Annotated in this window: 99 protein-coding genes (2 of these 99 running past the window's edge); 42 read left to right on the top strand and 57 right to left on the bottom strand. The window is 30.0% G+C overall.

What is annotated here, in order from left to right; genetic code table 11:
- Both ACOQN8_RS06370 and ACOQN8_RS06365 read left to right on the top strand, forming a co-directional pair.
- A protein-coding gene (locus ACOQN8_RS06370; protein WP_420552054.1) for a M13 family metallopeptidase crosses the window boundary here: on the top strand, positions 1-1,009 show its 3' portion. It extends 1,082 nt beyond the left edge of the window; the window shows 1,009 of its 2,091 coding nt (coding positions 1,083-2,091); its start codon lies beyond the left edge, outside the window; it ends in the stop codon at positions 1,007-1,009.
- A 91-nt stretch (positions 1,010-1,100) separates the two neighbouring features.
- Entirely contained in the window at positions 1,101-2,033 is a 933-nt protein-coding gene (locus tag ACOQN8_RS06365) for an ABC transporter ATP-binding protein (RefSeq protein WP_420552053.1), read from the top strand.
- Positions 2,034-2,222: 189 nt separating this feature from the next.
- Here ACOQN8_RS06365 and ACOQN8_RS06360 read toward each other — a convergent pair whose 3' ends face one another.
- Together ACOQN8_RS06360 and ACOQN8_RS06355 are read right to left on the bottom strand one after the other, a co-directional pair.
- A complete protein-coding gene (locus ACOQN8_RS06360; RefSeq protein ID WP_420552052.1) occupies positions 2,223-2,672 on the bottom strand; it encodes a 3-oxoacyl-ACP synthase in 450 nt (149 codons plus the stop codon).
- Positions 2,669-3,775, bottom strand: a complete 1,107-nt coding sequence (locus tag ACOQN8_RS06355; RefSeq protein WP_420552811.1) for an NAD(P)/FAD-dependent oxidoreductase — start codon at positions 3,773-3,775, stop codon at positions 2,669-2,671. The genes ACOQN8_RS06360 and ACOQN8_RS06355 overlap by 4 nt, the downstream gene beginning before the upstream one ends.
- Positions 3,776-3,853: 78 nt before the next feature.
- Here ACOQN8_RS06355 and ACOQN8_RS06350 point away from each other — a divergent pair, with 78 nt between their 5' ends.
- The 5 genes from ACOQN8_RS06350 (at position 3,854) to ACOQN8_RS06330 (ending at position 8,266) form a co-directional block, all read left to right on the top strand.
- A complete protein-coding gene (locus tag ACOQN8_RS06350) occupies positions 3,854-4,345 on the top strand; it encodes a hypothetical protein (RefSeq protein ID WP_420552051.1) in 492 nt (163 codons plus the stop codon).
- An 84-nt stretch (positions 4,346-4,429) separates the two neighbouring features.
- Entirely contained in the window at positions 4,430-5,353 is a 924-nt protein-coding gene (locus tag ACOQN8_RS06345; protein WP_420552050.1) for a hypothetical protein, read from the top strand.
- Between the two features lie 156 nt (positions 5,354-5,509).
- Positions 5,510-6,265, top strand: a complete 756-nt coding sequence (locus tag ACOQN8_RS06340) for an SDR family NAD(P)-dependent oxidoreductase (RefSeq protein ID WP_420552049.1) — start codon at positions 5,510-5,512, stop codon at positions 6,263-6,265.
- Positions 6,258-7,124 carry an aldo/keto reductase gene (locus ACOQN8_RS06335; RefSeq protein WP_420552048.1) on the top strand — a complete coding sequence of 289 codons (867 nt, stop codon included), beginning with the start codon at positions 6,258-6,260 and terminating at the stop codon, positions 7,122-7,124. The genes ACOQN8_RS06340 and ACOQN8_RS06335 overlap by 8 nt, the downstream gene beginning before the upstream one ends.
- A gap of 2 nt (positions 7,125-7,126) precedes the next feature.
- Positions 7,127-8,266 (top strand): ATP-binding protein, encoded by a 1,140-nt coding sequence (locus tag ACOQN8_RS06330; RefSeq protein WP_420552047.1) that lies wholly within the window; start codon positions 7,127-7,129, stop codon positions 8,264-8,266.
- Here ACOQN8_RS06330 and ACOQN8_RS06325 read toward each other — a convergent pair.
- The 3 genes from ACOQN8_RS06325 to ACOQN8_RS06315 form a co-directional block, all read right to left on the bottom strand.
- Positions 8,263-10,989 (bottom strand): CHAT domain-containing protein, encoded by a 2,727-nt coding sequence (locus tag ACOQN8_RS06325; RefSeq protein WP_420552046.1) that lies wholly within the window; start codon positions 10,987-10,989, stop codon positions 8,263-8,265. The two genes, ACOQN8_RS06330 and ACOQN8_RS06325, sit on opposite strands and share 4 nt — an antisense overlap.
- A 32-nt stretch (positions 10,990-11,021) precedes the next feature.
- Positions 11,022-12,266 carry a S8 family serine peptidase gene (locus ACOQN8_RS06320; protein ID WP_420552045.1) on the bottom strand — a complete coding sequence of 415 codons (1,245 nt, stop codon included), beginning with the start codon at positions 12,264-12,266 and terminating at the stop codon, positions 11,022-11,024.
- Between the two features lie 122 nt (positions 12,267-12,388).
- Complete coding sequence (locus tag ACOQN8_RS06315; RefSeq protein ID WP_420552044.1) at positions 12,389-13,078, bottom strand: hypothetical protein; 690 nt, start codon at positions 13,076-13,078, stop codon at positions 12,389-12,391.
- Between the two features lie 116 nt (positions 13,079-13,194).
- Here ACOQN8_RS06315 and ACOQN8_RS06310 point away from each other — a divergent pair, with 116 nt between their 5' ends.
- Both ACOQN8_RS06310 and ACOQN8_RS06305 read left to right on the top strand, forming a co-directional pair.
- Positions 13,195-13,752, top strand: a complete 558-nt coding sequence (locus ACOQN8_RS06310) for an RNA polymerase sigma factor (protein ID WP_420552043.1) — start codon at positions 13,195-13,197, stop codon at positions 13,750-13,752.
- Between the two features lie 2 nt (positions 13,753-13,754).
- Positions 13,755-14,477: a hypothetical protein gene (locus ACOQN8_RS06305; RefSeq protein WP_420552042.1), complete on the top strand. Its 723-nt coding sequence runs from the start codon at positions 13,755-13,757 to the stop codon at positions 14,475-14,477.
- Positions 14,478-14,483: 6 nt separating this feature from the next.
- Here the strand turns inward: ACOQN8_RS06305 and ACOQN8_RS06300 are convergent, their stop codons facing one another.
- Both ACOQN8_RS06300 and ACOQN8_RS06295 read right to left on the bottom strand, forming a co-directional pair.
- On the bottom strand, positions 14,484-15,677 hold the full coding sequence (locus tag ACOQN8_RS06300) for a DUF1501 domain-containing protein (protein ID WP_420552041.1): 1,194 nt from the start codon (positions 15,675-15,677) through the stop codon (positions 14,484-14,486).
- A 12-nt stretch (positions 15,678-15,689) separates the two neighbouring features.
- On the bottom strand, positions 15,690-17,063 hold the full coding sequence (locus tag ACOQN8_RS06295; protein ID WP_420552040.1) for a DUF1800 domain-containing protein: 1,374 nt from the start codon (positions 17,061-17,063) through the stop codon (positions 15,690-15,692).
- A 266-nt stretch (positions 17,064-17,329) separates the two neighbouring features.
- On the opposite strand from ACOQN8_RS06295, the gene ACOQN8_RS06290 reads away from it, so the two are divergent.
- Complete coding sequence (locus tag ACOQN8_RS06290; protein ID WP_272150977.1) at positions 17,330-17,734, top strand: ankyrin repeat domain-containing protein; 405 nt, start codon at positions 17,330-17,332, stop codon at positions 17,732-17,734.
- A gap of 83 nt (positions 17,735-17,817) precedes the next feature.
- Here ACOQN8_RS06290 and amaB read toward each other — a convergent pair whose 3' ends face one another.
- Positions 17,818-19,359, bottom strand: a complete 1,542-nt coding sequence (gene amaB, locus ACOQN8_RS06285) for an L-piperidine-6-carboxylate dehydrogenase (protein WP_420552039.1) — start codon at positions 19,357-19,359, stop codon at positions 17,818-17,820.
- 113 nt (positions 19,360-19,472) lie between these two features.
- Between amaB and ACOQN8_RS06280 the strand changes: the two genes are divergently transcribed.
- Positions 19,473-20,513 carry an isoaspartyl peptidase/L-asparaginase family protein gene (locus tag ACOQN8_RS06280; RefSeq protein WP_420552038.1) on the top strand — a complete coding sequence of 347 codons (1,041 nt, stop codon included), beginning with the start codon at positions 19,473-19,475 and terminating at the stop codon, positions 20,511-20,513.
- 24 nt (positions 20,514-20,537) lie between these two features.
- Here the strand turns inward: ACOQN8_RS06280 and ACOQN8_RS06275 are convergent, their stop codons facing one another.
- From ACOQN8_RS06275 to ACOQN8_RS06255, 5 genes are read right to left on the bottom strand one after another with little or no spacing between them, the layout of a single operon-like run.
- The gene (locus tag ACOQN8_RS06275) at positions 20,538-20,936 is read right to left on the bottom strand and encodes a hypothetical protein (protein WP_272150980.1); all 399 of its coding nucleotides are present in this window, start codon (positions 20,934-20,936) and stop codon (positions 20,538-20,540) included.
- 11 nt (positions 20,937-20,947) lie between these two features.
- The gene (locus tag ACOQN8_RS06270; RefSeq protein ID WP_420552037.1) at positions 20,948-22,273 is read right to left on the bottom strand and encodes a hypothetical protein; all 1,326 of its coding nucleotides are present in this window, start codon (positions 22,271-22,273) and stop codon (positions 20,948-20,950) included.
- Positions 22,274-22,816 (bottom strand): RNA polymerase sigma factor, encoded by a 543-nt coding sequence (locus ACOQN8_RS06265; RefSeq protein WP_420552810.1) that lies wholly within the window; start codon positions 22,814-22,816, stop codon positions 22,274-22,276.
- Positions 22,817-22,841: 25 nt separating this feature from the next.
- On the bottom strand, positions 22,842-23,537 hold the full coding sequence (locus ACOQN8_RS06260; RefSeq protein WP_420552036.1) for a hypothetical protein: 696 nt from the start codon (positions 23,535-23,537) through the stop codon (positions 22,842-22,844).
- Between the two features lie 14 nt (positions 23,538-23,551).
- Positions 23,552-23,902, bottom strand: coding sequence for a DUF4377 domain-containing protein (locus tag ACOQN8_RS06255; protein WP_420552035.1), 351 nt, complete (start codon positions 23,900-23,902; stop codon positions 23,552-23,554).
- Positions 23,903-23,976: 74 nt separating this feature from the next.
- On the opposite strand from ACOQN8_RS06255, the gene ACOQN8_RS06250 reads away from it, so the two are divergent.
- The 8 genes from ACOQN8_RS06250 (at position 23,977) to ACOQN8_RS06215 (ending at position 31,421) form a co-directional block, all read left to right on the top strand.
- On the top strand, positions 23,977-24,951 hold the full coding sequence (locus ACOQN8_RS06250) for a LuxE/PaaK family acyltransferase (protein ID WP_420552034.1): 975 nt from the start codon (positions 23,977-23,979) through the stop codon (positions 24,949-24,951).
- A gap of 61 nt (positions 24,952-25,012) precedes the next feature.
- Positions 25,013-25,624, top strand: a complete 612-nt coding sequence (locus ACOQN8_RS06245; RefSeq protein ID WP_420552033.1) for a TetR/AcrR family transcriptional regulator — start codon at positions 25,013-25,015, stop codon at positions 25,622-25,624.
- A 1-nt stretch (position 25,625) separates the two neighbouring features.
- Positions 25,626-26,912, top strand: a complete 1,287-nt coding sequence (locus tag ACOQN8_RS06240; RefSeq protein ID WP_420552032.1) for a D-arabinono-1,4-lactone oxidase — start codon at positions 25,626-25,628, stop codon at positions 26,910-26,912.
- Positions 26,913-28,109: an alanine racemase gene (locus tag ACOQN8_RS06235; RefSeq protein ID WP_420552031.1), complete on the top strand. Its 1,197-nt coding sequence runs from the start codon at positions 26,913-26,915 to the stop codon at positions 28,107-28,109. It begins immediately after the preceding gene.
- 49 nt (positions 28,110-28,158) lie between these two features.
- Positions 28,159-28,611, top strand: coding sequence for a YHS domain-containing (seleno)protein (locus ACOQN8_RS06230; RefSeq protein ID WP_420552030.1), 453 nt, complete (start codon positions 28,159-28,161; stop codon positions 28,609-28,611).
- A 6-nt stretch (positions 28,612-28,617) separates the two neighbouring features.
- Positions 28,618-29,052, top strand: coding sequence for a YHS domain-containing (seleno)protein (locus tag ACOQN8_RS06225; protein ID WP_420552029.1), 435 nt, complete (start codon positions 28,618-28,620; stop codon positions 29,050-29,052).
- A gap of 113 nt (positions 29,053-29,165) precedes the next feature.
- Positions 29,166-30,812: a glycerol-3-phosphate dehydrogenase/oxidase gene (locus ACOQN8_RS06220; RefSeq protein ID WP_420552028.1), complete on the top strand. Its 1,647-nt coding sequence runs from the start codon at positions 29,166-29,168 to the stop codon at positions 30,810-30,812.
- A 102-nt stretch (positions 30,813-30,914) separates the two neighbouring features.
- Positions 30,915-31,421 (top strand): hypothetical protein, encoded by a 507-nt coding sequence (locus ACOQN8_RS06215; protein ID WP_420552027.1) that lies wholly within the window; start codon positions 30,915-30,917, stop codon positions 31,419-31,421.
- An 81-nt stretch (positions 31,422-31,502) separates the two neighbouring features.
- Here the strand turns inward: ACOQN8_RS06215 and ACOQN8_RS06210 are convergent, their stop codons facing one another.
- From ACOQN8_RS06210 to ACOQN8_RS06200, 3 genes are all read right to left on the bottom strand, one after another.
- Positions 31,503-32,771 carry an MFS transporter gene (locus tag ACOQN8_RS06210; RefSeq protein WP_420552026.1) on the bottom strand — a complete coding sequence of 423 codons (1,269 nt, stop codon included), beginning with the start codon at positions 32,769-32,771 and terminating at the stop codon, positions 31,503-31,505.
- Positions 32,772-32,780: 9 nt separating this feature from the next.
- The gene (locus tag ACOQN8_RS06205) at positions 32,781-33,440 is read right to left on the bottom strand and encodes a hypothetical protein (protein WP_272150993.1); all 660 of its coding nucleotides are present in this window, start codon (positions 33,438-33,440) and stop codon (positions 32,781-32,783) included.
- 225 nt (positions 33,441-33,665) lie between these two features.
- Positions 33,666-34,661 (bottom strand): NAD(P)H-dependent glycerol-3-phosphate dehydrogenase, encoded by a 996-nt coding sequence (locus ACOQN8_RS06200; RefSeq protein ID WP_150898042.1) that lies wholly within the window; start codon positions 34,659-34,661, stop codon positions 33,666-33,668.
- 98 nt (positions 34,662-34,759) lie between these two features.
- Between ACOQN8_RS06200 and dut the strand changes: the two genes are divergently transcribed.
- A complete protein-coding gene (gene dut / locus ACOQN8_RS06195) occupies positions 34,760-35,191 on the top strand; it encodes a dUTP diphosphatase (RefSeq protein WP_150898045.1) in 432 nt (143 codons plus the stop codon).
- On the opposite strand, the gene ACOQN8_RS06190 is transcribed toward dut, so the two are convergent.
- From ACOQN8_RS06190 to recA, 4 genes are all read right to left on the bottom strand, one after another.
- On the bottom strand, positions 35,188-35,727 hold the full coding sequence (locus ACOQN8_RS06190) for a GNAT family N-acetyltransferase (protein ID WP_420552025.1): 540 nt from the start codon (positions 35,725-35,727) through the stop codon (positions 35,188-35,190). The two genes, dut and ACOQN8_RS06190, sit on opposite strands and share 4 nt — an antisense overlap.
- Before the next feature lie 2 nt (positions 35,728-35,729).
- Positions 35,730-37,412 (bottom strand): amidohydrolase, encoded by a 1,683-nt coding sequence (locus ACOQN8_RS06185; RefSeq protein WP_420552024.1) that lies wholly within the window; start codon positions 37,410-37,412, stop codon positions 35,730-35,732.
- A gap of 29 nt (positions 37,413-37,441) precedes the next feature.
- Positions 37,442-38,302 (bottom strand): AraC family transcriptional regulator, encoded by an 861-nt coding sequence (locus ACOQN8_RS06180; protein ID WP_420552023.1) that lies wholly within the window; start codon positions 38,300-38,302, stop codon positions 37,442-37,444.
- Between the two features lie 127 nt (positions 38,303-38,429).
- On the bottom strand, positions 38,430-39,437 hold the full coding sequence (gene recA / locus ACOQN8_RS06175; protein ID WP_150898049.1) for a recombinase RecA: 1,008 nt from the start codon (positions 39,435-39,437) through the stop codon (positions 38,430-38,432).
- 117 nt (positions 39,438-39,554) lie between these two features.
- Between recA and ACOQN8_RS06170 the strand changes: the two genes are divergently transcribed.
- Both ACOQN8_RS06170 and ACOQN8_RS06165 read left to right on the top strand, forming a co-directional pair.
- Positions 39,555-40,346 carry an aldose epimerase family protein gene (locus tag ACOQN8_RS06170; protein WP_420552022.1) on the top strand — a complete coding sequence of 264 codons (792 nt, stop codon included), beginning with the start codon at positions 39,555-39,557 and terminating at the stop codon, positions 40,344-40,346.
- 7 nt (positions 40,347-40,353) lie between these two features.
- Positions 40,354-40,929 (top strand): pseudouridine synthase, encoded by a 576-nt coding sequence (locus ACOQN8_RS06165; protein ID WP_420552021.1) that lies wholly within the window; start codon positions 40,354-40,356, stop codon positions 40,927-40,929.
- Here ACOQN8_RS06165 and ACOQN8_RS06160 read toward each other — a convergent pair.
- From ACOQN8_RS06160 to ACOQN8_RS06140, 5 genes are all read right to left on the bottom strand, one after another.
- Positions 40,926-41,426, bottom strand: coding sequence for a GNAT family N-acetyltransferase (locus tag ACOQN8_RS06160; RefSeq protein WP_420552020.1), 501 nt, complete (start codon positions 41,424-41,426; stop codon positions 40,926-40,928). The genes ACOQN8_RS06165 and ACOQN8_RS06160 overlap by 4 nt on opposite strands.
- A gap of 11 nt (positions 41,427-41,437) precedes the next feature.
- On the bottom strand, positions 41,438-41,875 hold the full coding sequence (locus ACOQN8_RS06155; protein ID WP_420552019.1) for a GNAT family N-acetyltransferase: 438 nt from the start codon (positions 41,873-41,875) through the stop codon (positions 41,438-41,440).
- Positions 41,876-41,900: 25 nt separating this feature from the next.
- Positions 41,901-42,335, bottom strand: a complete 435-nt coding sequence (gene rpiB / locus ACOQN8_RS06150) for a ribose 5-phosphate isomerase B (RefSeq protein ID WP_150898054.1) — start codon at positions 42,333-42,335, stop codon at positions 41,901-41,903.
- 661 nt (positions 42,336-42,996) lie between these two features.
- The gene (locus ACOQN8_RS06145; RefSeq protein ID WP_175578598.1) at positions 42,997-43,164 is read right to left on the bottom strand and encodes a hypothetical protein; all 168 of its coding nucleotides are present in this window, start codon (positions 43,162-43,164) and stop codon (positions 42,997-42,999) included.
- 71 nt (positions 43,165-43,235) lie between these two features.
- The gene (locus ACOQN8_RS06140; protein WP_420552018.1) at positions 43,236-44,150 is read right to left on the bottom strand and encodes a diacylglycerol/lipid kinase family protein; all 915 of its coding nucleotides are present in this window, start codon (positions 44,148-44,150) and stop codon (positions 43,236-43,238) included.
- A gap of 116 nt (positions 44,151-44,266) precedes the next feature.
- On the opposite strand from ACOQN8_RS06140, the gene rnr reads away from it, so the two are divergent.
- The 3 genes from rnr to ACOQN8_RS06125 all read left to right on the top strand — a co-directional run bounded on the left by rnr (position 44,267) and on the right by ACOQN8_RS06125 (position 47,454).
- Positions 44,267-46,462, top strand: a complete 2,196-nt coding sequence (gene rnr / locus ACOQN8_RS06135; protein WP_420552017.1) for a ribonuclease R — start codon at positions 44,267-44,269, stop codon at positions 46,460-46,462.
- A 91-nt stretch (positions 46,463-46,553) separates the two neighbouring features.
- On the top strand, positions 46,554-47,231 hold the full coding sequence (locus ACOQN8_RS06130; RefSeq protein ID WP_420552016.1) for a head GIN domain-containing protein: 678 nt from the start codon (positions 46,554-46,556) through the stop codon (positions 47,229-47,231).
- 34 nt (positions 47,232-47,265) lie between these two features.
- Positions 47,266-47,454: a Sec-independent protein translocase subunit TatA/TatB gene (locus ACOQN8_RS06125; RefSeq protein ID WP_150898058.1), complete on the top strand. Its 189-nt coding sequence runs from the start codon at positions 47,266-47,268 to the stop codon at positions 47,452-47,454.
- Between the two features lie 51 nt (positions 47,455-47,505).
- On the opposite strand, the gene ACOQN8_RS06120 is transcribed toward ACOQN8_RS06125, so the two are convergent.
- Both ACOQN8_RS06120 and ACOQN8_RS06115 read right to left on the bottom strand, forming a co-directional pair.
- Positions 47,506-47,823, bottom strand: coding sequence for a heavy metal-binding domain-containing protein (locus ACOQN8_RS06120; protein WP_420552015.1), 318 nt, complete (start codon positions 47,821-47,823; stop codon positions 47,506-47,508).
- 3 nt (positions 47,824-47,826) lie between these two features.
- Positions 47,827-48,744: an SPFH domain-containing protein gene (locus tag ACOQN8_RS06115; protein ID WP_420552014.1), complete on the bottom strand. Its 918-nt coding sequence runs from the start codon at positions 48,742-48,744 to the stop codon at positions 47,827-47,829.
- Between the two features lie 127 nt (positions 48,745-48,871).
- Here ACOQN8_RS06115 and ACOQN8_RS06110 point away from each other — a divergent pair, with 127 nt between their 5' ends.
- Positions 48,872-49,270: a DoxX family protein gene (locus ACOQN8_RS06110; protein ID WP_420552013.1), complete on the top strand. Its 399-nt coding sequence runs from the start codon at positions 48,872-48,874 to the stop codon at positions 49,268-49,270.
- A gap of 142 nt (positions 49,271-49,412) precedes the next feature.
- On the opposite strand, the gene ACOQN8_RS06105 is transcribed toward ACOQN8_RS06110, so the two are convergent.
- The 4 genes from ACOQN8_RS06105 to ACOQN8_RS06090 all read right to left on the bottom strand — a co-directional run bounded on the left by ACOQN8_RS06105 (position 49,413) and on the right by ACOQN8_RS06090 (position 56,097).
- Positions 49,413-50,270 carry a class I SAM-dependent methyltransferase gene (locus ACOQN8_RS06105; protein WP_420552012.1) on the bottom strand — a complete coding sequence of 286 codons (858 nt, stop codon included), beginning with the start codon at positions 50,268-50,270 and terminating at the stop codon, positions 49,413-49,415.
- 110 nt (positions 50,271-50,380) lie between these two features.
- Positions 50,381-52,258: a tRNA uridine-5-carboxymethylaminomethyl(34) synthesis enzyme MnmG gene (gene mnmG, locus ACOQN8_RS06100; RefSeq protein WP_420552011.1), complete on the bottom strand. Its 1,878-nt coding sequence runs from the start codon at positions 52,256-52,258 to the stop codon at positions 50,381-50,383.
- A gap of 28 nt (positions 52,259-52,286) precedes the next feature.
- Positions 52,287-52,703: an rRNA maturation RNase YbeY gene (gene ybeY, locus ACOQN8_RS06095; protein WP_235274505.1), complete on the bottom strand. Its 417-nt coding sequence runs from the start codon at positions 52,701-52,703 to the stop codon at positions 52,287-52,289.
- A gap of 91 nt (positions 52,704-52,794) precedes the next feature.
- Positions 52,795-56,097, bottom strand: a complete 3,303-nt coding sequence (locus ACOQN8_RS06090; RefSeq protein ID WP_420552010.1) for a DUF4175 family protein — start codon at positions 56,095-56,097, stop codon at positions 52,795-52,797.
- Positions 56,098-56,219: 122 nt separating this feature from the next.
- Between ACOQN8_RS06090 and ACOQN8_RS06085 the strand changes: the two genes are divergently transcribed.
- Both ACOQN8_RS06085 and gltX read left to right on the top strand, forming a co-directional pair.
- Positions 56,220-57,044, top strand: coding sequence for a hypothetical protein (locus ACOQN8_RS06085; protein WP_420552009.1), 825 nt, complete (start codon positions 56,220-56,222; stop codon positions 57,042-57,044).
- 326 nt (positions 57,045-57,370) lie between these two features.
- Positions 57,371-58,888 carry a glutamate--tRNA ligase gene (gene gltX, locus ACOQN8_RS06080; RefSeq protein WP_420552008.1) on the top strand — a complete coding sequence of 506 codons (1,518 nt, stop codon included), beginning with the start codon at positions 57,371-57,373 and terminating at the stop codon, positions 58,886-58,888.
- Between the two features lie 51 nt (positions 58,889-58,939).
- On the opposite strand, the gene ACOQN8_RS06075 is transcribed toward gltX, so the two are convergent.
- The 3 genes from ACOQN8_RS06075 to ACOQN8_RS06065 all read right to left on the bottom strand — a co-directional run bounded on the left by ACOQN8_RS06075 (position 58,940) and on the right by ACOQN8_RS06065 (position 61,175).
- Positions 58,940-59,533 (bottom strand): transporter, encoded by a 594-nt coding sequence (locus ACOQN8_RS06075; protein ID WP_420552007.1) that lies wholly within the window; start codon positions 59,531-59,533, stop codon positions 58,940-58,942.
- 55 nt (positions 59,534-59,588) lie between these two features.
- Positions 59,589-60,023 carry a TerB family tellurite resistance protein gene (locus ACOQN8_RS06070; protein WP_420552006.1) on the bottom strand — a complete coding sequence of 145 codons (435 nt, stop codon included), beginning with the start codon at positions 60,021-60,023 and terminating at the stop codon, positions 59,589-59,591.
- Between the two features lie 417 nt (positions 60,024-60,440).
- Entirely contained in the window at positions 60,441-61,175 is a 735-nt protein-coding gene (locus ACOQN8_RS06065; RefSeq protein ID WP_420552005.1) for a DNA/RNA non-specific endonuclease, read from the bottom strand.
- Between the two features lie 239 nt (positions 61,176-61,414).
- Here ACOQN8_RS06065 and ACOQN8_RS06060 point away from each other — a divergent pair, with 239 nt between their 5' ends.
- The 5 genes from ACOQN8_RS06060 to ACOQN8_RS06040 all read left to right on the top strand — a co-directional run bounded on the left by ACOQN8_RS06060 (position 61,415) and on the right by ACOQN8_RS06040 (position 68,153).
- Positions 61,415-62,116, top strand: coding sequence for a class I SAM-dependent methyltransferase (locus ACOQN8_RS06060; RefSeq protein WP_420552004.1), 702 nt, complete (start codon positions 61,415-61,417; stop codon positions 62,114-62,116).
- Positions 62,117-62,126: 10 nt separating this feature from the next.
- Positions 62,127-62,573: a hypothetical protein gene (locus tag ACOQN8_RS06055; RefSeq protein ID WP_272151022.1), complete on the top strand. Its 447-nt coding sequence runs from the start codon at positions 62,127-62,129 to the stop codon at positions 62,571-62,573.
- Positions 62,574-62,646: 73 nt separating this feature from the next.
- Positions 62,647-65,979 carry a transcription-repair coupling factor gene (mfd, locus tag ACOQN8_RS06050; protein WP_299119337.1) on the top strand — a complete coding sequence of 1,111 codons (3,333 nt, stop codon included), beginning with the start codon at positions 62,647-62,649 and terminating at the stop codon, positions 65,977-65,979.
- Positions 65,980-66,000: 21 nt separating this feature from the next.
- On the top strand, positions 66,001-67,335 hold the full coding sequence (locus ACOQN8_RS06045) for a TlpA family protein disulfide reductase (RefSeq protein ID WP_420552003.1): 1,335 nt from the start codon (positions 66,001-66,003) through the stop codon (positions 67,333-67,335).
- 86 nt (positions 67,336-67,421) lie between these two features.
- The gene (locus ACOQN8_RS06040; protein WP_420552002.1) at positions 67,422-68,153 is read left to right on the top strand and encodes a protein phosphatase 2C domain-containing protein; all 732 of its coding nucleotides are present in this window, start codon (positions 67,422-67,424) and stop codon (positions 68,151-68,153) included.
- A gap of 5 nt (positions 68,154-68,158) precedes the next feature.
- Here the strand turns inward: ACOQN8_RS06040 and ACOQN8_RS06035 are convergent, their stop codons facing one another.
- The 3 genes from ACOQN8_RS06035 to ACOQN8_RS06025 form a co-directional block, all read right to left on the bottom strand.
- A complete protein-coding gene (locus ACOQN8_RS06035) occupies positions 68,159-70,129 on the bottom strand; it encodes an AAA domain-containing protein (RefSeq protein WP_420552809.1) in 1,971 nt (656 codons plus the stop codon).
- 89 nt (positions 70,130-70,218) lie between these two features.
- A complete protein-coding gene (locus ACOQN8_RS06030) occupies positions 70,219-70,911 on the bottom strand; it encodes a hypothetical protein (protein WP_420552001.1) in 693 nt (230 codons plus the stop codon).
- Positions 70,912-71,022: 111 nt separating this feature from the next.
- Positions 71,023-71,229: a hypothetical protein gene (locus ACOQN8_RS06025; protein ID WP_420552000.1), complete on the bottom strand. Its 207-nt coding sequence runs from the start codon at positions 71,227-71,229 to the stop codon at positions 71,023-71,025.
- A 172-nt stretch (positions 71,230-71,401) separates the two neighbouring features.
- Here ACOQN8_RS06025 and ACOQN8_RS06020 point away from each other — a divergent pair, with 172 nt between their 5' ends.
- The gene (locus ACOQN8_RS06020) at positions 71,402-72,967 is read left to right on the top strand and encodes a hypothetical protein (RefSeq protein ID WP_420551999.1); all 1,566 of its coding nucleotides are present in this window, start codon (positions 71,402-71,404) and stop codon (positions 72,965-72,967) included.
- Positions 72,968-73,056: 89 nt separating this feature from the next.
- Here the strand turns inward: ACOQN8_RS06020 and ACOQN8_RS06015 are convergent, their stop codons facing one another.
- Positions 73,057-73,860 carry a response regulator transcription factor gene (locus ACOQN8_RS06015; protein WP_420551998.1) on the bottom strand — a complete coding sequence of 268 codons (804 nt, stop codon included), beginning with the start codon at positions 73,858-73,860 and terminating at the stop codon, positions 73,057-73,059.
- A 3-nt stretch (positions 73,861-73,863) separates the two neighbouring features.
- On the bottom strand, positions 73,864-75,849 hold the full coding sequence (locus tag ACOQN8_RS06010) for a tetratricopeptide repeat-containing sensor histidine kinase (protein WP_420551997.1): 1,986 nt from the start codon (positions 75,847-75,849) through the stop codon (positions 73,864-73,866).
- Positions 75,850-76,030: 181 nt separating this feature from the next.
- Here ACOQN8_RS06010 and ACOQN8_RS06005 point away from each other — a divergent pair, with 181 nt between their 5' ends.
- Positions 76,031-76,888 carry a DMT family transporter gene (locus tag ACOQN8_RS06005; protein WP_150898079.1) on the top strand — a complete coding sequence of 286 codons (858 nt, stop codon included), beginning with the start codon at positions 76,031-76,033 and terminating at the stop codon, positions 76,886-76,888.
- 4 nt (positions 76,889-76,892) lie between these two features.
- Here the strand turns inward: ACOQN8_RS06005 and ACOQN8_RS06000 are convergent, their stop codons facing one another.
- Complete coding sequence (locus ACOQN8_RS06000; RefSeq protein ID WP_235274487.1) at positions 76,893-77,951, bottom strand: hypothetical protein; 1,059 nt, start codon at positions 77,949-77,951, stop codon at positions 76,893-76,895.
- Between the two features lie 32 nt (positions 77,952-77,983).
- Positions 77,984-79,090: a DNA-processing protein DprA gene (gene dprA, locus ACOQN8_RS05995; protein ID WP_420551996.1), complete on the bottom strand. Its 1,107-nt coding sequence runs from the start codon at positions 79,088-79,090 to the stop codon at positions 77,984-77,986.
- 95 nt (positions 79,091-79,185) lie between these two features.
- Between dprA and ACOQN8_RS05990 the strand changes: the two genes are divergently transcribed.
- Together ACOQN8_RS05990 and ACOQN8_RS05985 are read left to right on the top strand one after the other, a co-directional pair.
- Complete coding sequence (locus ACOQN8_RS05990) at positions 79,186-80,085, top strand: HU domain-containing protein (RefSeq protein ID WP_150898083.1); 900 nt, start codon at positions 79,186-79,188, stop codon at positions 80,083-80,085.
- Between the two features lie 61 nt (positions 80,086-80,146).
- A complete protein-coding gene (locus ACOQN8_RS05985; protein ID WP_235274484.1) occupies positions 80,147-80,659 on the top strand; it encodes an acyl-CoA thioesterase in 513 nt (170 codons plus the stop codon).
- Positions 80,660-80,666: 7 nt separating this feature from the next.
- Here ACOQN8_RS05985 and ACOQN8_RS05980 read toward each other — a convergent pair whose 3' ends face one another.
- From ACOQN8_RS05980 to ACOQN8_RS05955, 6 genes are all read right to left on the bottom strand, one after another.
- Entirely contained in the window at positions 80,667-81,701 is a 1,035-nt protein-coding gene (locus ACOQN8_RS05980; RefSeq protein ID WP_150898085.1) for an AI-2E family transporter, read from the bottom strand.
- 6 nt (positions 81,702-81,707) lie between these two features.
- The gene (locus tag ACOQN8_RS05975; RefSeq protein ID WP_150898086.1) at positions 81,708-82,931 is read right to left on the bottom strand and encodes a murein hydrolase activator EnvC family protein; all 1,224 of its coding nucleotides are present in this window, start codon (positions 82,929-82,931) and stop codon (positions 81,708-81,710) included.
- Entirely contained in the window at positions 82,931-83,698 is a 768-nt protein-coding gene (gene lolB1, locus ACOQN8_RS05970) for a lipoprotein insertase outer membrane protein LolB1 (RefSeq protein WP_420551995.1), read from the bottom strand. The genes ACOQN8_RS05975 and lolB1 overlap by 1 nt, the downstream gene beginning before the upstream one ends.
- A 22-nt stretch (positions 83,699-83,720) precedes the next feature.
- Positions 83,721-84,632 (bottom strand): tetratricopeptide repeat protein, encoded by a 912-nt coding sequence (locus tag ACOQN8_RS05965; protein ID WP_420551994.1) that lies wholly within the window; start codon positions 84,630-84,632, stop codon positions 83,721-83,723.
- Positions 84,633-84,693: 61 nt separating this feature from the next.
- Entirely contained in the window at positions 84,694-85,710 is a 1,017-nt protein-coding gene (locus ACOQN8_RS05960) for a sugar phosphate nucleotidyltransferase (protein ID WP_420551993.1), read from the bottom strand.
- A 58-nt stretch (positions 85,711-85,768) separates the two neighbouring features.
- Positions 85,769-87,430, bottom strand: a complete 1,662-nt coding sequence (locus ACOQN8_RS05955) for an ABC transporter ATP-binding protein (protein WP_420551992.1) — start codon at positions 87,428-87,430, stop codon at positions 85,769-85,771.
- A gap of 290 nt (positions 87,431-87,720) precedes the next feature.
- Here ACOQN8_RS05955 and ACOQN8_RS05950 point away from each other — a divergent pair, with 290 nt between their 5' ends.
- The 5 genes from ACOQN8_RS05950 to ACOQN8_RS05930 all read left to right on the top strand — a co-directional run bounded on the left by ACOQN8_RS05950 (position 87,721) and on the right by ACOQN8_RS05930 (position 104,236).
- On the top strand, positions 87,721-90,066 hold the full coding sequence (locus tag ACOQN8_RS05950; protein WP_420551991.1) for a GEVED domain-containing protein: 2,346 nt from the start codon (positions 87,721-87,723) through the stop codon (positions 90,064-90,066).
- A gap of 93 nt (positions 90,067-90,159) precedes the next feature.
- On the top strand, positions 90,160-94,443 hold the full coding sequence (locus ACOQN8_RS05945; protein WP_420551990.1) for a GEVED domain-containing protein: 4,284 nt from the start codon (positions 90,160-90,162) through the stop codon (positions 94,441-94,443).
- Between the two features lie 240 nt (positions 94,444-94,683).
- Positions 94,684-98,085 carry a GEVED domain-containing protein gene (locus ACOQN8_RS05940; protein ID WP_420551989.1) on the top strand — a complete coding sequence of 1,134 codons (3,402 nt, stop codon included), beginning with the start codon at positions 94,684-94,686 and terminating at the stop codon, positions 98,083-98,085.
- Positions 98,086-98,287: 202 nt separating this feature from the next.
- On the top strand, positions 98,288-102,298 hold the full coding sequence (locus ACOQN8_RS05935; RefSeq protein ID WP_420551988.1) for a M4 family metallopeptidase: 4,011 nt from the start codon (positions 98,288-98,290) through the stop codon (positions 102,296-102,298).
- Positions 102,299-102,373: 75 nt separating this feature from the next.
- A complete protein-coding gene (locus ACOQN8_RS05930) occupies positions 102,374-104,236 on the top strand; it encodes an ABC-F family ATP-binding cassette domain-containing protein (RefSeq protein WP_235274473.1) in 1,863 nt (620 codons plus the stop codon).
- A 294-nt stretch (positions 104,237-104,530) separates the two neighbouring features.
- On the opposite strand, the gene ACOQN8_RS05925 is transcribed toward ACOQN8_RS05930, so the two are convergent.
- From ACOQN8_RS05925 to ACOQN8_RS05880, 10 genes are all read right to left on the bottom strand, one after another.
- A complete protein-coding gene (locus ACOQN8_RS05925; protein WP_420551987.1) occupies positions 104,531-105,253 on the bottom strand; it encodes a hypothetical protein in 723 nt (240 codons plus the stop codon).
- A gap of 470 nt (positions 105,254-105,723) precedes the next feature.
- Positions 105,724-107,514: a UvrD-helicase domain-containing protein gene (locus ACOQN8_RS05920; RefSeq protein ID WP_420551986.1), complete on the bottom strand. Its 1,791-nt coding sequence runs from the start codon at positions 107,512-107,514 to the stop codon at positions 105,724-105,726.
- Between the two features lie 3 nt (positions 107,515-107,517).
- Positions 107,518-109,656 (bottom strand): ATP-dependent nuclease, encoded by a 2,139-nt coding sequence (locus tag ACOQN8_RS05915; protein WP_420551985.1) that lies wholly within the window; start codon positions 109,654-109,656, stop codon positions 107,518-107,520.
- A gap of 197 nt (positions 109,657-109,853) precedes the next feature.
- The gene (locus ACOQN8_RS05910; RefSeq protein ID WP_420551984.1) at positions 109,854-110,195 is read right to left on the bottom strand and encodes a cyclic-phosphate processing receiver domain-containing protein; all 342 of its coding nucleotides are present in this window, start codon (positions 110,193-110,195) and stop codon (positions 109,854-109,856) included.
- Positions 110,196-110,353: 158 nt separating this feature from the next.
- Complete coding sequence (locus tag ACOQN8_RS05905) at positions 110,354-110,734, bottom strand: hypothetical protein (RefSeq protein ID WP_246175019.1); 381 nt, start codon at positions 110,732-110,734, stop codon at positions 110,354-110,356.
- 148 nt (positions 110,735-110,882) lie between these two features.
- Entirely contained in the window at positions 110,883-111,980 is a 1,098-nt protein-coding gene (locus ACOQN8_RS05900; RefSeq protein WP_420551983.1) for an SEL1-like repeat protein, read from the bottom strand.
- A gap of 89 nt (positions 111,981-112,069) precedes the next feature.
- Positions 112,070-113,116, bottom strand: coding sequence for a hypothetical protein (locus tag ACOQN8_RS05895; protein WP_420551982.1), 1,047 nt, complete (start codon positions 113,114-113,116; stop codon positions 112,070-112,072).
- A 176-nt stretch (positions 113,117-113,292) separates the two neighbouring features.
- Entirely contained in the window at positions 113,293-113,685 is a 393-nt protein-coding gene (locus tag ACOQN8_RS05890; RefSeq protein WP_420551981.1) for a hypothetical protein, read from the bottom strand.
- Between the two features lie 35 nt (positions 113,686-113,720).
- Positions 113,721-114,524 carry a hypothetical protein gene (locus tag ACOQN8_RS05885; RefSeq protein WP_272151055.1) on the bottom strand — a complete coding sequence of 268 codons (804 nt, stop codon included), beginning with the start codon at positions 114,522-114,524 and terminating at the stop codon, positions 113,721-113,723.
- Between the two features lie 63 nt (positions 114,525-114,587).
- Positions 114,588-115,343: the 3' portion of a hypothetical protein gene (locus tag ACOQN8_RS05880; protein ID WP_420551980.1), read on the bottom strand. 45 nt of this gene lie beyond the right edge of the window; 756 of the gene's 801 nt are visible here — the last part of the coding sequence; its start codon lies beyond the right edge, outside the window; its stop codon occupies positions 114,588-114,590.

The following is a 115,343-nucleotide window of genomic DNA, read 5'->3' as shown; positions in this document are numbered from 1 at the left end:
GCGCGCTTTAGGTAACTTAAATGGAGCTATTGGAGAAGCTTTAGGTAAATTATATGTTGATGCTAAATTCCCACCAGAAGCTAAGAAAAAAGCTAAGGAAATGATTGACAATGTAATGTTAGGTTTTGAAAAACGTATTGCTCAATTACCTTGGATGAGCGAAGAAACTAAGAAAAAAGCCTTAGAAAAATTACATAAATTAACTGTTAAGATTGCTTACCCAGATAAATGGAAAGATTATTCTGCTTTACAAGTTAAAGGTTTAAAAAACGGAGGTACTTATTTTGACAATGCTATTAATGTCTCTAAGTGGAACTTTGATAAAAACATGGCTAAATTAGGTAAAGAAGTAGATAGAACTGAATGGGGAATGTCTCCACAAACAGTAAATGCTTACTTTAACCCTGTAAATAACGAAATCGTATTCCCAGCGGCAATTTTACAACCACCTTTCTACAACTATAAAGCTGATGAAGCTGTAAACTATGGTGGAATTGGAGCTGTTATTGGTCACGAAATTTCACATAGTTTTGATGATTCTGGTGCTCGTTTTGACGGTGATGGAAACCTTAAAAATTGGTGGACTGAAGAAGATTCTAAAAAGTTTAAAGACGTTGGAAGTAAATTAGTTAAACAATACAGTGATATTATTGCTATTGATAGTATGCATTTAAATGGTGAGTATACTTTAGGTGAAAACATTGGTGATTTAGGTGGTGTTCAAGCTGCTTATGAAGGATTAAAAGTATTCTTAGAAAAGAATGGTCGTCCTGATGATATTGATGGTTTCTCTCCTGAACAACGTTTCTTCCTTTCTTGGGGTACTATTTGGAGAACTAAAATGCGTGATGAGGCTTTAAAGAATTTAATCATGACAAATACACATGCTCCAGGTCAATATAGAGCTTATATGCCTCTTAAAAACGTTGACGCTTTCTATGAAGCATTTGATGTAAAAGAAGGTGATAAAATGTATTTAAAACCTGAAGAAAGAGTTAGAATCTGGTAATAAAGATTTTTTCTTTTGATCAAATACAAAAACCGATGCAAAAGCATCGGTTTTTTTTATATAAAAAATAGAGTTCATTATTTTTGCAGCTATGCTAAAAGTTAATAACATCTCTTTTTCATATTCTGATGAAAAATCAACCTTAAAAAACATTAATTTCTCCTTAGAAAAAGGCGAACATTTATGTATTATGGGCGAAAGTGGTTGTGGAAAATCTACTTTACTAAAAGCTATCTACGGTTTATTAGATTTAAATGAAGGTACACTTTACTGGAATGATACTCAAATTTTAGGACCAGCTCATCATTTGGTACCAGGAATGGATTTTTTTAAGTACGTAGCTCAAGATTTTGATCTAATGCCTTTTATTTCTGTAAGTGAAAATATTAAAAAATTTCTTTCTCGTTTTTACCCTGAAGAAGCAGAAAAAAGAACACAAGAACTCCTTGATGTTATAGAAATGACTTCGTTTGCTAACGAAAAAGTAAAAAATTTAAGTGGAGGTCAACAACAACGAGTTGCCATAGCTAGAGCAATAGCTAAACAACCTGAATTACTTCTTTTAGATGAACCCTTTAGCCAAATAGACAACTTTAAAAAGAATTCTCTACGGAGGAAGTTATTTGCTTATTTAAAAGCAAATAATATTTCTTGTATCGTTGCAACGCATGACGGTAACGACGCTTTATCTTTTGCTGATAAAATGATTGTAATAAAAGATCATAAAGTTATCGCTAATGATACACCTGCTAGTTTATACAAAGGATTAAAACAAAAATATATTGCTTCTTTATTTGATGATGTAAATGAGTTTTTTTTGAACGAAAAACAAGTTTTATTATATCCTCATCAAATACAAGTTGTTGAATATTCTAACAATAAAGCTATTGTTAAAAAAGCATATTTTAAAGGATATTATTGGCTTATAGAAGCATTTTACAATAACCAAACAATTTTCTTCAACCATCACTCAATTATAGATACAAAAAAAACAGTTTCATTAGCGTTCAATGAAACTGTTTAAACCAATAATAACTATCTCATAATTATTACTCAACTATTTTAAATAACTTTATATCTATAGAAAAATACACTCCTACCAGTCTAAACACTAAAAAATGATAAAAGTGTACTATAAAACTTCTTTTCCTATGAAGGGTAGCAACCTTTCCTATACTAAAACCGTTTTAATTTATTTTACCCTACTTTTTATTTAAAAAATTTCCTTTATTGTTTGTTTATTACCATTAAACACAAAAGATTCTGTTGCTTTTTTCCCTAGTAATAAACGTCCTATTGGTGAAGAAACTGAAACTGAAAAATAAACTTTATCTGCTACTTTTAATTGTCCAGAACTAATACTTAAAAAATACGCGTTTTTATCCGTTATAACTACATTTCCTAAGTGAACCACATCTGTTACCCTTTCTAAATTAATTTTAGAAAGCGTTTCTTTCATTTTTTCAACTCCACTAAGTTGCTGACTTGCTTTTTCCATTTCTAACTGCAACATTGCTCTACCTGTTTCATGTTTATCTCCAGCTGAGCTTTTTGTTTCAGATTGTAATGCTTTTTTATTAGATGAAATTATTTCTTCAATTGTTTTCATCCGTTTATTTACATAAGCAACACATTGCTTAAATAATTCTTCTTTTATATTCATACCAAATCTGCTAATTCTTTTCCAACCAAGCTACCTATAGCAACTCCCATTCCTCCTAAACGAACACCACAAAAAACATTATTAGATAACTGTTTCACAATAGCCTTTTTTTGATTTCCAACTCCCATAATACCGCTCCACCTGTGATCTATTTCAAAATTATTATTGGGTAAAATTATTGTTTTTAAAATCTCTTCTAATTTATTTTGAATTAACTCTGTTTGTCCAAACTCTACCGTTTCCTCTGCTTTAAAATCTAAATTCCTTCCTCCTCCAAACAATATTCTATTATCAATATTTCTAAAATAATAATATCCTTTATCTAAATGAAAAGTTCCTTTAATGTGAAGGTTTTTAATCGGTTTCGTAATTAAAACTTGTGCTCTAGCTGGTTGTACATCTTCGTTAAGCAATTGTTTTGCAAAACCATTGGTAGCAATGAATATTTTTTTAGTTGTAAATTCTATCTGTTTTGTTTTAACAACTATACTTCCGTTAAGTTCAATATAATTTTCAACAGCTATATTATTTATAATTTTGATTCCAAACGATTGAGCTAAATTTAATAAACTAGCAGCCATTTTACCTGTATCGATCTGACCTTCAAATTCATTTACAATATAATTCCCATGAATGTTATTAAAACCAAAAATGTTTTCGTTAACATGAAAAACATCTGATTTAAATAAAGGTTTTAACAATTCATTTATTTTCTCTTTTTTACTTAAACAGTCTTCAAAAAAAGCATCATCTTGAAATAATTCATATCCTTTATTTTGTTGAAAATCGATGTTTTTGTCTCCTAAATTCTTTTTCAACAACTCTAACCCTTCCCATCTTTTCTTTACTAAATTAAAAACCTCTTCTTCAGTATGCGTATTTAAGTCATCTATTAATTCAGATAAACTTCCAAAACAAGCAAATCCAGCATTTTTAGTACTAGCCCCTTGAGGTAAAGTTCCTTTTTCTAAAATTAAAATCTTCGATTTCGGGTGTTTTTTCTTTAATTCTAACGCACAATTTAATCCGACAATTCCACTACCTACTACTGTAAAATCAACATTAGTAAACCACTCCTTAAGCTCCCAATAACTGTAATTCAACATCTTAAAAATATAAATATATTTGTACCTTGGCACACTACTTGAATGTCTAAAATTAAACAATAAAATAGTAATCCTATGAAATTATTCGGAATCTTAATATTAGCTTTTACATTTACTCAATGTGCAAGTATGAAAATGGATAGTAATCCTCCTTTTTCGGTAAAATCGGCAACATATACTCATATAACTGGTGGTTTACCAGGAAACAATACTCTTAATTTAATAATTGAATTTACTTCGGAAGATTCAGTTAATTTTGAAAAAGTTTTCTTTCAAAATAGATCTACAAAAGCTGTAATTGAAAAAAAACAAAATAAACAATACATAGCTGCTCGTTATAATACCTCATCAGATCAAGACAGAAAAGATTTAGTATTACACGCTAACCCTAAAGAAGAACATGGAAATACAGCGAATACAAAAAGTGAAAAAGATTTTCCTTTTAAATTAAAAGAAAATGAAGCTATAATTACTTATAAAATAGGTAATAAAACGCATTATTATAAGATAGAAAATATCAAAAAAGGAGAAAAAGTTTTTATGCCCTCTGTAAAACCTCAAAACTAAAATAAAAAACACCTCAATTGAGGTGTTTTTTATTTTTGGCACGTAATTTGGAAACACATAAGCATAACCATTAAATGAAAGCTTATGAAACGTATAAAATTACTATTCTTATTTATAGCAACAAGTGTTACGTTAACATCTTGTCTTGTACAAAATGAAATAATTGATGATGCTTCTTCATTAAACCAATATATTTCTAGTTACGATTTATGGTACATTGATTATCATAGAACAACTGGTACAGGAGATGTTCCTTTTCTTTCAAAAGCATTTACAGTATCGTTTTTAAATGGAACAATGTATGCTAATAACAATATTGCCGATATAGGTAAAACAGGAAATGGTTTAGGAATTATAGTTGGAAGATATGATGCTTTTGGAACAGTTTTAGAAACATATCATAATTTAGATGGTAATTATGATTTTAATGTAGTTCAATTATCAAGTAATGAGATAAGAATTGACGATTTATCACAAAACGTTAGTTATTACCTAATTGGTTACCAAAGAAATAATTTTGATTACGATAAATTATTTTATGAAAATATAGAATACTTTTTACAGGAATATACTGCTTGGGAAAGAATAGATGCAAAAGGAGGAACTCCAAATGCATTTGATGATGAGCATTTTTTACAGTTTACTCCTGAAAACAATGTAACATTTTACTCGTCTCACGATCCTTTTGGCACGAATATTGATGATATAAAATGGGACTATGTAGGGGGGTATGAAGTAGCCAATATTTCAGGACATGAGAACCTAAAATTTTTAACACTTAATTATGATGGTGGAGATACTGAAAGGTTTGAATTAAGCGTTATAAATGATGAAACGATAGAGTTGTTTCACTTAAGTTCAAAAACAACGTACACTTTTTCTGGTAAAGGATTTGTACAATATTTAAAAGGTAAAAACAAAAGTACTGCAAAGTCTACCGTAAGGAATAGTGGTAGAAAACGTACTAAAATACAACGAAAGACAGTTGATAGAAAATATTTAAAATAAAGTTTGGTTAGTTGATTTTTGGTTGGTGTAGTTACCAACTAAAAGGAACCGCCCCCACAAAGGGGCGGTTTTTATTTTTATAAACTTTTTGTTAAGTATCTTTATAAAGGTTTTATTTTTTAGTTGAATAACCTACCTTTAACCAAAACATAAATAATGAAACTTACTGCTCTTATTACTGGTGCTACATCTGGTATAGGTAAAGCAACTGCTGAGATTTTTGCTAAAAATAATATTCGATTAGTTCTTTGTGGTCGTAGAAAAAACCGACTGGATGAAATACAAAAGCAACTAAGTAACTATACTGAAGTTGCTACTTTAAATTTTGATGTTAAAGATAGAAATGAAGTACAAAAAGCAATAAATAACTTACCTCAAAACTTCCGTCAAATAGATATTTTAATTAACAATGCTGGAAATGCTCATGGGCTAAGTGCTATTCAGGATGGAAATATTGATGATTGGGATGCTATGATTGATATTAATGTAAAGGGACTACTTTACGTTACCAAAGCTATTGTACCTCAAATGGTAGAAAGAAATAGTGGTTTTATTGTTAATATTGGTTCTATTGCTGGAAAAGAAGTATATCCTAATGGAAATGTATATTGTGCTTCTAAACATGCTGTAAATGCTATTAATAAATCGATGCGTATTGATTTAAATAAGCATAACATAAGAGTTTCTGGCATTCATCCTGGAGCAGTAGAAACAGAATTTTCTGATGTACGCTTCAAGGGAGATAAAGAAAAAGCTAAAAATGTTTACAAAGGTTACAATGCTTTACAAGCTGAAGATATTGCCGATATTATTCATTTTGTAGTTACCAGACCTTATCATGTTAATATTGAAGATTTAGTAGTATATCCAACTGCACAAGCTAGTGCAACAATTTTAAATAAAAATGTCTAATTATTCAGAACTAATTGCTGGTTGTATGACTTGGGGTGTTTGGGGTAAAAATTTAAATACTCAAGAAATGAATACTTTAATTCATACGTGCCTAGAAAATAATATTACCACATTTGATCATGCTGATATTTATGGTGATTATACGACTGAAGCTGATTTTGGAAAGGCTTTTATAGAAAGTAAAGTTAACCGTAATCAAATTCAGTTAATTTCTAAATGTGGTATTCAATACGTTGGAAAAACAAGAAACAATAGGGTCAAATATTACGACTATTCAAAAGAATACATTATTTGGAGTGTAGAACAATCTCTTAAAAATTTACAAACTGAATATTTAGACTTGTTATTATTACACAGACCTAGTCCTTTAATGCAAGCTGATGAAATTTATGAAGCGATTGACCAATTAAAAAAACAAGGTAAAATTATTGACTTTGGTGTTTCTAATTTTACTCCATCACAAACTGATTTAATTAACAAGAAGAATTCTATTACAGTTAATCAAATAGAAGTATCATTGACTCAATTTTCTTCAATGTTAGATAGTAGTTTAGATCATATGCAAACACATAATATAAAACCAATGGCATGGAGTCCTTTAGGTTCTTATTTTAAAGAGCATTCAGATCAAAATGAACGAATTAAAACAGAATTAGTACATTTATGTAAAAAATATAATGCTACTGAAAGTCAATTATTATTGGCTTGGTTATATAAGCATCCTGCTAAGATTACACCTGTTATTGGAACTACTAATATTCAACGTATAAAAGAAGCTACAAAGGCACAGTTTATAAAATTAGAAACAGAAGATTGGTTTTCTTTACTTGTAGCTAGTCAAGGCCATAAAGTACCTTAAAAATGATTAATAAACGCTTACTTATTAAAAACTTATTATCTCATAACGATGAGAATAGTTTTTATGATAAAAAGCAAAAACTTTCTTTAAGTTCTAAAGAAGGAAAAGCTAAGTTTATTAAACATATCTGTGCTTTATCAAATTCTAATCCTCAAAATAACTCATACATTGTTATTGGAGTTGAAGATGAAGAAAACAAAATTGTAGGTGTTGATTTTTATGATGATAGTAAAATTCAGAATTTAGTCAATGCCTATTTAAACAATCCTCCTAAAGTTGAGTATGAAAATGTTCCGTTTCCTCGTTTACCTCGGCATAAAGTAATTGGGTTAGTAACTATTTATCCTAACGAACAGGTTACTTCTTTATCTAAAAACGCTTGGAAATATCGTAAAGGAACAGTGTTTTTTCGTAGAGGAAGTAATTCTATTCCTACAGAAAACATACTTGAGCACAAAAATGAAAATGCTCCTATTGTAGAAGCTATTGAAAAAAATGCTAGTAATAATATTCAACTTACTTTAGATGGTGTTTTTGATTTTATCAATAATCATAAACCAGAATACAATCCACAATACAAAGTTTTTAATGAACAGTTTGTTCTTTGTTGGGCAGGTAAAAAAAAGCTTATTAATAATGAAGAATTTTTAACTCGAGTAGACATCGAATTAATAAACGAACAGGTTCGTTTATTTTTTTCAGCGCTAGATGATGTACAAATAAGTTACAACGAGCAATCTTTTATTATTACCGAATATATAGTTTTAGGGATTGATAAAAGTGAAAAACGATATCCTTTAGAAAAAACCATTATTAATTTTAAAGATAATGGAAAACACGATATCGTTACCGAATTCCTATTTGAACCTCCTCAATACGATAGCATCATTATTAATCATATTTATAATAACAACAACATTATTATTAACAAAATAGAAAATAATATAGCTTTATCTGTTATAGAACATGAAGATGTTTTTAAACTTCCTACCTCCTACTTAATTTGCTATTTAAATGGTTTTTTAGATGCCCCAACTCAACTAAGAAAAGCTAAAAGTTATATTAAAAATTTAGACGATAAAACTACTTATATTAAATACAAAGAAGCTATGCGTGTTTTACGTAAAGTAAAGTATAATTAACGTTTATGTTTTAAACGTTTTTTCGAATATTTTAAAACATAAAGAATTAACAATAAAGCTACTAACACAACTACAAACATGGTATAATTCTTATTATGAGGTAAAGGACAATCATTACCTGTAATTGTAGTAACTGCCCAATAATAAGGAGAGTTTAAATTTGTGTTCTTATATTTCTTTAGATATTTCCTTTTTGCAATAGCTAAGCTTGTAGATTTTGGGTTCCCACTTTTTAAAGCTTTTAAGAAGTTTTTCAAAATTTCAGTATTATATTTCTCATTTACCTGCCATTGTGTAGACAATACACTCTTTGCTCCTGCATTTAAAAAACCTCTTGTTAAATTAAAATTTCCTTCTCCTGTTTGTAATCTACCCATTCCTGTTTCACAAGCATTTAAAACCACAAAATTTTTAGGACTATTAAGGAAAAACAATTCGTTTAAATATAATTTTTGATCGTATAAAGCAATCCAAGGAATTTGATTTTTTCCATCTGCATGACTAGAAATAAAAATTGAAGAAGCTTTTTTAAACTCTTTTATAAAATTCTCTTTTGATACTTCTTCATTAACAAACATTTTATCGTTGAAAAAAGGTTCTTTTTTTACTGTTAAAGAAGTAAAACTGTTGTTTTTAAACTTATTAACTATAAAATTGTATTGACGTTTAAAAAAAGGTGTTTGTAAAGAATTATTTAATAATGTTAACGATAATGAGTTATGGTATACTAACTCTTTTTCTTCTATCAAATACTTAAAACCACCATCTTTATTTATAAAAGGAATTAAGGCGTCGAATGAAATATTATTTAAAACACCATCAGTTACTATTGAATATTTATTATAATGCTTAAAATAAGACGCTATTTCTTTTGGAAATAGTATTTGATATAATTTATTAGATATATTCTTAAACGTGCTTAATTCTTCTTTGTATTGGATAGGTGATAAACATAATTTTTTATATCTCTTTGCTAAAGAAACTAATTCACTGTAATTTTTTAGAGGTAAAACCTTATACTTGTTTTTAGATAATACCAATATAAACCCACTATCTTTTCCTAAAATATAAGAAATAGCTAACTCATCATTTCTTAAATTCTTCTTTGCAGCTTTTATAGTAGTTATAGGAATGCTTGTTTTATACCTATAGTAGTTTATATTATTTCTTTCCAGAGTATTTAAAAAAGTAAAATACTTTTCTTTAGTTAAAAATAAACTATCCTTAAATGCGGCTTTTTGAGTGCGGTTTATTTGTTCGTTAAAATGTAATATTCGCTTTTTTAAACTGTCTTCTTTTTCAATTAAAAAATCTGAAAGATTGGCTAATTTTTTAGCAAATTGATTATTCGTATTCTCTAAAAGTAGTATTCCTTTACTTTTTTCTATATAGTAAAAAACCTCCTTCAGTTTCTTTAAACGATAACAAATTTTAACAGCATTGAGATAAAAGTCTCGTCCTTCTTCTCTCCAAAAAAGTTTAGATATTCGTTCTTTACTCGTATAATTAATCGTGTCAAATTGAGAATCTATTTTAGTTAACAATTCATAGGCTTCCTGCAAAATATGAGTATTTTGTTTTTCTTCATAAAAAGTAATTAGTGCATTCAACTTATCTAAATGATACCCCAATAGTTCTTTAAAATAAATTGTTGTAGGAAATTCATCAGAACTATTTGGAGATATTGTTTGAATAGCTTTATCATAATAATAAAAGGCTTTCTTAAATTTAGATTCTGAAAGATATACATCCCCTAAATTATTATACAAAGCACTTTTTCCTAATAGGTTTTTTGAATTTGTATACTTAAGTCCTTCATTACAGTAATATTTTGCTGAATCAGGTTTTGATTCTTTCAAAAAAGGAAGGGAAAAGTTACTATAAAAAGAGGATAAACGTGTTGAATCATCCACTTTTAATAACATTTTTTGTACTTCTTTATATGTTATAATTGATTGCTTGTAATGTTTATTACGATATAAAATACTAGCAGAGTTATAAAAAAAATCAAACGTATCTTTAAAAGTAGCATTAAAACTATCTTTTATAACTTTATTTTCTTCAGATAGTTTTTTATAAAATGAAAAAGATTTTTGGTCTTTCTTATCAATCAACAATTTCAATAAATCATTATTTACTCTGAATAATCTATCTTCTAATCCTAGTTTCTTAAATATTTTTCTTGCTCTATTCAAATAGTTACCAGCTCGCTCAAAATCACCTAAATTCGTATAAATATTTCCTTTTAATTTATAACTTTTAGCAAGCTGTTTATTAGGTTTTTCAGTATGAGAAATAACCTCATCTAAATACTTTATAGCATTTGTATAATCTTTTATTTCTTTATAAAATAAACCTAGATTAAATAGGTTTCTTTTTATTAAAGTAGTTTTTGTTGAATCTAAAGTATTTCTAATCGATTGCTCTTTTTTTAAGAAATAAATTCCTTCTTTTAATATCCATGGTGATTTTTTTCGTTCTCTCCAGAAAAAAACAACTGTTTTATAACATAACTCAGCAGCTATTTGTTGATTCTTTTCATTCTTTAATTTCTCTTTAAACACCGCTACTTTTTCAGCAGTACTAATACTTTTTAAACCTACAATACTATCAAACTCTTCTTTATTAAATTGCTGAGAATAAACCTGAAAACTAAAAGCACATACATAAATACACAAAAAACATAATTTTAATAATTGTTTATGTTTTTTGGTTGCATGCATAGGAATTGTATTTATTCATTCCTAATATACTGCTATAATTCTAAATAAGCACTGTGTTTTATCAAGTTAAGGTTTGATGAAGGAATACTATGCTGAAGTATTTCATGGTACCATTCATTTATTGACATACCTGCTTTATACAATGATGCATTAAAACCCGAAGCCTTTGCACTAGAATATGATGTTCCACTAATAAAAATAGGTCCATTATTTGAAGAGGTATAAAAAGGAATTCCTAGTCCTTTCACCCCAATATCTACTGAGTTTTCACCATAATTAGATAATGAAATACTTCCTAAAACTAAATTTGGAGGTATTGTATTATCAATTGCAGTAACTGCTAGTATATTGTTGTTTTTGTAAGAAGATGGATAATGTGGTATAGCATCATTATTTTCACCAAGGTTTCCTGCAGAAGCATTAATTAAAATATACTTTTCAATTTCATTAATATATGATTTCATTACACTTGATGGATTATTTTTCCAACCAAAACTCATATTAATTACATTAACTTTTCTTTTTATTAAATAGCTAAAACCACAGTTAATTGTAAAAAGAGAACTACTTCCATTAACATCAAAAACTTTAGCAGGAAGTATTTGAAAATTTTTAGGAGAATTGATTAATTGTTCATAAATTAAGTAGCTTACTCGAGTTCCATGACCACTATTGTCAATTGGTGAGTTATTGTTGTTAACAAAATTCCATCCAAAAATTTCGTTTCCACAGGTATCAGTCATTCCTGTACTATCGAATAAAAATGGTTTCGTAAATTTAAAATACGATGGATTAATTCCAGAATCCAATACTCCTACAACAGCATCTATTTTATCTGATGTATTTCGTTTAAAATTACCTACAGATACTTCTCGCTGCACATTCACATTAGGTTTACTTATTCCGTTTGTATCAATGGTGATCTTAAAATTAAGATCAGCTCCTTCCATATCAGTATCTGATTCCATTGACAAAACTTTTTCTTCCAAATCGGCAAAAGTTAGATTACCCGAAAAAAACCAATTTTCTAATTCCTGATCACCGCATGAACAAACTTCAAAGTTTAAAACATTATACTTTGCTCTAACAATTGATTTTTCTGTATCGCTCAATCCTTTTTTAAAACGAATTACAACTGTATTTTCTTCTTCTTGTTTATCAGCTGATCTACTTTTAGAAAGTACATTTTCATTATTAAAATTAACTTCTTCAAGTTCATTATTTTGACAACCTATTAGTATAAATATAAATAGTATGCGTTGAAAATATTTTATCATTTTCAGTTAGTATTTTTCGTGTTTGTTAGTTATTAACTCTAATTAAGCGCAGTATTAAAAATATAAAAAAATTAACTGCATGTTTTATATAAATATAAGACATACAGTTAATAAACTTAAATTTAATTATGTGCTTCTTCTGGTTTATATGCTATCCATTTTCCTGTTACTACTTTTCCTGATTCATAATTAGGATCTGGATAACATGGGTTTGAAGGAAAAACTTCAATATATCCATAATTTACACCTTTACAGCATACATACGTCCAAGTACTAAAGCTTGAACATGTTGCATTAGCTACACCTTGAAGATACTGTTTCCAATTATCAAAAGACCATTTACACCCCATCGTTGAATTGTAAAAACTATTGAAATTATCTAATTTAATTGCTGAAGCGCATGGAGAATTTCCCCCTCCATTATCTATTGGGTCTTCATCAATATCATCGTCTATAGGTGTAGGTGGATTATGTCCTCCTGGTTTATATTTTGCTGAGACAATAATTGGATTTTCTTCAGTACTACCTTTAACTTTACGAGCATTAAATAAATAATCTGGATTACTTCTCATCTCTTTATATTCTCCATAAGTTATCCATACAGTTACAGTACCTTCTCCTTCTTTATTTCCTTCCATAACTGATTTTGCATTAATGCTTTTAAAGTATCCTATTTGATCATCTCTATAATCTTCATTGGCACTCCTAGTTAAAAATTCTTCTCTAGGTTGCTCATTTACTTTAAGGGCTTCATCGTTTGAATTACAGCTAGCAAAAATTACTATAGCTATAAAAAATAAAAATTTTTTCATTGTTCGGTTAGTTTAATTATATATCTAGATTTTCTTTTTGCGTACTAGATTTAAACGCTGTTTTTTATTAAGAGTAATTTTAGCATCTTTGTTACTACTTTTTTGAAAAAAAATCTATGACAGATGAAAATCAGAATTTTATAAAGCTATTTATAGAGGGTAAACAAGAGGTTTTAGAGAAAATTTATGCCAAAAATTTTACTGGAGTAAAAAAATATATTCTGAAAAATAATGGTACAAAAGCCGATGCTTTGGATGTTTTTCAAGAAGCTTTACTGATTTTATATTCTGGACTTAAAAATGGAGATTTAAAAATTATAGCTTTTGATAGTTATTTATTTTTTACTTGTAAAAACCTATGGATTAAAAAAATAACTAAAAATAAGGTAACAGAAACCGACCTAACTACTCTTATAAGTAATGATATTGAAGACAATACGTTCGAATTAAAAGAGCGTCAATGGGAATTATTTGAAGAAAAATTTAACCTCTTAAAAGATGATTGCATTACCATATTAAAATTAATGCTACAAAAAACTCCTTACGAATCAATTTTAAAAAAACTTAATTTGCCTAACGAAAATGCTGCTAGACAAAAGGTTTTTAAGTGTAAAAAAAAGCTGTTTAAAATGATTCAAAGCGACAAAAGGTATAATGATTTGAAAGATATTTAATTATGGAGAACACTATTGAAATACAAACCGAACGTTACTTGGCCGGAGAAATGTCTTTTGAAGAAAAATTAGCTTTCGAAAAAATAATAGCTGATAATGATGACTTAAAAGAACATGTTTTCCTGAGTAAAAAATTAGTTGAAAAACATGAGTATACTAATTTTAAAAATAATTTACTCTCGGCTGAAAAGAGTTATTTACAAACTACTAGAAAAAGATACAATTACATTTATGGATCTATAGCTGCTACAATAATAGCATTGGTTGGTGTTTTCTTTTATTATCAATCTATTCCAGTCGGTTTAGATAAATTATATGCTATTCATTCTAATAAAGTAGAGATGCCTTCTTTTATCGTTCAAGGGAATAATCAACAACAAGCTCTTGAAGAAATTGAAGTTGCTTTTAAAAACGAGAACTATCAAAAAAGTTTAACCTTATGTAATCTTCAATTAAACACTTCTTTTAAGCCCAATCCTAACGTTCTAATTTATAAAGGAATTTCTTTATTAAAATTGCATAATGAAAAAGAAGCTTTAATCACTTTCAATAAATTAAAACAAAGCGATGCTATTGATGCCAGTAAAGGAAACTGGTATGAAGCCATAACCTACATGAAATTAAATAATAAACCCGCTCTAAAAAAAGCTTTAGAAACCATTATTAAAAACCCAACAAATTATAACTATAAGAAAGCTAGAAAAATTTTAAATTCTTTAGATTAATGACTCTTATACAAAACTTAATTTAGAAAATTGTGTATTTAAAATTTGTGTATCATCCACTTGCAACCATTTATCTAAAAGTGTAGCATAAATTTCTCTAAAGTCTATTTCATATTTTAAATCACCATTAGTATCTAAATTTTGTAAATCAGGCAGTCCATTATATAAGCCTTGCTTTTTTAAATGTTTTCCTATTATAAAAACATTATTAGCTGTTCCATGATCTGTTCCATTTGCTGCATTTTGTTGCACTCTCCTACCAAATTCTGAAAACGTAATTATCAACACATCGTCCAACTTATTATTTTTCTCTAAATCATTTACAAAAACCTCCATACTATTAGCATATAAATCTAATAAACGAGCTTGTCTATTTACCTGATTTGCATGTGTATCAAAACCACTTAAGGCTGCATAATATATTTGTGTTTCTAGTCCTGAATTAATAAACTCTGCAATTGTTTTTAATTGTTTTCCAAAAACATTTTTTGGATAACTTGCTTTAGATATTGTAGTCTTACTTTTTTCATGAATATATTTTACCGAAGATTTAGCATCTATCATTGTGTTATATAAATACCCCAAGTTATGCTCACTTAAATGTGTATCATTATAATTATTTAAAATTTCGGTAAAAAAAGGCTGTTTAAGCGACTGATATAAAAGTTTGGGGTTAGTTACTGCCAAACCATTTTGCAAATCTCCTTTTAGCATTAAAGAGAGACTTTCGTCTACTTCAATGGCCTTATATGGTTTTGAATTGGTTGTATCTAAAAAGCGTCCTATCCAACCACTTTGTAAATATTCATTACTATCGCTTGCTGTTTGCCAAATATCAGTAGATCTAAAGTGTGAACGGTTTGGATTTGGATATCCTACATTGTTTATAATGCTCAAATAACCTTTATCGTATAATTTTTGAAGTGGTGCTAAGCTTTTATGTAAACCAACCTCATCATTCAACCTTAATAAATTGTTTTTAGGTATGGAAATTCCGTTTCTTTTTTGATAATAAATATCATTTCTAAAAGGCACAACGGTATTTAATCCATCATTTCCTCCTTTTAATTGAACGATTACTATTTTTTTATTACTAAACAGCTGTTGTGCTTGTTGCTCAAATGCTTTTACAAACTGAGGTACAAAAAATAATCCACCACTTGCTAATGAAGTTCTTTTTATAAAATTTCTTCTATCCATCTCTTCTCTTTTTTAACATAATTGATATTCTGGTAACGACATTAACTGTACGCAAAAATCTTGCTTAGATACTAACTCACTATTTTCTAAAACTTCTAATGTTCCTTTATTTATTGGACTTATAAGAATTTGTTTAATTAATTCTTTATTTGATTGTGTTGGAAAACTATTTTCAAAAGAGGTCCAATTTGGTATTGCTTTTATAAAAGTTCTTCTTCTTAATCTTTTCTCACTAAAACTTCTCACCTCATCTTCTAAATCCCCTTTATCTGAATACGTTATTTCTGCATTATTTAACAATACGGATGGTAATCTTAATCGAGTAACTATGGTATTACTATCTATCCATGTTTTTCCTCCCTTCCACCCTGCTACATTAGGCGGTCTCAATAAAATTTGCCCTAATAACTTCTGAATTAACAAACTGTGTTTGTTTTTTTCAATAGTAAATGGAACTACTGTATGTAATCCTACTAAAAATTCAATGGGTGACTTTATCTTGGTTCCTATATTTTCTTCTTCATAAAACCATTCGGAAGTCAATACAAAAAACATTAACTCTTCAATATTATAATTTGGATAAAATACCGAAACCATTTTATTAACATGTTCAGAATTAAGATTATCATTAACAAAATAGCGATAGATTTTTTCGCAAATAAATTGCGAGCACTCCTTCTGTTTTAGAATAATATCTATGATATCGTCTCCATCAAAATTTCCTGTATGTCCTAAAAATGTTTTTTCTCCTTCATCATGTTGGCGTCTACGTATTTTAAACTCACCAAAAAAATTATGATTATAACCAGTAAATGCTCTTGCACTTTCTTGTATATCTTTTTCAGTATACTTTCCTTGTCCTAAAGTAAAAAGCTCCATCAGTTCTCTTGCAAAGTTTTCATTTGGACTTTTCCTTTTGTTCTGTTTATTGTTTAAGTATTTTAACATAGCTGGCTCTTTTGAAATTACTTTAACAAAAGTTCTAAAATTGCCTAATGCATGGGTTCGCAATGCATTGTTATATTGCTTAGCAAACAGCACGTTTTTATCTTCACATACAAAATGATTGCTCCAAAAAAGCGTCATTTTTTCTCGTAACAATTCTTTTGGATTATACAATCTATCTAACCAAGCTTTATTTAATTCGATAATCTTTTTTCTACTCATTTTCATGAGTTCCCTTCGTTTCTTTTTATTTTTAAAATCTTCTCTCGTAAGGTTAGAAATAAAAGAAGTATCTATTTCTAAAGGGCTAATTTTTTCAGACTTTTCAAATAAAGTTTTTATAATTTCTTTTTTGGATTTGTTCTTATATTCTTCTAATTCTACAGAAGTAATTCCAAAACCAATTCTATTATGTAAATGTTGTATATGCCTTGCTTCCATATTATTTTGACCTTGTTTTAAATAAAAGGTTTAAAACTTAATTTTTCAAAAATCAATTTTCATTTTATTGTGAAGAATAAATCCTCTGTTAAAACCTTAAAAACACAACTACATAATTTACAATAAGTTAAACTTTAAACGATTCTTAATTTTAAGAGCATTTTAAGAACAAGTATTAAAAATATGTTAACTATTAATTTTTACTGAAACGTTTTTTTTTTTAGGGCGTCTATTAGTCGTAATCCTAATCTAAAAAACTCAACATCATGAAAAAATTAATCTTTACTGCATTCGCTATCGTACTATCTTTTGGAACTATCACTGCTTCTGATTTACATAAACCTACAATTGAAAATTCTACTGAATTATCTATTGATAATATTGATAAACCAAAGGTTAGCACTTTTTGTAGATTAATTATGGCAGGAAACTTTGACGCCGTAAAAGCTATGATTGAAAATGGAACTAACATTAATAGAAAATCTATGGGATTAACTCCATTAATGTATGCAGCTAGATACAATAAAGTAAATATTGTAAAATTATTAATTAAAAAAGGAGCTAAACTAAAGACAAAATCTGAAAGAGGTGAATTTACTGCACTTCAATATGCTAAAATGTCTAAAGCACATGATGCTTACAAAGTAATTAAAGAAGCTATGGACAAATAGGAAAGAAAAAAATAACTATCTCAAAATAAAAAGTCACATCTTAACGATGTGACTTTTTTAATTTATCTCTAGATAAATATCTATTATAAATCGAACTTAATTCCTTGTGCTAATGGTAACTCATCAGAATAGTTAACCGTATTCGTTTGTCTTCTCATATAAACTTTCCAAGAATCAGAACCAGACTCACGTCCACCTCCAGTTTCTTTCTCTCCACCAAATGCACCGCCAATTTCAGCTCCTGAAGTACCAATATTTACATTTGCAATACCACAATCTGATCCAGCAAATGATAAGAATCTTTCAGCTTCTTTCATTTCACTTGTCATAATAGATGATGATAATCCTTGCGCTACACCATTTTGTAATTCAATCGCATTTTCTACATCTCCTGAATACTTCATTAAATATAAGATTGGAGCAAATGTTTCGTGCTGAACGATTTCAAAGTGGTTTTCTGCCTCAATAATTGCTGGCTTAACATAACATCCACTTTCGTATCCTTCTCCATCTAAAACGCCTCCTTCTACTAATACTTTTCCTCCTTCAGCTTTTGCCTTTTCAATAGCAGCTAAATAAGTATTTACAGCATCTTTATCAATTAATGGTCCAACGTGATTATTTTCATCTAATGGATTTCCAATTCTAATTTGTCCATAAGCTCCAACAATAGCATCTCTTACTTTATCATATACAGATTCGTGGATAATTAATCTACGAGTAGATGTACAACGTTGACCACAAGTACCTACTGCTCCAAACACTGCTCCTGGAACAACTACTTTTAAATCGGCAGTTGGAGTAATGATAATTGCGTTGTTTCCTCCTAATTCTAATAATGATTTACCAAAACGCTCAGCAACCTTAGCTCCAACAATACGTCCCATTCTAGTAGAACCAGTTGCAGATACTAAAGGAATACGAGTATCTTCAGTAATATATTCACCTACTTTGTAATCTCCATTAACAATACAAGAAATTCCTTCTGGTAAGTTATTATCTTTTAATACTCCAGCAATAATGTTTTGACATGCAACTGAACATAAAGGAGCTTTTTCAGAACCTTTCCATACACATACGTTACCACAAATCCACGCTAAAGCTGTATTCCATGACCAAACAGCAACTGGGAAGTTAAAAGCAGAAATAATACCAACTACTCCTAATGGGTGCCATTGCTCTCTCATTACGTGTCCTGGTCTTTCTGATGGAATTACTTGTCCATTTAATTGACGTGATAATCCTACAGCAAAATCACAGATATCAATCATTTCTTGTACTTCTCCTAAACCTTCTTGATAAGATTTACCCATCTCATAAGAAACTAATTTACCTAATGGCTCTTTTAACTCTCTTAATTTATTTCCAAATTGACGAACAATTTCTCCTCTTTGTGGAGCTGGCATTGCTCTAAAAGTTTTAAAAGCTGATGTTGCAGCATCCATTACTTTATCGTAATCTTCTCTAGTACTAGCTTTTACTTTTCCTATTAATTTTCCATCAACTGGTGAGTAACTTTCAATAATTTCTCCATTTGAGAAATTTACTGAACCTGTTGACGTTCCATCATTTATATCTTTTAAGCCTAATTGAGCTAAAGCTTCCTTGATACCAAAATCTGCCATTTTTATTGTAATTTTAGTTGTTTTAAATTTATTTGTCAAAACTACAAATAATTTTACATTTATATAAATCAAACAAAACCTTTAGTTTCTGTTTAATATTAAACAAAAAACAAATGAAAAAAACATTTTTTCTATTTACTCTTAGTATCTTAATTCTTAGTTGTAACAAGCAAAAAGAGTCTTCTAAGCCTCAAAAAACAAATGAATTTGCAATTATTATTCATGGTGGAGCTGGTACTATTTTAAAAAAGAATATGACTCCTGAAAAAGAAGCTGCCTATAAAGCTAAACTAAAGGAAGCCATTACAACGGGGCATAACATTTTGAAAAGTGGTGGAACAAGTATAGATGCTGTTGAAAAAACAATTCATATTATGGAAAACTCTCCTCTTTTTAATGCTGGTAAAGGAGCCGTTTTTACACATAATGAAACAAATGAAATGGATGCTTCCATTATGAATGGAAACAACTTAAATGCTGGTGCAGTAGCTGGTGTTAATGATGTAAAAAACCCTATTTCTGCTGCTAGAAAAGTAATGACTAATTCAAATCATGTTTTACTTTCTGGTAAAGGAGCTTCTATTTTTGCTAAAGAACAAGGGTTAGAAATTGTAGAACCTAGTTACTTTTTTACTGAAAATAGATTTAAATCTCTTCAAAAAATAAAAGAAAAAGAAAAAACAGCATTAGATCATGATACCAAATCTGCTTTTTATGATCCAGAAATTAAAGATAGTAAGTTTGGAACCGTAGGCTGTGTTGCTCTTGATAAAAATGGAAACATTACTGCTGGTACTTCAACAGGTGGGATGACTAATAAACGTTGGAATAGAATTGGTGATTCTCCAATTATAGGTTCTGGTACCTATGCTAATAACAAAACTTGTGGTGTTTCATCTACTGGTTGGGGAGAATATTTTATTAGAGCTCAAGTTGCTTACGATATTTCTGCTCAAATGGAATATCAAAATAAATCTTTAAAAGAAGCTACCAAAGATGTAATTCAAAATAAACTTACTAAACTTGGTGGAACTGGCGGTGTTGTTGCCTTAGATAAAAATGGAAATATGTCTTTTGAATTTAATACTGCAGGAATGTATAGAGCTTCAATGGATGATAAAGGTAAACTTATTATAAAAATTTATAATAATTAAAAAAGAGGTTTAAAAACCTCTTTTTTAATTTACTACTGGAACTACTTTTTCTTCAAAAATATCTTCTCCATTATTATCTTTTCCTTTCCAAAATTTAAATACATAATCTTCTTTTTGTGCTATTTGAACAGGAAATTTTAATTCTCTTTCAATTGTTGCTTGCGAACAATTACTCTGTAATGTTTCTACTGATCTAATGGCTACTATCCTTGTTGTATCTTTGTATTGATAATATAAGCTATGGAAGCTATGACATGCATTTGGTAAATCATAAACAACTTTCACTGTATCAATATCACCAAATTTAAAACTTGCTGGTACTGTAGCGTCTTTAATTGTAAGTAATTTAAATTGATAGTCTGGGTCATTTGCACTACATGATGCTATCATTATAGTTAAAATAATTAATGTTAGTTTTTTCATTGTTTCCGTTTTTAAAATTTATATGATAATCCACTGTATATTCCAATAGTATATGGTTGAAAACCATTTGCTGTATTAGAAAATGTATTCATTTGTACTTTAAACATTGGTGTAATATTAAAGTTTAATTTACTGTTTAACGAATAATTAAAATCAACACCTAAATTTCCACTAAAATTAATAGAATTTAAATTGGTTGCTCTTCCTACACTTTTGGTTGTACTGCCTGTTTCTAGTAAAATATTATTATTATTTAAAAATAATGTACTAAAACCAGATACTAGTTTAGTATTAAATTTTTGTTTTTCTATTAATGTATATTTTACTTCTATTGGTATTTCTATGTATCCGAATGTTTGTTTTAAATTAACATTTTCATCGGTTATATTTACGCCATTTAATACAGACGAATCACTTGAAGCTTCATTGTTAACTAGTATAAATGAAATCCCTGAATTATAATTTAGGTTTTTTAAATTACTTCCAGAAACATTAGATACTATAGACAGATTATTGGTTGAAAAATCTAAATTTCTCTTAAAAAAACCTGTTTGTAAAGACCATTTGCTATTTAATTTATAATTCACTCTAACTCCATAAGCAACAGAATTATCACCACTTGTATTAGAGGCAAAACTTTGATCTAAAGGAGATGTTTTAGAAAAAGAATTTGAATTAATAATTGCTACAGTTGGTATAACTGCCCATTTTTTTTCGATTTCTTTTTCTTCTTTAATACTATCTAATTTAGATACCTCTGCTAAAAAATCTTTTTTCTTTTCCTTCATAAAAACACTATCTGTTTTTGCTATTAACTCTTCATTTTCTTTTTTTGAAAAAATCTTTTTCAAAGCAATTTTTTTATCAGACAATAACCCTTTCTTACTATCCTTACTTACTTTTTCTTTAGCCAATACTATAACACTATTTTCGTTAACAGGTTTAATCTGTTTTTTGTTTCTTTTTATCTTCTTATTTTCTAAAATCTCTAGATCATTGTTTTCCTTGTACACCAACTCTGTATGAATTGTGTCTTTATCTGTTTGAGGTATATCTTTAAAATTTGTTTCTTTTTGCTCTTCTTTTTTTTCTTCTACAATAACAGGAATATCATCAAAAATTTTAATTGGCTTAGGTTTATCTTCTTTGTAGAGAAATAGCATTCCAATTATCAAAACTCCAGCAATACCACCATACCACCATAGAGGTATTACGCGTCTTTTTTTCTTCTTTTGAAGTTTTGATTCAATAGCTTCCCAAATTTCTGGACTTGGAGTAGTCTCAAAATTTTCAAGCTTTTCTTGAAACAATCGATCTATGTTTTTATAATCATCCATCTATGCTTCTTTTTGTTTTTGATAATGTTTTTCTATCTTTTGTTGTAATAATTTCCTTGCTCTAGATAAGTTTGACTTTGATGTTCCTTCTGATATTTCTAATAATTTTGCTATTTCTTTATGAGAAAAATTATCTAAAACATATAAATTAAAAACTAACCTATATCTATCAGGGAGCTGTTGAATTATACTTAATAAAAAATCAACATTTAAAGAACTTTCATCAACTATTACGCCTTCATCTGAATCTTCAATAACTTCTTCTTTAACAATACGTAATGGTCCATTTTTTCTATATTTCTGTATTGCTTCATTAATAACAATTCGTTTCATCCATCCTTCAAAAGATCCTTTATTTTTATACTTATTTATCTTTTTAAAAATAATTAAGAAACTATCCTGTAATGTATCTTCCGCATCTTCATAATTTTTAGAATATTTTAAACATACACCAAACAATTTTTTTGCAAAAAGTTGATAAACTTTTGCTTGTGCCTTTATATCATTTTGGCTACACTTTTGTATAAGTTCTTTTAGATTGATGCGTGTAATATTTTATTAAAAATAATTAATATTTGAACACAGGAGCTCCATTTACACAATCTACCTCTACTGGTACTGCAGGAAAACTACAATCTGAAATAATTCCCCATTTTTTATTATACTCATCTTCTTGTTGATTATATACTTTTACTTTTTGTAAAAAAGCTGATACGTTTATTTCTTTTGAATATGCTATATAACCTTGAACACCTCCACAAGCTTTTGATCCATAACCTGTAAAACTCCATTTATCTTTATTTGTACAAGAAACACTTGAAGCTAAGTTCTTAATTTCAGAAAACAATAACATTAATTTTTGGTGATCTTTCTCTTGGTCTGTTAATGTCCTTTTTATAACCAGTTTCTTTTCATCTAATGAAATAATTTTCCAATTAAAATTCGCTTGGACTTCTTGAAATGTAACTTTTATAATGTCATTATTAAGTATAAAATTCCCTTCAATATTGTTAAATATTAACGGAGGTGTACCACACCAACCCGATGTTCTTTTAATAAATGTTCCATCTTTCTGAAATGAAACTCCTTCTTTTTCTTCTGGAAGTTTGTTAACACGTTCAAAAGTAGTTGTTTCTATATCTGGATTATTCACTACATTTGTCCAACTTCCTAATAATAAATTATCAGAGTCAATAATCACTTTATCATTCTTCTCACAAGAAGAAAACATTATAAACAATGTCAATAGAATAAGTTTTTTCATAATTTTTAGCTTTTTTAGTTATTTGGTAAATTTTCAGAGTCTTTTTTAATTTTAGAAACAATTTTTACTAAAACAATTTTAATAGCTGAAGCATCAGCTGCTACTGGTGAAACTTCTTTTTCAGAAACTTCCAATACATATTCAAAACCTTCTTCATAATTAAATCCTTCTATAACATCATAAAAATATTCCCAATTTTGTGCTGTAACTTCTTTAAGTAATAAACACTTTTGAGGTCCAATTCCAGTACAGTTCAATTTTTTAGAAGCAACTAATATTCTTTTTTCAACATTATCTTGATTAGATATACAGGACATTAATAATAAAGTTATTACAATAGTTTTTAACCAATAAATACTCTTCATATGTTCTTCTTTTCTTACTAGATGAAGAAAAATTAAAAAGGTTGCGTTAAATACTATTATTTTTGTCAAACTTTATGAAAGATCAAGTTTTCAACATACAATCCAGAGAAGAATTTAACAATGTAGCTTTAAGTGTTTTTAAACACCAGTTTAAAAACAACAAGGTATATCGCTCTTTTTGCGATTTATTATACATTCATCCTTCTGATGTACAAACAATTGAACAAATTCCTTTTTTACCCATTCAGTTTTTTAAAACTAGAAAGGTAGTTTCATCTACAGATGAAGTTCAAGAAATTTTTTCTAGCTCTGGTACCACAGGAAGTATTACTAGTAAACATTTGGTTACTGATTTATCATGGTATGAAACTAGTTATTTAAAAGGTTTTGAATATTTCTATGGTAATATTGAAGACTATACTGTTTTAGCATTATTACCTAATTATTTAGAACGAAAAGGTTCTTCTTTAATTTATATGGTTGACGATTTAATTAAACGATCAAAACAACCTGAAAGTGGCTTTTATCTCAACAATTTATCTGAACTCGCTAAAAAACTTAAAGAACTAGATAAAAAAGGTAAAAAAACACTCTTAATTGGAGTTTCTTTTGCTTTATTAGATTTGATTGAGCAATACGATTTTGAACTTAAAAATACCATCATAATGGAAACTGGTGGGATGAAAGGTAGAAGAAAAGAGCTTATTAGAAATGAATTACATCAAATTTTAGGAAAAGGTTTTGGTGTAAACGAAATTCATTCAGAGTATGGAATGACAGAGCTATTAAGTCAAGGATACTCAAAAGGTAACGGTATATTCAACTGCCCTCCATGGATGCAAATTTTAACTAGAGATACAGAAGATCCACTTACAACTTTACCAAAAGGAACCTCAGGAGGTATTAATGTAATTGATTTAGCAAACTATAATTCTTGTTCTTTTATTGCTACTCAAGATTTAGGAAAAGTATATCCTGATCATAGTTTTGAAATTATTGGCCGATTCGATAATTCTGATATACGTGGTTGTAATTTAATGGTTTTATAAAAACAAACCAATTGGTCTGTTTTTGTTTTTTTCTCTATATTTGAGGAAATTACAGTTTATAATGGCCAAACAAGGAAGAGAAAAAATAGTTACAACTGCTTTTACTTTATTTTTAAATAAAGGTTATAAAAAAACCAGTTTAAACGACATTATTGTTGCTACCAATTCTTCTAAAGGAGCCATTTATCATCACTTTAAAAGTAAACATGCTATATACTTAGCAGCTTTAGACGAATACTTTTTTAAGCTGTATGAAGATCTTTTAATTGAAGATTTTCATGAAACTTTGATTAATAGAATAAAAAATAGGTACCTGTTTTTTGTTAATTTAATTGATTTTGTTGAAAAATCTGGTCAAGGTCTTTCCTTCCCTATTCGTCGGTATTTTTTATTTCAGTTAGAAAGTGAAGAAGATGAAACTGTAAGAACAAAAATTATAGAAACTTTAAATGCATATCATAAAGAAATTGAGGCTATTATTCATACTTCTATAAGTAAAAAAGAAATAACAATTACATTTTCTACTTCTGTAATAGCACAACAATTAATGAGTATGATTGAAGGTCTTGCAATCCATCATTCAACTTTAGAAAAAAACAGTAAAGAATATTTATTGAAAAAATTCGATGAAGTTATCCAACCTTATATAAATCTATTAACAAACCAAAATTAGTATGAAAAACTGGTCAAGAAACGTAGAATGGAATCCATCAGAAATAATATATCCTTCTTCAGAAGAAGAAATTCAAGATGTGGTTTTAAAAGCAATACAGCATAATAAAAAAATACGTGTTATTGGATCCGGTCATTCATTTACTCCCCTATGTAGTACAAATGAGATTTTAATAAGTTTAGATAAATATCAAGGAAAAGTAGCTATAAATAAAGAAAAGAATCTAGCAACAGTTAAAGCTGGAACAAAATTATCGTTACTGGGAGAATTGTTATTTAAAGAAGGACTCGCTATGGAAAATTTGGGCGATATTAATGTCCAATCCATAGCAGGAGCTATAAGCACAGGAACACATGGAACGGGTGTAGGTTTAAAATCAATAAGCAATCAAGTCGTTGCTTTGAAGTTTGTAAATGGAAAAGGAGAAATTATTGAATGCTCTGAAACCAAAAATATTGAGTTATTTAAAGCTGCTCAAGTTTCTTTGGGTTGTTTAGGTATTCTTACTGAAATAACTATACAGTGTGTTCCTGCTTATAAATTAAGTCTTCAAAATAAAAAAGAAAAATTAGAAGATGTTTTAATCAGCTTAGATCAAAGAAATTCACAAAATAGAAATTTCGAATTCTATTGGATTCCTTATACAAATACAGCTTGGACTAAAACATCCAACATTGTAGAAGATTCTGAACCTGATAAAATTAATTTTTTCAATTACTGGACAGAATACGTTTTAGAGAACTATGTTTTTAAAGTTTTTTGTGAATTTGCAAAACTATTTCCTTCACAAAATAAAACTGTAGCAAACATTACAGCAGCTAGCATCAGTAATGTTAAAAAAACATATTATAGTCATAAAGTGTATGCTACTCAAAGGTTGGTTAAATTTCATGAAATGGAATATAACATTCCTTCAGAAGCATATAAAGACGCCTTTAAAGACATTCAAAAAATAGTTAATTCTAAAAAATTCAATATTCATTTTCCCATTGAAAATCGATGGGTAAAAGGAGACGATGTTTATATGAGTCCAGCATATGGTAGAGATTCGGCATATATAGCTTGCCATGTGTATAATAAAAAAGAGTACAAAGCCTATTTTGCTGCTTTAGAAGAGATTTTTAAAGCATACAATGGAAGGCCTCATTGGGGAAAAATGAACACTTTTACTACTCAAGATGTTATAAATATGTATCCAAAGTTTGATGTTTTTTTACAAAAAAGAAAAGAACATGATCCTGAAAACATATTTGTAAACCCATACATTAAAACTTTATTCGGTATATAAATGGATGCTTATTTCAACAATCTGAACAAAGAATTAAAAAACTATCAAAGAGCAGTTCCTTGCTTATTGGTAGACTTGGATATTTTAGATAAAAATATAACTACTTTACAATCGAATTTAAGGTCTGATGCTGAATTTAGAATTGTTGTAAAATCTTTACCTTCTTTAGATTTAATTAAGTATGTTTTACAAAAAACAAACACTCACAAATTAATGGTTTTTCATCAACCATTTTTAACCCATTTATCATCTGAATTAGACCATCAAAAAGATATATTATTAGGTAAACCAATGCCTATTAAAACAGCTCATTTTTTCTATCAAAACTTACCTCAACATCATCATGGATTTAATCCTTTTACACAAATTCAATGGTTAGTAGATACAAAAAAACGAATACAAGAATACATTAATCTAGCAAAACAGCTTCAGCAAAAAATTCGTTTAAATATCGAAATTGATGTAGGGCTACATCGAGGTGGTTTTAACTCTATAGACTCATTAAAAGAAGGGCTAGAACAGATAAAAGAGCATCAAGATTATGTTGAATTTTCTGGTTTTATGGGATATGATCCTCATGTAGTAAAACTTCCTAAAATAATTTTATCTGAAAAAAAAGCTTTACAAAAAGCCAATTCTTTTTATGAACAATGCAAGCAATTGGTTGAACAAAACTTTTCTTCCTTGTGGAAGGAAGATTTAACATTTAACGGCGCTGGAAGTCCTACTTTAAATTTACATAAAACAAATAAATCTCCAATTAATGACATTGCTATTGGTTCTTGCCTTGTAAAACCTTCTACTTTTAATATTCCTTTATTAAAAGATTTTACTGCTGCTGCATTTATTGCAACTCCTGTTTTAAAAAAGTTCAAAAACACTACTATACCAGGCATCGAAAAATACAAATGGTTTTTAAATATCCTTAATTCAATAAACAAACAGTCTTACTTTATTTACGGTGGTTATTGGAAAGCAGATTATTATTACCCTGAAAACATTAAAGAAAATAACTTGTTTGGTAAATCAACTAATCAAACTATGATAAACGCTCCCATAAAAACAGCTTTAAATGTTGATGATTTTGTGTTTTTAAAACCTCAACAAAGTGAGTTCGTTTTTTTACAATTTGGTGAGATTCTTCCTATTAAAAACGGGAAAATATTAAACCCTTGGTGCTTATTAAAAAATAATTAATTGTAATTATCTATCTTTTTCATCGACTATCTAAAAAATTTTAAAAACGATGAAACAAATTCTTACACTTCTATTACTTACAGTTTCTACTGTTTTAATAGCTCAAAAGACTGATTATAATACAAAAAAAGGTTACGTAGCCGAAGGTTTTGATGTAGTATCATATTTTGAAGATGGAAAACCTATAGAAGGTAAAAAGAAATTTCAATCTACATATGATGGTACTAAATTCAAATTCTCTTCAGAAAAAAATTTAAATCTTTTCAAAGAAAATCCAGTAAAATATATTCCTCAATACGGTGGTTACTGTGCTTATGCTATAGCTGAGAAAAATAAAAAAATGTATATCGATCCTGAAGTATATGAAATACGTGATGGTAAACTATATCTTTTTTACAGCTCTTGGATAGGTAGTAAACTTGGCGATTGGCAAGAAGGTGATGTAAAAAAGAGACAAATGAGAGGTGATAAAAACTGGGAAACTTTAAAGCATAAAAAATAACAATCGATGAAAAAAATATGGATTTTATTCGTATTTCTATCAACTGCATTAGTTGCTCAGGAGTACAATACTAAAAAAGGAGCTGTAGCCAGCGGTTATGATGTAGTTGCTTATTTTTCTAATAAAGCAGTAAAAGGAAATAAAAAAATTACAACAAAGTATGATGGTGTTTCTTTTCGATTTTCCTCTCAAGAAAATTTAAACTTATTTAAACAAAATCCTAAAAAATATATACCACAATACGGTGGATACTGTGCATATGCTATTGGTAAAACTGGAGAAAAAGTAAGTATTAATCCAAAGACTTTTGAAATAAGAGACGGTAAACTATACTTATTTTATAATTCTTGGGGAACCAATACACTTGAACTTTGGCAAAAAGAAGGAGCCGATGAGTTAAAAAATAGTGCAGATAAAAATTGGAAAAAAATAAATCATTAAATGGTTTATGTGTTGCGGGGGCGACTATAAAGAGTTGAATTAATTTTCAACTCTTTTTTTATTGATATCTACTTCTTTTTATTCTTATTTTTGTTAGGAACAAAAAATATTCTATGAACAAATTTTCATTTTTTAACCGAACAAATACTCAAAAAGAAATACAAGAAACCGAATTTGATATTTTAATTATTGGAGGAGGTATTACAGGAGCAGGAATTGCTTTAGATGCAGCTTCAAGAGGAATGAAAGTTGCGCTAGTAGAAAAAAATGATTTTGCTTCGGGTACCTCAAGTAAATCAACAAAACTAATTCATGGTGGTTTACGATATTTAAAACAATTTGATTTTTGGTTGGTAAAAGAAGTGGGAACAGAACGAGCAATTGTTCATAAAATAGCTCCACATTTGGTAATTCCTGAAAAAATGATTTTACCATTAATTGATGGAGGAACTTATGGTTCTTGGTTAACTTCTATAGGTTTAAAAGTATACGATGTTTTAGCCTCTGTTGAAGGTGATGATAAACGTAAAATGCTCGATAAAAAAGAAGCACTTCAAAAAGAACCTTTATTACCTGAAAATATTTTAAATGGCGCTGGTTATTATGCTGAATATCGTACTGATGATGCTCGTTTAACCATTGAAGTGTTAAAAACAGCCAGTCAATACAATGCTCAAATACTTAACTATACCAAAGCAAATGAATTTATTTATAAAAATAAACGAGTTGTTGGAGCTAAAGTAACTGATGAGTTTACTAATGAAACTTATGAAATTAAGGCAAAATATGTGGTAAATGCTGCTGGTCCTTGGGTTGATGAACTCCGTCAAATAAACAATTCTAAAATTGGTAAACGACTACATTTGACAAAAGGAGTACATTTGGTGGTTGCTCATGAAAAATTACCAGTAAAACAATCGGTTTATTTTGATATTCCTGATGGACGAATGATGTTTGCTATTCCTCGAGGAAAAGTAACTTATTTTGGTACTACTGATACCAACTTTCAGCAAGATAAAAATACTGTAGAAACAAGTATTGTAGATGCTATGTATTTAATTGAAGCTGTAAATAACATGTTTCCTGAGGTAAGCTTAACTATTGATGATATTCAATCTTCGTGGGCTGGTTTACGTCCTTTAATTCATGAGGAAGGGAAATCTGCTTCTGAACTATCTAGGAAAGATGAAATTTTCGTTTCCGATACTAAATTAATATCTATAGCTGGAGGTAAATTAACTGGATATAGAAAAATGGCTGAACGAATTGTTGATTTGGTTGCTAAGAAAATGGTTCGTCGTTTTGAAATTGAATTTGATCCAATTCAAACTGAAGATATCATTTTAACAGGTGGTCCTTTTCAGAATTACAAATCGGTAAATTTATACATAGATCAAGTAGCAAAAAATTTAAAAAACCATGGTTTTACAAAAATTGATGCTGCTTATTTAGTACATAACTATGGAAAGCAATCTGACGTAATTATTGATAAGTTTAATGAGTTAAATGATGAAGATTCTATGCTTCGTTTGTTAAAAGCTGAAGTTTGGTTTGCTATTCAACATGAAATGACTTGCACTCCAACTGACTTTTTTATGCGTAGAACTGGTAGATTATTCTTTGACAAACCTAGTGTTGATACATACAAACATGAAATTTTAAAAGAATTTTCAAATTACTACAGTTGGTCAGATGCTGAAAACCAGAAGTATTTAAAAGAATTAGAATCGAAAATAGAGATCGCTGTAAACTTTAACTAATCACTTTACATAATTTAATTGTTAGGATGAACAATTATTATATCTTTGGCAGGCTAAAAAATTTCTGAAAAAGATTGTTGTACAATTAATAATTAAAGTAAAATGAAACACAGAATACTTGTATTTATATTTTTATTAAGTGGTCTTATTGCTAAAAGTCAAACCAGTAATATTATTACTTCCTCGGAATTTGAAGGAATTAAAATAAATGCTACAACTTTAGCTGATTTAAAGAAAACAAAAGGGAAGCAATCTTCAGTTGAAAAATTGTTAGGAGCTGCTGCTTCATATAGTGTAAACGAAACTCAAACCTATTATTATTTTACATTTAATGGTTTGAAAGTAGATTTTTCTACTATGGGAAGAAGTAATCCTTATGTAGAATCTTTTGAAGTAAATAGTAATGCTTCTTCTGTAACTATAAAAGGAGCTAAAGTTACTATCGGTGATAACATTAGTAAATTAGGTAAAATTGTATTTAGTGTAGGAAGAAATGGTTCTAAAAGTATTTTATTTACAGAATGTGAAGACTGTGATGCTTTTATTAATATAGAATTTGATCAAGCTGCTAATACCATTACTAAAATTAGTTACATGGATATGTCTTAAAACAGACCAATTATATAATATAAAAACCCCGTAAAAGAATTCTCTTACGGGGTTTATTTTTATAGTGAAATTATAAAAGTACTATTCTATTTTCTCATGTGCTTCTAAATCCTTTGTCAAATCTAATTTTCGTAACGTTGGATTTAAAACACCTGTTGTAACTACTGTAATTAAGGTCATAGTTCCACCAAAAACTACTGCAGTAACCGTTCCCATTAATTTTGCAGTTAAACCGCTCTCAAACGCTCCTAGCTCGTTTGATGACCCTACAAACATAGAATTTACTGAAGCAACTCTACCTCGCATATGATCTGGAGTTTTTAATTGTAAAATAGTTTGACGAATTACCATTGAAATTCCGTCGGTAACACCACTAAAAAATAGAGCTAATAATGATACCCAAAAAATTGAAGAAAGTCCAAATACAATAATACAAACTCCAAAACCAAAAATAGCTGCTAAGAGTTTCATACCAGCATTTTTACTTATTGGTATATATGCAGTAATTAACATCGTTAAAAATGCTCCTACTGCGGGCGCTGCTCTTAAAACTCCAAAACCTGAAGCTCCAACACCCAATATATCTTTAGCGAATACAGGTAATAATGCAATAGCACCTCCAAACAATACCGAAATCATATCTAATGTGATAGCTCCTAAAATTACTTTTGTTTTAAACACAAAGGAAATTCCTTCTTTCAAGCTCTTTTTTATTGGCTCACCTTTTTTATGATTCATTATTGGTTTTTTCTTTATAAAGAATACAAATAATAAAGATATTACCACCAATAGAAAAACAATATTTAAAGAAAAAGGTACTCCATAAAAAGCAATTGTAAATCCTGCAAAAGCAGGCCCTAAAACTGTAGCTACTTGCCATGTAGAACTACTCCATGTAGCTGCATTTGGATATAACTTTTTAGGTACAATTAATGCTATTAACGAAAAAATAGTAGGTCCGAAAAACGAACGTAAAAATCCACCAAAAAACACCAATGCATAAATGGAATACAAAACAGTATTTGAACTCCAATTTTCAATAAATTCAGGAGTTGTTAAAAAATACAATCCAAAACTTATTAGAGAAAATAAAGCTATACACAAAGCTAAAAGGTTTCTTTTCTCCTTTTGATCAACAATATGCCCAGCAAATAATGCCATACAAAAAGCAGGAACAAATTCGCAAGCTCCAATAATACCAAGGCTTAATTTACTATTTGTTATAGCATATATTTCCCATTCAATAATAACAAACTGCATTGACCAAGCAAAAACCAATAAAAAACGCACTAAAAGAAAAATATTAAATTCTTTAATTCTTAGTGAAGCATAGGGATCTTTTTTATCCATTCTTTTGTTTTAATTCAGTTTTAAATCCATTAAAATGGCAAAGGTTTCATTAACATCTTGTTCTTTAACAACAATTGTCATTTCATGAGTTGTAGATATTACCTCTTGTACTGCTATGTTTGCCCAAGCAAATTGTTTTAATATAAAATAGTAAACTCCTGATTGCTCTAAGTTATCCTTTGGTAATTTTATTGTGATTGAAGCTAAATCGTTAACATTATTAATTAACGTTTCACGTTTAAAAATTTCTTCAACATAAGGTTGTAAATTTTTACTCGTAACAATATTTGTTTCAAATATTCCTTGAGAAACTGTTAAGAAATAATCGTTACTATCTGCCGATTTACTTAAAATTTTAGCAATCTCTTTTAATAATGAAGTTGTATTTTTAAACGTAAAATCGCATAAGTCAGAACGTACTATTACATCGCCTAAATCAAGAGCTAAACGTTTAATATTTTTACGTACTCTTAATTCGTTAGCAGGTGATAGCCTGTTAATAGCCATCATTACTGCACCAACTTTTACTTCTTTCTTTAAAAGCTTTGATACTTCTGGTAAAATTTCTCTAGCTAAAGAGGATACATTGATAAGCTTCTCATTTAAAGCTTCTTCAATAAACGGTGTCTTTCTAATTGTAATTTCTACAGCTTCTTGTATCGTTTTCATTATTGTTTAATTTTAAACGAATCTATAAAATTTTAAACTAACTGTAAAATTATTTCCTAATTTAAATAAGAATATATTTTTACAAAAAAGTTTGTCAATCAGAATTTTAAATTAAATTTGTCGTTATTGTAATTCGTTACAAAACCTACACACAACTCAATCTAGAAGCGATTGATGAGCAGACTTCTTTTTATTAAGAAGGATTATTTGTACAAATGCAGACAACTAATCTAATCTATTTGTTAACTTTAAAAACTCATCTTTCGCTTCTTTTTTGTCGTATAATACATTATAGACAGCGTCGATAATAGGAGTTTTAGCACCGTTTTTCTGATTAATTTTATAGGCACTCTTTGTAGCATAGTATCCTTCGGCAACCATACTCATTTCAAACATAGCCGATTTTACAGTGTAACCTTTACCAATCATATTTCCAAACATTCTGTTTCTACTAAAAACCGAATATCCTGTAACTAATAAATCTCCTAAATAGGCCGAATTATTAATGTTACGTTTCATTTTATGAACCTTTTTAATAAATCGTTTCATTTCACGAATTGCATTACTCATCAATACCGATTGGAAATTATCTCCATAACCTAAACCATGTGCTATACCTGCTGCTATTGCATAAATATTTTTTAACATGGCAGCATATTCTGTACCAATAATATCGTCAGATATTTTAGTTTTTATATAACGTCCAGCAATAAACTTACTTAAATCTTTTGCTTTTTGTTCGTCCTGACAAGCTAAGGTTAAGTATGATAATCGTTCCATAGCAACTTCTTCTGCATGGCAAGGACCAGTAATAACTCCTATGTTTTCAAAAGGCACATTATGAATATCATGGAAATGCTCACCTACTATTAATCCCGACTCGGGAACGATTCCTTTTATTGCCGAAAAAATAATTTTATTTTCAAGTGAAACAGACAATTTTTCTAGTTCAGTTTTTAGAAATGCTGATGGAATTGCAAAAATTAAAACATCATAATTTTCTACAATGTAATTCATATCATCAGACAAATCTAATTGCTCTGGATGTAGTTCTGCCGAACTTAAATAACTAGGATTATGTTTATTACGTTTTATATGTTCAATAGCATATACACTTCGCATATACCAACCAATAGTATCTAGGTTTTCTGATAACATTTTTACAATAGCCGTAGCCCAACTTCCTCCACCTAAAACTGCTATCTTTTGATGTGTACTCATAGTAGTATTTTATTTCTAAGACAAAATTAATAAAACTATAAACTACTATCTATAACTTAAGGGTATTATATTTGAAGGTTGAAAATTTTTTGAAGAATATGAACGTACAAATAATTAACAAATCAAAGCACCAAACTCCTGCCTATGAAACTGAAGGTTCTGCTGGTATGGACTTACGTGCCAATATTGATGCTGCTATAACTTTAAAGCCTTTAGAACGAGCTATTATTAAAACTGGTTTATTTATAGCTTTGCCGCAGGGTTATGAAGCACAGGTACGTCCGCGAAGCGGACTCGCTGCCAAAAAAGGAATTACTGTTTTAAATGCTCCAGGTACTGTTGATGCTGATTATAGAGGTGAAATCGGAGTAATTTTAGTAAACTTATCTAATGAAGATTTTATAGTAAATGATGGTGAGCGTATTGCACAACTTGTTATTGCTAAACATGAACGTGTAAACTGGCAAGAAGTTACGGTTTTAGACGAAACTGAACGTGGTGCTGGTGGTTTTGGTAGTACTGGAGTTTAATTCAACTTTTTGTAAAGTTGACTCATTTTTCTAACATTATCATATAACAAGTCAAAATCTAAAAAACAATGTGAATGATATTGGTATCCTAGTTTTTTATAAAACTTAAACGCTTGTGGTTTTTCATCCATAGCATCTAGCCAAATAAGTTCATATTGTTTTTTTATTGCTTCTTTTTCTAACCAAGTTAACAAGGATTTTCCTACACCATTCCCTTGTACTTTTGAATGTAAATATATTCTATGCAACTTTACACTTCTTTGATCATCAAAACCAGCTAACTTCTTATCCCAAAGAATTCTAAAATTACCTATTATTTCATTTTTAAATAGCACTAAATAATACACAGCGTTTTCTTCTAAAAGTTCTTTTTTTATATTCTCTTTTGAATACTGACTGTTTAAATACCAACTTCCATCATCTTTCCAAAAATGCTTATAAGCAGCTGGATAAACTTCTTTCATTAATGTAAAAAGAGACTCCGAATCTGTAATCGAAATCTCTTTTAATTGTATATTTTCTGATATGTTTATCAAGGCTATTTTTTATAAATTTCTTTCCCGTTAAAAATAGTCAAAATAACTTTTGCTTGTTTAATTTGAGAGGTAGGAATTGTAAAAATATCTCTATCTAAAACTACAAAGTCTGCTAACTTCCCTACTTCCAATGAACCTACTTTATTTTCTTGTCTCATTACATAGGCTCCATTAATTGTATACGCTTTAATTGCTTCTTCTAAACTTATATTTTGTGGAGATCTTGTAACTGCATTTTGAAGTCCAATGAATGGATTTAATGAACTCACATTCCAATCGCTACTTAAAGTTAGCCTAGCTCCTGCTTCTTTTAATGATTTTATTGGAACTTGATTATCAGCCAACGTACTTCCTAACAAATGATTATTATGATGCCAATTTTGTGGTTGCGTAAAATCTCCTGCTACTTGTGCATCTGCTGTTACGTTTAATTGTTTAAATCTGTTCATATCTGATAGAGAAACCATTTCAACATGTGTTAAACGATGCCTTCCCTTATCTGATCCACTTTTTTGAATAGCGTTTAAAGCTTCTGTAACTCCCCTATCGCCAATAGCATGTATATGAAAATCAAAACCAACCGATTCTAGTTCCTGAATATACTTTGCTATTCTGTTTTCAGTAAAATAATTCAATCCATTATTGGTAGGTTGATTAAAATAGTCTTCTTTATAGTTACTGTGTAAAGCAGCTGTTGTATTATGTGTTATACCATCTGAATACAATTTAATTTGATTAATTTTTAATAAACTGTTTTCATTGCTTTCAAATAATGTTTTTAGTGATACTATTTGACTTGCATCGTCAGCTGTAGGATATGCCCATAAACCTAAGTTAAAACGAGCTGTTAGTTTACCATTATCTGCTAAATTTTTCCATGTTTTATGCTGATCTCTTTTCCAATAAGTTCTCGCGTCAGAAACTGATGTTATTCCATGTTTTGCTAGCTCTGGTAAAACATAAGAAACCATCCCATCATATTCTCCATTTGCATCTTTTAAAGCAGTTAATGCTTGCTGATAAGCTACGTCTCCAGCATTGTCTATTAGAATTCCATTTAAAGCGCCGTTGTCTTTCATTATAATTCCGCCTTGCGGATTTTTGCTCGCCGCCGTAATTCCTGCCATTTCTAACCCTTTTGAATTAATCCACATAGAATGCGATGTTTGTTCCATAATAATTACTGGCCTATCTGAAACTGCTTCATCTATAATTTCTAACGGACTTCTTTGAGCGTCAAATAATGCTCCTATTGAATGTCCAAAACCTATTAACCACTCTACATTTGGATTATCTTGAGCTGCCTTTTTTATTGTTGATATATAGTTTTCTGCATCACTTTCGTTTTCATTTAATGTAAAAACAGTAGTTGTCGATCCTACTTCCATTGGATGCATATGAACATCATGAAAACCTGGTAATACTAACTTTCCTTTTAAATTAATTTTTTCAGCTCCTTTTTCTATCTTTTGCTCTGCTTCTGAATTAGAACCTATAAAAACTATTTTATTTTTTTCAATAATTAAGGCTTCAGCCCATGGTTGAGCTTCATTTACTGTAAATATTTTTCCGTTATAATACATTTTTTGTGTACTAGAATTGTCTTTTATTACAGCTATATCTTCTTTTTTACTACAAGAATTTGAAGTTAGTATTAAGCTAAAAAATATAATTAATAATTTCATTTTCTTCATTTTAATGTCGATTTTAAAAATCAACCTTTTAAGGGTACATAAATTTCTGTTTCGTATTCTTTTGGATTCTCTGTATGAGATTCGTGTTTTGTATAAAATTCTAAAAAAGGATCTTCTGATATTTCTTTGTCAGTTGCAAATAACCAACTACTAAATATTTTATCGTAGGTTTTACTTATTGATTTATAATCTCCTACATGTGTAAATACAGCATATTTCTTACTTGGTATGTTCTTTATTTTAAATTTTTTATCTGGTATTTTTAAAGTATCATCAATTACTAAACAAGCATCGTAATTATAGTTTATACTTTCTGAAATAATAGGTTCGTCCCAAATTATTCCAAAAGATTCTAGCTCATCTATTTCAACTTTATAGCTTTCAACTTCTTCTAATAACTGATCCCAAATTTCATCAACCTTAGTATTATAATAATCTCCTTTATACGTTTTATACACTACTTTTTTGGTTTCTAAAACAGTAATTCTGTCTTCATAAAAAGGCATAATTGTATTTGTTTTATTACTATTTTTTTTAAGAATTTCTTCTTTTCTATTTCTATAAATAGCTGGTGTAATTCCAAAATGTTTTTTAAATGATTTACTAAAAGATTGTACATCTGAATAGCCTACATTTTCTGCTATTTTCTTGATTTCATCTTTTGTAAATAACAACATTTTAGCACCATTTTCTATTTTTAATCTTGTTACATAAGCTCCTATAGTTTCATTATAATATGCTTTGAAAATACGTTGAAGATTTCTGTACGAGAAATTAGATAGCTCTTCCAATTCTTCTATTAAAATCTTTTCATTGTATTGGGTTCTTACATAGGAAACTACCTGTTGCAATCGGTTTTTATAGAATTCTTTTGTTTCCATACTGCAAATGTAAAAGGAAGGTTTAGTTTAAGTTTTGTCTTAAATTGACAACTTAAAATATACAAAAAAAAGCTGTTGAAATATTTCAACAGCTTCTTAGTAGTAGTTTGAACTTTTAATTTAAAACTTATTCTTGATTTTCAATAGCATCTTTAATTTTTCCTTCAAGTTCTTCAGCTAATTCTGGGTTGTCTTTAATTAAATTTTTAACTGCATCTCTACCCTGACCTAGCTTAGTGTCTCCATAACTGAACCACGAACCACTTTTCTTTATAATACCGTATTCTACACCAATATCTAATACTTCTCCTACTTTTGATATTCCTTCTCCATACATAATATCAAACTCTGTCATTTGGAAAGGTGGTGCTACTTTATTTTTAACAATTTTTACTTTAGTACTGTTACCAATTACTCTATCGCCATCTTTTATTTGTGTTCTACGACGAATATCTAAACGAACTGAAGCATAGAACTTTAAAGCGTTACCTCCAGTTGTTGTTTCTGGATTTCCAAACATTACTCCAATTTTTTCACGTAATTGGTTAATGAATATAACTGTACATTTTGTTTTACTAATTGTACCTGTTAATTTACGTAACGCTTGAGACATTAAACGGGCATGTAATCCCATTTTAGAATCTCCCATTTCACCTTCAATTTCCGATTTCGGTGTTAAAGCTGCAACCGAGTCAACTACAACAATATCAATTGCTCCAGAACGAATTAAGTTATCGGCAATTTCTAATGCTTGTTCACCATGATCTGGTTGTGAAATAATTAAATTATCAACATCTACTCCTAAACTTTCTGCATAAAAACGATCAAAAGCATGCTCTGCATCAATAAATGCTGCAATACCTCCAGCTTTTTGCGCTTCTGCAATTGCATGGATTGTTAAAGTCGTTTTACCAGATGATTCTGGTCCGTAAATTTCTATAATTCTACCACGAGGATATCCTCCTACTCCTAAAGCTAAATCTAACCCTAAAGATCCTGATGATATTGCATCTACATCTTCTACCTGGCTATCACCTAACTTCATTACCGTTCCCTTACCGTAAGTCTTATCTAACTTATCTAAAGTAAGTTGAAGCGCTTTTAATTTTGCTTCTTTTTCTTTATCTGCTGCCATAAATCGTGCTAATTATATTATAAAATAAGAGTCGCTAAGTTATAAAAAACTCCTCTTATTTTCCTATCTTTTTTATGCTACATTTTGTAATATTGTTTTCCTTAATCATTTTAAAAAATGAGTTCTAATATTTTTTTAAATAGTGTACATAGTTCTGCTACCATTACAAATGGTGAACTTGTTAGTTTTATTGTTCATAACGAAGAGCTTATTCACTCTAAAGATGCTCCTGGATGGAATGCTTCTGACATTGAAATGTTTCCTGTTATTGGTCCCACAAAACTTAACAATTATACTATTGAAACAATACAAGGTTTTGGTAAACAAGACCAACACGGACTATTAAGAGAACTTGAATATGAATTAGTTTCTAATGATGATACTAAAGCTATTTTTGAAAAAAAATATGGGAAAAACACTCAAATAAAAAATTCAAAATTTCCTAAAAAATCTACTCAAGAATATTTGTTTTGGCCTTATGATTTTGTGTTTAGAAAAATAATTTCACTTTCAAATTCTTCTTTACATATTGATTTTGAAATTATAAGCGATAAAGGAATGCCTTTTATGATTGGCTATCATCCTAGTTTTAAACTTTCTGGTTCTGGAAATGAAATTATAAAAACTAAAGAAGAAGAAATTAGTTTAAAAACTATTTTAAATGTTGGTTCTGCGGCTTACAAAGTTTTAAATACCAACGAAATTTTTTTAGTTAAAGACAATACTCCTAGTGTAAAAATTACCACTGAAAACTTTAACAATTTTATGTTATGGACCGAGGTTAACAATATGGTTTGTATTGAACCTATAAGCCATTATCCATTGTTAACAACTCAAAAATATTCAGAAAAAAATATGAGAATAAGCACTGGTAAAGATCTATTTTCTGTAACCATTAGTGCTTTATAAAATACTTATGAAACACCGTCATTTTATTATTTATAAACCTTATGGTTTTCTATCTCAGTTTATTACAAATCAAAAGAAAGGTGGTAAACATAAGTTATTGGGGGAACTTTTTGATTTCCCTGAAAAGACCATGGCAGTTGGTAGACTCGATGTAAAATCGGAGGGTTTATTATTGTTAACAACTGATGGAAAAGTAAGTGATTTTATTACTACTAGAGGAAAAGTTGAAAAGGAATATTATGTACAAGTTAACGGACAAATAACAACTATCGAAATTGAGCAATTAGAAAACGGTGTTCAAATTGGTTTTGACGGAAAAAAATACATGACTAAACCTTGCAAAGTTAGTATGATAGATACTCCTGAATTTCCTGAACGTTCGAAAAAAATACGAGACGACCGTCATGGACCAACTTCTTGGATTTCTGTTACTTTAACAGAAGGTAAGTTTAGGCAAGTTCGAAAAATGACTTCTGCAGTTGGTTTTCCTACACTTCGTTTAGTTAGAGTTCGTGTAGGTGATATTGAATTAGGTAAAATGGAATCTGGAGAAGTTATTGAAGTTGAAAAACTAATTGATTAAACCTCTCTTTGATAAAGGTTATTAACAGTATCTTTTAATTCTTTTGTTCCAACCTTATTAAAACCTTGTTTCTCATAATATTTACAAAGTTTTGTATTTGTTGAAACTGCATCCAGTCTTAAATATTTATATTGTTTTTGTTGAGCTAAATTTTCTACTTTATTTAAAATAATTTTTCCAACTCCTTTTTTATTAAATTGCTCTCTTACTACTAACGAATGGATATACAACGATTTATCTTCTTGTTTTCCCCAATACAATAGATCTTCCTCTAAAATCCTTACCATTCCTATGGTCTCATTATCAGTATTTTTAATAAAATAAAACTCTTTATTTTCAATACCTTCTTCAACCCATTTAATTTTTTCTAAAGGTGGATTTTTCCAGTATTGCCAATGATCTACATTCATCTTGGCAATTTTTATAGCAGCTTCCTTGAATAAAGATAAAACAACATCCTTATTGTTAATTTCTATTTGACAAAATTCAATAAACATGTAACAATGTTTTATTTAATCATTTTTATATGTGGAATACCATCTTCTAAATACTCAACTCCCTCTTTTTCAAAGCCATGAGATTCATAAAATTTTTGAAGATAACTTTGTGCAGAAATAGTAATTTTAGTTTCGTTATAGTTATCAACAATTGCTTGAACAGAAGCTTTAATTAAATCGTGACCATAGCCATATTTTCGTTCTGTTTCCTTTATAATAACTCTACCAAAGCTTGGTGTATCAAAATATTCACCACTATTAAACAAACGAGCATAAGCTACTATAGCACCTTCTTTGATACCAATAACATGTAATGCTTTTTGATCTTTTCCGTCAATATCCTGATATACACAGTTTTGCTCAACAACAAAAACTTCAGAACGTAATTGAAGAATCGCATACAGTTCTGAAGTTGTTAAGTCTTGAAATTTTTTAACTTGAAAATTCACTTAAATATTTCTTATGCTATACTAATTAACAATTAGTAGGTATTTTGTTTACTCTGTTCGCATGACGTCCACCTTCAAACTCAGTAGATAAAAAAATCTTAACAAAACCTAAAGCTTGTTGTAAAGAAACAAAACGAGCTGGAATTGTTAAAATATTTGCATTGTTATGCTGACGTGTTAATTCAACCAATTCATTATTCCAACATAGTGCTGCTCTTACTCCTTGGTGCTTATTTGCAGTCATTTGAGCGCCGTTTCCACTTCCACAAAGTATAATTCCCATTTCTGCTTGTTCTGCCTCTACAGCTTCTGCTGTGGGGTGAATAGCATCAGGATAATCCATACTATCATTTGTATTCGTTCCAAAATTAATAACCTTGTGTCCTAATTCTTCTAAAAGTTTAATGATTTCAAACTTATATTCAGTACCTGCATGGTCATTTCCTATGGCAATTGTCATAATTTGTTGATTTTAATTTAGTTGTGAACTACAAAAATACAGTTATTCACGGTTATCAACAGTAATTAACAATGCTTTTTTTGGTATTCTTAATAACCTCTTTAAAAACAAGGAGTTAAACCATATTAAGTAATTGTTAAGAACTGGTAGTATATTTTCAAAAAAATATTTGATTATTTACATTTTTTTTACAATACAAGAACCAACTTTAATTATGCAACTTTTTTTTTGAGTTTTTAACTAACATTTATCAACATAAAATTAACGCTTTATTTACACTGAAATTAAAATTAACTATTCATAATTTTTAGTGAACTACTGTTTATAAGTTTTGTTAATAACTCTAAATTATAATTGATTTCTAAGAAATTATAATCTTAATAACCTGTTTATTTTATTTAATAAGTGATAACTCCAAATATTAAAACAGAAATTTATTCCACATATTAACACACTATAATAACAATCATTTCTTTTTTTAAATTTTAAAATATCTTTTATTAATATATAGTATATGTTAATAACAACTCTTTTTGAAAATTTGTGATGAAACTAATTTTAGATGAAGTTATGTTTCTTTTGAGAATAAAAAAAGAGTTATACGTTAAGTTATAACTCTGGTTTTGTTTATAATTGAGAATAATTGGATAAGAAAAAGCTCTTAAGCTGTTTTCTGTAACTTTTTGATAAGGTATACACTGTCCTTAGCCTTGACTAATTCAGTAGGAGTCTTTTTATTCAACGTAGAGTTGATGCTTATTACAGTAACGATAATTCCTGTAATAAAGATGAATAAAAATAAAGCGATAATTTTTCTTAATTTTTTCATTATTAACGACTTTCTATTATAAAGACGTTAAATTTTAAGAAATGTTACATTTTTCTTAAGATTTATTTAACTTATTTAGGTACAATGAATTGCAAAGCCTTATGAATGAGTGTTACTTTTATGGCTCCATGACCTATTAATTCTCCGTCTGCTTGGATAAATGGTTTGTCCTTTTTTGATTTTGGAGTTATTAACAATGTGTTTGATAAATGTGTTTCTACCTTAGTATGTTTGACTATCAGACCATTATATAATTTCTTAATGTTTAATATTAAGTCGCTTAAATTCAGGTTTTTAGCTATAGTTATGTCAAATAAACCGTTTGTAGAATCTTTATAATCAGTCAGTTGCATCCCTCCTGCTGAGTACTTACAAATACCAAATAAAGTCATTAAACACTTCGTTTCAACAAGCTTATTGTTAACTTCTATAGCAAAAGTTGTCTTTTTATAAAATAATAAACCAGCAATTCCGCTTAATAAATATGCTATAGCACCAAAACGTTTTAATTTATTCAACTTGTTAACAACATAACCGTCATAGCCTATTCCTGCTACGTTGTTAAAGTATGAGAGCTCATTATTTAACTCTATACAACCAATATCTTGATATATCTTATTCTCAGCTTTTATCAAACCTATTGCTTCTTTTATATTTTTTGAAATTCCATAGGTTTTAATCCAATCATTTCCAGTACCTAAAGGTATTACAGCTACTGTAATTTCTTTAGGATCAGTAATTTTCTGTTTCATTATACCATTAACAACATGATGCAAGGTACCATCACCACCTACTGAAATTATATTCTTAAAACCTTGATTTATAGCGTTTTCAACTAATTCTAATTCATGTTTAGAATGTGTTGTTTTAGCATGTTGATAAGTGATTTGATAATAATTTAATTGTTTTTGAATTTCATTCCATAGTTCATTAAAATTACCATTTCCTGCAATAGGATTAACAATTACAAACCAAGATTTTTGCATAAAAGAATAAATTAAGGAGCGACAAAGTACAAAATAGAATTGATAACTCTTATTTAATTAACAAGGTCTAATTTTATTCGTACTTTGGTGGAAAATTTATTTAAGACGAAAGATTAATGACTAGAAAGAAAAAAATCTACAAGAAAAAAGGGAAAATTATAAAAGATCTTACCCGAAACATTTTTAGAATTCTTAACGAAGACAGCTCTAAATTTTATAATTATAAACAAATTGCTAATAAAATGGGAATTTCTGATACTGATGGAAAAACTCAAATTTTAAAAAAATTAGCAGAACTAACAGCCAGTCAAAAAATAAAAGAAATTGATAGAGGTAAATATCAAATCAATGAAGATAGAAAGTATCATATTGGTACACTGGATGTTACTTCTAACGGTAATGCTTATTTTATTTCTGATGATTTTGAAAACGACATATTTGTCCCTTCAGTCAACTTAGGAAAAGCTTTGCATGATGATACTGTAAGAGTATATGTTTATAAAAAAAGAAGAAGCAATAAGTTAGAAGCTGATGTTGTTGAAATTATAGATAGAGCTAAAACAGAGTTTGTTGGAGTTTTACAAATGAATAAAAATTTCGGTTTTGTAGTACCTGATAGTACTAAGATGTATGCTGATATTTTTATATCGCAAAACAAATTAAACAATGCACTAGATGGCGATAAAGTTGTTGCTAAAATAACAGATTGGCCTGAAAATTCTAAAAACCCATTTGGTAAAATAACTGAGGTTTTAGGTAAACCAGGAGATCATAATACTGAAATTCATTCAATTCTATTAGAATATGGTTTACCATATGAATTTCCAAAAGAAGTTGAAGAAGATGCTAAAAAGCTTTCTTTAGAAATAACAGAAGATGAGATTGCTAAACGACGCGATATGCGAAGTGATCTTACATTCACTATTGATCCTAAAGATGCTAAGGATTTTGATGATGCACTATCATTTACAAAATTAGAAAATGGTAATTATGAAATAGGAATTCATATTGCAGATGTTTCACATTATGTACAACCAAAAACCATTTTAGATGATGAAGCTTATGATAGAGCAACATCCGTTTATTTAGTTGATAGAGTGGTTCCTATGTTACCTGAAATGTTAAGTAATGGTGCTTGTTCGTTAAGGCCTAACGAAGAAAAATTGACATTTTCAGCAGTTTTTGAAATGAACGATAAAGCTCAAATTATTAACAAATGGTTTGGAAGAACAGTAACTTATTCTGATAAACGTTTTGCTTATGAAGAAGCACAGGCAATTATTGAAAATAAAAATAATATTGTTCCAGCTGATGTATCGCTTACAGGAGAAGAATATATTGTTGATGAAACTATAGTTGAAGCTACTTTAAAATTAGATGAACTTGCTAAGAAAATGCGTAAAAAACGTATGAAATCTGGAGCAATTTCATTTGATAGAGTTGAAGTTAAATTCAATTTAGATGAAGAAGCAAATCCAACTGGAGTTTTCTTTAAAGAATCTAAAGATGCTAATAAACTTATTGAAGAGTTTATGTTGTTAGCAAACAAAAAGGTAGCTGAGTTTATAGGATTTTCTAAAGGAAAAGCAACTAAGAATACTTTTGTATATCGTGTGCATGATGAGCCCAATATTGAAAAATTAGCTTCATTACAAAACATTATTGGTAAGTTTGGATATAAGATCAATACTGAAAGTAAAGAAACTACTTCTCAGTCTTTAAACCAATTACTAGCTGATGTTCATGGAAAAGGTGAAGCCAATATGGTTGAAACTTTAGCCATTAGATCAATGAGTAAGGCTGAATATACTACTCAAAATATTGGACATTATGGTTTAGCTTTTGATTACTATAGCCACTTTACTTCACCAATACGTAGGTATCCTGACGTAATGACACATCGTTTATTACAGCATTATTTAGATGGTGGAAAATCACCAAAAGCAGAAGTTTACGAAGAAAGATGTAAACATTCTTCAAAAATGGAAGAATTAGCTTCTAAAGCTGAGAGAGATTCTATTAAGTATATGCAAGTTAAGTATATGCAGGATCATAAAGACCAAGAATTTGAAGGTGTTGTTTCTGGAGTTACTGAATGGGGAATTTATGTAGAAATTTCTTCAAACAAATGTGAAGGAATGGTTCGTATTAGAGATATTAAAGACGATTATTATATCTATGATGAACAGCAGTATGCTATTGTAGGTCAGTCAACTAAAAATTTGATTCAACTTGGAGATAATGTTGTAGTTAAAGTTAAAAAGACAGATTTAGAGCGCAAGCACTTAGATTTTGATCTAATTTCACATTAATTTTATATACTTTGTAACAATAAAATTTAATATTTGTCTTTATAGTAATGGTATAATTCTTGGTTATACTAACTAACTAATGACGATTAAAATGAAAAAATTAGCATTTTTGAGTTTGTTTTTGATGACCGTTTTAGCATCAGCACAAACAACGATTGATAAAAAATTAGGAGATTTCACTACCGTAAAAGTGTATAATGGTATTGATGTTAAGCTTGTTAAAAGTGATGAATCAAAAATTGTTATCACTGGCGAAAAAGCTGAAAAAGTAAAAATTAAAACATCAGGAAATACATTAAAAATATCATTAAGGTTTCCTGAAACTACAGCAGATGGCAAAGTAAAAGCTACACTTTATTATGCAACAACATTAAAAACAATTGATGCAAATGAAGGAGCAATAATTACTAGTAATGGTATAGAACAATCACAAGTTGAAATAAAGGCTCAAGAAGGAGCTTTTATTAACATGGTGGTTAAGGTTAAGCATTTAAAGGTAAAAAGCTCTTCAGGGGCTGTTATAAGGCTTTCAGGCACATCTAAAAACCAAACTGTTGATGCTGACTTAGGTGGAATGTATCACGGATATAAATTAGAAGTAACTGATATGACCATGGTAAGAGCTGGTTCTGGTTCTAAAGTAGAAGTACAATCAGGAGAAACATTAGATGCTAAAGTATCTTTTGGAGGATCAATTTTTTATAAAGGAACACCAGAAGTATTTAAAGATAAAAAAGTAATTGGTGGTGTTATAGAACAGAGAAGTTAATTTTGTATCTTTGTACTGTAAAATTTAATATAAAATGATTTCACAGACTATATTTTTAGGAATGATCGGGCCTTGGCAAATTGCCATTGTAGTAGCACTAGTATTATTAATGTTTGGAGGTAAGAAGATTCCAGAACTAATGAAAGGTTTAGGTACTGGTATTAAAGAGTTTAAAGATGCTACTAAAACTGAAGGAGAAGAGAAAATAGAAGAAAAGAAATAATTATTTTCTATATATAAAAAAAGCCGATACAATTAAGTATCGGCTTTTTGTTTATACCTTTATGGCTGTTCCAGAGGCGGTTACCATTAGCATTCCACCATTGGGTCCTACAGTTTCATAGTCTAAATCTACACCAACTATAGCATTAGCTCCAAGAGCTTTAGCACGCTCTTGCATTTCTCTTAATGATGTGTCTTTTGCTTCACGTAAAACTTTTTCATACGAACCAGAACGTCCACCAACTATATCTCTAATTCCTGCAAAGAAATCTTTTAAAATATTGGCTCCAATAATTGTTTCACCCGTAACAATCCCTAAATATTCTTTAGCTGGCTTATTTTCAATAGTATGTGTTGTTGATATAATCATAATTTATTCTGATTTTTTATTTTTTTTCATGGCTTCACCAATTTGATTACTAGCTGTAAAACTAGCTACCATGTCATTTAACATTTGACTTCCTGCTTGTGGTGAATTAGGTAATAATATTAAGTTACTGTTAGTTTCCCCACCAATAGACTGTAATGTATCATAATGTTGCGTTACAACGATTAAAGCTGATGCTTCTTGACTGTTGATACCAACTTTATTTAAAACTTCTACAGACTCTTCTAAACCACGTGCAATTTCACGTCTCTGATCTGCAATACCTTGTCCTTGTAAACGCTTACTTTCAGCTTCAGCTTTTGCTTTTTCCACAATTAAAATGCGTTGCGCATCTCCTTCGTATTGTGCAGCTACCTTTTCACGTTCAGCAGCATTAATTCGGTTCATAGCTTCTTTTACTTGAGCATCTGGATCAATATCTGTTACTAAAGTTTTGATAATATCGTAACCATATTCCATCATTGCATCATTTAATTCAGCTTTTACAGCAATTGCAATATCATCTTTCTTTACAAATACGTCATCTAAGCGCATTTTAGGAACTTCTGCACGTACCACATCAAAAACATAAGAAGTAATTTGATCGTGAGGATAATCTAGCTTATAGAATGCTTCATACACCTTATCTCTAATAACTTTATATTGAACAGATACTTTTAACTTTACGAATACATCATCTAAAGTTTTTGTTTCTACAATAACATCTAATTGTTGAATTTTTAAACTCAATTTTCCAGCAATTCTATCAACTAAAGGAATCTTTAAATGTAAACCTGAGTGTCTGATACTGTGAAATTTACCGAATCTTTCTATAATACCAGCAGTTTGCTGTTTAATAATAAAGAATGAGGATAATAAGATTATTATTCCGAAGAATATAATCGGATACATGAAAATAGGCATGATTTTAATTTTTAATAGTTAGTAATTTTTCTTTAAATATATAGCTTATATATGTTATAAGACGCATTTTTTAGAAAATGTTACAACTAGATAGAGAGATGAATTATATTTGCTAAAAATCAATTATATGGAACTAATACAAACACACGTCACCGAAATTTTAATACTACTTTTTTTAACAGTTACTTTTTTACAATCTGGAATAGATAAAGTAAACGATTGGAATGGTAATCTTTCTTTTATCAAAAACCATTTTAAAAATTCACCTTTAAAAAATTCTGTTCCTATTCTGTTAGCTATAATTTTAGTGATGGAAATTTTAGCAGGTGCTTTTATGCTTGTTGGTATTTTTAATTTAGCAACAACTGGTGCAAAAGATTTAGCTTTATTAGGAATTGAATTAGCAGCATTGTCTTTAATATTTTTATTAATAGGCCAACGTTTAGCAAAAGATTATGCAGGTGCGATGACTTTAGCAGTTTACTTCATAATTGCAATTTTTGGTGTTTATATTTTAAATAGTTAAAATTTATAATTATATTTTAATAATAAAAATAATTTATTAAAAAACCTCTTAAAACGTAAGTTTTAAGAGGTTTTTATTTTTAATCAAGGTGTTTTATTGTTATTTATGTTTACTGTCCTTAAATAGTCTTTAAAATAGTTTTTTACTTGTTTTTTATGATATACATCAAAGATGAGTACTCTCCATTCTTTTTTGCTTTCAAATTTGACTTTAAACCAACAAAAAATGCTTTAACAATTTTATTTTTTTTGTTTTTGTATTTTTCTGATAATAATGAAACATAAAAAGAATCAAACTTCATAGGAAGTATTTTTTCAACATTCATGTTTATATTAGAAAATATTTTTTGAATAGAGTTTTTAGAAAAATGCCATAGGTGTCTTGGAACATCATAAGCTGCCCAAAATTCTTTATAATAATCAGCATCGTAACTTTTGTAATTAGGAACAGCTATTATTAATACACCATTTGGTTTTAATAATTTTTTTAATTGATTCGTGTATTCTACTAAATTTGGAATATGTTCTAAAACATGCCACAAAGTAATTACATCAAAACTAGTATTTTTTATCTCTGTAATTCCTTCATGCAATTTAATTAATTTTTCTTCTGCAATTTTACGAGCCTTATCAGAAGGTTCTACTCCTTTTATCTCCCAATTATTTTCTTTACATACTTTTAAAAAATCTCCAGTACCTGCTCCTATATCTAAAATTGTTTTTGATTCGGTATTGAATGAATTAATTAATTTTATTTTTTTCTTAAGTGTGTAGTTTTTTACTAACTGATATATTTTATCTATAAATCCTTTTTTACTATCGGTATGTGAAATGTACTCTTCGCTTAAATAGTATGTTTCTAAATTTGATGGAACAGGAGAGGTTACTAACATGTCATATTCTTCATTAAGCATTACCTCGTAACTTTCTTTTGAAACTGTGTAATCAATACAATTTAAAAAAGGTTTTAAATCTTTATACAACTCTTTTTTGTTATTCAAGTTTTATATTTTTTTGATATTGTTCCATGTGGAACGTAAGTTTAATTATTTGCAATATTACGTAAAAAGAAAAAACGTTCCACATGGAACGTTTTATTTTTAGTTATATTTTATCTACCCATATAAACTAATAGAACTGATATGTCGCTTGGAGATACTCCACTTATTCTACTAGCTTGAGAAATTGATGTAGGTTGTATTTTAGATAATTTTTCTCTTGCTTCAAATGATAAAGATTTTACTTTGCTGTAATCAAAACTAGAAGGTATTGGAACATTTTCTAATCTGTTTAATTTGTCAGCATTATTTTTTTCTTTCTCTATATATCCAGAATATTTTAAATGTATTTCTACTTGCTCTATAATTTCAGAATCGATATTATTTTCTGTAAAATAATTTTCAAGCTTTGCAATTGATTTAAAATCGTTAATACTTAATTGAGGTCTAGCAGCAATTTTAAAAAGTTTCATTGATTGGTTGATTAAAGTTAAACCTTTGCTTTCTAAAATTGGATTGATTTCTTCTTTCTTTACACTTAAGTTTTCTAAGAAATTAATAACATCTTTAGTTTTTCTTCTCTTCTCTTCTACTCTATCCATTCTTTCTTGAGAAGCTAAACCTAATTGAAATGATTTTTCTGTCAAACGTAAATCAGCGTTATCTTGTCTTAAAAGAGTTCTGTATTCTGCTCTTGAAGTAAACATACGATAAGGCTCTTCTGTTCCTTTAGTAATTAAATCGTCAATCAAAACTCCGATATAAGCTTCACTTCTTTTTAAAATAAATGGTTCTTTTTTTTGAATTTTAAGAGCAGCATTTACTCCTGCCATTAATCCTTGAGCAGCTGCTTCTTCGTACCCAGTAGTTCCGTTTATTTGCCCAGCAAAAAATAAGTTCTCAATTAACTTAGTTTCTAAGTTGTGTTTTAGTTGTGTTGGAGGAAAGTAATCGTATTCTATAGCGTAACCGTAACGTAAGAATTTTACATTCTCAAAACCTTCGATAGATCGTATAGCTTTATCTTGAACATCTTCAGGTAAAGAAGTTGAAAAACCATTTACATATATTTCAACTGTGTTCCATCCTTCTGGTTCAACGAATATTTGGTGACGTTCTTTTTCTGCAAAACGATTAATCTTATCTTCTACTGATGGACAGTAACGAGGTCCTGTAGATTTAATTCTTCCATTAAACATTGGAGATCGATCAAAACCTTCTCTAAGTAAATCGTGTACTTTAGGATTCGTGTAAGTTAAATAACAAGAACGTTGTTTAGTTAATGTTTTTGTAACTGGTAAATAAGAGAATTTCTCAGGATTATCATCTCCTGGTTGCTCCGTCATTTTAGTATAATCTAAAGATCGTCCATCTACTCTTGGAGGTGTTCCAGTTTTCATTCTTCCAGATTCAAATCCTTTAGAAACTAAATCTTCTGTAATTCCTGTAGAAGAACCTTCTCCTGCTCTTCCTCCACCAAATGTTTTATCTCCTATATGAATTAAACCATTTAAAAAAGTTCCTGCTGTTACAATAACTGTTTTAGCTTTTATGTGTAATCCTAATACGGTTTTTACTCCTACAATTTTATCTCCTTCAAAGATTAAACCGTTTACAGAATCTTGATAGAAATCTAAATTATCAGTTTGCTCAAGCATATTTCTCCAACACTCTGCAAATTGCATTCTATCAGATTGAGCTCTTGGACTCCACATAGCAGGTCCTTTCGATTTATTTAGCATTTTAAATTGGATAGCTGTTTTATCGGTTACGATAGCGCTATAACCTCCTAATGCATCAATTTCACGAACTATTTGTCCTTTGGCAATTCCACCCATAGCAGGGTTACAACTCATTTGAGCTATGTTTTGCAAGTTCATTGTAATTAGAAGTGTGTGTGCACCCATGTTTGCACTTGCGGCTGCAGCTTCACTTCCAGCATGTCCTCCTCCTACTACAATTACATCGTATGTTGTATTAAATAAACTCATTTTATATTCAGTTCCACGTGGAACGGTTTTAATTATTTTCTAATTTCTTTAAACAGTCGTTTTCTTTATTTCGCATAATTTCTTTCTCTTCTTCTGTTTTATCCTTGTATTTCATGTAGTGCAAAATACCGTGAATAATTACTCGGTGTAATTCGTTTTCGAAAGAAGTTTTAAATAAGTCAGCGTTTTCTTTTACGCGTTCTATTGAGATAAAAATATCTCCACCAACTAATTTACCAAGTGTGTAGTCGAAACTAATTATATCAGTAAAAGTATCGTGTTGTAAAAACTCGACGTTTATTTTGTGTAAGTAAGAATCGTCACAAAATATATAGTTTACTTCGCCTAATTCAAAGCCTTCTTCTTCTATGCAGCTCTGAATCCATTTAGAAGTTTTTTCTTCGCTTTCTAACTGAAAATTGGTTTCGTAATTAAAGTCAATCATTCTTTATTTATCAGGATAATTAATTTATTAATTAAGTAATAAATCAATTTAATAAATAAAAAGTATTGTTTTAAATACTAAATTGACTCTATTACTTTTCGTTTTTAGGAAGGCTAAAATACTCTTGAACCTTCTTTTTATAATTTTGGCGCAAAGGTAGTGATTGTCTGTTTAATATCTCTGTTTGGTTATAAAACAGCTTTTTGAATTTTAATTCTTTGGTAGAACTATTATTAAATTCTTGTAAGTTGGTGTTTGATTTTCGTTTCTTATCACGATTCTGTTCAAAGGTAGCTTTGTCTAATTTTAGTAATTCATAGTTTAATCGTTGCATTCTATTAATGCTTTGTTGTGTAAAACCTTTTTCTAAAATTTCATTTTCTAACTGCTCCATTTCTTTTAAAGCTTGCTTAGCTTTTCCATTTGAATCGTTACCTTCTTTAATAGCGTTTTCTAATTGTTGTCTTAGTTGAGATTGTTCTTTATATATTTGATATAATTCACCATCTAAGCCTTCGCCTTGTTCTCCGTTTTTACCTTCTTTTTTGCCTTTGTCTCCACCCTTCTTTCCATCTTTTCCATCTTTAGGTTTTCCTTGATTTTTCTTTTTCATACCATTCTTCATCTTTTCCATTAATTCATTTTGTTTTTGAATAATGTCTGGTAAGCTAAAAGATTTGCCTTTCCCTTTCCCTTTTCCACTACCAGGTAATGGATTTTGCATAGCGTCTAAAGCATTACTTAACATGTCTGCTAATGTGTTTGCAGAAGTCATTACATAGCGTTGATTTGATATACCATTTCTAAATTTATTATCTGCAAAGTTTTCTAATGATTGATCTAAGTTATAATGAGCTAATGCAAGTTGATCTTGAACCTTAGAAGATATCTTTGGAGATTTCATTGATAATACAAATAAACTATCATCTATGTGTTCAAAATAAGTTTTAAGCAGATGTTGTTTTTGTAAGTTTTTACCAAAGTTTGGATGAGAAGAATTTGTACTTGAAAAGATATTCATTAGTCTTTCTTGGTCAAAAGAAAATGTAATTAAATTCTCTAATACTTGACGTAAACCTTCCATGTTTTCTTGTTCCATATCGGCGCTCATTTGTTGCATTGAGTCTTGCATTTTTTGACTCATTTGCTTCATCTTTTTAGCTGCCTTTTTTTGGTTTTCTTTTGCCTCTTGTTGTTTACCGCTATCTAACTTTTTGTCTGCGTTGTTTAATTCTTTTTGGATTTCTTCAGAAGGTTTTTCTAAAGATGGAAGTTTCATAGGAGCTTTTAATTTGTTGTTATCTTTTTTTAATTCATCAAGATCTTTTTTAATCTTTTGAAACTCCTTATTGATTTTGTTTTGTTCTTCTTTTGTTGCTTCTTTTTTATTAAGCTCTTCTTGTTTTTTTGCTAAATCGTTTATATCGTCAGCAACTTTTTGCATCTTTTGTTCTACATAATAACGTTTGGTCATTTCCAAAATACGCTCTAAACTTTTTTCTTGTTGCTTATTTTGTTCTGCTAATTCTTTTGTTTTTTTAATTAGCTCTTCCTTGTTAAGCTTCTCTGCAAGCTTCTTTAATTCATCTAATAGCTTTTGTTGCTTTTCTAATTTCTTTAGCTCTTCTATTCTCTTTTTTAAGTCTTCTTTTTTCTCTTGAAGTGTTTCGTTTTTCTCTTTTTTCTCAGAGAAATTCTCTTGTAATTTTTGAGCTTGACGTTGCATCATTTCTTTATACTGGTCTTGACGCTTAATTAAATTTTTAATTTTTTTCTGATCATTCCAGTTAATATTCTTTTTGTTTTGCAGATCGAATTGAATCTTCTCTAATTCTTTTTTACTCTTTTCTTGCTTGCTTAATGAGTTCTCTAAATTCTGAATATAATTACGTTGTTCTTGTAATAATTCGTTTTCAATTTCATTAGATGTTTTCTGTCTGTATGAAAACTTTCTACTAATAGCTTTTTTACTTCCGTTAATAATATCATTGTCAAAAACCTGAAAATACATTTCATAATTAACTCCTTCTTTTAAGTCTAATTTGTTTGGAAACTCAAAAAAGAAAGTCTGAATATTATTCTTGTTTATGTTTATTAAAGTGTTTTTAGATTCGCTAATATTGTTTTTATCATAATACACTAACTCTAATTTTTTAAAGCCGTAGTCGTCTGAAATCTGTCCTACAAATTGAGCATTACCTCTACTAATACTATCTATGTTTGAATTCACATTTATAGTTGGAAATTCATCTTTAGTAACATCAATAGAAAACTGTAACTGTTCGTAATCTTTTAAATTTTTATTAGTAGTTGTTATCTGGTAATTGATTGATTCTTTCAATTGTTTATTCAATTGAAAAAGATCAGAGTTTTCTTTAGAAAAATTAAAACGTTTTTGATTTAGTAGTAAACTAACTGTATCGGTTTCAGTTGTTTTTACCTTCCATTGAACAATTGTTCCTTGTGGAACATTTATGTTTCCCGTGTTTTCAATCGTCTCATTTTTCTTTTTAGTATAAGCTGGATATTTTAAGTTTAAAGAGATGTTTTGAATAGATGGAGTGTTTATAACAGATAAATTAAATGTATTCGATTCAATACCATTTGCGCTTGTATAAAAACTAATAGCCTCTTGAACTTCTACAAATGTGTAAGAAAAAAGACCGTTACCTTCATTCTCTAAATAATATTGTTGATTGTTGAAATGGATTTTAGCTTCTTGAGGAATCACCTCCCCTGTTGTTTGAATATATACAGTAATGTCTTTCCCTTTAATTACATTTAAATCTTTAGAAGTTAAATTAAAATAAAAAGGAGCTGGAGGTGTATAAGCAACAGAATGATTTACCATACGATTAAAACTCTGTGAAAGTTTACTTGTTGTTCCAGTTAAAAAAGTAAAGCCCCAAATTAAAAGAGGAATTAAAGCGTATTTTAAATATTTTTTATTCTTTTTAAAGTCTATTGCTTTATTAAAAGAAATAGGTTGTAATACACTTGATTTTTGTTCTATACTAGCTAATAATAAATCAGAATTATCGCTATTTTCTTTTAATTGAAGAACGTTTAAAAGTTTGTCTTTAACTTCAGGAAAATGATTTCCGATAATTTTTGAAGCATCTTCAAAAGAAATTCCTTTTTGTAAACCAGTAATTTTAAAAATAGGAAAGCAAATAAAACGGAAAAATAGAAATAGTTCTACAGCAATAAATAACCAAAATAAGATGGTTCTTGCATTAGGTTTAAGCCATAAAAAGTATTCAATGAATAGGGTAAAGAAAAGATATATTAACCCTAAAGAAACAAATAATATGCTTCCTCTTATTAATTCATTCGTGTAGTATTTTTTACTAAATTGTAGTAACTTCTGTTCTATTATATTAAATTTCTCCATATCAACTATAAAAGTACTATTTTTAAAAGTAAATTATTGTTAAAGATATGTGTAAGAAAATACCATTAATAGCTACTAAAGCCTTGAAATAATTATTTTTTAAAAAATTAAATACGTTAAACATGAAAAAACTATCTATTTTACTTTTATTATTTTCAGTAAATCTTATAGCTCAAAGTCCATGGACGAAAAAGAAAAACGAGGGATATGTACAATTATCTTTTACTACAATTTCTAATTATGATGCATTGTACGGTAACCCAGATTACAGCACTAATCGTAAAATAAATGATAATACTTTACAATTATATGGAGAGTATGGTCTTTCAGATAAAACAACTTTAATAGCTTCTGTACCTTTAAAAATGGTTAAATCTGGTGCTTTAGTACAACCAGTTTCATTTACTACAGAGGAATCAAAAACATCATTAGGAAATATTCAAATTGGAGTTAAGCATAACTTTTACAACAAAAAATGGTTATTAACTGGTCAATTAACAGTTGAAGCTAACACAAGTAGTTTTTCAATTGCTTCTGGTTTAAGAACTGGTTACGATGCTTGGACAGTTACACCATTATTTATTGCAGGTAGAGGATTTGATAGATGGTATATTCAAGCTTCAACAGGATTTGATATTAGAACTAACGATTATAGTAGTACATATAAGTTAGGTGGAGAAATAGGTTATAAAGCTATAGATTGGTTATGGGTTGCTGGATTTTTAGATGGTGTAGCTTCTCTTAAAAACGGAGATGTTGCTTTACCAATTCAAAATGTTGCTACGGGATTATACGTAAATGATCAAAGTTTTGCTGCATTTGGATTAAAACTAATAGGAGAAGTTAGCGATAAAACAGGAGTTAATTTTGGTTTCGGAGGAGCATTTGCTGGAAGAAATGTACCTAAAAAGGCAGCGTTAACTTTCGGATTATATCACAAATTTTAAAAAGTAAGGAAAACCCTTACTTTTTTTATGGCAAAAAAAAACTATGAAACATAAAAATAAAGTAGTTTGCGTTATCAACTAACCAAACTTAAACTTTAATTATGTTAAAAAACATTTCAAAACTAGGTGTTGCTTTAAGTAAAAAGGAACAAAAATTAGTGAACGGAGGATGGAGAAATATTAGATGCTTTACATACAAAGATTGCCCACCTTGGGATTCTTTTTGTTTAAATGGTTTCTGCCAATTCAAATAATACAAAGCGAGCTTAGGCTCGCTTTTTTTATGATTATATTAAAACTATCTTTGCGCTTTCAAATTAAAAACAATGACTGATAACGTAAGAGTACGCTTTGCTCCTAGTCCAACAGGACCATTACACATGGGTGGTGTTAGAACCGCATTATTCAATTATTTATTTGCAAAAAAATATAACGGAACTTTTGTTTTACGTATTGAAGATACAGATCAAACTCGTTATGTAGCAAATGCAGAACAATACATCATAGATTCTTTAGAATGGTGTAACATACCATTTGATGAAGGACCAGGGAAAAATGAAAAATTCGGACCATACCGTCAGTCAGAACGAAAAGAATTATATAAACAATATGCCGATTTATTAATTGAAAAAGGATGGGCATATTATGCATTTGATACTGCTGAAGAGTTAGATGCGCATCGTAAAAACCATGAAGAAAATGGTAAAACATTTATCTACAATTGGCATAATCGCGAAAAATTACAAAACTCTTTAGCGCTTTCTGAAGAAGAAGTAGCTACTAAAATAGCTGCTGGTGATAAATATGTAGTTCGTTTTAAAACACCACAAGACGAAACATTAATTATGCAAGATGAAATACGTGGGACTATTAAAATAGACACAAATACCTTAGACGATAAAGTATTATTTAAGTCAGATGGAATGCCAACGTATCATTTAGCAAACATTGTTGATGATCATTTAATGGAAATATCACATGTAATTCGTGGTGAAGAATGGTTGCCTTCTCTCCCACTTCACATGTTATTGTATAAAGCTTTTGGTTGGGATGCACCAAAATTTGCACACTTACCATTAATTTTAAAGCCAGTAGGAAAAGGAAAATTAAGCAAACGTGATGGAGATAAATTAGGTTTTCCAGTATTCCCATTAGAATATACCAACGAAGAATCAGGAGATGTTTCTAGAGGATATAAAGAAGATGGATATTTTAACGATGCATTTATTAATATGCTTGCTTTCTTAGGATGGAATCCTGGTACAGAGCAAGAAATTTTCTCTTTAGAAGAATTAATAAAAACATTCGATTTAGCAAGAGTTAGTAAATCAGGAGCTAAGTTTAGTCCAGACAAAACAAAATGGTTTAATCAGCAGTATTTACAGCTTAAAACAGATAAAGAGTTGACTGATTTATACTTGCCAATTCTTGAAGAAAAAGGAATCAATAGTGATGTAGATTATACAGAGAAAGTTGTTTCTTTAATAAAAGAAAGAGCCGTTTTTGTAGCTGATTTCTGGGATTTATCAAGTTTCTTCTTTGAAAATCCTACAGAATATGATGCAAAAGCAGCAAAAAAACAATGGAAAGAAACAACAGGAGCTTTAATGACTGAATTAACAAAAGTTATTTCTAATATTGAAGATTTTTCAATTGAAAATGCACAAACTGAAATTAAAGGATGGATTACTTCAAAAGAAATAGGATTTGGTAAAGTAATGCAACCACTTCGTTTGAGCTTAGTTGGTAAGTTAGCAGGACCAGATTTGTTTGAAATTATGACAATGATAGGAAAAGAAACTACCTTACAACGCATAAAAAATGCAATTGAGAAGTTATCATAAATAAAAAAATCCGGTTTTAAACCGGATTTTTTTATGTGTTTAGTTTTGTATCTAAAACTGATTATAGTAGCATGAAGCACTTGATTTATTAGGTGAATTACCACCAGACATATTATTCCAATTCAACCTAAATACAACACTTAATGTCCCTTGAATATGAGAACGCATACTTTCAAAGCTCTCTAATGAATGCTTGTAATATACTTGAGGATTTATACCTATAGTATCGGTTAACCAGTAAATACCACCCGCACCAATATTAAACGTTGGTGTCATTTTTCTATCAGAATCAACAACACTCCCTCCAGCAAAAACATAAGGGCTAAAATTCTCAAAGAGCGGATTTAAATTATAACGTAAAGACAAGTCTAACGAAAAATACTTTGCAGAATTTTCAATTAAACCAATATCATCAATAGTGTTTACAGACATAGCTCCGTCTAAAGAGAATCGCTCACCAACAGGCATAGTTAAGCTAATAACAGGTACTTGAAATTGATGTCCATCGCCAATAAAAGCAGCATCACTTGAACTAAATTTAGTAACTCCCATACCAATACCAATTTGCCAGGTATCGTTCAAATTTTGGGAAAACAAATTAATAGAACAACAAAGTACGGCTATAAGTAAAATTTTATTCTTCATTAAATAGTAGATTTATTATAATAACTTGGTTAGCGCGAATTTAGTATAAATCTGTTTAAATAGCGTTTACTTTTTTTATTGCGTTAGTAAAATCATCCAAGTCATTATCGTTCAATACTAAGTGCAAAGCTTCATCGCATACTTTTTCAACATTATCTGTTGGAAAATGTAAAGCAACAGCTATTTTTTGCATTAAAATCACCTGATCTTTGTCTACGTGTTCATCGGCAAAAATCATTTTAGTTAATCGATATAAACGTTCAATACGCTCATCGTAGCTCACAGGAGGATTGACAGGAAATTTTTCAGGATTCTTTAAAATTTCATCATACTCACTTTTATTAATGTGTAATTTTTTAACAGCTCTATCTAAAAGTTTCTGCTCTCCTTCTGAAATAATTCCATCAGTCTTTGCAATTTTTACAACACTGGCAAAATGACCTTTTTCTTGTTTGTGTTTTCCGCTTGAATATAAATCTGAAATAGCCATATCTAAATTTTTTAAGATTAATAAGTTTTTAATATTTAGAAGCAGGGATTAAAAAAAAGTCACGAGTAACTTTTCTATTAAATTTAAGAAATTTGTCAAAAAAACAAGAATTGATTTTTTTTATGTTGTTGTTTTTAAATATAAATTTTAGTAATTAAAACGGCTTCCTCAAGGTTTTTTTAAGCGTATTTTAAAAATGGCCTTATAGAATTGTTGTTATTTATTTAAAACACTCTAAAAACCACCTAAAATTAAGTTTTTACATTTTTTTGACTCAAAAATTCACTTTTGAGTGTTTTTTGAAAATTTAAATAAAATTTTATGATCAAATTAAAAATTAGATAAGGAAATTCTATTAAAAAAAATAAATCTTAAACAATGTTTCACATGAAAAAAATTTCATGTGAAACATCTCAATTAATAATCCCAAATAGGATTTGGAAATTTTTTTTGTTGATGAAGATCACCTCCATCGATACGATCCCAAAATCTTCCACCAACTTTTTGTTCGGCGTCATAGGTAACAACTAAATAATCTTCTAATTCACCACTTAATTGTCTATTCTCCATTTCAAAAGTCCATAATGACAAACGACCTTTATCGTCTTCAGCTAAAACACTTTTAACAAAAGCATGTGGAATAGGAACATCGATACCATATTCGTTAGAAGAATCGCCAATAGTTTTAATTTTTTGATCAAAATAGAAAACAGGAGCGGTAAGTACATATGTTTCTAAAATTTCTGGTTTGTCGTTGAGTTTTCTGATAGCTTCTTCTAATTTTCTCCAAATTCTACGATTAAAATATGGTTTTTGAGGAGACATATTCGATAGTAAAAAGGTTTCACTATTTTGAATTTCCAGAATATCACTATTTGCACTGGCCACAAGGTGTCCACGGTCGTAACCACTATTTTTATAAGCCCCTAAACCAGCGCGAAAACGTTTAGGAACTCTAGTATCAGCACGAAAATTATTCATACGATCTGCTTTGGTTAGCAAATACTTATTTCTGTTAATAATTTCTAGTGTCCATTTGGCTTGTCTGAAATACCAAGAGTAACCAATAGTAAAATAACGACCTACTAAAATTTCATCGCATACTGGAGCACCATAACGAAGTTCAGGTTGGATTTGAAATGGATTATTCATTTTTCTTTTTTATAAAATTTAGTTGTTAAATTACTGAAAATAAGTTAATTAAATATTTGTAAAACGTTAATTTTAAGAGGTTTATAAAATATATGGCTGAAGAAAAATTGTATTTACAAAATGAAAAGTTCCACGTGTAGTAAGTTTAAAAACAAACAAACTTCTATATTTTAAACGTTTTTCTACATGTAAAATTGGAAGAACTACTTTGCTCCTCTCCTATTAAATAACTAAGTTTAATGACAGAAAAGAAAAGGTTTTTAACAATGGAAAACGTAGAAATATTTGAAGATAAAAGAGCTATTAATTACAATGAATTTGTTGAAGCTTGGATACCAAACTACCACTATTTTTTAAGCAAATTACCACAGATTTTAAGTCAAATAACCAACAAAAAATTACTAGTAGCAGGTTGTGGAACAGGTAACGAAATAGCCTATTTTATAGAGAATTCTAAGCAATGGGAAATTTTAGGAGTAGATCCGTCGCCAGAAATGATAGCACAAGCTAGAAAAAAGCTACAAGAATATAAAAATGTAACTTTAATCGAAGGACTGGTAAGTGATTTAAATCAATCGCAAAAATTTGGAGCTGCTACCCTACTATTGGTACTGCATTTTATGGAAGATGATGGTACGAAGCTAAACTTACTAAAAAGCATAGCAGAGAGGTTGGAAAACAACGCTCCATTGGTATTATTAGACATTACAGGAACTAAAAAACAACTCAAAGAAAACTTACAAATATTAAGACAGCTTTTACCAAAAACAATTACGGAAGAAGAGATAAACAATCGCTTGTATCGTATAGAAAATAAGTTAAAAGCAGTTTCGGAAGAACGATTAAGCGAATTGCTTATAGAAGCTGGATTTGAAGCACCTTTACGCTTTTTTCAAACATCTATTTATATGGGTTGGATAACTACAAAAAGAACGAATTAAATTATATAAAATGCTAAAGAAAATAGACAAAGTTTTAGCTGCTTTTGGAAACATTAGAGCTATGAAAAGAACACATGTTGATACTTATACAGAAGGAAGGATAAATGAAATAAAAGGTGATCAAATTGCAGGAAATAATCTATTAGGTATTTGGATTACATTCAACGAATTGGCTGGTTATAAGTTCTTAGAATTAGCTATGCTTAGCAGAACAGAAATAAAAACATTTAAAGGTGTAGAGTTATCTTTTTTGGGAGGGGAAGTAGAAATGTATATAGATTCTGATACTAAAGAAATAAGCTCTGATTATTCCAATGTTTCTAATAGATGGCTAACACATATAAGTTTTGAAGTAAGTGATGAAGACATAGATTTTATAACAAAAAAAGAGTATGAAATTGTTCAAATAGAGAGTAAAAAGAAGCAAATTAGATTTAAAACAACTAACAATAGTTAAAAGCAACTAATTTTAGAAAAATTTAAAATTAGAAAAAAAATAATACTCGTATTTTAGCTCAAAATTTTTTAGGTTGAGTAAGCAAACTATTGTAAATTATTACCAACAATCGGATAATGTAAACCAGATTGTTAGTGCACTTCAACAAGAACAACACCATTTTCAAATAACGAATTTGGTTGGTTCTTCGTTGTCTTTTGTTATTTCAGAATCATTTAAAAAAGCTGATAAACCTTACTTGTTAGTACTAAACGATAAGGAAGAAGCCGCTTATTATTTAAACGATTTAGAGCAATTATTAGGCGATAAAAACGTACTGTTTTACCCAGGTTCTTATCGAAGACCCTATCAGATAGAAGAAACGGATAATGCGAATGTATTACTGCGTTCAGAGGTATTAAATCGAATTAATTCTCGAAAGAAACCAGCCATTATAGTTACTTATCCAACTGCTCTATTTGAAAAAGTAGTAACTAAGAAAGAACTAGAAAAAAACACACTAAAAATTACGGTTAGTGAAAATGTTTCGCCAGATTTTGTCAACGAAGTACTGTTTGAATACAATTTCAATCGAGTAGATTTTGTTACAGAACCAGGAGAATTCTCGGTACGTGGAGGAATTATTGATGTGTTTTCATTTTCCAATGACGAACCGTATCGTATAGAGTTTTTTGGCGATGAAGTAGATAGTATTCGAACCTTTGATGTAGAAACTCAACTTTCAAAAGAAAAGCTGAAGAAAGTAAGTATAATGCCAAATGTAGAAAACAAGGCATTACAAGAAAAAAGAGAGAGTTTTTTAAAGTACATCTCTTCAAAAACAGCCATTTTTGTCAAGAATGTTGATATTCTTACAGGAAATTTAGATAAGTTTTATAGAAAAGCAGAGCTATCATTTGCCGAATTATCTACAGAAATAAAACATTCGGAGCCTAAAGAGTTATTTTGTAATGGAGAACTCATAAAAAATCAATTACAAGAGTTTACAACCGTAAAAATTGGAACAACAGTAGATGAAAAACTAACAAAAGTTAGTTTTGATACTCACCCACAACCTTCATTCAATAAAAAATTCGATTTATTAATTCAGAATTTTAACGAGTTTTCGGCTAAAGGATTTACCAATTATATTTTTTGTGCCAATGAAAAACAAGCACAAAGGTTCCACGATATTTTTGAAGATGGTGAACAAGATGTTTCATATGAAACAATTGTATTCCCTTTGTATCAGGGGTTTGTTGATTTAGAAAACAAAATAGTTTGTTATACAGATCATCAAATATTTGAGCGTTATTACAAGTTCCGTTTAAAGAATGGATATGCTAAAAAGCAGTCAATAACCCTAAAAGAACTAACAAAATTAGATATTGGCGACTATGTAACTCACATAGACCACGGAATAGGAAAGTTTGGAGGATTACAAAAAATAGACGTTGAAGGAAAAAAGCAAGAAGCTATTAAACTAGTTTATGGCGATCGCGATATTTTGTATGTAAGTATCCATTCGTTGCATAAAATCTCGAAGTTTAACGGAAAGGATGGTAAGCCACCTAAGGTATATAAACTAGGTTCAGGAGCTTGGAAAAAGGTAAAACAGAAAACCAAGGCAAGAGTAAAACATATAGCATTTAACCTAATTCAGTTATATGCAAAGAGAAAGTTACAAAAGGGATTTGCTTTTGGACCAGATACTCACATGCAGCATGAGCTAGAAGCAAGTTTCTTGTATGAAGATACACCAGATCAGTACACATCTACACAAGATGTAAAGGCCGATATGGAAAAAGAACAACCTATGGATCGTTTGGTTTGTGGAGATGTTGGTTTTGGAAAAACAGAAGTAGCCGTACGTGCAGCATTTAAGGCAGTAGATAACGGAAAACAAGTAGCTGTTTTAGTACCAACAACAGTTTTAGCGTTTCAGCACTTTAAAACCTTCTCTGAGCGATTAAAAGATTTTCCGGTTAGTATTGACTATTTAAACCGATTTAGAACCGCAAAACAGCGAAAAGGCGTTTTAGAAGGAGTTACCGATGGTAGTGTTGATATTGTAATAGGAACACATCAATTAACCAACAAGAGTATAAAATTTAAAGATTTAGGACTGTTAATTATTGATGAAGAACAAAAGTTTGGAGTAGCTGTAAAAGACAAATTAAAAACAATTAAAGAAAACGTAGATACATTAACCTTAACTGCAACACCAATTCCAAGAACATTACAGTTTAGTTTAATGGCTGCACGTGATTTATCGGTAATAAAAACCCCACCACCTAACCGTCATCCAATAGAAACCAATGTAATTCGCTTTAGCGAAGAGAGCATTCGAGATGCAATTTCTTATGAGGTTTCACGTGGAGGACAGGTGTTTTTTATTCACAATAGAATAGAAAATATAAAGGAAGTAGCTGGTTTGTTACAACGATTGGTACCAAGTGCTAAAATTGGTATAGGTCACGGTCAAATGGAAGGAAAAAAGCTAGAAGAATTGATGCTTGGTTTTATGAACAATGAGTTTGATGTACTGGTATCAACTACTATTATTGAAAGTGGATTGGATGTACCTAATGCAAATACGATTTTTATAAACAATGCAAATAATTTTGGACTGTCTGACCTTCACCAAATGCGTGGACGTGTAGGACGTTCAAACAAAAAAGCTTTTTGCTACTTTATCACACCGCCATATCATATGATGACAGACGATGCTCGTAAGCGTATACAAGCCTTAGAGCTGTTTTCTGAATTAGGTAGTGGACTGAATATAGCCATGAAAGATTTAGAAATTCGTGGAGCTGGAGACTTATTAGGAGGTGAACAAAGCGGATTTATTAACGATATTGGTTTTGATGCTTATCAGAAGATATTACAAGAAGCTATAGAAGAGCTGAAAGAAAACGAGTTTAAAGAATTATATCCGGTAGATGAAAATGCACCAAAAGAATACGTAAAAGAAGTGCAAATTGATACCGATTTTGAGATTCTTTTCCCTGACGATTATGTGAATTCTGTTACAGAACGTTTAAGTTTATATAACAAGTTATCTACCCTAACTACAGAAGAAGAATTACTTGAGTTTGAGAGTCAAATTACCGATCGTTTTGGAGAGTATCCAACACAAGTTCAAGATTTATTTGACAGTGTTCGTATCAAGTGGTTAGCAAAAGAATTAGGGATTGAAAAGATAATCTTAAAGCAAAAACGAATGATTGGATATTTTGTATCGGATCAGCAAAGTGCTTTTTACCAAACAGAAGCATTTACTAAGATGCTACAATATGTACAACGTAATTCTAAAAGCTGTGTAATGAAGGAAAAACAAACCAAAAATGGCTTGCGTTTACTTATTACATTTATAAAAATAGATTCGGTTCATAAAGCCTTAGAAACCTTAAAAAGAGTGTAAATTAAATAATTAAAATAAGCTATGAAAAAAATGAGTATGCTACTAATACTGTTTGCATCAGCAGTAGTATTAGGTCAAGAATTAAAAGGAAAAATAGAGAATTATGAAAAAGGAACTTTTTTTTCGTTACGAAACCTTGGAGAAAGAGTAGTTAAAAACATTGAAGTAGATACAACAGGTACGTTTAATACAGGAAAAATTGATTTATCTGATGGATATTATATTCTAAGAAAGAATAATGAAATGATTTATTTGTATCTAAAAAATAATGACGATTTAACTATTTCATTTGATGCAAAAGACCTTATAAATACAGTTGCTTTTTCTGGGAAAGGAGCAAAAATAAACCAGTATTTAATAGATAAAAGAAAATTATTTATAGAGAGAAAAAAAGATACTGAGAAGTTTTATAAAGTAGGTGAGAATAAATATTCAGAGCAAATAAAAATCTTAAATGAAGAGGTTAAAAATATGCTAATGAGTAAAAAATTAGATGATTCTTTTGTAGAGAAAGAATTAGAAGATTTAAAATATGACTACTTATTGGATTTATATAGTTATGAAAATTTGCAAAAATTTTATTTTGGAAAAATAATTACTCCTTCAGAAAGCTATTTAAAGCCTTTAAAAGATATAAATTATGATGATGAGTATTTGTTTAATACAATACCTGCCTATAAGAATTTAGCCGGTTTAAAATGGAAAAAAGCTATAGAAAAAGCAGAAAATATAGAAGAAATGGATATGCTTTTTAGAAGTATTAAAACTGGAGCGTTAAAGCTAGATGTATTATTGAGTTTTTATTATGGTATTTCTAAAACCCCAAAGAAATCAGAAGAATATTATAAGCTGATAAAAGCATATGTTACCCACAAAGAGTTTTTAAAAGAAGCCAAGAAGTTATATGAAAACGTTAAAAAAACAAAAGAAGGGAAAACATCTCCTAATTTTGAATTTAATGATATAAATGGAAAAATAGTTAAGTTAACCGATTTTAAAGGTAAATATGTTTTTATAGACGTTTGGGCTACTTGGTGCTTACCTTGTTTACAGCAAATACCTTACATAAAAAAGTTAGAAGAAAAATATCATGGCAAAAACATAGTTTTTATTGGGATTTCAGTTGATAAGAAAGATAAACATGCTTTATGGAAAGAAACATTAGAATCTAAAAAAATGAAAGGGATACAGTTATTTGCAGATAATTCTTTTCAATCTAAATTTATAAAATCATATAGTATAACTTCAATTCCAAGATTTATATTAATATCACCAGAAGGAAAAATTGTGAATCCCAATATGCATAAACCTTCAGATGAAAGAACTGAAAAAGTTTTAGATGAATTACTCAAATAATTAAAAACTCCTCTATTCAAAGAGGAGTTTTTTTAGTTTTTAAAGTATTTAGAATTTTAATAAAAAAGTGTTTACTTTTGTGGTGAATGAAGATATACTCAACGCTCCAGAGAGGAGAATTCCACACCCATTACTGCGAAGATTTTTTAATAAACGAAGAACTATCCAATAATCAGAGATTAATAGCTGTTATGGATGGATGTTCCACGGGGAAAGAAGCTGTTTTTTCATCTATATTGTTTGGCAAAATCTTAAGAAATATAGCTAAAAAGACAGGATATAAGTTTTTTGTAGAGAAAGAAGTTACAGGACCTAAACTAACACTTGAAAACGTTTTAAAAGAGCTTTTTGATGAATTAAAAATCATTAGAAATAAGTTAGATTTAGAATTTAACGAGTTGTTATCTACTTTAATTTTAGGAATAGTGAATTCTAATAATGCTAAGGCAGAAATTATAGTTGTAGGTGATGGATTGGTTTGTGTTGATGGAAAAGAATATCATTTTGAACAAGAAGACAAACCTGATTATCTGGGCTATCATTTGAATGAAGATTTTAATTTCTGGTTTGAGCAACAAAAACAACGAATTTCAATAGAAATGTTCTACGATTTATCTATCAGTACAGATGGAATTTATTCTTTTAAAAATCTTAAAAACAAAGAAAATCAAAAGGAAGAATCAGAGATAATTCAAACACTATTAAAAGATATCCCAGAAGCGTCTGCTACCAATTTTTTAGATAGAAAATTGATAGAGTTATCCAAAGAAAACCAGATTCCAACCGACGATTTGGCTATTCTAAGATTAGTGATTTAATAATTCTAGTTACTTACCAAGTTTTTTTGCTGAGGTAATTTATCTTTAATAATTTTTATTAAAAACCTTAGTACTTCATCTCTTCTATATTTCCATGAGACATAAGAAATAGGGATTATTTGTATCCCTACCCTGTGTAAAATACGGTATCTTTCAATATCAAAAGCATGAATAAAACTACCAGGATACCCTATTAAATCAATACCAAGGTACTTTTTATCCTTTTCTAGCAATAAATCTATACTTAAACCTGCAATGACATATCCAACATGAATAGTTGCGTTAAATGACTTTAAAAAGGCTTGTACTTCTTTACTGAAGATATCTTCTTCAATTTTTAAAGTGGTAGTCTGTTCAGAAATTTGTTTCTCAAAAGAGCTTAAATAATGTCTTAATTGCGATTTTTCATGAAGTTCTTTAGGATCTATCGAATAAAAAATATGTTGTTCATTTCGAGCTCGTGTAATCGCAACATTAAATACATCTTCTTTGTTTAAATAATTTAAACTAGCAAAATGAGATTGATTACTAACGGTCATAGATAATAACATAACATCGCGTTCTTCTCCTTGAAAATGATACGGAGTACCAAGTTTTATTTGATGTTTTTTGATTGTTCTTAATTCAAAAGTTTCTTTAATAAGCTTGGTTAAATAGTCAGTTTGATGTCTGAAAGGAGATAATACACCGATACTAGTAGCTAGATTTTTATGGATTTCAGACTCATTGTTTACTATTTTTTGAATGTGTTTTATTATTCTTATGACTTCTTCATTGTTAACACCTTTATTGTCTTGTGTACCTGATGTTTTATGTACAAAAACAGCTTTTTTATTTCTGTTTGAAGGAGTTTGTGTCATAACACGTAAAGCTTCTCCATAAAAAGAATGGTTACTAAAATGAATAATATCGGGTAACGAACGATAATGCTCATCAAGTAAGACAATTTGGTTTCCTTTAGCGGTTAGTTCCAGTGTAAAATCTAACAAACTCTTTTTTCGGTAATCATATCGTATGGTATCAGTAATGTTTTCTTGTTGCTGAAAACGATGCATTTGAGTTTTGGATAAGAAACTAATATGACGTAATTGATTCGTATCCCCTGCTACAACTACCTTTTTAGCGCGTTGAAATACTGGTAAACAAGAGGCAATATCGCACTGTGTAGCTTCATCAACAATAGCAATGTCAAATAATTCTTTTTGCAATGGAAGACTAGTTGCAATTTCATCAATTTTAACTAACCAAACAGGTAAAAAATGTGTTAAAGGTTTAGCATTTAAACTTTGTAATTGTTTGTTAATTAACGATTTTTCATTGGTTTGAAATACATTAGAAAGCGCAATTAACTTCTGCATTTCTTTATTAGAATACCATATGATTTTAGAGATGAGGTTTTTTAATAAAGCTTCATTTGATCTTTGTTCAAAAAGAGATAATGTTTTAAAATATTTCTCAATAATTTTCCATTCATCAGTTTCAAAAGAACGAATAAAATTGATATCAATTTTAGTTAAGGTACGTTGGATAAAACTATCTGAAAGATATTTTTCCATACGTTCAATTTCTTTATTAGTTTTTTCTATAAAATCATTTTCAAGATCTTTTAAAGCTTGGTAATGAAAGTCTTGCTTAACCGTTGCTAAATGTGCTTGTTTTTCATGATTGTGACTATAATAAGTACCATTTATAATTTTTCTAAGTTTGGCTAACAAGGTTCTTTTGTAGTAGTTTCCTCCTACTTTTATTGAAAAATCACCAATTTTAGAATTCATTAATTTGTCAGAAACTACCTGTAGTGCTTGAGCAGTTTTAGTAACAATCAATACACTTTTACCTTTGCTTACATAATCTTGAGCAATGGCATTGATAGTATATGTTTTCCCTGTTCCTGGAGGTCCAAAAATGACCGATTTATCATAATTAGAAGCATTTTGGACTATACGCTCTTGTGCCGAATTTAAAAGTAATGGAATCTTAATAGGCTGGTTTGCTGTAAATAAATTTTCTTCTATTTCTGAAGAGAAAAAAGCTTGTAAACCTTTTGAATAATCAGGGTTACTTTTTAGGATTCAAGTTCATTTACAACAGAATTAACATTATTTGCACGACTTGAAATAAAAAGTCCAGCACTTGCTATACCCTTATATTGCTCAATATCTTTTGTACTTTGTAATTGTTTTTTCAGATAAGTTTGATTCTTTAATTTAGGAAATAATAAAAAATCAGTATCAAAAATTAAGTTTGTAATATGCTTTTCAATAACTCTTTGTAATTGACTAATAAATCCAAAAGTAATAAACGGTTGTTGTTCTAAAAGCGTTTCTATTTCTGTAAAAAAGTCATCAAAAGAAGTCTTATATACTAAGCTTTTACAAAAAGCAATATTCAATTGCCTAGATTCATGGTCAATTCTTATAAAATGATCATTGTCTTTTTCTTCAATAGTTGTTTTATAAATAAACAAAGGAGCTACTATTGAAGTAGTTTTCTTTTTAAAATTATTGCGTTTTCCTATGCAAAAAATACTAGCATACCAAAGCTCTTTATCGTTTTTAAAAAGTTCTAATGTTTGTAAACTTTCAACCGCTTGTTTGGCTGGAATAAATTGTAAAGGATATTTATTATTAACAAGTTCTTCTTCTGTTTTAATAATAAATTGATTTTCATATTTACTAGAAAAGAAATTCAAAATTCCTGTTTCTTTATTATCGGCCAAATAGCACTTATGAAAATAAGAAATATAGTTCGTTATCATAGTTTTTTTAAGAACAGCTAACTTAAGAAATCTATAAATAATAAAAAGAGTAGTATTTATTAAAACACTACTCTTATTTTCTTCCCCTTAATACATAATTAAATTTCCCCTCTATCCAAAAAAGTACTTATAAAAATTAACCAAAGAAGCATAAAGCATAAATAAGGCCATTGCTTTTGCTGTATACACATAGCCTTTAACACCAAATACTTTTTTAAAAAACCATATAAATCTTGTACTTGATTTTTCTGAAGTATCTTTTGCTATCTGAAACCAAAATAAGGCTGCAAAACCCAATAAAAAAAATCCTGAAAACATAAGATTAATAAATTAAAATTTCTGAGTTAAAAGTATTTTAAAATCTCTAAAAAGAGGATTAGATTTTCATCAGTAACAACTAGATTTTCACCGGTATAATCCACATTTCCACTAGGTCATTTTTTTGACGCAATTTCTACGCTACTTTCGTGAAAAACAATGAAATAAAATCATGAAAACAACTCAGTATCTATCCACATTATTATTCGTTTTTTTACTTCAAACGAACCATGTAAATGCCCAGTTTGGAAAGCTCAGTAAACGATTTAAAAAAACGTCTAAAGCTATTTCTAAAAACACTCAAAAAGTAACAGACACTAAACAACTCTTAGCGTCTTTTTTTGATGCCGATTTTAGTACCTATCCTAAGCTAATAAAATCAAAACCTTATAAAGAACAAGTACGTAATTCTGGTGCTGTAAGTAGAATTAATAAAGTAGATCAGCTAATCTCATTATATCTAAGAGATAAATCGAAATGGGAAGCCAAAGGTTTTTCTAAATATCAAGGGTTTTTAAAAGCTCGTATATCTCGATTAGAACCTGGAGTACAAGGCATACAGGAAGCTGCTCCTGCATGGTTTATGCTACCATTTTACCATAAAACAATCAATAATATTAAAGAAGAATTAGAAGGTAAAACAGCCGAAAATGAAGCATTGAAACAAAAACAATATGAAGATGAACTTCAAGCAAAAAAGGAACAAGGAGTTGCTGATTCTTTAGCCTATGTACAAAAGGCTTACGATGAATTTAAGATGTTAACTAAGGAAAGACCTTATAAAGAAGAGGAAAAAATAGTTTCAGATTTTCATAAAAAGAATATTGGAAAAATAGTTTTTTCAAAATCAAATATTGTTAAGGATGCTCCAAGTACTACCAAAACAACTAATTATTTTACTTCTAATGATGAGATTTATATGGCAGCATATTTAGGAAAGGCTATTCGAAACATGTACTTTAAACCTAAAAATGTTCAAAAAGAGTTATATAAAGATTTACTATTATCTGCCGATAATTACAATATATCTATATACATAGATGGAAAAAAACACTATACTCCAGAGCTTCGTTTAAACTTTGAAGGAATGAACGAAAAATTTGTGGAACCTTTATCGTATTACGCTTCTTGGCATACTAAAAAAAGAGACGGAGGTTATACTTCAGAGGATTTTATTGAAATAATGAGAAAATTACCAAGAGGTAAACACAAAATTAAAATTGTAGCTACGGTAAATACATCAATAAATTTCCAAGATCCAGAGTTACAAGTTCAAGCTTATTTTGAAAAGAATCGTTATAAAAACGAAGAGTTATGGGAAGCTTCAAAAAAGAACATTGATTATAAGCCAGAAGCACCAGTTTTTGAGGGAGAATTTACAATTAATATCCTTGGTCCAATGAAGTCTGGGTATAAGTGGACAACTGTTAAAACAGGAGGCCTAAATAAGAGTGCTAGTATTAAAGCTGGGATTAAAAAAGTGGAACAAAAAGATGGTTCAAAGGTTATTGGAGTAAAGGTAGAATCTGATAGTTATGGAATAGCTCGTAACAGTCTTACAGGCGTAATACTATATCGTTATGTAGTTGCTACAGTAGCTTTTAAAAGTAAAAGAAATGGGTTGCCTTATAAATTCCGCAAAACATATAAACAACGATATAATGGAAGTAAATATCAAACTACTTGGTATGCTAATACAGCAGCTATAGGAGGTGTATATAGACTTTTAGACTTGTAAAATACTTAAAACATAAGTAAGGGAAGACTGCTCTTAAAGTATTATAAAACTACTAGTTAGAAATTATAGACTTTAAAGCAGTCTTTATATTATTCTACTAAATAAAATCGATTGATCTGGTTTCTTAAGTTGTTTTTATAAGTAGCCCCAATAACAAAAGTAGTTTTGCCTATTACTATTTTATCACCTAAAATGTTTCCATTGTAAAAATTAGGTGATAGATTTACTATAGTTCCTTCATTAATTCTACAAAAATTAGAGGGTAATTGAGATTGTAATGAACGTAAGGAGGTTTTTAGAAAGTAATATTCTTTTTGATGAGTTTGAAACCATATATAATTTTCACGAACAGCTTCAGGTTCATCGTTTTCATTTAAAAAAGCTTTTTTAGAAAAGAAAGCTATATCTGAATATGGAACAGGAACTTTGGTAATTTGAGAATCGGTGTATTGTTTCAATTCTTCTAAGTAATCTACTAACCCCATAACCCCTTTTTTAGGCATTGTTTGCTTGGTATTTTTTTTAGCAAGTACGGTTTGAATAGTTCTTATAATTTCTCTAGAATCTAATCGAGGCTTTGTTTTTAGCATAAATGCATCATGATGCGTTGCTAATCCTTGATAAAAAGTTTGATTATCCTGTAAACTAGTTAAATAAATAAAAGGAATTGAATAATGGTCAGATAAGTATTTTCCTAAATCTATGCCTGTTTCTGTTCCTTGCAAATCAATATCTAATAAAACCAAGTCAGGCAATTGTTTAGTAAGTGCTTTTTTAGCATCTTCAACACTTGGTAAATAATCACTTACTGCATACCCTTCTTTTAATAATAATCTACGTAAACGCTCGTATAATATAGCTTCATCTTCTACAATAAAAATAGTTGCTTTCATAAATTATAAAGGGAATTTAATTTGCATACGAACACCTTGATGTTCCATAATTTGGAAGTTACCATTTAATTGACGACTTAACAGTTGAATGGTTCGTAAACCAAAAGAAGTTGTAGTATCTATATTAAAATCAGAACTAAATCCAATTCCATTGTCTTTTAATTCTAATATACCTTCATTTTTGTTTTGTGTAAGTTGAACCCAAACGGCTCCTTTGTGTTGATTTGGAAAGGCGTGTTTAATTGCATTTGTTAAAAATTCGTTGACAATTAAACCTAAACAAAAAGAGGTTTCAGCTTTTAACTGTAAGTTTTCACTCACTTCATTTTCAATAGTTACTGTTTCATCTGGAAAAGTATCTTGCAACTTGTCAATCAATTGATTTACATAACGACGAGCTGGAATTTTTAATCCATTTTCTGTTTGATATAAGTGATTGTGTACCTCATATATACCATTTATTTTTTGTTGAATTTCTGATAGTTTAGATTCAAAATGAGTCTCATCAAATTCTTCTTTAGCTACCTCTAAAAATGCATCAATAATTCCTAAGTTATTTTTAATGCGATGATGCATTTCTTTTTGTAAAGCAATGATTAGTTTTTGCTGACGGTTACTTTTAATCAACAACCAAAAAATTATTGTTAATACAATTAAAATAGTACTGATTATCCAGATTAATAATCGATTTTTTTTGCTCTGATTTGCTAATAAAATTTCTTGTTTTTCCTTTTGAAGTTCTAGCTCTAAATTCTCTTTTTCCTTTTGAGCAAGTCCTATTTTTTGTGAAGTATAAGCTGTTTTACGTTTTACAGTTTCATTAGCTACTGAGTCTTTTAAATGAATGCGAAGGCTTTGCAAATTATAAGCTTGTTCCCAGTTTTTATTAGCTACATATAAGTTTTCTAAAGCTTTGTAATTGGCAATTTTTAAATCGGCCATTCCCTTTTCTTTTTTAAGAGCTTCAAACTGTTTAATAGCACTATTCGTTTTACCCTTAATTTTAGCCATGTGTGCGTGAATACTAGCAATATTATAATCGTAAGTTTTCTTAACGGGGCTTTCAATGGCCAAAAAATCATTGTAAACTTTTAAGGCTTCCTTTTTCTTGTTATTTTTTAACAATACCCTAATATATCCAGGCTGTATAAGTTTCCATTCCCAATCTGAATAAAAACCTGAGTTTTTAAAGAGTTCTAAACCTTTTTTATAAGCGTCTAAAGCCTCCTTGTTTTTTTCTATATGACCTAAGTTTATGGATCTATTTATAGTACTGACAAATTGATAATAAACGTTATCCAAATCGCCATAACGATCAAAAGCTTCTTGATATCTTTTATCAGCTAACTCATAATTACCAACAGAAGTATCAATCATTGCTTGGAACATAGCAGCACTTGCAGCATAAAAAGGGCTTTGCTCTATTTTATTAGCTTTTAATAATTGATCGATATGATTTTCTGCTTTAAAAAAATTACTCTGACCAAGGTAAAGACCTACCAAGTTAATATGCACTCTACACTCTCCAGAAATATCATTTAATTTTCTATAATTAGTTAAGGCTTGATTGTATAACTCTAAGGCTTTTTTAGTTTGGTTATTTTCTTTGTAATGATTAGCCAAATTCATTTTTAAACCAGCTAAATTGCTGAAATCATTATTTTTTTCGGCAACTTTAATACCTCTCTTTAATTGACTTTTAGCACTATCTACTTTATTTAATGAACTCCATAAATTTCCTTTTAACAAGTATTGCCAAGCAATAAGTGATTGGTTTTTCGTGTTTTTTTGAATAGAATCTAGAAAAAGTAATCCCTCTTCTATTTTTCTATGTGAATCGTAATAATTAGTAATCGTAGTTTGAATATCTTTTTTTGCTTTATAGGTGTAAGCAGTATCTAAAATATGACGTAAACTATCTGGAATTTGTGAAAAACAATTAGAAACGGTGAATATAATACCAATTAAAATGAAGGGATACGTTTTCATACCTACAAAAATAGCGTATGAAATTAGCCTTCGTTATGCAGATATTACCCTATACCTTGAGTCATTTACCTTAAATTGTATTTTTTAGGGGTTATAAACTCCAAAAGAGCAGTTTAAACACAATTTTTCTAATAATTAATTATCAGGAATCCTTTTATATTTGCGGGCATATTTTAATAGCATGCAAAACAATCATATTCAAAACTTAACAGGCTTATTATTAGCAACATTTTTTATCAGTACTTCAGGTGTTTTAGGTAAATATATTGCCATGCCTTCTGAAGTAATTGTTTGGTTTCGATCAGCTTTTGCTATGGTGTTTTTATACGTGTTTTGCCGTTATAAGAAAATAACAGTTACTATTAAATCAAGGAAGCACTTAATACCGTTTATTATTAGCGGGATTTTTATGGCAATTCATTGGATTACTTATTTCTATGCTTTAAAAAAATCGAGTGTTGCTATTGGAATGTTATCATTATACACATTTCCAGTTATGATTGCTTTTTTAGAGCCTTTATTTTTAAAGGTTAAGTTCAATCCTATATATATTGTTTTAGGGATTATGGTGTTGTTAGGAATTTATATTCTTGCGCCCGATTTTAACTTAGAAAGTTCTAATGTACAAGGAGTTTTGTTTGGGCTTTTATCTGCGCTATGTTATTCTATTAGAATCTTAATATTAAAGCAATATGTTACTCAATATGATGGAGTATTACTCATGTTTTTTCAAACCTTAATAATTACTGTTTGTTTGGTACCTGTTCTGTTTTTTATGGACGTATCAGGATTCGAAAGTCAATTTCCATTTTTATTATTATTAGCTTTATTAACTACAGCTATTGGACATAGTTTAATGGTACATTCGTTGCAGTTTTTCTCAGTGTCTACAGCTAGTATCATTAGTAGCGTGCAACCTATTTTTGGAATTATTTTAGCTTTTTTATTTTTAAATGAAATTCCCACATGGAACACTTATTTGGGAGGAAGTTTAATTTTAGCTACTGTAATTATAGAAAGTATTAGAAGTAAAAAATAATCGATTAGATTACTCTCATATTTTCATAATTACGCTTTACAAACTCTAGTGCAGTATCTAGTATTTCTCCCATATTATTGCTCTTTTTAAAATGAACATCTTTAGTAAAATCAAAAATTTGCTGTTTTAACAAGCTAATGTTTTTTTCGGTTGAAATTACATCGTTTTTCATACAATAAACGAGTTGGTCTACCCTACTTTCAGAACTTAAAATACGTTTAGCAACAATAGAGCGTTCTTCAATTTTGTATTGGTTAATAGAAGTTTCTTGAAGCTTCTGCCCTACTAAGGTTACCATTGAAAAGTTTTCTTTAAAAAATTGAGGATAATACACTTTGAATTTTCCTTCAAAACATTGTTGATCAAAATCTATCGCACGAATTTTATACACTACATGATCAAAATCGTGAGTAGGCACAATTACGTAGTTATATGAACGCATATCGCCCAATAAACGAATCATACAACGTTCGTTAAACTTGACAAACTCTTTAGCTATCTGAGCTTTTTCAGACTCGGTACATTTTGGTAAAAAATCTTTAATAAAAACATCACCAGGAATTCCAGCAATATGTTCTTCAATTAGCGTGTCTTTATACACTAAAAAGTTGAGATTGTAAGGTGATAAAATATGTTCTAATTCAAGCCCATAAATACGAGAGGCATCGGTTTTTTTTACATAAAAATACGTATAGTTATCGTTTAAAATATTACGAACTTTTACACGGAAAGGTTTAGAATTACCAAAGGTACAGTAGTCTATAGCATCAATATTTAAAAAAGGAATGGTTTCTTCATTACCATTTGAATGTAAAATAGTGTATACTTTTTTAAGACTTAAATCAATTTCTTCACGATCAAATTCAGAATAATAAGTACGTACCCAAAGCGTATCAACATCATTGTTATCATACACAACTACTGATCCTTGAAACCGTAACAAATCATCATAAAAAATAGGGATTTTAATGTTTCTACTATGCTCAGTTAAATAAGTATGTAGCTCTTCAGTTACTGGAAAAGCAGGCTTTTTTTGAGACATTAATTTTTCTTCTGATGACATTTCTAAACTGTTTTAATCAAAAATAATCAAGTTTAACTTACTTCAAACATTTTACCGGGTAAAGGTTTTATAATATCTTTTAATTCCATTTGTAATAATATAGAAGATAGCTGATATATGGGAATTTCGCAGTTGATAGCAATAGTATCCATGAGCTGTTTACCGTGTTGCTGCAAGTAATCATAAATCCTTTTTTCAGTATCATTTAAACTTACAAATAATTGTTTTTGTATAGCCTGTACTTTTTTAGTTTGTTGAACATCCCAATTCAGCATTTTTACAATATCCTCAGCTGAGGTTAATAAATGTGCTTGATTGTTTTTTATTAAGTTATTACAACCTTTGCTATAAATGTCTGTGTATTTTCCAGGTAAAGCAAAAACATCTCTGTTATAAGAATTAGCAATATCAGCAGTAACTAATGAGCCTCCTTTTTCAGCAGATTCTACAATAATTGTGGCTTTAGAAAGTCCAGCAACAATACGATTACGCTTTAAAAAGTTTTCACGTTGAGGTTTTTCCTGATGCCAAAATTCGGTAATAAAACCACCATTTTTATGTAATTGAGAAATATATCTTTTATGAGTTTTTGGATAAATATCTTCCAAACCATGTGCTAAAACAGCTATGGTTTGTAAGTTGTTTTTTATGGCTGCTTTATGAGCATATATATCAACACCATAAGCAAAACCACTAACTATTATAGGGTTATAAGTTTTTAAATCTTCAATCAATTGATTACAAAAATCACGACCATACGAAGTACACTTTCTAGTCCCTACAATTGAAATAATTTTTTGATTGTTCAAATTCATGTCTCCATCTTTAAAAATAAGAATGGGGGGATCTACAGAATTTTTTAAGTTAAGAGGGTAATCTTCTTCTAAAAAATATAAATATTGAATGTTTTTTTGCTGTATATATTTTAACTCCTCCTCTGCTCTTTTTAGGTTTTTTGTATCCAATAAATGTGTTGTAATATTTGGACCAATTCCATTAATTTTATGAAGTGAGTTTTTATGTTCTTTAAATACATTTTCTACACCTCCAGTAGTACTAATTAGCTTTTTTGCTAAAACACTACCAATGTTTTTTGTAGCCTGTAGCCTAAGAATGGCTAGTAATTTTTCTTCTTTCATATAGCAATATTTTGATTATCAATATACAAAAAAACTGTTGATAAATTTTAGATGGAACCTTGACAAGAAACGCTAAAAAAGCTATCTTTGTTTTTATGACATTAGCCAACTATATAAACGATTTATTATACAGATACGATTGCGTAATTGTTCCTAACTTTGGTGGATTTGTAACCAACAAAATAGGTGCTAAAGTGAATAACTTTACTCATACCTTTTCACCACCTAAGAAACAAATTACTTTTAACTCGTATTTGCAACACAATGATGGTTTATTGGCTAATTACATAGCTTCTAACAAAAACATTTCTTTCGAGAAAGCAAATGCTTTTATAGCTAGTGAAGTAGCAAAGTGGAAAAAGGAGTTAGAATCTAAAACTATTACTGTTGCTTCAGTAGGTGCTTTATCTTTAAACGAAGCAAAGCAAGTAGTTTTTGAACCTAATACTTCTAGTAACTTTTTAGCAGAATCTTTTGGTTTAGCTGAGGTAGAAAGCCCTGCTATAAAAAGATTTAAAGAAGAAGTTAAAACATTACCGGCTACTGCTGAGGAAAAAGAAAGAAGAATGCCTATTTTATTAAAGCGTGCTGCCGTAGCTGCCGCTGTTGTAGGTATTGCTTATGTTGGTTGGAATGGAGTTCAAAACCAACAGCAAAAAGAAGTTTTAGCAAACCAAGAGAAATCTTTACAAAAGAAAATACAATCTGCAACTTTTGTAATTGATAATCCGTTACCAACAATCAATTTAAATGTAGCAAAAGCTGAAGATAATAACTTTCATATTATTGCTGGTGCTTTTCAAGAAGTTGAAAATGCTGAAAATAAACTACAAGAGTTAAAAGACTTAGGTTATGATGCAAGTATCATTGGTGAAAATGCCTATGGTTTAACTCAAGTTGCTTTTGCTAGTTATAGTAACAAATCAGATGCAAGAAAAGCATTAGAATTGATTAAAGAAAAGGTAAGCGAAGACGCTTGGTTATTGGCTAAATAATAGCATTTAAAATTACTCGTTTTTTTGGCTTTATGTATATCTTTGCATCAAAATTTAATTGATGAGAGTTAAAACGCCAAAAGAGTCATTAACTGTACTTACCGATCTTGTTTTACCAGGTGAAACAAATTATTTAGATAACCTTTTTGGAGGTGAATTATTAGCACGTATGGATAGAGCTTGTAGTATCTCAGCTCGTCGCCATTCAAGAAGAATTGTGGTTACTGCATCCGTAAATCATGTCGCGTTTACTAAATCAGTTCCAGTGGGAAGTGTTGTAACAGTAGAAGCGAAGGTTTCAAGAGCTTTTAAATCATCAATGGAGGTTTATGTAGATGTTTGGATAGAAGATCGTCAATCGGGTGAAAAAACAAAGGTAAATGAAGGAATTTACACGTTTGTTGCCGTAGACGAAACTGGAAAACCAGTACCTATTGCACAAATTAAACCAGAAACTGAATTAGAAAAGCAACGTTACGACGGAGCTTTACGTAGAAAGCAGCTTAGCTTAGTTTTAGCGAATAAATTAGCGCCTAAAGATGCAACTGAGTTAAAAGCATTGTTTTCTGAATAAAACGAGCTTAAACCTCTTCTAAATCGCCGTTTTCGGATAAGAAAATGGCGATTGTTTTAGTTTTCTCAAACTGTGAGAATATAATAATCATAATTACAGTAATTGGTACACTTAAAATCATACCTGTAATTCCCCAAATTTTTCCCCACACAGCTAACGATAATATTGTTACAAGCGGACTTAAATTTAACGACTTCCCAAATAGCTTAGGCTCAATTACATTTCCTACGATTACCTGTACAGTACCTACAGCAATTAATACGATTATAAAAGGAGTAAATTCACCAAACTGTATTAAACTGAAAATTGCAGGGAAGACTGTAGCTATTAAAGAACCAATAGTTGGAATATAATTTAATAAGAAGATTAAAAAAGCCCAGAAAGGAGCGCTATCTACCCCTACTACTAGTAAAACAATATAACTTAGAACTCCAGTAAGTAAGCTTACATACGTTTTTAAACGAAGATAATTTGAAATTGAAAACTCAATTTTAGATAACATAGATTGCATGCTATCATAACTTGTTTGTTTACCCTGAAACATTTTTACTAGTTTCTTTTTAAAGCTAGTTTCTTCTAAGAAAATAAACAACGCATAGATTACAATCATAAAAGTATCACCTAGTAAACCACTTATTCCATTGGCGATATTTCCTAGTACAGAACCATAATTAAAATCTCCTAAAACAGAAGTAATTGATTTAATTATATCAATATGAAAATAAGTATCTAACTTTTTAATAATTGCCTCAACATTGGGTTCGTATTTTGAATAGGAAGTAGTTAAGTCAGAAATACTGTTTGTTATAATACCTGAAATAAATCCAAAGCTTAAAATTATTAAAGTGAAAACTATAAGGTTACTTAACCAAAAAGGAATAAACTTTTTAGCAAAAGGTATCTTATAAATAGTCTTTCGTATTTCACGAGTTAAAAACCAAAAGATTAAAGCAAAAATGAATGGAATTAGGATACCTTTTCCAATTACTAATGTTGCAATTAATGCTATGGTTATAATAATAAAGTTAGCTGAGTTTTTCATGTATTTTTATTTACTACGTATCCAAAGAGCTGGATTTAAACGAACAATATTTTTGTATAAGATGAACACTAATTTTGTTTTACCAGAGATTTTATCGGTAAAAACTTTTCCTAATTTATCTCCCGTTTTTATCGAGTTACCCTTCTTAACATATACTTTCTCTAGGTTATTGTAGGCAGAAATATAATTACCATGCTGTACTAAGACAGATTTTTTTCCTCCTAATTGTGTTTGAATAGCCAATACTTTTCCATTAAAAATACTTTGAGCATCTGTGTTTGCTTTGGTTGTAATATGTAAACCAGGACTACTAACATTAATTCCAGGAAAAGTTGGATGTGGTTGTACACCGAATTTTCTTGTTATAATTCCGTGTACAGGCCAAGGTAAACGCCCTTTATTTTGTTCAAAATTTGCTAATAATTTCTTTTCAGCAGCATTTAAAACAAAACTAGCAGATGATGACTTTTTCTTATTACTTTTTTTATTCTTATTGGCACGAGCAATTGCATTTCTAATTAACCTGTCAATACGTGCAGTAATACGTTTTTCCTCTTTTAATTTCTTTTGTAAATCTCTCTTATACTTCTTCTCTTGTCTCTTAATTTTAGAAATTAACTTTTCCTGACTCTTTTTATCAGATTCTATTTTATCCTTCTGATCTTTTTCATCAGTAATTAATAACTCTTTAGATTTTTTTCGCTCAATTAAAGAATCATTTAGCTTTTGTATGTCTTTGGTTTTAACAATAATCTCCTCTCCTTGTTTTTTTCTATAGTCGCTATATTGTTGCATATATTTTATACGCTTATAGGCTTGATAGAAACTTTCAGAAGAAAGTAAAAACATAGTTTTACTTTGTTGCGATTTGCTTTTATGAGTTTTAACTACCATATCAGCATATTCTTTCTTTAGGTTTTTTAGCTGATTATTGTAGTCTTTAAGCTGTTTTTCGTTGTTGTCTATTTCTTTTGATAATAGTTTAGCTTCTAATTCAATTGTTTCAATTAAACGTTCTCTAGCGTTTATTTTTTGACTTAAATCTTTTAAATCATCTAAAGCATTACTTTTTTTCTTTACTGTTTTAATTAGTAAAGTATTTACTTGTTTTATTTCATTTTTTAGCTTCTTACGTTTGTTTTCAAGCGCTTTTCTGCTTTGTCCAAATGAAGAGAAACTAGCCAAAAAAAGGCATAGAAAAGAAAGGGTAAATAGCGTGTGCTTCTTCATTATAGTTTAATTTCTTTATACCCGCTAGGAATTTTAAAATCAGTGTTTAATTTTTTATTAAACTCTACAGAACGAGTTGTAAGGTTGATATTAGTAAACTTATCTTTTGTTTTGGCGTTTATGATAATTTTTTGTGGAAATAAAACATTCTTTTTATTTGAATATTTTGGATAAGAAATATCTAAACGTTGATTTTTTGCTTGGTTTACAATTGATTGTTTATCTAGCTTGTAATGATTAGGATTTACATGAAAGAAAATATCAAACAATTCAGCTTGTTTTTTAGGTGAAAGTTGATAAGATTGATCTTTTATAATTACTTCTTGGCGTTGAGATTTTACATTCAAAATTGATTGCCCTAATAACATATTTTGAAGTTGTTCAAAGTTGATGTCTGTGCCTAATATTTTTCTTAGCATTGCAAAATCACCATCAAAATAGTTTTTGTAATAAGAAGAGTAAAATTGGACTTTGGTTGGTGTTATTTTTGCTTTAAAAATATTGATAACTTTAGTTCCTTTTAACCAAATAACTTCATCTTTTATGATTTTCATGCGTACGGAAAATCCTATTTTATCTTTAGTATCTCTATAATTTACTTTTAAGCGGGCGTCAATGGTCTTCTCATCTAAGTTAGATGACATATGTTTTTTTGCCACTTTACGAGCAGACATTTTTTTTACTACTGTAGAATTGATTGCCTTTTTGCTCGATTTACATGAAGCAAAACCAATGAATAATATAAATAAGAGAGTATAATATTTCATAAATTAGTAATAGAGAAGTAAATTATTTTAGAACTTTTGCTGCTTTCTTTTTATAAGTTTTTACTTTTTCCGGATTGTTTAATCCTTCATAAGCTCTAGCAATCTCTAAATAAAATTTAGCTTCAATTTCATTATTATCAATTACAAAATCGATGCCATTTTGTAAGCTTTGAATTGCCTTTTTAAACTGATTTTTGTTGTTTAACGCCTTTCCATTCATAAAATAAACAAAAGGTTGTGCAGGGAATAATGCTAAACCTTGTTCACTATATTTTAATAAATCATCATCATTGTTTGATGAAAGTTTATTTAATAAAAGTTTTAAATTATTGAATGATTTTTCCTTTTCAAAATTAGCTTTTAAGTCTGTACTAGCAATTGTATTTTCTTCTTTCTTTATAGTTTTCTTAGCAGATCTTGTTTCCTCCAGTTTTTCTTGTATTAGCCTTAATCTAGCATTTAATAGCTTACTCTTTTTTAATTCAGACAAAACTTCTTTTGCTGAAAGGATATCTCTGTTTTGTAAATGTAAAAAAACTAAAAGACGTTTCTTTTTTGGGTATTTATGAGCAATTTTTTCTTGAACTTCAATTGCTTCATCAAAAGCTGCGATTTTTCTTAAAATATGAACTTGATGTTCTAAAAGCCAAATGTTTTCATTGTCGACTTCTATGGCAGATTTTATGTATTCTAAAGCTTCGTTATTTCTACCTAGTTTTACATAATTTTTAGAAAGTTCAAATAATACAGCTTTATTATTTGGTTCTAGCTCATTACATTTTTCTAGGTTTTCAATTGCTTTTTGATAATTGAAAATAGCTTTGTTAGACAGTGCTTTAAAGAAGTTTTCTTGGAATTCAATATTGTCACTTTCACTAACATCTTCTGAAGGAGGAATGCTGTCTTGTGCTTTTAAGGAGAGAAAATAAAACAAAAAGAAAAATAGAGACAAAAAGAAGTTCCTTCTTGCCTCTTTAATTTTTCTTCTATTTTTTTTATGTAAGTTCTGTATAATCACCTATACTTACTGATGTATAATTAGCATTGTATTTTGCATGATTACCAATCATGGCGTTATCTAATTTTGCATTAGATATTTGAACATTTGTTTGTATTAATGAATTTACAATAGTAGAGTTTTCAACTATACTATTTTCACCAATAGAAACATAAGGTCCTATTTTTGTGTTTTTTAATGTTACGTTATTTCCAACATAACATGGTTGAATAATTTCAGAGTTTTCTAATACAACGTCATTAGCTACTAAATTGTTGCCATTGTTTTGTTCAAAACCTAAAACTTGCTTGTTTGTATCCACTGTTGGATCTTTCTTACCACAATCCATCCAAGCGTCAACAGTACCAGGAATAAACTTAGCTCCTTGTTGCTTTAAAGATTCTAAAACATTAGTTAATTGATATTCACCATTTTCTTTAATATCATTATCTAACAAATACTTTATTTCATTACGAACCTTAGCTCCATCTTTAAAGTAATATATACCAATAATAGCTAAATCAGAAACAAAATCTTTTGGTTTCTCAACGAAATCTGTAATAAAACCATCTTTTAGTTTTACAACTCCAAAAGCACTTGGATCCTCTACTCTTTTTACCCAAATAGCACCATCTGCATTTGAATCTAATTTAAAATCGGCTTTAAATAAAGTATCAGCAAAAGCTACTACACAAGGTCCGTCTAAAGACTCTTGAGCACAGTAAATTGCATGAGCAGTTCCTAAAGCTTCTTCTTGAACATATACAGAACCTTTTGCTCCAAGGTCTTCAGCAATGCTTTTAAGTTTATCTGCAGTGTTTGCAGGGAACCCTTTGGCAGCAGGACCAATAATAAAAGCTATTTCTTCTATTGGTTGGTTTACTACTGAAGTTATATCTTCAACTAAGCGTTGTACAATTGATTTACCAGCTATAACGGTTAAAGGTTTAGGAATAGTTAAAGTATGAGGTCTCAAACGAGAACCTATTCCTGCCATTGGGACTATTATTTTCATGTTTCTCTTTTCTGTTTTTTAACAGCGCAATATACTACTAATATAGTATTGAAAAAAGTTAAAGCCCTTTTGGGACGGCTTCTACTAATGTTTTGGTATACGTTGTTTTTGGGTTATTATATATTTCGTCTGCATCTGCAATTTCCTCTATTTTACCTTTGTTCATTACAACTAATTGATCAGCCATGTATTTAACTACTGATAAATCGTGTGAAATGAATATATAAGTAAAATTAAATTCAGCTTTTAATTGATTTAATAAGTTCAAAACTTGTGCTTGAACAGATACATCTAAAGCTGAAACTGATTCATCGCAAATAATTAATTTTGGTTGTAAAGCTATGGTACGAGCAATTCCTATACGTTGTCTTTGTCCTCCAGAAAATTCATGTGGATATCTATAAAAATGTTCTTTATCAAGTCCCACTTTTTCTAATAAATTAAATACATAATCTTTTCTTTCTTTTGAAGAATTAAGAATGTTATGAACTTTCATAGGTTCAAGAATTGCATTACCAATTGTAATTCTTGGATTTAAGGATGAGAAAGGATCTTGAAATATTATTTGAATGTCCTTTCTTAGTTTTTTAAATTCTGATTTTGAAAGATTTGTAATGTCTTTTCCTTTGTAAATAATTTCTCCTGAACTGGCTGTTTCTAGTTGTAAAATTGTTCTACTTAATGTAGTTTTTCCACAACCACTTTCACCAACTAAACCTAAGGTTTCTCCTTCATAAATTTTAAAAGAAACATCATTTACAGCTTTTACTATGTTTGGTTTTGAAAACCAAGAAGCATTAGAAATGAAATCCTTGTGTAAATTCTTGATTTCCAGCAATGAAGGTTTACCGTATATTTTGTTATGATACTCTTCTCGTTCTTTATGAGTATATAAAGTAGTATCAACTGAGTTGTTTATAAAATTGCTAACTGTTGGTAGTACTTTTAAACGATTCTTAGTGTTTGGTTTTGAGTTTATTAATGCTTTGGTGTAATTTTCTTTTGGATTTAGAAATATGTCTTTTGAAGTACCTTGTTCTATAATTACTCCTTTATGCATTACTACTACATTATCAGCAATCTCTGAAACCAGTGCTAAATCATGAGAAATAAACAATATTCCCATTTTAAACTCTTTTTGTAGCTCTTTTAGTAGTAATATTATTTCTTTTTGAACTGTAACATCTAGTGCTGTTGTAGGTTCATCGGCAATTAATAATTGTGGTTTACAAGCTATTGCCATGGCAATCATAACTCGTTGTTTTTGACCTCCACTTATTTGATGTGGATAGGAGTTATAAATATCATATGGTCTAGGTAATTTGACTTTGTTAAAAAGAGAAATTACTTCTTCTTTTATCTCGCTATTTGATAGGTTTGTATGTAGTTGTAATATTTCTGCAACCTGATAACCACAAGTTAAAGTTGGGTTTAAAGAACTCATTGGTTCTTGAAAAATCATGGCAATTTTACTTCCTCTAATTTTTTCAAAAGAATTCTTATTAAATGCTAATAAATTTTGTTGGTTAAAAAGGATTTCTCCTTTAATATCTGCGAACTCAGGTAAAAGCCCTAAGATTGCAAGAGAGGTTATAGATTTTCCACTTCCACTCTCTCCTACTATTCCCAGTATTTCATTCTGCTGTAAATTAAAAGATATGTTTTTAACAACTGGTGGTGATTTTTTAAAAGCTATTTCTAAGTTTTTAATTTGAAGCATTCGAGTGAAATTTTAATAAAAATACAATTAATCTTATTGAAATGTAAGTGACAGGTGTATTTTTTTTAAAACTTTTAAAAAAGCATTAAACCTAGTGTGGTACTGGGTTTATAAAAAATTGAAAAGATTTAAAAATATTAAAAATTTTTGTTTTTTCCAAAAAAAATAGAAGAACTAATGTTTTTTTCTATATTTGTTGCCCGTTTAACAAAAATTTAAGAGTTTTTATTACGAATATGATAATATGAGGCTCTTAAATGAAATATAATTAATTAAAAACCCCTTCAGAAATGAAAAACAAAATTACTCTGGCATTTTTGTGCTTATTTTTTATTGGAGCGACATTTGCTCAACAAAAAAGGACTTGTCACGCAGACGAGGACTTAAAAGAAAGGATGGCTCAGGATCCTACTTTAGAAAAAAGAATGCAAGAAATTGAATCTTTTACTCAGAAGAGAGTAAAAGAAATGGAGAGTTACCAAGGTAAGGTAAATGGTAGCATTATTACTATTCCTGTTGTAGTTCACGTTTTATATACAAATTCAACAAATAACATTAGTAACGCTCAAATTCAGTCTCAGTTAACTGTACTTAACAACGATTTTAGAAGAACAAATTCTGATAGAACTAACAAGTGGTCTCAAGCTGCTGATACTCAAATTGAGTTTAGATTAGCTACTGTTGATCCTAATGGTAATGCAACTACTGGTATTACAAGAACTCAGGTTGCTACTTCTACTTGGATTACAGGTCAAAATAAAATGAAATATGCTTCTCAAGGTGGAGTTAATGCATGGAATACTGCTGAATATTTAAACATGTGGGTAGTTGATAACATTCAAAGACCAAATGGAGATAATATTTTAGGATATGCTCAGTTCCCAGGTGGAGCTGCTGCAACTGATGGTGTTGTAATGTCTGACCAATATTTTGGTACTACTGGAACTGCAAAAGCTCCTTTTGATGGAGGTAGAACTACAACTCATGAGGTTGGTCACTTCTTAAACTTACGTCACATTTGGGGTGACGGTGGATGTGGTGTTGATGATTTCGTATCTGATACTCCTGAGTCTGATGCTCCTAACTATGGATGTAAAACTGGACACGTTTCTTGTGGTTCTGAAGATATGGTTCAAAACTATATGGATTATTCTGATGATTCTTGTATGAACTTATTTACTAGTGGACAAAAGAATAGAATGCGTGCTGTTTTATTAGCTGGTGGTTCTAGACGTTCTTTAGCTTTATCTGATAAGTTTGGAAGTGGAAATACTGGTGGTGGTTCTCAAGATCCTTGTAATGGTGGTGCTACTTTAACTAGTAATACTGGTTCTTTCAATGATGGAAGTGGAAGCCAAAACTATGGTAACAATAAGAACTGTACTTGGTTAATTAAGCCTGCTAACGGTGGAAAAGTTACTTTAAACTTTAGTAGTTTCAATACTGAAAGTGGTTATGATTTTGTAACTGTTTATGATGGTTCTAGTGCTAGTGCAACTCAATTAGGTAAGTTCTCTGGAACTTCTACTCCTAATGCTGTAACTTCTACTGGTAACGCAATGTTTGTTAAGTTTACTTCTGATGGATCTGTAACTTCTGCTGGATGGGCTGCAAACTATACTTCTGCAACTTCTAGTGCTGATACTCAAGCACCAACTGCTCCATCAAGTTTAACTGCTTCTAACGTAGCTCAAACTACTTTAACTTTAAACTGGTCTGCTTCTTCTGATAATGTAGGAGTAACTGAATATGACGTATACCGTGGTTCTACAAAGTTAGGAAGCACTGCTAATACTTCTGTAAACATTACTGGATTAACTGCTGGTACTGCTTATTCTTTCTCTGTAAGAGCTAAAGATGCTGCTGGAAATGTATCTTCTAGTAGTAATACTGTAAATGTTTCAACTTTATCTAACTCTGTATCTTACTGTTCTTATAAAGGAACTACTTCTTATGAGTGGATTGATTATGTATCATTCGGAGGAATGACTAATTCTACTGGTGCTAATGGTGGTTATGGTGACTTTACTTCTAAAATAGCTACTGTTGCTAAAGGAAGTACTAGTAAAATTGTATTAAGTGTTGGATATGCAAGTACTGTTTATAAAGAGTACTGGTCTGTTTGGATTGACTTTAACAAAAATGGAACTTTTGAATCTAGCGAAAGAGTAGTAGCTGGTTCTGCTTCAACTGCATCGAATGTATCTGCTGATATTACGATTCCTGCATCTGCATTATTAGGTCAAACTAGAATGCGTGTTGCAATGAAAGATACTGCTCAGCACACTACTTCTTGTGGAACTTATAACTATGGTGAAGTTGAAGATTATACTGTAAATATTACTGCTAGTACTACTAGAGATTCTGATGTAGTAAGAGCTGAAAACTTAGGTAACGACTCTAGCTTAAGCTTAATGGCTTACCCTAACCCTTCATCTGATTTTGTTCAGGTTGAATTAGCTTCTAAGTCTAACGATATTGCTTATAGAGTTGTAAATACAATTGGAAAAGTAGTAAAAGCTGGACGTTTAGATAACTCTCGTAGTTTAAATGTATCTAACTTAAACACTGGAATTTACATTTTAGAAGTTAATGATGGACAAAAATTATTAAAAACTAAAATTATTAAGAAATAGCTTATTAGAAACTAATAAAGCTAAATAAAACCCGGGCTTTTTGCCCGGGTTTTTTTATCAATTTAATTTATTAACAATCAAACCCTTTACAAAATGAATAACAATTTTAAGTTGTTAGTTGGTGGTTTGTCTATAGCCTTGGCCGCGTCCATAGGTTATAAGCATTTCTCTGATAGAAGTGAGATGCTAGATGTTGAAAAACAGCGACAAACACACGCAGAGTTCTTAAAGAACAATCCTTATCAAGAAACCTTGAAGTGGGATAAAAAAAAGAGAAAAAATTATGGTTTACCTCCTAATCGATATTACGAGCAGATGTGGGGACTTACCATTAATCCTTCTACTGGTAAATTACAAGATGGTGAATTAAATGAGTTGAGAAACAGTTTAATAGCTCAAAGAAAGGCTCAAAAGAATCCTGGTACTGATACGAATGCTTGGGTTGAAAGAGGTCCTAATAATGTTGGTGGTAGAACTAGGGTTATTATGTTTGATCCTAATGATGCTACTAATAATCGTGTTTATGCCGGTGGTGTTAGTGGTGGTTTATGGGTAAATAATAATATTAGTAATTCGAATTCTCAGTGGCAAAGAGTTCAGAATGTTCCTGGAAATTTATCGGTAACTTCTATTACTGTTGATCCTAGAAACTCTAATACTTGGTATGTTGGTACTGGTGAGCAGTATACTGCTGGTGATGTTGTTGGTAATGGTGTGTATAGAACTACGGATGGTGGAACTACTTGGGCTGCTGTAAATATTCCTGCTGCTGGTACTGCTGTTATTAATCATAATGCTAGTAATGTTTTTCTTTCTGGTATTCACTATGTAAACGATATTTTAGCTTGGGATAACGGAAATTCTACTGAGTTATATGTTGCTGTTGGTGCTCATGTTTATGGTGATTCATCAAGTCCTGCTAACTGGTTAGGATTACAATCTGCTGGTTTATATCGTTCTACTGATGGTGGTGCTAACTGGAATAGAATTGAATCTAATAATATGAAGTATACTTTTAGTGGTAATGATTATTATTATATTCCTAACGACTTAGAAGTAAGTGCCAACAATACTATTTGGATGGGTACTATTAAGTCTGTATTAAGTGCTACTAGTGGTGGTAGAGTATTTAGTTCTACTAATGGTTCTACTTGGACTGAAGCTGCTGCTTCTCCTTTAACTGACTCAAATAGAGTTGAGTTAGAGCCTTCTGCTACTGATGCTAATAAGATTTATGCGCTTACTGAAGGTTTGGCTAGAGATGCCCAAAACAGGTTAATTGACCCTGTTCATATTTATAAAACTACGAATGGTTTTGCTACGATTTCTGCTACTTCTTTACCTAATGATGCTGATTTAAGTATTCCTGCTAAAGATTTTACTAGAGGTCAATCTTTTTACAACTTAGTTATTGAAGCTGATGCTACTAATGATAACATTGTTTATGTTGGTGGTATTGACTTATTTAAATCTACAAATGGTGGTACTTCTTGGTCTCAAATATCTAAGTGGTCTAACAATAACAATTTAGCTGGTTTAAACGTTTCTGTTGTTCACGCGGATCAGCATGCTATTGCTTTTGGAAACAACGATTCTTCTAAAATCTTATTTGGTACTGATGGTGGTATTTACTATTCTGGAAACTCTGGTGGTACTTTAAATGTTAGAAATAGAGGTTATAATGTTACTCAGTTTGTAAAAGCTGGTATTGGTCCTGATGGTGTTGGTGATGTTGATGGTATTTTTAGTGCTGGTGCTCAGGATAACGGTACTCAAGGTTTTAGAAATGCGGTTGCTGGTGTAAATAGTTCTACAGAAGTTTCTGGTGGTGATGGTTTTTACACTTTTATTGATAAAGATGGTCAGTATATGATTGCTACGTATACGAACAATGTTATTTATCGTTTTAACTTACCTTGGAATGGTTTAAGTAGAATTCAAGGTGGTGCTACTACAATTTTAAATGAGCGTACTACTGGTGACTTCGTAAATCCTATGGGGTATGATAGTCAAGCAAATCGTTTATTATCGAACGCTTCTGCTGCTTCTAAATCTATTAAAAGTATTAATGTTGCTTCTAACACTAAAGGGAATATTACGAATGCTCTTTTAGATGCAAGCCCTACTGCTTTTAGAGCTTCTCCTTTTGCTAATAATACTTGGTATGTTGGTTTATCTAATGGTAAATTATTAAAGTTAACTAACGTTACTAATAGTAGTGCTACTTGGACTAATGTTGCTACTCCTTTTGTTGGATCGGTTTCTTCTGTTCGTTTTGGTGCTACTGATGATGATATTTTTGTTACTATTCATAACTATGGTGTAACTAGTGTTTGGGCTACTACTGATGGTGGTGCTAACTGGGTAAGTAAAGAAGGTAATTTACCGAACATTCCTGTAAGAGATATTTTACAAAACCCATTAGATAGAACTGAGGCTATTTTAGCTACTCAATTAGGGGTATGGTCTACTTCTAACTTTAATGAAGCTAATCCTACTTGGTCGCAAGCTTATAACGGTATGAGCGATGTTAGCGTTACTTCTTTTGATTATTGGAATGTGAATGGTAATCATTCTCAAAACAAAATTATTGCTGCTACTTATGGTAGAGGGGTGTTTACTGGTTCTTTTACTGCTAATGCTGTAAATGACACACAAGCTCCTACTGCTCCTAGTAGTTTAGCTGCTTCTAATGTTGTATCTACTTCTTTAACTTTAAACTGGACTGGTTCTACTGATAATGTTGCTGTTTCTGGTTATGATGTATATCAAGGTTCTACTAAGTTAGGAACTACGACTAATACTACTTATAATGTAACTGGTTTAACTGCTTCTACTGCTTATACTTTTTCTGTAAAAGCTAAAGACGTAGCTGGAAATGAATCTTCAGCTAGTAATGTTGTTAGTGTAACTACTCCTGCTAAAACGGTTTCTTACTGTAACGCCAGCGGTAATACTTCTTATGCTACTGGTATTACTAGAGTTGTTTTTGGTTCTATTAACAATGCTGATGGTCCTGCTAAGGATAAAGGTTATGAAGATTTTACGAGTATGAGTACTACGGTTTCTCAGTCTTCTACTGAAAACCTTACGGTATCTGTAAATACTGATGGTAACTATAGAATTGATGTTATTGCATGGATTGACTGGAATCAAGATGGTGATTTTGCTGATGCTGGTGAAGCTTTTGATTTAGGTAATATTAGTAATGTACCGAATGGTGCTTTACCTACTAAAGCTATTGCTGTTCCTGCTAGTGCTAAGGCTGGTGCTACTCGAATGAGAGTTGCTGCTAGATATAATACAAACCCTACTTCTTGTGGAACTAACTTTGATGGTGAAGTTGAAGATTATACGGTTAATGTTCAGGCTGCTGTTGCTGATACTACAGCTCCTACTGCTCCTAGTAGTTTAGCTGCTGCTAGTGTTGCTCAAACTTCTTTAACTTTAAACTGGACTGCTGCTACTGATAATGTTGCTGTTACTGGTTATGATGTATACCGAGGTTCTACTAAATTAGGTTCTACTACTTCTGCAACTACGTATGATGTAACTGGATTAACTGCTGCTACTGCTTATACTTTCTCTGTTAAAGCTAAGGATGCTGCTGGTAATGAATCTGCTTCTAGTAATGTTGTAAATGTAACTACTTTAGCAAATGCTGTTACTTATTGTGAGTCTAAAGGTGAAAGAGTTAGTTATGAATGGATTGATTATGTTGCTTTTGGTGGTATGACAAATACTACTGCTGCTAATGGTGGTTATGGTGACTTTACTTCTAAAGTTGCTACTGTTGCTAAAGGTAGTACGAATCAAATTGTTGTAAGTGCTGGATTTGCTAGTAGTGCATATACTGAGCATTTTACTGTATGGATCGATTATGATAGAGATGGTACTTTTGAAGCTAGTGAAAGAACTCTTTTAGGTTCTTCTAATACTGCTTCTAATAGAACTGCAAATATTAGTATTCCTTCTACTGCGTTAGTTGGTCAAACTAGAATGCGTGTTTCTATGAAGTACAATGCTGCTTCTACTCCATGTGAAACTTTTAGAGATGGTGAAGTTGAAGATTACACAGTTAATATTACTGAAACTTCTTCTTCTAGCGCTGAAATTATTGCTGAGAATCCTTTAGATCAAACTGCTACGGTTGATTTAATGACGTATCCTAACCCTGCTACTTCTTTTGTTCGTGTTAAAATTGCTTCTAAAGCTAATAACATGACTTATAAATTAGTAAACACGGCAGGAAAAGTTGTTCAATCTGGTTATTTAGACGTTTCTAATTTAGATGTGTCTAATTTGAATACTGGTATTTATATTTTAGAGGTTAATGATGGTCAAAAATCATTAAAATCTAAAATAATGAAGAAATAATTTGACTTTCAGGGACTTATATTTTTATATAAGTCCTTTTTTTTCAAAACCTCATAAACCTACATAAACACTAGGTTTATGGGGTTTTTTTGTTGTGTTTTTTTGAATATAATTTTGTGTTTTTGATGTTTGATTAGGAATAATTCATTTTTTTAGTATATTTGTCGACGAAATGACAAAATATTAAGAATGTATTATGTTTATTTCACTATTAATTAACTAATCAAAATAACCCTTCAAATGAAACAGAAGTACTTTAAAAGTATTGTCTTGGCTGGTGCTATTTTGGGATTAGGTTTCCAAGTTCAAGCTCAAACCAAGAAGGATGTTGAAAAAATCAGAAGTCAGTATGACTTAGGTAAACTTCAAACAATTCAAAAAACCTTAAAGGCTAAAGAAGATTCTGAAAGAAAAGAAGCTTTTAGAATTGCAAAACAAAAAGGTTGGAAAACCACTATCGAAACTGCTGATGGTAGGTTTATGTCTTTACAACGCGTAGTAAATGGTAAGCCAATTTATTACACTACATTTAACGTTGATGCTGCCAAATCTACAAGAACTAATCACTTAAATTCTGGTGGTTCATTAGGTTTAAACTTAATGGGACAAGGAATGACTGCTTATGTTTGGGATGGTGGTATTGCGAGAGCTTCGCATCAAGAGTATGACGGTGCTGGTGGAAATAACAGATATTCTGTTTTCGACGGTCACTCTACTCTAAATTTCCATGCTGCTCACGTAACTGGAACTATTATGGCATCTGGTGTTGTTGCCAATGCTAAAGGGATGGCTCCTCACTCTAAAGTAAGAGGTGCTTATTGGGATAATGATAAATCTGAGGCTACTACTCAAGCTTCTAATGGTATGATTATTTCTAACCACTCTTATGGTTTTGCTACAAGAAACCAGTTTGGTCAAGTTCAATTACCTCAACACTATTTTGGTGGATACATTACTGAGTCTCGTGCATGGGATGAAATTATGTTTAATGCTCCTAACTATTTAATGGTTGTGGCTGCTGGTAACGACGGTAATGATAACACTGCTAATAACAATCCTACCGGTGGTTCTGGATGGGATAAGTTAACGGGTCATTCTACTTCTAAGAATAACTTAGTTGTTGCGAATGCTCAAGATGCGAATGTTAGTTCTAATGGTAACTTAGTTTCTGTTTCTATAAACAGTTCTAGTAGTGAGGGACCTACTGATGATATGCGTATTAAACCAGATATTACTGGTAATGGTACTGGTGTTTATTCTACTTACCAAAACAGTGATACTGCTTACCAATCGATTTCTGGTACTTCAATGGCTTCGCCTAACGTAACTGGATCGTTATTATTATTACAACAACACTATAAAAACTTAAACAGCGGAAGCTTAATGAAAGCTGCTACTTTAAAAGGTTTAGCTTTACATACTGCTGATGACGCTGGTGCTTCTGGTCCTGATGCCGTTTTTGGATGGGGATTATTAAATGCTAAGAAAGCTGCAGAAACGATTACTAAAAAAGGGAACGAAACTAAGATTGAGGAGTTAACTTTAACTTCTGGTCAGACTTATACAATTACTGTTGATTCTGATGGTACGAGTCCTTTATTAGCTTCTATTTCTTGGACTGATAGACCTGGTACTGCTAATACTACTGTAAATTCTACTACTCCTGTATTAGTAAACGATTTAGATATTAGAGTTTCTAAAGGTGGTACTACTCATTTACCTTATGAGTTAACTGGTCCTACGACTTCTGCTAAGAGAGATAACAATGTTGACCCTTATGAAAGAGTTGATGTTGCTAATGCTTCTGGTACGTATACTATTACTGTATCTCATAAAGGTTCTTTAACTGGTGGTAGTCAAAACTATTCTTTAATTGTAACTGGAATTTCTGGTACTCCTGTAGTATGTAATGCTACTGTACCAACTGGTGTTTCTACTGGTTCTGTAAGCGCAACTGGTGCTTCTGTTTCTTGGACGGCTGTTCCTGGTGCTTCTTACGATGTTCGTTACCGTCAGGTTGGTACTTCTTCTTGGACTACTAACGCTGTTATTGGTACTTCTACTACTTTAAGTGGTTTATCGGCTTCTACTCAATATGAAGTACAGGTTCGTTCTAAGTGTTCTTCTGGTAACTCTAACTACAGTTCTTCTGTAAACTTTACAACTACGGCTGTTCAAATTAACTATTGTGCTTCTAGTGGTAATACTTCGTATGCTACTGGTGTAACTAGAGTTCGTTTTGGTTCTATTGATAATGCTGATGGTACTGCTAAAGATAAAGGTTATGAAGACTTTACGAGTATGAGTACTACGGTATCTCAATCGTCTAATGTAAATCTTACTGTTAATGTAAATACTGATGGTAACTATAGAGTTGATGCAATTGCATGGATTGACTGGAACCGTGATGGTGACTTCTCTGATGCTGGTGAGACTATTGACTTAGGTAATATTAGTAATGTATCTAACGGTGCTTTACCTACTAAAGCTGTAGCTGTTCCTGCGAACGCTGCTGTTGGTGCTACTCGTATGAGAGTTTCTGCTCGTTACAATGCTAACCCAACTTCTTGTCAGACTAATTTCGACGGTGAGGTTGAAGATTATACTGTAAATGTTCAAGCTGGTTCTGCTGATACTACTGCACCAAGTGCTCCAAGTAGTTTAGCTGCTGCTAGTGTAACTCAAACTACATTAACTTTAAACTGGTCTGCTTCTACTGATAATGTAGGTGTAACTGGATATGACGTATTTAGAGGTTCTACTAAGATTGGATCAACTACTTCAGCTACTTCTTATAATGTAACTGGATTAACTGCTGCTACTGCTTATACTTTCTCTGTAAAAGCTAAGGATGCTGCTGGTAATGAGTCTGCTTCTAGTAATGTAGTAAATGTAACTACTTTATCTAATGCTGTTTCTTACTGTGCTTCTAAAGGTACTCGTGTTACTTATGAGTGGATTGACTACGTATCGTTTGGTGGAATGACTAATTCTACTGGAGCTAATGGTGGTTATGGTGATTTTACTTCTAAAGTGGCTAACGTTGCTCAAGGTAGTACTAACCAATTAGTTGTAAGTGCTGGATTTAGTGGAAGTGCTTATAATGAATACTTTGTAATTTGGATTGACTATAATGGTGATGGTGATTTCTCTGATAGTGGTGAGCAAGTTACTTCTGGTAATTCTACTAGCTCTGGAAACAGAACTGCTAACATTACGATACCTGCTAGTGCTAAATTAGGTCAAACTAGAATGCGTGTATCTATGAAATATAACTCTGCACCAACTGCTTGTGAGGCTAACTTAGGTGATGGTGAGGTTGAAGATTATACTGTAAACATTACTGCTTCTTCTTCTAGCTTCAACACTATTTTTGCTGATGTGCCTGGTGAGACTATGCGTAATAACAATATATCTGAGTTAATGGCTTATCCTAACCCTGCTGTTAACAATGTACATATTAAATTAGCTTCTAAAGCTGATGCTGTTAGCTATAGAATTGTAAATACTATAGGTAAAGTTGTACAAGCTGGTAAATTAACTTCTGCAAACATTAATGTTTCTGATTTAAATACTGGAATGTATATTTTAGAAGTTAACGATGGTCAAAAATTATTGAAGACCAAGTTGATGAAAAAATAATCAAATTCGACATATTTGAGTGTTTAAAACCTGAGCTAATTGCTCAGGTTTTTTTGTTTTGTTTTTCGTTGTTTTTTCGTTCTTTTTCGTTGTTGAAATTTTATTTTTTTAATACATTTATTAGGTGAAGATTAAAGTTTTAAGAGTTTTTTGTTAAAATTTTAGCTTTCACATATTTTATTAATCAAAACCCCCCGGAACAATGAAACACAATTGTATTAAAAATGTGTTTTTAGCATCTTTCATGCTCGCTGGTTTCTTAACAACCACAGCACAAGAAAGTAGAAGTCTAAAGCGAATCAAGATGGTTGAATCTTCTAAATCATCTTTAGAAAAAGCCCCCGAAATTCTTAGAAAAAAACTTCAACTCTCCTCCAACGATGGTTTGGTAAAAGTAAAGGAGAAACGTGATGACCTCGGTTTTACTCACAAGAAATTTCAACAAAAATTTAAGGGTCTTAAAGTTGAATTTGCCACCTATACAGCACATGCTAAAAATGGCAGATTGAAAACTATGAATGGTCAATTTTATGATGTTGGTAAAGTGAATGTTATTCCTAAGCTATCTAATAAACAGGCCTTTCAAAAAGCGTTGGATCATACTGGCGCTGAAAAATACCTTTGGGAGTTTCCAAAAGCTGCCAAAGAGATGGATAATTACCAAAAACCTGAAGGTGAATTGGTAATTTTACCTAGAGAAGTTATACGTACTGATGCCCCTAAATTAGCATACAAGTTTGACATTTTTGCTACCAAGCCTTTGAGCAGAGGTTACTTGTATATTGATGCGCATACGGGTAAAGCCCTATTTTTTAATCCTATTATTAAGCATGCCGACAATTTTGGTCATGTAGGTGAGGTTTCTCATGTTTCTCATGAACATGCTAAAGAAAGTTTTGAATCTATGTTGGTTGCTGGTTCTGCTCAGACTCGTTATAGCGGCACTCGTTCTATTGAAACTAGAAATGATGGTGGCGTATTTAGCTTGAATGATGAATCTAGGAAAGTGTATACTAGAAATGCTAACAATCAACCTGCTTCTGGTTATCCTTATGTTAACAATTATACGGAGTTTACAGATAATGATAACAATTGGACTACGGCCGAGCATAGTGCGAATAAAGACAATGCTGCTTTAGATGCGCATTGGGGTGCTATGATGACCTATGATTATTTTCAAGCTGAGCATAATAGAAATAGTTTTGACGATAATGGCGCTGCTATTCGTAGTTATGTGCATGTTGGTACGAATTATGACAATGCCTTTTGGAATGGTTCGGTTATGTCGTACGGTGATGGTTCTTCTAATGGTGCAGAAGGTAATGGTCGTTTTGATGCATTAACTTCTATTGATGTCGCTGCTCATGAAATTGGACATGCTGTATGTACGAGTACTGCCGATTTAGCTTATCAGCGTGAATCTGGTGCCTTGAATGAAGGTTTTTCTGATATTTGGGGTGCTGCTGTTGAGCACTTTGCGAAAGGTAATGGTAACGATATGGCTCCTGATCCTGCTGTATGGTTAATTGGTGATGAAATTGATAGAAGAGCTGGTGCTGTTGCTTTGCGTTCTATGAGTAATCCTAATGAAAGAAGTCAGCCTGATACTTATGGTGGTACGCATTGGAAAGATCCTAACTGTGCTTTTCCTAGTTTTTTTAATGATTATTGTGGTGTGCATACCAACTCTGGTGTTTTAAATTACTGGTTCTACTTACTAACGGTTGGTGGTTCTGGTACAAACGATATTGGTAACAATTTTAATGTTGTTGGTATTGGTATGACTAAGGCTGCTAAGATTTCGTACCGTTTGGAAGCGAATTACTTATCGGCGAATTCTACTTTTGCAGATGCTAGAGAAGGTGCAATTATTGCTGCTTCTGATTTGTATGGTGAAGATAGTGCTGAGGTTTTTTCGGTAATTAATGCTTGGTATGCCGTAGGCGTTGGAGAACTTTGTTTCTTAGATGCTCCTGATAACTTTGTTTCTTCTAGTATTAATGATGCCGCTTTCTCTCTATCATGGGATGCTGTTCCTAGCGCGATGTCTTATACTATTGAAATTAATGGTACTATTGATGGAGTTACGAACCCTGGTGAATTTACTGTTACTGGTACTTCTTTAGCGGTTCCTAATTTAGATCCTGGTACTGTTTATGTTTGTACTATTAAAGCGAATTGTACGGACGGTGGTAGTGGTAAACTTGCCACGCTTTCTGTTACTACTACGGGTACTCCTCCTTTACGTTACTGTATTTCTGAAGGTAATAATGTTGACGATGAATACATTGGTAGAGTTCAAATTGGTAGTATTGATAATACGACTCCTAAGGGTAGTGGCTATACGGATCATACCGATCTTTCTACCGATTTAGCTAGAGGTAGTTCTCAAACGATTACTGTTACTCCTGTATGGCGTGCTACTGCTTATGAGGAAGGTTATGGTGTTTGGATTGATTACAACCAAGATGGTGATTTTTCTGATCCTGGTGAAACGGTTTGGACTAAAGATAAATCGAATGAAACTCCTGTTAGTGGTACGTTTACGGTTCCTACGGATGCTTCTTTAGGGGCTACTCGTATGCGTGTTGTTATGAAATATGATGCTACGCCTACTGCTTGTGAAAAGTTATTTTCGTATGGTGAAGTTGAGGATTATACAGTAGTAATTACTGCTGTGTCTGCCGATACGGAAGCGCCTACGGTTCCTACGAATTTTATGGCTAGCGACGTTACGTTATCGTCTGCTACTTTAAGTTGGGATGCCGCTACTGATAATGTTGGTGTTGTAGGATACGATGTTTACCAAGGTGCTACTTTGGTTGAATCTACGGCTAATACTTCTATTGCTGTTAGTGGTTTGAATATGAATTCTTCTTATACCTATTCTGTAAGTGCTAAAGATGCTGCGGGTAATTCTTCTACTGCTGTTGAACTTACGTTTATGACCTTAAACGATACGGAAGCTCCTAGTGTTCCTTTAAATGTTGTTGCTTCTAATATTACCATGTCTTCTGCTACTTTAAGTTGGGATGCTTCTACGGATAATGTTGGTGTTGTTGGTTATGATGTTTATTTAGGTACTGATTTAGTAAGCTCTGTTACGAATACCTCTATTGACCTTAGTGGTTTAACTTTGGATTCTTCGTATACCTATTCTGTAAGTGCTAGAGATGCTGTTGGTAATGTTTCTGCTAAGATTGATGTTTCTTTTTCTACTTTAGGTGATACGGAAGCTCCTTCTAAACCTGGAAACTTAACAGCTTCTGGTATTACTAAAACGAAAGCTAGCTTAAATTGGAATCCTTCTATTGATAATGTTGGTGTTGTTGGTTATGATGTTTTCAGAGGCGCTTCTTTAGTAAGTTCTACCACAAATACTTCTTTTGCTTTGTCTGGTTTATCTGCAGGTACTTCTTATACGTATTCTGTGAAAGCTAAAGATGCAGCGGGTAACATTTCTGCTACTGCTACTGTTACGTTTAAAACTGTGGATAACGGTCCGACCTATTGTTCTGCTCAAGGTAATAGTACGAGCACTGCTTGGATTGATTATGTTGCTGTAGGTGGTATGTCTAAATCTTCTGGTTCTAATGGTGGTTACGCTAACTTTACGAATAAGGTTGGAAATCTTAGTAAAGGCGGTAGTTCTTTAATTACGGTAAGTGCTGGCTATGCTAGTAGTAATAACAGACCTACGATGTTTTTTGCTGTTTGGATTGACTTTAACCAAAATGGTTCTTTTGATAACAACGAGCGTATTATGACCAATGCTTCTAGTCAGCAAGGTAATCGTTCTACTAGTTTCTCTATTCCACATTCGGCTAAATCTGGTAAAACGAGAATGCGTGTTGCTATGCGCCATAATAGAGAGCCAAATCCTTGTGGTTCTTTTTCTAGTGGTGAAGTTGAAGACTATTCTGTTAAGATTGGTTCTGGTGGCTTTATCGTTGGACTTGATGGTACTCCTCAGGAGGATGCTATTTCTAAAATGTTGGTATATCCTAATCCAGGAACTAATGAAATTCAGGTTAAACTTCCTGATACGGGTAAAATGATGCATTATAGAATTATAAATAGTATTGGGAAAGTTGTGTTATTTGGTGATTTGAATTCTTCTCGTATTAACATTTCTAGTTTGAATACTGGTATGTATTTTATTGAGGTTTCTAATGGTGAAAAATCATTTAAATCTAAATTGATGAAGAAATAATAAGTTGTACTTATTATCTGATAGAAAACCCAAGCTTTTGCTTGGGTTTTTGTTTCTTTGCATAAATTTTAGCAAATGAATTACCTATCTGTAGAAAACATATCGAAAGCATATGGCGAAAAAATATTGTTTCAAGACATTTCTTTTGGAATTAACAAAGACCAAAAGATAGCTTTTGTTGCGAAAAATGGTAGTGGTAAAACTTCTATTTTAAATATTGTTGCTGGTGTTGATGAGTCGGATACTGGACAGGTAGTGAGCAGAAAAGGTATTGATATTGCTTATTTATCGCAAGACGATAAATTAGATCCTTCTTTATCTATTGAAGAAACCATTTCTTCTACAGATAATAAAGTTTTAGACATTATTAAGCAGTATGAAAAGGCTTTGGAGAATCCGGATAATACGGAAGCTTATCAAGAAGCTTTTGAATTGATGGAGCAACATAATGCGTGGGATTTTGAAACGCAGTACAAGCAAATTTTATCGAAGTTAAAGCTAGATAATTTACAGCAAAAGGTTGGTTTGCTTTCGGGTGGTCAGAAGAAACGTTTGTCGTTGGCTCTTGTTTTGATTCAGAAACCTGACTTGCTTATTTTAGATGAGCCTACTAACCATTTAGATTTGGAAATGATTGAATGGTTGGAAGCTTTTTTTGCTAAAGAGAAAATTACTTTGTTTATGGTTACGCACGACCGTTACTTTTTAGAGCGTGTGTGTAATGAAATTATTGAACTTGACAATGGTCAATTGTATAAATACAAAGGGAATTACTCGTATTATTTACAAAACAAAGAAGAACGTTTGGCCTTAGAAGCTACCAATTTGAGTAAGGCTAAAAGTTTATTTAAGAAGGAGCTGGATTGGATGCGTCGTCAGCCTAAAGCTCGTACTACGAAGTCTAAATCTCGTATTGATGACTTTTTTGAGATTAAGAAGAAAGCGCATAAGCGTAGAACTGAGCATGAAGTTCAGTTAGAGATTAATATGGAGCGTTTAGGTAGCAAAATTGTAGAGCTTCATAAGATGAAAAAATCGTTTGGTGATAAAGTTATCTTAGATGGTTTTGACTATGTGTTTAAACGTGGTGAGCGTATTGGTGTTATTGGTAAAAATGGTACTGGTAAGTCTTCTTTTTTAAATATGTTAACAGGTGCTATTCCATTAGATGGTGGTAAAGTTGTTGTTGGTGAAACGGTTAAGTTTGGTTACTATACTCAAAAGGGGATTGTAATTAAAGAAGGGCAAAAGGTTATTGAAGTTATTAAGGAGTTTGGTGAATATATTCCGTTGAGTAAGGGTCGTAAGATTTCTGCTGGACAACTTCTTGAACGCTTTTTGTTTGACCGTAAAAAGCAGCACGACTTTGTTGAGAAATTGAGTGGTGGTGAGCAAAAGCGTTTGTACTTATGTGCGGTGTTGATTCAGAATCCGAACTTTTTGATTTTGGATGAGCCTACGAACGATTTGGATGTGGTTACGTTGAATGTTTTAGAAAACTTTTTATTGGATTATCCTGGTAACTTGATTGTGGTTTCTCACGACCGTTACTTTATGGATAAGATTGTTGATAATTTGTTTGTGTTTAGAGGTGAGGGTGCTGTTGACAACTTCCCTGGTAATTATTCTGATTTTAGAGCTTATGAGGACTCTAAGCCTAAAGAAGAGAAGGAAGTGAAGCAAGAAGTGGTTGCACCTGTTAAAACTCCTAAAAAAGGTGTTTTAAGCTATAATGAGAAACGCGAATGGGGTTTACTTGAAAAAGACATTGATAGATTGCAAAAGAAAAAAGCTGCTCTTGAAGAGAAATTTATGAATGTTGAGTTTTCTGCCGATGAGATTAATGAAAAATCTAAGGAGCTTCAAGATATTATTGAAAGTATTGAAGAAAAGGAAGAACGCTGGTTTGAACTTTCTATGAAATTGGAAGGGGAGTAGTTCTTCCTTTTCTTTTGGTTTTTGTTTTAGGTTGCTTGTTTTATACTTTCGGACACAAGAATATTCAATTGGGTTAGCAGTTTTATAAAACCGATCGCTTGTTTTATACTTTAGGGCACAAGAATATTCAATTGGGTTGGCAGTTTTATAAAACCGACCGCTTGTTTTATACTTTAGGACGCAAGAATATTCAATTGGATTGGCAGTTTTATAAAACCGACCACTTGTTTTATACTTTAGGACACAAGAATATTCAATTAGATTGGTAGTTTTATAAAATCGATGACCTGTTTTTTATAGGTTTACTATGAATTTAATTTTTGCTATGTTTTGATATTCTGGTGACTTGGCTCCATAAATACTTTTGACATATTTTTTTACATTTTGTACTGTTGTATATAAGCTTACATCACCTTTATACAATATTGCATTTCTTTCTATTAGCTTAGAACTGAATGCTGCTTCTGTTTGATCTACCTTTTTGGTACTTTCTACCAATGAGGCATGGTAATCATTTAAGCTTTCTAATTTTAATTCTTCTAAGTTTGGACTGTAGGCTGGTATGGTTGTTAACAGTTGTATAAGTTTAGCAAAATTGTCAGCTAATTGGGTATAGGATTGCCTTGATGTTGATATTGTTTTCTTTTCTTCTCCAGTTGCTTCGTCTATTTGTTTCTTTTTCTTTGTATTTCCTTGTATGAGTTTATTTAAATGTTTTGCCTGTGCTAATATTCCTTCTGTAAGCCCTAAGATTTCTAATTGATTGATTACTCTTGTTGAGGTTTTCTTTAGGGTATTGTATTTTTCTTGACGGACAGAAATGGCGTTTTTCTTTGCATTTCTTTTTTCTTCTGCCTCCGTTATAGCATTGAGTGCATTTGCATAGAGTAGATTTAAATTTTCTACGGTAAGGCTTTCTACTGGTGGATTGTAATTGGTGTATAAACTTATGTGCTCTATTAGCTTTTGTAAGTTTGCTACATTTTTGGCATTTCCTGTTTCATATTGCTTGCTCATTTTTAATGGTTTTTTAAGTAAGTTTTATACGTTGTATTTTGACTTACTTGTGTTAATACTGCTTTTAATTTAGCTGTATTCTTTGCCTTTTACTAAGGCTAATGAACAAACGGTAGGTTTTATGTAATAAACGGTTGTGTTTTTTGTTTTTGTGGTTTGAGTGGAGGTTTTTTTATTAGTTTTTTATTTTTATAGACGTGAATTGTTAATTATTTCAGTAGTTGTGGTATCCAAAACTCTTTGTTTTTTAATCCAACATGAGATTTTTTACCAAAATCAGTTATAATATTTATTTTACTATTATATCTCTTTCGTGTAATTGATTTTAAATTTGATTTTTCTTTAATTAGTTATAGTGTTTTTGTATAGACAAAGAACGATTTTAATAAATACAAACTAAATAGGAAGTCCGAAAGGGATATATATAAATATTTGATTAAAAGTGATTTATTGTAGCTATTGTTATAAGCTTACTTTCTTTCAATTAACATTCCTAACTTAATCATTTTTACTTCATCTTCCCTTGATAATCTGGGAATATTGATAAATAAGCGTTCTTTTGCTCTACTACAGGCGACATATATCAAACGTGTTTCTTCTCCAATATCTGTATCAAGAGTAATATTATTTTTTGCTTTAAATATATAGTCATTAAGTATTGTTTCGAGTTTTTTACTTACGCTTCCATTCTTATTAGTTTTATCATCAAGACATATTAAGACATTTTTAAATTCGTCACCTTTAGCTTGATGGATGGTTCTTATTTTACTGCTAACTTTTGTTTGTTTTGAAAGAAAAGGGATGAAATCTTTAAATGATTTTTTATGAATACTTTTAGCTTTCTTCAAACCAGGAATCATAACTGAGTGTTTCTTGAGTTTAGGCTGTAAATATTTATAAATATTCTCGATACTTGAATTTAAGTTGTCTTTTAAATAATCGATTATTTCAATAACAAATTTCCTTTTTTCTAAATTCATAAGATCTGAACTATGCAAATGCTTCGTTATTTCCTTAATAGCATCTTTAAATTCAAAAGAATCATTAAAATCATATGCTTTTATTAATGAGTGAATAAAAGTTGGTCGTTTATGATTACTATCCTCAGCATATAATTGGCTAATCAAATTTGTTCCTTCCACCTTTTTCAAGCCGTTTTTTAGTTGATTTACTTCTTTATTCCAACGACATAAAATAGCAAAATCATCAGAATCCAACTCATTAACAAGTTTGATTGCAAACTCTTTTGTGCTAACAAGTACCTTAATAGGTTCTCCTTTTAAAGCTGTTTTTTTGGGGATTTGGACAATATCATCTCTTAGTTCCTTTAAAAAATCAATTATTGTTATTGAACTACGATAGTTTTTTGATTTTTTAAAATTCTGAATATTAGGTAAAGTAAAGTTTTGAAAATCTTTACGTTGTGCTCCTGCAAACTCAAAAATAGACTGAGCAGGGTCACCAATTACTCCAACTATAGTACCTTTCTTTGCTATTTCATTAATAATCCAAGTTTGTAAAGGATTAGTATCCTGAAACTCGTCTAAAAAAAGATAAGGAAACTTATTGCTAATAAAATCTTTAATTCTTGGATAATTACTAAAAATGAAATGGGTAAAATATAACACATCTTCATGATGCATGATTCCTTTTCTCCAGTATGCTTTCTTATATTTTAATAATTCATTATTTGATGTTGGAATTGCTACATTATAATTTGATGCACTCTTTCTAAACGTTATCTGAATATTAGATGTTTTTGTATCTATAGTATAATCAATAGAACTTAATTTTGAAATCAAGCTTTTCCGATTATCGGCATAGTTAAAATAATTGTAGTTTTTTCCATTATCTTTTTCAATCTCAGATTTCCAGCTTCTCAGTCTATCCCAAATTAATCGATTTTCGATGTGCCCACTTAGTTCTTTAATATTAAATAACTCTGTACCGTCTATTTCATTTTCAATTAAATAAGAGAAGGGTTTAATGATATTTCTATAAAGAAAACTATGAATTGTTCCAATATCTAAACGATTTGTGTTAGTTATCTTCTTTACTTTTTTATTTACTGTATCAGCTCCAATTCTTGTATATGTAATACAACCAATTTTTTGCGTTTTACCAAGATTATTTGAGTTTCTTAGAATATTTTGAATATGACTTACTAACCATGTTGTTTTTCCTGCTCCTGGTCCAGCAGAAATTTTAAAAGGGTTATCAATATTCTCAAGGATTTTTGGTAATTCATCTAATTGCTCCATACCTTATTTTAATATTTCTGTAATAGCGTCCTTAATATAGGTAGGTACAATGAATTTAGGAGTACTATTGCTAATATCTTCTCGTAAATTCCTCTCTAAATAAAGTGCATGTTCTCCCTTCAAACTCTTCACAATTGTATAATAAATCGTTGCTATTAGAGTTGCAGATTTTTCCATATCAGAAAAACTACTTCCTAAAATCTCTGTCTTTAGAAAAGTAAAATATTGTTTTTGCTTTTCTGTTTTCATAAAACTTTCATATACATTTAAAACTTTGAGATAGTCTTTTGGGTCTTTTAAATGTTCATCCTGTATTTTCTTGAAATTATCTGCTGTATGTGGACTATTCATTGTAGGGAAAGAATCAGTGATTAGCAGTTTATTATTAGGATTATATCTAGCTAACTCATATTCTAAAGTTTTACCTAATCCTTCAACTGGATGAGCAATAGAGATATTAGTATATTTCGAACTAAAATTTGTTTTAAGTTCTGAAACATGGGATGCTATAGCTTTAAATCTCTCAGTTTTCTTCAATTGAAATGGAAAGCAAGCTCTCCATTTATTATCACTTCCTTTTATTTCAGGATCAGAATCAGTAATACAAACTACTTTTTTATTTATTGCATAAGGGTTTTCTTTAGAATGCGAATACAGGTATAAAAAATGTTTAAAAGTTCGGCTATCAACAGATATTATTGAAATATGTTGATTTATTAATTCATCTTCATTTGTAATCTTTTCTTTTTTATCATAAAGCTTATATGCAGCAAATACAGGTAGTAATAATTGCTCGGCTAATCCTTCAACAAATATTACTTTATCAGAAAAAAGCATATTTGATTTCGTAGCATCTAAAAATCTTTTCACATAATTCTTAGATTCAATTTTATCCCCAAAAGATTTTCCGGGATATCCTATTTCAATTTTATTTTCTCCTTTGTATAGGCAAATAATATTATCCAGTTCTACAGCGGATGTAACATGTGTAGAATGACTTGTTACAAACAGTTGTCTTACTTTTCCTTCCTTATCAATGTTTTCTTTGAGAAATTTGATAAATTTATATTGCATTGCAGGGTGCAAATGAGCTTCAGGCTCTTCAATCGCCAATATTGGGAAAACTTTTGCGTTTTCACCATAATAACTCCTTTGACTTTCAATTTGCATTTTTGCTAAGACTAATGCGATATAAAGTAAATTATTATAGCCCAAACCATTTTTACTAATAGGGACTTTAATATCTCCTAATTTAACTATTAACCTTAGAGCAAATAATAAGTCTTCTTCACTTACATGTACGTCAAAATCAGGATGCCCACCTTTATTCGCACCAGTTTCTTCAGAATATTTTAATATGTTTTCTTTTGATATACGATCTTTTAGTTGTTGGAATAAAGACTCAGATGTTGTCTCAAACTTAGCTTCTTTCTCTTTTAATTCTTTTTTTGCCTTTGCAGAGAGATCTTTTATTTTTTTTCCATCTGTAATTTCAAAATCAAGAAAATAATTTAAGACCTCTTTCAAAATTGTATTGTGTCCAAAAAACATCTGTTTTTCAGCATCTCTTATTGCATCTAAGAACTGAAAATCAAATTTTTCAAGCATTTCATAATCTGCAATCTCTTTATTATTCGGCATTCCACCATATACACGTGCAACATATTTTGAAAAGAAGTACTTCTTAATAAAGCGCCATGTTTTTTCGGTATTAAATTTTCCATCAGTTTGAAATTTAACAACCTCCTCACAATATTCTTTGTAATCGTCTCCCTGAGGTAAAAAAAAAGAAAATGTCAATTGCGCCTCATAGGTTTTATTAGGTTTTGTTATCCAATCATAGACAACGACTTTATCATCCGCTAACTCATCTTCCTGCTCTTTAAATGTAACTGTAATATTAATTTCTGGAGGTTTTGAAAAGTCAGAGTATTCTTTGCAAAAATCATCGATGGTTAATTTTCCTCTCATCTTCTTTGAATCAAAAACTAATTGAAGTGCTTTAAGTAAATTTGTTTTACCTGCATTATTATGACCAATTATAACATTCGTCCCTTCTGAAAATTTAATTACAGTTCCACATCCTTCTTTAGCAGGTGAAAAGTTTCTGAAATTATCTATCTCTATTTGTTCAATATACATATTTGATAGGTTTTGTAGTCAGCTTATATACTAATTACTATGTGCTAAATGTAAGTATAGCATATAGCATTCCTTTACGGGTATCCGTTAAGAATGTTATTACTTCGTATTAAAAAAATAAAAGGAATAGGGGACTATTGCTTTCACAATTTGTGTGTGTCTAATGTACTAAAAGTGTGTTAGTGTTGCAAGTGGAGTTATTGGCTGTTGTTTTTTAAATGTTTGATATAATTATTTAAAAGCCCTTTTATTTGTTCAGATGCTACTGGATTTGCTGAATGAACTTTAAATTTTAAGTTTTGTAAATCAAGTCCTGATTCATAAACTAACCATTTAGCGCAAGCTAAACCATCCAAAGCTACAACTCCGTTTTTGTCAAGGCCAAGATCATTGTCAAAACTTATATAATTAGGCAATCCATTCTTGTTTATGTAAGTAACAAATTCATCATAAGTTCTAACGATATCGAATTCAGATTCCATTGATTTATCATAAATCATTTCGATGGTTCTTATATCGTCTAAAAAAAGCTTTTTCATATTTTTATTTTGGAATAACTAGGTGCTCTTTCTCCTAAGTTTAGTATTTCTTTTGCAATTTTTACGAGCCTAATGTACTCAATGTGTGCTGGTTTTGCAAGTGAGTTTGGAGCTTATGTTTTTTGTACTGATTTAGCTATTATTTATATACAGTTTTATTACATGTTTATTGGAGGTCCTGCTTGTCCTGTTATTTGTCCGCCAAAGTTTATCAATTCAAATAATCTTAGGACAGCTTCATCCAAATAGTCTTGATTGCAATAATATCCATTTATTTTTCCGTACTCAGTATAATCGGAAATATTAAACCCTTCCTCAATATCGTTATACCAAATTATTTTACGTCCGCAAATTGCAACAACCCAAAATCCACCACCCTCGTTTCCAAAATTTGGTTCACTCCATTTTTCAGGACCTATGTTTATTAAATTCCAAAAATTAAGATGTTTTCCTTCTAATTTATATTCTGCATCCCATATTTCAGAATAAAGTTGTTTTTCGGTTATTGGTTCCCACATATTTAATTCAGTTTTTTTCAAATTGCAAACAAAGGGTTTGTGTATGAATTTGTTGTATAAAGCTAGCAATTTTTTATAGTTATTGTTGATAATAGTTTTATTTAATTTTATGTTCAGCGATAATATTTTATAACTTGTTTATATGAGAGTTTTGTGCCCTGTATTATTTTCAATTTTCATAATACTTATACACGACCGCTAATTCTTTCCATCGATTGTTTTCGAGCGAGTAAAAGCTAAAATTTAGTTGTGTGTAGTTTGTTCTATATCTTTTTTGGTCTAGAAAAAGAGCTAGTGTACCGTTTCTTAGAATAATTGGTTTTGAAAAAGTATAAACAATAGCGCACATATTTTTTTCCTTTTCTGTTCCTAGTTTTTCAGTTCGGTTGAATGCATTTTGAATTTCTTGCGGACTATCAAGGCGGCTAGAGTAAGGAAATAAATATTCTTGCCATTCGTGGTTTAATAATGCGCTTAGTTCTTTTGTAATGAAACTCTTTTCTTTAGCTGATAACTTTAAATTTTTAGTTTGTTTTCCTCTGTATAATGACGATAATTCAAATTCTTTAGTTGATTGAATAGCTGATATTGTTGCATTGATTATTGATGCGTCTATGGACTTTGTATAGTATAGAGTATAACACTCAAATTGTTCATATTTCCACCTTGATACCCAATCTCTATAAGGATCTTCCATTAGTCCTAACTTATTCTTAGGAATCTTAGATCTTTTGGATTTTTTATTCCTCTTACTAGGAATAGAAGCCTTAAATTCTTCAAGGTTTATTTTGTTAAATGTTTGCTTCTTTTTTTCTAGTAGTTGCTTAGCTAATTGTAATTCCTCAGAAGACATATAAGCCTTAATTAAATGTCTAGTAGTAGTTCCTTTTTGAATTGGATCGTAAGCTGCAGCAATTTCAGCCCAAACTAAAGCATTTACTTTATATTTTGGAGTGGTTATACTCTTTTGAAAGTATATAACAGATAATAATCCCATTGCTCTACCAAACTTTTGGTTTGCCGATTTAATTAAATATTGTTCGGCTAAGGAGTCATTCTTTATTTCTAACTCTTTATTATAATAACAATATCCAACTATAAATTGAGCCATTTTGTCGCCCGAATCTGCATAAGGTTGCATGATTTTAAAGGATTTTATAAACTTCATTGAGTCAAAATATTTCAATCCTTTTTCATACTTAGCGTTTTGTGAAAATGATATTGCTGATATAAAACAAAAGATTATTATTGATGTTAGTTTTTTCATTCTATTTAATTTGTACGTAACGGTATTGTGTATAAGTTTGTTACATAAGGATAGCAATTCTTTATAGTTATTGTTGTACGTTCTTTATTTTAAACAATACTTTTTCCTTTTTCCGTTATAAAGATATTGTCTTGATTTCTGGTTAAACATTCAATTTCAATCAATTTTGTTATTGTTGATTCTATTTCTTGCTGAGATAATATTTCTCTATATCTTTTATTTACTTCCGAAATATTGGTTTCTCCTTTATTAACATAATTAACAAAGCGAAGAAAAGAATCATCTCTATAAGTGAAACCTTTTTTAAAAAATATCCTATATTCAAAACCTTCATCTAGTGCTTCTTGAGCTTGGTTAAAAGAAGAAATTAAATCCATAGTTTCATTGTCATAACCTTTGAATTGATATTCAATTGATTTGTAATTAATGCTTCTAATTGAATTAAATTTAGAAAGTCTTTTATCTTCTATAGGCTTTTCATAGTTTTTTAATTTGTCTTCAATTAGGTTTTCTAATTCTTGAATTAAATTTTTAATGTCATTTTTATTTAGTGATATAATACTAATTGCACTATTTAATTTTTCATTCGATATTTTATGTTTTATAAATGGCGAAATTGTAAAACTTTCAAATTTTGAAGCATAGCCTAATTTTATATATTCACCATTTTTATGAAAGTACATTGATACTCCATCGTCATGTGGAAGAGCATTTTTTATTCGGTTGTTTTGTTCTCTGGTTAAATGGCAAGGATAACAAACCTCTTTAGGAAGGTATTTACTGTCAGTTTGTATTATTGGTATTCCACAATCTTCACATTTAAAAGCAGTTTTCGAAAGCCACCAATCAGGGCACTCTCTTGACCATTCATCAGGTGAAGGGAAGTAAAATTCAGCGTTATGTTTTTCAGCTAAAGTTTTTCCAATTGTTTTGGCTTCTTTACTGAGTTCTTGTTGACTTTCAAAGTCTATATAGTTAAGAGTAGTTACACTCTCTTTTTTATACCCTAGACTAGTTTTATAAACTAGCTCAATTTCTAATGCTAAGTAATCAAAATCTGAATACCATAAGCATTGTACAGCTTTAGGCTTTTTATAGTCTTCTCCAATGATCTTCTGAATTATTTTTTTTAGCATTTTGGTTATAACTACGCATTACTTATTTATATATTAAGTGTTAAGTACATAGGATTATTTTTAATGTTTCTTTTTCAATTTTTGTGAGCCTAATGTACTCAATGTATGTTGGTGTTGCAAGTGGGGTTTATACATAGTCGAATATATAATAATAGTGAATAGATTAGTGTAGTTTTCTATTCATCTAAAACTCCAATAAACTTTAAATATTCAATTTCAACATTATATATTTCGAGTAAATGGTCTTTTGTTAAGTTTATTTTTTCCTTATGCATAGCATATTTCACAAGTTCATTTATATCTAAATAGGCATTTGATTTATTTTTTGAATCCGGATTTTTGGATAGTAATCTGATTTTAGACATATAGTTCTCTTCTGCAATCAAAGCATCGCGAATTAAATTCAAATCGGACTTTTTCTTTTCTAGTTTCAATGCAATGAAGCAGGTTGCTTCATCCAAGTCGTAGGTTTCTTTTCCAGCATTATTTTCATTAATAGTGCAGATTGGATCTTTTTTACAGCTGAAAAATGAGAATAAAATTAAAATGTAAGTAAGTTTGAATTTCATTTAATTAACTATGAAAATTAATGTAAAACGCGTTTTTACATTTTGTTATGCTCTTTTTTTATTTTTTCAACTATTACCTTTATGAATTCACCCCCATATATACATCTTCTGCAAGTTTTAGCAATTCCTTTTTTATTACTAATTATATCAATTAGTTTAAAAACACTTTTGTCAAAAATAACTCCATCTTTTTTTAAAGTTAAAATTCCATCAATTGCGTAGAGTTGAATTTCGACAACAGTTGATTTTAACCATTTTACCAAACTTTTTGTGTCTTTCAATTTTATAAGTCGGGTTAGTTTTCTTCTATATTCAGGTGTTCCTCTTACATGTCCACAAACCCGTCCATAAACAATTTCCGATTCAAATAACTCATTATGATTTAATGGATATGAATATACTTCTTCGAATTTTGATTCTAATTTTCTCATCATTTGATTTGAGTTTTGACTTAGAATTATTTCTTTCGGTATCCATTTCTCTTTTGATTTTATATTTTTAAGTCTAATTAGTTTATAAAAAGCAATTTTTCCATCTTTCTTTTTAATTAGTTTTAAATTGTAATTGTATAAAGTGTAATTTGAGGTAGTTCCTTCTATTTTAACCGATTTTGTAAACTTTATATTCTGTTCAAAAAAGTCATTTACTAATTCTCTTTCTAGTAGATTTTGCCATTGATATTTGATTTTATTTGTAGACTTTTTTTGAAAGTCATTTAATCCATCTTCTATTTCTTGATACCTAAAGTTTTTACAAAAAGTATATAATTTTTCTTCTTCTTGAGCAAAAACTCCTGTAAAGGAAAAAGTTAAAAGTATTATATAAATTATTCTCTTCATCTTAAGTGAGCATAACGGTTTAGTATTTATTAGCTATGTTTTATACACGTTGTTATTACTCGTTTAAGGTTCGGTTACTTCTATAGTATTCGTATCAATATTGTACTTAAAATATTTTCCTAAAGAGGTTGAAAGTACCATAAACTCTTTCATTCCGACTAAATTTCCGTAAAGTCGAAAAGTACAAATATCAGTTGCAGTAATATACGGAGTTGTTTTTAAATGTGAATGAACTGCTGAAATCACGACAGTTCCATTAGGCATTTTACTGTGTGCCGGTATTACTCGAGAATGAAATTTTTGCCATTCTATAATTTTTCCATTTAAATCAGAGTGGAATAGATAGTCATTTCCAAAAGGAATTAAACCAGGTTTTGTCGTACCCATTAGAATATACAACTTATACCCTTGTGGTTCTTTTAATAAAACTAAATTTGGATTAAAACCTTCTGGAAAACCAATTTTATATTTTGGGTCTGACAATTGTTTAATTATTTTAATTTTAACATCTAAATATTTTTGTTCGATATTTGATAATTCACTTTTTTTAGTATCTATATCAAATGGCTTATTCAAATTTGCCGTAACAAATGAATATTTAGCAATTCTATTTTTTTGTGTTTTATCAATAAATGAAGCATAAATTGTATCATTTGAATGATAGATTACATATCCACCATAATTTCTTTTGAGCTTAGCTTTTGACATTAATAAGTCAGATGCATTCCAAGCAATTTTTTCATAATTATAAAGTAAATCTGCTTCTTTTAAAATTGAGTTTAATTTTGTTTGTAATGTATCCGATTGTGAATAACTAAT

Source organism: Tenacibaculum aiptasiae (assembly GCF_965221665.1).
GTDB classification, from domain to species: Bacteria; Bacteroidota; Bacteroidia; order Flavobacteriales; family Flavobacteriaceae; genus Polaribacter; species Polaribacter aiptasiae.
This window is presented reverse-complemented; position numbering and strand designations above follow the sequence as displayed.

Coding starts and splice junctions, on each gene's coding strand:
- ACOQN8_RS05950 (WP_420551991.1), top strand. CDS start 87,721: ATGAAAAACAAAATTACTCTGGCATTTTTGTGCTTATTTTTTATTGGA.
- ACOQN8_RS06345 (WP_420552050.1), top strand. CDS start 4,430: ATGAAACGTATAAAATTACTATTCTTATTTATAGCAACAAGTGTTACG.
- ACOQN8_RS06070 (WP_420552006.1), bottom strand. CDS start 60,023: ATGGCTATTTCAGATTTATATTCAAGCGGAAAACACAAACAAGAAAAA.
- mnmG (WP_420552011.1), bottom strand. CDS start 52,258: ATGAGTTTATTTAATACAACATACGATGTAATTGTAGTAGGAGGAGGA.
- ACOQN8_RS06280 (WP_420552038.1), top strand. CDS start 19,473: ATGAAAAAAACATTTTTTCTATTTACTCTTAGTATCTTAATTCTTAGT.
- ACOQN8_RS06040 (WP_420552002.1), top strand. CDS start 67,422: ATGAAGATATACTCAACGCTCCAGAGAGGAGAATTCCACACCCATTAC.
- ACOQN8_RS05895 (WP_420551982.1), bottom strand. CDS start 113,116: ATGCTAAAAAAAATAATTCAGAAGATCATTGGAGAAGACTATAAAAAG.
- ACOQN8_RS06170 (WP_420552022.1), top strand. CDS start 39,555: ATGAGTTCTAATATTTTTTTAAATAGTGTACATAGTTCTGCTACCATT.
- ACOQN8_RS06290 (WP_272150977.1), top strand. CDS start 17,330: ATGAAAAAATTAATCTTTACTGCATTCGCTATCGTACTATCTTTTGGA.
- ACOQN8_RS06090 (WP_420552010.1), bottom strand. CDS start 56,097: ATGGAGAAATTTAATATAATAGAACAGAAGTTACTACAATTTAGTAAA.
- ACOQN8_RS05920 (WP_420551986.1), bottom strand. CDS start 107,514: ATGGAGCAATTAGATGAATTACCAAAAATCCTTGAGAATATTGATAAC.
- ACOQN8_RS05955 (WP_420551992.1), bottom strand. CDS start 87,430: ATGCTTCAAATTAAAAACTTAGAAATAGCTTTTAAAAAATCACCACCA.
- ACOQN8_RS06065 (WP_420552005.1), bottom strand. CDS start 61,175: ATGAATAATCCATTTCAAATCCAACCTGAACTTCGTTATGGTGCTCCA.
- ACOQN8_RS05890 (WP_420551981.1), bottom strand. CDS start 113,685: ATGAAATTCAAACTTACTTACATTTTAATTTTATTCTCATTTTTCAGC.
- ACOQN8_RS05925 (WP_420551987.1), bottom strand. CDS start 105,253: ATGAGCAAGCAATATGAAACAGGAAATGCCAAAAATGTAGCAAACTTA.
- ACOQN8_RS06325 (WP_420552046.1), bottom strand. CDS start 10,989: ATGCATGCAACCAAAAAACATAAACAATTATTAAAATTATGTTTTTTG.
- ACOQN8_RS06000 (WP_235274487.1), bottom strand. CDS start 77,951: ATGTCATCAGAAGAAAAATTAATGTCTCAAAAAAAGCCTGCTTTTCCA.
- gltX (WP_420552008.1), top strand. CDS start 57,371: ATGACTGATAACGTAAGAGTACGCTTTGCTCCTAGTCCAACAGGACCA.
- ACOQN8_RS06255 (WP_420552035.1), bottom strand. CDS start 23,902: ATGAAGAGTATTTATTGGTTAAAAACTATTGTAATAACTTTATTATTA.
- ACOQN8_RS06315 (WP_420552044.1), bottom strand. CDS start 13,078: ATGAAAAAATTTTTATTTTTTATAGCTATAGTAATTTTTGCTAGCTGT.
- ACOQN8_RS06335 (WP_420552048.1), top strand. CDS start 6,258: ATGTCTAATTATTCAGAACTAATTGCTGGTTGTATGACTTGGGGTGTT.
- ACOQN8_RS06305 (WP_420552042.1), top strand. CDS start 13,755: ATGGAGAACACTATTGAAATACAAACCGAACGTTACTTGGCCGGAGAA.
- ACOQN8_RS06115 (WP_420552014.1), bottom strand. CDS start 48,744: ATGCCTATTTTCATGTATCCGATTATATTCTTCGGAATAATAATCTTA.
- ACOQN8_RS06270 (WP_420552037.1), bottom strand. CDS start 22,273: ATGGATGATTATAAAAACATAGATCGATTGTTTCAAGAAAAGCTTGAA.
- ACOQN8_RS06250 (WP_420552034.1), top strand. CDS start 23,977: ATGAAAGATCAAGTTTTCAACATACAATCCAGAGAAGAATTTAACAAT.
- ACOQN8_RS06130 (WP_420552016.1), top strand. CDS start 46,554: ATGAAAAAATTAGCATTTTTGAGTTTGTTTTTGATGACCGTTTTAGCA.
- ACOQN8_RS06360 (WP_420552052.1), bottom strand. CDS start 2,672: ATGAATATAAAAGAAGAATTATTTAAGCAATGTGTTGCTTATGTAAAT.
- ACOQN8_RS06275 (WP_272150980.1), bottom strand. CDS start 20,936: ATGAAAAAACTAACATTAATTATTTTAACTATAATGATAGCATCATGT.
- ACOQN8_RS05910 (WP_420551984.1), bottom strand. CDS start 110,195: ATGAAAAAGCTTTTTTTAGACGATATAAGAACCATCGAAATGATTTAT.
- ACOQN8_RS06310 (WP_420552043.1), top strand. CDS start 13,195: ATGACAGATGAAAATCAGAATTTTATAAAGCTATTTATAGAGGGTAAA.
- ACOQN8_RS06010 (WP_420551997.1), bottom strand. CDS start 75,849: ATGAAAACGTATCCCTTCATTTTAATTGGTATTATATTCACCGTTTCT.
- ACOQN8_RS06350 (WP_420552051.1), top strand. CDS start 3,854: ATGAAATTATTCGGAATCTTAATATTAGCTTTTACATTTACTCAATGT.
- ACOQN8_RS06365 (WP_420552053.1), top strand. CDS start 1,101: ATGCTAAAAGTTAATAACATCTCTTTTTCATATTCTGATGAAAAATCA.
- ACOQN8_RS06030 (WP_420552001.1), bottom strand. CDS start 70,911: ATGATAACGAACTATATTTCTTATTTTCATAAGTGCTATTTGGCCGAT.
- ACOQN8_RS05985 (WP_235274484.1), top strand. CDS start 80,147: ATGAGAGTTAAAACGCCAAAAGAGTCATTAACTGTACTTACCGATCTT.
- ACOQN8_RS05930 (WP_235274473.1), top strand. CDS start 102,374: ATGAATTACCTATCTGTAGAAAACATATCGAAAGCATATGGCGAAAAA.
- ACOQN8_RS06200 (WP_150898042.1), bottom strand. CDS start 34,661: ATGAGTACACATCAAAAGATAGCAGTTTTAGGTGGAGGAAGTTGGGCT.
- ACOQN8_RS06085 (WP_420552009.1), top strand. CDS start 56,220: ATGAAAAAACTATCTATTTTACTTTTATTATTTTCAGTAAATCTTATA.
- ACOQN8_RS06145 (WP_175578598.1), bottom strand. CDS start 43,164: ATGAAAAAATTAAGAAAAATTATCGCTTTATTTTTATTCATCTTTATT.
- ACOQN8_RS06225 (WP_420552029.1), top strand. CDS start 28,618: ATGAAAAAAATATGGATTTTATTCGTATTTCTATCAACTGCATTAGTT.
- ACOQN8_RS05945 (WP_420551990.1), top strand. CDS start 90,160: ATGAATAACAATTTTAAGTTGTTAGTTGGTGGTTTGTCTATAGCCTTG.
- ACOQN8_RS06025 (WP_420552000.1), bottom strand. CDS start 71,229: ATGTTTTCAGGATTTTTTTTATTGGGTTTTGCAGCCTTATTTTGGTTT.
- ACOQN8_RS06125 (WP_150898058.1), top strand. CDS start 47,266: ATGATTTCACAGACTATATTTTTAGGAATGATCGGGCCTTGGCAAATT.
- ACOQN8_RS06245 (WP_420552033.1), top strand. CDS start 25,013: ATGGCCAAACAAGGAAGAGAAAAAATAGTTACAACTGCTTTTACTTTA.
- ACOQN8_RS06020 (WP_420551999.1), top strand. CDS start 71,402: ATGAAAACAACTCAGTATCTATCCACATTATTATTCGTTTTTTTACTT.
- rnr (WP_420552017.1), top strand. CDS start 44,267: ATGACTAGAAAGAAAAAAATCTACAAGAAAAAAGGGAAAATTATAAAA.
- ACOQN8_RS05940 (WP_420551989.1), top strand. CDS start 94,684: ATGAAACAGAAGTACTTTAAAAGTATTGTCTTGGCTGGTGCTATTTTG.
- ACOQN8_RS05980 (WP_150898085.1), bottom strand. CDS start 81,701: ATGAAAAACTCAGCTAACTTTATTATTATAACCATAGCATTAATTGCA.
- ACOQN8_RS06055 (WP_272151022.1), top strand. CDS start 62,127: ATGCTAAAGAAAATAGACAAAGTTTTAGCTGCTTTTGGAAACATTAGA.
- ACOQN8_RS06320 (WP_420552045.1), bottom strand. CDS start 12,266: ATGATAAAATATTTTCAACGCATACTATTTATATTTATACTAATAGGT.
- ACOQN8_RS06185 (WP_420552024.1), bottom strand. CDS start 37,412: ATGAAATTATTAATTATATTTTTTAGCTTAATACTAACTTCAAATTCT.
- recA (WP_150898049.1), bottom strand. CDS start 39,437: ATGGCAGCAGATAAAGAAAAAGAAGCAAAATTAAAAGCGCTTCAACTT.
- ACOQN8_RS06045 (WP_420552003.1), top strand. CDS start 66,001: ATGAAAAAAATGAGTATGCTACTAATACTGTTTGCATCAGCAGTAGTA.
- ACOQN8_RS06075 (WP_420552007.1), bottom strand. CDS start 59,533: ATGAAGAATAAAATTTTACTTATAGCCGTACTTTGTTGTTCTATTAAT.
- ACOQN8_RS06015 (WP_420551998.1), bottom strand. CDS start 73,860: ATGAAAGCAACTATTTTTATTGTAGAAGATGAAGCTATATTATACGAG.
- dprA (WP_420551996.1), bottom strand. CDS start 79,090: ATGAAAGAAGAAAAATTACTAGCCATTCTTAGGCTACAGGCTACAAAA.
- ACOQN8_RS06260 (WP_420552036.1), bottom strand. CDS start 23,537: ATGAAAAAACTTATTCTATTGACATTGTTTATAATGTTTTCTTCTTGT.
- lolB1 (WP_420551995.1), bottom strand. CDS start 83,698: ATGAAATATTATACTCTCTTATTTATATTATTCATTGGTTTTGCTTCA.
- ACOQN8_RS06220 (WP_420552028.1), top strand. CDS start 29,166: ATGAACAAATTTTCATTTTTTAACCGAACAAATACTCAAAAAGAAATA.
- ACOQN8_RS05960 (WP_420551993.1), bottom strand. CDS start 85,710: ATGAAAATAATAGTCCCAATGGCAGGAATAGGTTCTCGTTTGAGACCT.
- ACOQN8_RS05935 (WP_420551988.1), top strand. CDS start 98,288: ATGAAACACAATTGTATTAAAAATGTGTTTTTAGCATCTTTCATGCTC.
- ACOQN8_RS06110 (WP_420552013.1), top strand. CDS start 48,872: ATGGAACTAATACAAACACACGTCACCGAAATTTTAATACTACTTTTT.
- ACOQN8_RS06215 (WP_420552027.1), top strand. CDS start 30,915: ATGAAACACAGAATACTTGTATTTATATTTTTATTAAGTGGTCTTATT.
- ACOQN8_RS05990 (WP_150898083.1), top strand. CDS start 79,186: ATGACATTAGCCAACTATATAAACGATTTATTATACAGATACGATTGC.
- ACOQN8_RS06160 (WP_420552020.1), bottom strand. CDS start 41,426: ATGTTTATTGAATTTTGTCAAATAGAAATTAACAATAAGGATGTTGTT.
- ACOQN8_RS06140 (WP_420552018.1), bottom strand. CDS start 44,150: ATGCAAAAATCTTGGTTTGTAATTGTTAATCCTATTGCAGGAAATGGT.
- dut (WP_150898045.1), top strand. CDS start 34,760: ATGAACGTACAAATAATTAACAAATCAAAGCACCAAACTCCTGCCTAT.
- ACOQN8_RS06165 (WP_420552021.1), top strand. CDS start 40,354: ATGAAACACCGTCATTTTATTATTTATAAACCTTATGGTTTTCTATCT.
- ACOQN8_RS06300 (WP_420552041.1), bottom strand. CDS start 15,677: ATGGATAGAAGAAATTTTATAAAAAGAACTTCATTAGCAAGTGGTGGA.
- ybeY (WP_235274505.1), bottom strand. CDS start 52,703: ATGATTGACTTTAATTACGAAACCAATTTTCAGTTAGAAAGCGAAGAA.
- ACOQN8_RS06230 (WP_420552030.1), top strand. CDS start 28,159: ATGAAACAAATTCTTACACTTCTATTACTTACAGTTTCTACTGTTTTA.
- ACOQN8_RS06120 (WP_420552015.1), bottom strand. CDS start 47,823: ATGATTATATCAACAACACATACTATTGAAAATAAGCCAGCTAAAGAA.
- ACOQN8_RS06210 (WP_420552026.1), bottom strand. CDS start 32,771: ATGGATAAAAAAGATCCCTATGCTTCACTAAGAATTAAAGAATTTAAT.
- ACOQN8_RS06295 (WP_420552040.1), bottom strand. CDS start 17,063: ATGGAAGCAAGGCATATACAACATTTACATAATAGAATTGGTTTTGGA.
- ACOQN8_RS05975 (WP_150898086.1), bottom strand. CDS start 82,931: ATGAAGAAGCACACGCTATTTACCCTTTCTTTTCTATGCCTTTTTTTG.
- ACOQN8_RS06005 (WP_150898079.1), top strand. CDS start 76,031: ATGCAAAACAATCATATTCAAAACTTAACAGGCTTATTATTAGCAACA.
- ACOQN8_RS06330 (WP_420552047.1), top strand. CDS start 7,127: ATGATTAATAAACGCTTACTTATTAAAAACTTATTATCTCATAACGAT.
- ACOQN8_RS06205 (WP_272150993.1), bottom strand. CDS start 33,440: ATGAAAACGATACAAGAAGCTGTAGAAATTACAATTAGAAAGACACCG.
- ACOQN8_RS05900 (WP_420551983.1), bottom strand. CDS start 111,980: ATGAAAAAACTAACATCAATAATAATCTTTTGTTTTATATCAGCAATA.
- ACOQN8_RS06060 (WP_420552004.1), top strand. CDS start 61,415: ATGACAGAAAAGAAAAGGTTTTTAACAATGGAAAACGTAGAAATATTT.
- ACOQN8_RS06240 (WP_420552032.1), top strand. CDS start 25,626: ATGAAAAACTGGTCAAGAAACGTAGAATGGAATCCATCAGAAATAATA.
- ACOQN8_RS06235 (WP_420552031.1), top strand. CDS start 26,913: ATGGATGCTTATTTCAACAATCTGAACAAAGAATTAAAAAACTATCAA.
- ACOQN8_RS05885 (WP_272151055.1), bottom strand. CDS start 114,524: ATGAAGAGAATAATTTATATAATACTTTTAACTTTTTCCTTTACAGGA.
- amaB (WP_420552039.1), bottom strand. CDS start 19,359: ATGGCAGATTTTGGTATCAAGGAAGCTTTAGCTCAATTAGGCTTAAAA.
- ACOQN8_RS06340 (WP_420552049.1), top strand. CDS start 5,510: ATGAAACTTACTGCTCTTATTACTGGTGCTACATCTGGTATAGGTAAA.
- ACOQN8_RS06180 (WP_420552023.1), bottom strand. CDS start 38,302: ATGGAAACAAAAGAATTCTATAAAAACCGATTGCAACAGGTAGTTTCC.
- rpiB (WP_150898054.1), bottom strand. CDS start 42,335: ATGACAATTGCCATAGGAAATGACCATGCAGGTACTGAATATAAGTTT.
- ACOQN8_RS05915 (WP_420551985.1), bottom strand. CDS start 109,656: ATGTATATTGAACAAATAGAGATAGATAATTTCAGAAACTTTTCACCT.